The following is a 105,979-nucleotide window of genomic DNA, read 5'->3' as shown; positions in this document are numbered from 1 at the left end:
GAGGAAAGCGCTTGTACTCAAAAGCCCTCCCCCCTCGAGGGGGAGGGCTTTTGAGTACAAGCGCTTTCCTCTTTCGACGCGCCGCCGCCCGGCCTAGCTTGACCGCATGAGCCCGTTCCGTCTGCCGCCCCCCGCCAGCTTCTCCGCCGCCGCCGTGGCGATGGTCGTCGGTTTCGGCGGCACAGTCGCCCTGATCGTTCAGGCGGGTCAGGCCCTGGGCGCCTCGCCCGCGCAGATCATCTCCATGGTCACGGCGCTCTGCCTCGGCATAGGCCTGCCGGGCGCGGTGCTGAGCTGGCGGCTGAAGATGCCGGTGGTTCTGGCCTGGTCGACCCCGGGCGCGGCCCTGCTGGCGGCCTCGACGCTGGGACTGGGGTGGTCGACCGCCGTCGGCGCCTTCGTCATCGCCGGGCTGCTGATGGTGCTGACAGGGCTGGTCCCGGCCCTCGGACGGCTGGCCGAGCGCATTCCCGCCGCCATCGCCTCGGCCATGCTGGCGGGGGTGCTTCTGCCCTTCTGTCTCAAGCTTTTTCTGGTCTTCCCCGCCGACATGGCGCTGGCGGCGGGGCTGCTGGCTGTCTTCCTGATCATGCGAAGGGTCGCCGCGGCCTGGGCCCTGCCCGCCGTTCTGGTCGCGGCTTTTGCAGTTCTGGCGCTGCGCGGCCAGGTCGGCCTGCCCGCCGGGACCGGCCTGTTCGGCGAGCTGTCGCCGGTCATGCCCGTCTTTGACTGGAAGGCGGCGATCAGCCTGGCCCTGCCGCTCTATCTGGTGACGCTGGCCTCGCAGAACCTGCCCGGCCTGGTGGTGCTGCGCGCCGCAGGATACGCCCCGCCCGCCGGAAAACTGATCTTCTGGGGCGGAATGACCAGCACGATCCTCGCCCCCTTCGGCGCCCACGGCGTCAACCTGGCCGCCATCACTGCCGCCCTCTGCACCGGACCCGAGGCCCACCCTGACCCCGAGCGCCGCTGGACCGTCGGCGTCCTCTATGGCCTGATCTATCTGGTGGTCGCCCTGTTCGCCGCGCCGCTGGCCGGGCTGTTCATCGCCATGCCGACGGGCGCCCTGGCCGTCATCACCGGCCTGGCCCTCATCGCGCCGCTGACCGGGTCGCTGAGCGCCATGATGAGCGTGGCCGAGGATCGCGAGGCGGCGGTGCTGACCTTTGCCGCCACGGCGTCGGGCGTGGCCCTGTTTGGGGTCGGCTCGGCCTTCTGGGGTCTGGCGGTCGGCTTCCTGGCGCTGGCGGCGCGGCGCTGGATCAAGCCGCGCGCCTGATCCAGCCTGACCCGGTTTTACATTTTGCGCCCTTCCGTCCCCAGCGTGACTGTGAGAGCCTGACGCTCGGCCGATTGGCGGCCGTCTGAGCGAGGCGATCATGGCGCACAAGTTCGAAGTCTATCAGGACAAGGCCGGCGAGTTCCGCGTCCGGTTCAAATACAATTCCGAGATCATTTTCTCGACCGAGGGCTACTCCGACAAGTCGGGCGCCAAGCGCGCCATCGAGTCGATCAAGAAGCACGTCGGCGACGCCCCGACCGAAGAGGTCTGAGTTTCACGGGGGCGCGATCGCCGCGCCCCCGTCCTCTATCCTACGGTCGCGCCGGAATGTTCAGACCCCGCTGCACCGCCGGTCGCGCCAGACCCCGCTCCAGCCAGGCGGCGACGCGCGGGAAGTCGGCGAACCCGACCAGATCGCCCGCCTCGTAGAAGCCGATCAGGTTGCGCACCCAGCCCAGGCTGGCGATGTCGGCGATGGTGTAGTCCTCGCCCATGATCCAGTCACGACCCTCTAGCCGCCCTTCCAGCACCCCCAGCAAACGCCTGGATTCCGCGACGTACCGGTCGCGCGGGCGCTTGTCCTCGAACTCCCGCCCGGCGAACTTGTGGAAGAAGCCGACCTGGCCGAACATCGGGCCAATCGCCGCCATCTGGAAGAAGACCCACTGGAGGGTCTCGTAACGCGCCGCCGGATCGGCAGGCAGGAAGCGCCCCGTCTTCTCGGCCAGATAGACCAGGATGGCGCCGGACTCGAACAGGGGCAGCGGCTTTCCGCCGGGACCATCGGGGTCGATGATGGCCGGGATCTTGCCGTTGGGGTTCAGCGACAGATAGTCGGGCGTCCAGGTCTCGTTCTGGCCGATGTCCACCAGGTGCGGCTCATAGGCCAGACCCAGCTCCTCCAGCAGGATGGAGACCTTCACGCCATTGGGCGTCGGCAGGGAGTAGAGCTGCAGCCGGTCGGGATGCTGGGCCGGATACTGGCGGGTGATCGGAAAAGCGGACAGGTCGGCCATGGGGCGCTCCGGGCGGATTGAAGCTTCCATGTTGGAAGCCTGACCGCCCGTCGCAATAGCCACCGCATCGGTGGCGGTCGATCAGGCCTCGTCGCGCTCGTCCACCTCGGTCGGACGGATGATGCGCAGCCAACCGTCCTTGAGGTGCAGCTCCGGCGCCGCCTCGCGGGTGAAGGGCAGATACCAGGTCGGACCGCCTTCCTTCGGGCTGATCTCCAGCATGTCCGAGGCGCCGAAATTCTGCACCGACTTGACCGTGCCGACCGCCGTGTCGTCGAGGTCGCGGGCTTCCATGCCCACGAGATCGGTCAGGTAGAACTCGTCTTCCTCGGGCTCGGGCAGACGGTCGCGCGGCACGAACAGTTTTTGTCCACGCGCGGCGTCGGCCTCTTCCTTCGTGGCGATCTCCTTGACCTTGGCCACCACGCCCGCCTTGTCAGGCCGCGCCGAGACCAGGGTCAGGGCGGGCGTGCCGTCGGCTTTCAGCAGGGGCTGATAGGTCATCAGGGCCATGGGATCGGCAGTAAAGGCGGTGATCCGCACCTCGCCCTTCACGCCGAAGGCGCCGCCGACCTGGCCGACGAGGATCATCTTGTTGTCGTCGCTCATCGACAGGCTCCGTTTCTCAATTCCAAGCGCCAGATAGCAGAAAAGCAGCGCCCGGGATCGGACGCTGCTTTCCATTTTGCATCCCGGACGAAACCGGGAAGCCGAAGGGTTTAGCCTTCAGCCTTTTCTTCGGTCGCTTCAGCAGCGGCTTCGGCCGGAGCTTCAGCGGCGGCTTCTTCGGCAGCGGCTTCAACCGGGGCTTCTTCGACAGCCGGAGCGTTCTTGGCGGCTTCAGCAGCAGCAGCGGCTTCTTCCTTGGCGCGGGCGGCGGCTTCGGCAGCTTCGACCTTGGCGGCGGCTTCAGCTTCCAGACGGTCGGCTTCGCGCTGGGCGCGCTCGGCGGCGCGTTCCTGAGCCTTCTTGCCCGGAGCGCCCTTGTTCGGGTTGTTCGACTGGGTCCACTTGACCTTGCCGACCAGAACTTCGTCTTGCGACTGGCTGATGAAGCGCGCGACGCGGTCGGTCGGCTGGGCGCCCTTGGCGAGCCATTCCGAGATACGGTCGGCCTTCAGGACGACGCGCGGCGTGGCGCTGTCCTTGGAGAGCATCGGGTTATACGAACCCACGCGCTCCAGGAACTTGCCGTCGCGGGGAGCGTGCGAGTCAGCAACGACGATGTAGTAGTAGGGGCGCTTCTTGGCGCCGCCGCGGGCCAGACGAATCTTCAGCATTTTCAGTCTCTTTCTAGAAGGTCGAAATCAGTTCTTTTTCGGGAAGCCCGGCAGGCCCGGAAGGCCTCCCGGAAGTTGTCCGCCGCCCAGGCCCGCGAGGCGGTCCTGGATGGCTTTCATTTCGTCGGCGCTGGGCTCGGCCATCTTGCCGCCGCCCAGGGCCTTGAGGCGGGCCATGTCGGGGCCGCCGCCCATGCCGGGAAGGCCGGGCATGCCGCCGCCGCCTCCGCCGAGACCGCCCATCATGGCGGCCATCTTCTGGAGGTTCTTGCCGCCGCCCTTGGACAGGGACTTGACCATGTCGGCCATCTGCCGGTGCTGTTTCAGCAGCCGGTTGATGTCCTGAACCTCGACGCCGGCGCCGGCGGCGACGCGCTTCTTGCGGCTGGCGTTGAGCAGGTCGGGCTTCTTGCGCTCGGCCTTGGTCATGGAGCTGATGATGGCTTCCTGACGGGCGATCATCTTGTCGTTGACGTTGCTGTCGGCCATCTGGGCCTTCAGCTTGGCCACGCCGGGCAGCATGCCCATGATGCCCTGAAGCCCGCCTATCTTCTTCATCTGCTGCAACTGGGCGGCCAGGTCGTCCAGATCGAACTGACCCTTGGCCAGCTTGCGGGCCATCTTCTCGGCCTTGGCCTGGTCCAGCTCGCCTGCGGCCTTTTCGACCAAGGCGACGATATCGCCCTGACCCAGGATGCGGCCGGCGACGCGGCGGGCGTCGAAGACGTCGAGGGCGTCGACCTTTTCACCGGCGCCCAGATACTTGATCGGCAGGCCGGTGACGGCGCGCATAGACAGCATGGCGCCGCCGCGACCGTCGCCGTCGGCGCGGGTCAGCACCAGGCCGGTCAGCGGCAGGCGCTCGTGGAAGGCGGCGGCGGTGCGGACCGCGTCCTGACCCGTCAGGCTGTCGGCGACCAGCAGGGTCTCGACCGGATTGGCGACGCGGGCGACCTCGGCCACCTCGGCCATCAGGGCCTCGTCCAGGGTGATGCGGCCGGCGGTGTCGAGGATCAGGACGTCGAAGCCCTGGAGTTTGGCGGATTGCAGCGCGCGCTTGGCGATCTCGACCGCCGACTGACCCGCCACGATGGGCAGGGTCGCGACCTTGATCTGCTGACCCAGGGTCGCCAGTTGCTCCATGGCCGCCGGACGACGCGTGTCCAGCGAGGCCATCATGACCTTCTTCTTGTCGAACTTGGTCAGACGCAGGGCCAGCTTTGCCGAGGTCGTGGTCTTGCCCGAGCCCTGCAGGCCGGCCATCAGGATGACGGCGGGCGGCGTGGCGTTGATGTTGATCGGGGTCGGCTCTTCGCCGCCCAGCATCTCGACCAGACCGTCATAGACGATCTTGACCACCTGATCGGCCGGCTTGACCGAACGGATGACCTCTTCGCCCGTCGCCTGTTCCTTGGCGCGGCTGATGAAGTCCTTGACCACCGGCAGGGCGACGTCGGCCTCGAGCAGGGCGACGCGGACTTCGCGCAGCGCTTCCTCGACATCCTTTTCGGACAGGGCGCCGCGGCCGGTGATCCGGTCGAATACGCCTGTCAGTCGCTCGTTCAGAGCCTCGAACATTCAAAACCTTTCATGCGCGAACCCTGACCCCCATAGAGAAACGGCCTCTGGCGACGATCACGTCGGCAGAGGGTCCTCGCCATCCTCGTTCTTTCTTTTGGGGCTATCGGCCGGTCGGCCTACTTGAGCCCGAATGGGCTGTGCTCAAGCAGCGCTCAGCGCGGTAGCACGACCCAGAAAGCTGTCGTGATGGAGGAGGCGCAGGTTCAATTGCGCCGGAAGCCGCGGCTTATGGAGCATCCGCAGGCAAATGTCGACTCTCGCGTCAGAGCCTCGACAACCACACAAAGGGTTTCAGCGTTGACCTTGGGGACTAGGCGGTTCGGATTCCGCTGATACGGTTCCGCTTCCAGCCTCCCCGCTGAAGGATAATGCGATGATCCAGGCCGCCGACGACCGACTGCGCGATGAGGTCCGCCTGCTGGGCGCCCTGCTCGGCGAGGTGATCCGCGACGAGGGCGGGCAGGACCTCTATGACCGGATCGAGGCGGTGCGTCAGGCCTCGGTGGCCTATCACCGCGACCCGGCCTCGCACGACGCCGCCGAACTGGAAGCCCTGCTGAACGACCTGTCGCTGGATCAGGCCATCGGCCTGACCCACGGCTTCGCCGCCTTCTCCCTGCTGGCCAATGTCGCCGAGGACCGGGCGGGCAAGCGCCGCGCGCGCGAGCAGGCCGCGGCCGGCGAACGCGCCGACACGCCCGAGGGGGCGCTGAAGCGGCTGGATGCAGCCGGGGTGGACCGGGCGGCGGTGCGCGACCTGCTGTCCCAGGCCCTGATCTCGCCGGTCCTGACCGCCCACCCGTCCGAGGTGCGGCGCAAGAGCGTCATCGACCGCATCGGCGCGGTCGGCGCCCTGCTGGACGGCTGCGACCGCGACGGGATCGCCTGTTCGCCCGCGACGCTGAAGGCGGCCCTGCGGCGTCAGATCGTCATCCTGTGGGCCACGCGACTGACGCGGGCCTCGGGCCTGGTGGTGCAGGACGAGATCAATACCGTCACCGACTGGCTGCAACGCATCTTCCTGCACGTCGCCCCGACTCAGCTGGCCGAATGGCGAACGCTTCTGGACGCGTCCGACCTGCCGCCCTTCCTGCGCATCGGCACCTGGGTCGGCGGAGACCGCGACGGCAATCCCAACGTCGACGCCGAGGTCCTGGCCGCCGCCTTGCGCACCCAGTCGGGCGCCGTGCTGCGCTTCTATCTGGAAGAGGCCAATGCGCTCGGCGAGGAGTTGAGCCTGTCCGCCGACCTGACCACCGTCACCCCCGAACTGGCCGCTCTGGCCGACAGCTCGGGCGACGCCTCGATCCAGCGCGCGGACGAGCCCTATCGTCGGGCTCTGAGCCAGATCTACGCCCGCCTGTCGGCCACCCATCTGGCCCTGGCCGGCGGTCCCGCCCCCCTGCCGGCCCAGTTCGAGGCCCCGGCCTATGACGGTCCCGAAGCCTTCCGCGCCGACCTGGCCGTGCTGCACGACAGCCTGATCCGCACCCACGGCGCCGTCTTCGCCGACGACCGGCTGGCGCGGCTGATCACGGCGGCGGACATCTTCGGCTTCCACATGGCGACCCTGGACCTGCGCCAGAACTCGGATGTGCACGAGCGGGTCGTGGCCGACCTGCTGAAGGTCGCGGGCGTCTGTCCCGATTACGCTGCCCTCGACGAAGAGGCGCGCCTGGCCCTGCTGGCGCATGAACTGGCCAACCCGCGACCGCTGTTCTCGCCCTATGCCGACTACGACGCCGAGACCCTGAAGGAGCGCGCCATCCTGCAGGCGGCGGCCCAGGCCCTGACCGCCTTCGGCTCCCAGGCCATCCGCACCCACATCGTGTCCAAGACCGACGCCGCGTCCGACATGCTGGAGGTCTATCTGTTGCTGAAGGAGGTCGGCCTCTACGACCCGGCCGACCCCGCCGCCTGCCCCATCCAGGCCGCGCCCCTGTTCGAGACCATCGAGGACCTGCGCGCCTCGCAGCCGACGCTGGAACGGGTGCTGGCCGAGCCGTCCGCCCGCGCCGTGGCGACCGCGCGCGGGGTGCAGGAGGTCATGATCGGCTATTCCGATAGCAACAAGGACGGCTCCTACCTGACCTCGGGCTGGGAACTGCATGAGGCTTCGCGCGCCCTGCTGGACGTGACCCGCGCGGCGGGGGTGCGTCTGCAACTGTTCCACGGGCGCGGGGGCGCGGTCGGGCGCGGCGGCGGCTCCAGCTTCTCGGCGGTTCTGGGCCAGCCGGCGGGCACCGTCGCGGGGCGCATCCGCGTCACCGAACAGGGCGAGGTCATCGCCAACAAGTACGGCGAGCCGGAGGTGGCGCAGAGGAACCTGGACGCCCTGACCTGCGGGACCCTGCTGGCCTCGCTGGGGCCGCAGACGGACGGCGGCTACAGCGCCCAACACGGTGACACGGCGGCGCGCCTGTCGGCGGCCTCGATGAAGGCCTATCGCGCCCTGGTCTATGAGACGCCGGGCTTCGTCGACTATTTCCGCGCCGCCACCCCCATCGCCGAGATCGCCGACCTGAAGATCGGCTCGCGCCCGGCCTCGCGCTCGACCTCCACCGCCATCGAGGACCTGCGCGCCATTCCCTGGGTGTTCAGCTGGTCGCAGTCGCGGGTCATGCTGCCCGGCTGGTACGGCTTCGGCTCGGCGGTCCAGGGCGAGGACCCCGACGAACTGCGCGACATGGCCGCCGCCTGGCCCTTCTTCCGCACCGTGGTCCAGAACATGGAGATGGTGATGGCCAAGGCCGACATGGCCATCGCCCGGCGCTACGCCAAGCTGGTCCCCGACGCGGCCCTGGCCGAGCGCATCTATGGCGCCATCCGTGCGGAGTGGGACCGGACCCGCGACGCCGTCCTGTCGATCACCGGCCACGACGACCTGCTGGGCGGCCAGCCCGAGCTGGACCGGCTGATCCGCCAGCGGATGCCCTATGTCGAGCCGCTGAACCATGTGCAGATCGAGCTGATCCGCCGACGCCGCGCCGGCGACGACGACCCGCGCGTCAGAAACGGCATCCTTCTGGCCATCAACGGCGTGGCGGCGGGCCTCAGGAACAGCGGCTGATCACAGCCACTTGGTGCGCTTGAAGGTGATGTAGAGGCCCAGGCAGATGGCGAAGATCAGCCCCATCACCGCCGGATAGCCATAGGTCCAGCGCAGCTCCGGCATGTGCTCGAAATTCATGCCGTAGATGCCGGCCACCGCCGTCGGCGTGGCCAAGATGGCGGCCCAGGCGGCCAGCTTGCGGGTGATGACGCCCTGACGTTGCTGCTCCAGCAGGTTGGAGACCTCGAACACCGAGGCCAGGATGTCGCGCAGGCTCGCCGCACGACTGGAGACCCGGCGGACATGATCGGCCACGTCGCGGAAATAGGGGCGGACCTCGCGGTCGATGCAGGGCAGGTCCAGCGACTGCAGTTTGTTGGCCACCTCCTCCATCGGGCCGAGCACCCGACTGAACTTCAGCAGTTCGCGGCGCAGCTGGAACAGGCGCTTGATGTCGGCGCGGGACAGGAAGCTGTCCAGCGCCCGCTGCTCCATCTCCAGCACGCTGTCCTCGATGTCGTCGACGATGGGGACATAGGCGTCGACGATGAAGTCCAGCACCCCGTGCAGAATGAAGTCGGCGCCGTGCTTCAGCTGCAGCGGCGAGGCCTCCAGCTGGGCGCGCAGCTGGGTGTGGGCGCGGGCCGAGCCGTGGCGGATGGTGATGACATAGCGGGGCCCGACGAAGACGTGGGTTTCGCCGTACCAGATGGCGTCGTCGGCCTTTTGCGCCGTGCGGGCGACGATGAAGAGCTCGCCGCCATAGACCTCGATCTTGGGCATCTGATGCGCCGCCAGCGCGTCCTCGACCGCGAGCGGGTGCAGATGAAAGCGCCGCACCAGGGCCTCGAACTCCTCGCTCGTCGGCTCGTACAGACCGATCCACAGGTATTCGCCGGGCTGAAGCCGCAGCCCCTCGTCCGTCAGCGGCGCCTCGCGAACCCGCTTGCCGTCCTTGTAGATATAGGAGGCGACGACGCTCATGGGCACTCCTTCATTCGAACGGCCAAGGCTTACGCCACCTCAGCCGGAAACAGAATGGGCTGCCGACAAGGCTCTTCCTCGCCGTCATTCCGGGGCGCGCAGCGAACCCGGAACCCAGGCGCCGAATCCTGTCGCGCCCTGCCCGATCAAGCGCCTGGGCCCCGGATCGCCCCTACGGGTCGTCCGGGGTGACGGCGCGGTTTGCGCGACGATGACGGCCAAAGAAAAGGGCCCAGCGGACTACTCCACCGAGCCCTCTTCAACTTTAGCGCCTAACGGGCCTCAAGTAGCCCGAAGGGCGATAGGCCCCCTCAGGAAGTGGGGAAGCCGCGCACCTTCAGCAGGGCCGCGACGTCGGGGTTGCGGCCGCGGAACTGGCGATAGGCGTCGCCGCGATCCGTGGTGTTGCCCGGCGCCAGGATGATCGACTTGAAGCGGCCGCCGATCTCCGGGTTGAAGACGTCGCCCGACTCCTCGAAGTAGGCCCAGGTGTCGGCGTCCATCACTTCCGACCAGAGGTAGGAGTAGTAGCCGGCCGAGTAGGCGTCCGAGGTGAAGAGGTGGTTGAACTGCGGCAGGCGGTGCCGCATCACGATCTCCTTGGGCATGCCCAGACGGTCCAGCGAGGCCTTCTCGAAGGCGGCGATGTCGGTCGGGGGCGTGGCCTGCGTATGCAGGTCCATGTCTACCAGGGCCGAGGACAGGTAGCTGACGGTGGCGTAGCCCTGGTTGAAGGTCGAGGAGGCCTCGATCTTGTCCACCAGCGCCTGCGGCATCGGCTGCTTGGTCTCGACGTGCTTCATGTAGCCGTCGAGGATCGGGCGGCTCAGCACCCAGTGCTCGTGCACCTGCGACGGATATTCGACGAAATCGCGCGGCGTGTTGCCGAACGACGGATAGGTCACCACCGACGAGAAGTAGTGCAAGGCGTGGCCGAACTCGTGGAACAGGGTCTCGGCGTCGTCCAGCGAGATCAGCAGGGGTTGACCAGCCTCGGCCTTGACGAAGTTGTTGTTGTTCGAGGCCAGGATCGGCTTGGCGCCGGTCAGGGTCGAGAAGGACCGATAGGTGGTCATCCAGGCGCCCGAACGCTTGCCCGGACGGGCGAAGTCGTCGGCGTAATACAGACCGATCAGCTTGCCGGTGGCCTTGTCTGTGACCTCATAGGTGGTCACGTCCGGCTCGAAGGTCGAGACCGTGCCCTTGGCCAGAGGCTTGAAGACGAAGCCGTACAGGCGCTCGGCCATGTAGAAGGAGGCCGCACGGACGGCGTGCAGTTCGAAGTAGGGCTTCAGCTCGTTCTGATCGAGGTCGTACTTGGCCTTACGGACCTTCTCGGCGAAGTAGAGGTAGTCCCAGGGCTCGATGTCATAGCCCGCGATCGCCTTCATGTCGGCGACCTCCTCAGCCACGCGGGCCTTGGCCGGGGTCCAGACGCGCTGCATCAGCTCCATGGCCGCGGCCGGGGTCTTGGCCATGGTGTCCTGCATGCGCCATTCGGCGTGGTTGCCGAAGCCGAGCAGCTTGGCGCGCTGCTGACGCAGGGCGACGATCTGGGCGATGGTCGACTTGGTGTCGTTGGCGTCGCCGTTGTCGCCGCGCTTGACGAACTTCTTCCACACCTGCTCGCGCAGGGCGCGGTCGTCGGCGAAGGTCAGGAAGGGATCGACGCTGGAGCGGGTGTTGACGATGGCCCAGCCCTGGACGTTGCGCGAACGCGCAGCGGCGGCGGCGGCGGCCTTGTTGGACTCAGGCAGGCCCTTCAGGCCGGCCTCGTTGGTGATGACGGTCCAGGTGTTCTCGTCGGCCACCACCTTCTGACCGAAGCCGGTGAAGGCGTTCGACAGGGCGGTGTTGATGCGGCCCAGCTCGGCCTTGCCGGCGGCGTCCAGGGCGGCGCCGTTGCGGATGAAGCTGTCGCGGCTGCGCTCGGCCAGACGCTTCTGCTGAGCGTTCAGGCCTGCGGCGTCAGCGCCGTCGGCCACGGCCTTGATGCGGGCGAACAGCTTCTCGTTGAAGGTGATCTCGTCCGAGGCGGCCGACAGGATCGGCGACAGCTCGGTCTCAAGAACGTCCCACTGCTCGCCGCCGATGTTCGAGGTCATGACGCTGAAGACGTTCATGGCGCGGTCCAGCGGCTCGCCGACCAGCTCCATGGCCACCAGGGTGTTGGCGAAGGTCGGCGCGTCGGGGTTGTTGGCGATCGCAGCCACGTCGGCGCGTTGCAGCTCGATGCCTTCCAGGATGGCTTCGCGCATCTTGGGCGCCGTCACCTTGTCCCAGGGGGGCACGCCCTCATAGGGGCCGGTCCAGGGCTGCAGCAGCTCGGCGCGCGGCGCGGTCGTCGGCAGGACGGCGCGGGCGAGGCGGGCTTCGTCAGCGGTCGAGAGGGCCGTGGCCGATCCGGTCATTCCGTTCTCCAGGGCGCCGGCGGAGGCGCAGCCCGTCAGGGCGAAGAGGCTCGCGCCCCCGATGAGAAGATGGCGTCTGTGCATCCAGGTCTCCCAACCATAGCTGTTTCGGACTTCCCCCGGCGTGCTCGCCCGGACGGTCGTCTGCGTCGATGTAATCCTAACCATTGGACGACGGAACCCCACGGGTCTAAAGGCCGCGTCATGGCGATAGGCGTTTTTGACTCCGGCGTGGGCGGACTGACGGTCCACCGCGAACTCGTGGCCCGCTTTCCGACGCGGGACTTCATCTACCTGGGCGACCAGGGGCACGCCCCCTATGGCGGGCGCGGCGGCGAGGACATCGTCGCCCTGACGCGCGCCGGGTGCGAGCGGCTGTTCGAGGCGGGCGCCTCGGTCGTGGTCCTGGCCTGCAACACGGCCTCGGCCATCGCGCTGCGCCGGCTGCAGCAGACCTGGATTCCGGGGATGCGCGAAAAGCTGGGCCGCCCGGTCAACGTCCTGGGCATCATCGTCCCGACCATCGAGGCGGCCACCGGCCTGCCCTGGTCCTATGAGGCCGAGCGCAACGGCCGCAACGAGGGCCAGAAGAAGGAGGCGATCGACATCACCGGCGTCTTCTGCACCGCCGCCACGGCCATGAGCCGGGTCTATGAGATCGAGATCGACAAGCGCCGCGAGGACCTGGCGGTCTTCACCGAGGCCTGCCCCGGCCTGGCCGGCCTGATCGAACTGGGCGCCCCGGCGGAGGAGCTGAAGGTGGTGGTCGACGACCACGTCGACGCCCTGCGCCGCCGCATCGGCCGCCACCCGGACAAGGCCATCCTGGGCTGCACCCACTACGAGATCGTGGCCGACCTGTTCGCCGCCGCCCTGCCCGCCGGGGTCCAGGTGATCAGCCAGCCGACCGCCGTGGCCGACTCGCTGGAACGCTATTTCGCCCGCCACCCCGAATACGACCTGGGGTCGTCAGCGCGCCGCGACTTCCTGACCACCGGCACGCCCGGCCCGCAGTCCGACCTAATCGCCCGCTTCTGGGGCGCGCCGCTGAGCTTCGACGCCGCCTGAGGCGAAGGGCGGCGGGCCGTGCGCCCTGCCCCATAGGCCGGCGTCATCCTCGGGCTTGCCCCGAGGATCGGGCCGTCGGCTCCGCATGGGTGCAGGATGACCCGCGACCGGCGGTCAGGCCTGCGGCGTCGCGCGCGCTGAACGCTCGATCCTCGGGTCAAGCCCGAGGATGACGGTGGCGGGCGGGGGTGGCGGATGACGCCAGGACCCGTTCGATTGCACCATGGCGCGAAAAAAACAGTGCAATTGGTGCAATAGGGCCGGAGCGGAGGCCGGGGCGCTTCATCGAACCGCTCGACCTCTCCTTGCCAACGCCAGACTCTGTCAAAGACCAGAGCGCATCATAGCGGCGCGCTGAACCTCGGCGTGTTCGATGGGGGTTTCGCCGCGCAAACGCCCGCTGTGGCTAGGTTGAAGGCGTCGGTGAAAAGAATATGATTCGCGCTCGGATCGCCTCGGTGGCGAGCAGCAGGCTCGGTAGGTCGCGAACACCAGACATAGCCGACGAAATCGCCGTCCGAGGACGCTTAAATCGCAGCGCGCTATTCCACTTCCGAACACTCTCCGGGTCAGGGCAGTCGAGCCAAATTCTTAGGGCTGGCAGGTCAGAAGCGTTCACGCTCAAGACGGTCGAGTTCCAACTTCTGTTTTAGCGTTCGGAACTCGGTCTTCTCAAGAAGGTGCCCGGAGGGCCAAATCACGGAACGTGCCACGGCTTCAGCCTTCAAGGCGTTTACATCTCTGACTCGACGGTAGGCCCACAAACGCCAGCGCGTTACCTGGAACGACCACAAAAACCATGGGGCAACGAGCACCAACAAGATCAGAAGAAGAAACCAAGGACCAAGCGCATCGACAAACACTGGCTTCGTATTGAACAACAGAACAAGCAGACCGAAGCCGACAACATATCCGACTAGGACCGATCCGTTCACCCAAGCCCATCCAATCCATGCGGCGCGGCGAGCCGAAATTTCTGGTGCAGTGTTCATAAGCCCCCCGATACAGCCGGTTCTAATACGGATAAGAACGTCCGCTTCCACCCTTAAGCGAACTTCGCTTCGCGACCCATTGCGGAAATTGGCAGTCAAGCGCGTCTTGTGAGAACATCTGCCTAGGGACGGGACGAAAAATGAACCAGCTTGGCAAACTGTGGGCGCCTCTCCTTAGAGCCTTCGCCATCTGGTTAGCTGTGCTGGCCCTAATGAATGCGCTCGCTCATTTCTTCGGGGTCAGCGTGCCCTGGATTATAGTTCCATTCGCTGCATTGCTTATGACTTTCGGGATGGCAGCCATCATCTAATGGGGCCTTCCGTTTCCCACTCTCCGCGGACATTCGGCAGTTTCGCTTCCGTCATCTAGAGGCCGCTCAACCTACTCCGCCGCACCCGCGCCGGAGCGACGCTGGCCGAAGGTCGGGGCGCGCTCCTTTTGCTGGGCCCAGTAGGTCGGGCCGTCGTCGGGCTTGAACATGGTGCGGGGCACGCCGTTGCGGTCCACCACGGCGAAGGTGTTGGTCGAGGCCTGGTAGTAGAGGGTGTCGCCGTTGGGGCGCTTGACCGTCTCGGTCCCCTTGGGCGTCGCCTCGGTGAAGGCCCGCACCTTGGTCAGATAGTCGTCGGCGGACTTGGCCCCGAAGGCTGCGCCGTTGCGTTCAAACAGGCGCTGGACCTTGGCGTCGGCGGTTTCACGCCGGTTGGCCGTGACCGGCGGCTTGGCTTGGGGCGCGACCTCCATCTCGCTCTCGGGCGCCGCCGCCGAAATCAGGGCGACCGGGTCAGCCGTCGCCCGATCCCGCGTCTCGACCGCCGAACCGCCGCTGTCGCAGCCGGCCAGCACCAGGGCCGCCAAGACGCCTGCCATCATCTGAATACGCATAAGTCACCCTCCCTGAAAAACCCGCCGAACGCAGTTAGGCACAGGATTTTTGTTCTGGCAATGTTCTGACTTCGGCGCATAGGTTCGCCACGGCTTTGTCTCGACGCCGTCATGCGGCCCCGCTAGAGATTCTCCATGACCGCATCCTCGCTATCCGGCCGCAAGGTCCTGCTGATCGTCGGCGGCGGCATCGCCGCCTACAAGGCGCTGGAGCTGACGCGCCTGCTGAAAAAGGCCGGGGCCGAGGTGATGAGCCTGCTGACCGCCGCCGGGGCCGAGTTCGTCACCCCCATGTCGCTGGCCGCCCTGACCGGCCATCCGGTGCGGCAAGCCCTGTTCATGCCGGAAGACGAGACGGCCATGGGCCATATCGAGCTGTCGCGCTGGGCCGATCTGGTGGTGGTGGCGCCGGCGACGGCGGGCCTGATCGCCAAGGCGGCCAACGGGATGGCCGACGACCTGGCCTCGACCACCCTGCTGGCCACCGACAAGAAGGTGCTGCTGGCCCCTGCGATGAACGTGCGCATGTGGCTGCACCCGGCGGTTCAGGCCAATGTCGATCGGCTGAAGGGCTTTGACGGCTTCCACGGCGTGGCCGTGGTCGGACCGGATGAGGGCGAGATGGCCTGCGGCGAGTTCGGGCCGGGCCGCATGGCCGAGCCCGCCGTCATCTTCAACGAGATCGCCCGCCTGCTGGCCGGACCCGATGGCCGCCCCCTGACCGGCAAGACCGCCGTCGTCACCGCCGGGCCGACGTTCGAGCCCATCGACCCGGTGCGCGGCCTGACCAATCGCTCCAGCGGCAAGCAGGGCTATGCCGTCGCCGCCGCCCTGGCGGAACTGGGCGCCGAGGTGACGCTGATCTCCGGCCCCGTGGCGTTGGACGCGCCGGTCGGCGTGACTCGCGTCTGGGTCGAGGCCGCGACCGAGATGAAGGCCGCCGTCGAAGCCGCGCTTCCAGCCGACATCGCCGTGATGAGCGCCGCCGTCGCCGACTGGCGCGTGGACGGCATCGCCTCGGGCAAGATCAAGAAGAAGCCGGGCGGGCCGCCGTCGCTGGCCCTGATCGAGAACCCCGACATTCTGGCGGGCGTCTCGGCCCCCGGACCCCGGCGCCCGAAACTGGTGGTCGGTTTCGCCGCCGAGACCAGCGACCTGGAGGCCAACGCCCGCGCCAAGCTGTCGCGGAAGGGTTGCGACTGGATCGTCGGCAACGACGTGTCCGACGAGGTCTTCGGTTCCGACGGCAACGCCGTGACCCTGTTCACCCGCGACGGCGCCGAGCCCTGGCCGCGCCAGTCCAAGACCGATGTGGCGCGCAAGATCGCCCAGCGCATCGCCGATCATTTCAAGGCCTGAGAGACTTCCCCATGACCACTGTCCGCGTCGAACGCCTGCCCCACGCCGAGGGCCTGGCCCTGCCCGCCTATGAGACGACGGGATCGGCGGGCATGGACCTGCGCGCCGCCGTGGCCGAGTTCGAGCCGGTCGTGCTGGCCCCCGGAGAGCGCAAGCTGATCCCCACCGGGCTGAAGATCGCGCTGGAGCCCGGCTATGAGGCCCAGGTGCGGCCCCGCTCGGGTCTGGCGCTGAAGCACGGCGTCACCTGCCTGAATTCGCCCGGCACCATCGACAGCGACTATCGCGGCGAGGTTGGAGTCATCCTGATCAACCACGGCCAGGTCGCCTTCGAGATCCGGCGCGGCGAGCGCATCGCCCAGATGGTCATTGCGCCCTATGCCCAGGCGGTGATGGCCGAGGTCGAGGCGCTGGATGAAACCGCGCGCGGCGCCGGCGGCTTCGGCTCGACCGGGCGCTGACGATGAGCGCAGCTCTCGGCTAGAGGCTTGAGTAGAGGCCCTCGACCAGGCGCAGGGCGCGCGGATCGCCGATCAGGTGCGGCGACTGACGGGTCATGACATAGGCCACCGAGACGCGCGCTTCGGGATCGGCGAAGGCCATCGACCCGCCCCAGCCGCAATGGCCGACCGCCTGAGGATTCGGGCCGAAGACGTTCAGTCCCTGGTTGCGGGTGAAGCCCGCCGCCCAGCTCATGACATAGGGCAGGACCTTGTCCTGGCCGTGGATGCGCTCACGGGTCGCTTCGGCCAGGGTCTCCTGCGACAGCATCACCCGACCGTCCAGGGCGCCGCCCGTAGCGATGATGGACATCATTCGCGCCAGGTCCTTCGCCGTGCCGTGCAGGTTGGCCGAAGGGATCTCAGCCATCCGCCATTCGGTCGAGCCGCGCCCGCCCGGCGCTGAGCCTCGGTCGAGGAAGGCGGCCTTCTTGATCGCGTCGATGGGGCCGAGGTCGGGGGCGGCGGCGGGTTTGCGCAGCTGGGCCACGCGACCGTGCTCAGCCTCGGGGAGGCCGATCCACAGGTCCAGATCGAAGGGGGCGGCGAAATCCTCGCGCAAGGCCGCGCCCATGCTGCGCCCGTCGACGATGCGGAACAGCTCGCCCGCCAGATAGCCGATGGTGATCGGGTGGTATCCTGACGCGGCGCCCGGCGCCCACAGCGGCGCCTGGGCCGCCAGACGGTCCAGAACGGCCTGACGGTCGAACCAGATGGCCGGCTCGACCCCGTCGGAAAAGCCCGGCAGGCCCGACTGATGGCTCATCAACTGGCCGACGGTCAGGGCCGCCTTGCCCGCCGCGCCGAAGGCCGGCCAGTGGTCAGCCACCCGGTCTTCATAGGACAGCAGACCCCGGTCGACGCAGCGCGCGATCATCAGGGCCATCACCGCCTTGCCGGTCGAGAAGACCGGAACCAGCGTATCCTCGGCGAAGGGCTGCTTCCCCGCCAGATCGGCGGACCCGGCCCACAGGTCCAGCGCGAGCTCGCCGTCGATGACCACGGAGAAGCGCGCGGCCAGTTCGTTCAGCCCCTCGGGCGCATCGACGAAGTTGGCGGCGAAGGCGTCCTTCACCGCGTTGAAGCGGGACGGGCAGAGGCCGTGGATTTCAGGCAGGTCGGTCATGGGCGAGGTCTAGCGCGTCTGGAGCCAGTCCGTCACGCCCTGCGCCGCGACGACGCCTGACGCGAAGGCGGCCTGGAGCAGGTAGCCGCCGGTCGGGGCCTCCCAGTCCAGCATCTCGCCGGCGACGAAGACGCCGGGCCTGGCCTTGAGCATCAGGCGTTCGTCCACGGCGTCCAGCGTGACACCGCCGGCGGAGGAGATGGCGCGGGATAGGCCCTGAACCCCGGTCAGGGTCAGGGTCACGCCCTTGATGCGCGCCGCCAGCGGGCCGGGTTCGGTCGGCAGGGGTTCGCCCTCGCGTAGCAGGGCGATGGCGGCGGGGTCGAGGTGGACGATCTTGCGCAGCCAGTTGGACAGGCTCTCCTTGCCGCGCGGCTTCAGCAGTTTCTGGGTCAGGGCAGGGCGGCTGAGGTCGGGTCGCAGGTCCAGGGTCAGCTCGGCGGAACCGTCGCGCTCAATGGCGTCGCGCAAGCCCGCCGACAGGGCGTAGACGCCGCCGCCCTCGACGCCATAGGCGGCGATCATGGCCTCGCCGCGCACCGTGCGTCCGGCATGGGTCAGGGCGATTCCCTTGATCGGCTGGCCGGCGAAGCGGTCGCGCAACAGGGGCGACCAGGCCACGTCGAAGCCGACGTTGGAGGGGCGGAAGGGGGCGACGGCGACGCCCGCTTCCTCCAGCCAGGGCGTCCAGGCCGCGTCTGAGCCCAGCCTGGCCCAGCTGGCCCCGCCCAGGGCCAGCACGACGGCGTCGGGGCGCTCGGTCCGTTCGCCGTCCGGCGTGTCGAAGCTGAGGGCGCCGTCCTTCCAGCCGGTCCAGCGTGAGCGGGTGCGGATCTCGACGCCCAGGCTCTCCAGTCGGACCAGCCAGGCCCGCAGCAGGGGCGAGGCCTTCATCGCCCGGGGGAAGACGCGGCCCGAGGAGCCGACGAAGGTCTCCTGGCCCAGGCCCTCGGCCCAGGCGGTCAGGTCGGCGGACGAGAAGGACTTCAGCCATTCGGCGACCCGCTCACGGGCCGGTGCGTCGTAGCGGTCGAGGAAGGGCGCCGGCGGCTCCGAATGGGTCAGGTTCAGTCCGCCGCGACCGGCCATCAGGAACTTGCGGCCGACGGAGGGCATCCGCTCATGCACGGTGACGCGCAGGCCCGTCGAGGCCAGGCGTTCGGCGGCCATCAACCCGGCGGGGCCGGCGCCGATCACGGTGACGGTGGAAGGGGCGGAGGAAGAAGCGTCGGTCATCGGCTCTTCTAGACCGGAACGTCCGCGAACGGCATACGCTGTGTCATCATGAGCGTCGCCTTCACCCGAGAAGAAGATCTGGAAGCCACGGCCGCCGACCTGGTGGACCGCCCGATCTCGCCCCATCCGAACCACGTCACGCCCGAGGGGATGGCGATGATCGAGGCTGAGCTGGCCTCGGCGCGGGCGGCCTATTCGGCGGCCCAGGCCAAGGGTTCTATCGAGGCGGATCGCACGGCCATGGCGCGGGCCACGCGCGACCTGCGCTACTGGTCGGCGCGGCGGGCCTCGGCCCAGCTGCTGGAGACCAAGCCGGACGGTCGGGTACGCTTCGGCGGCTCCGTCACCATCGAGCGTGAGGACGGGCGCACCCAGACCTGGCGCATCGTCGGCGAGGACGAGGCCGATCCCGCGAAAGGCTCAGTCAGCCACGTCTCGCCCCTGGCCCGCGCCCTGATGGGCAGGCGGGTCGGCGACGAGGCGACCGTGGCCGGCCAGTCGGTCGAGATCGTCGCCGTCGATTAGCGGGGCTTAGAAGCCGCCGGTCCCCTTTTCTTTCGCCACCGGCTGGAAGTCGCGCACAAAGCGTTCCAGCAGTCGGACGCTGAAGCCCGCAGAGCCGGCCGGCTTGACGTCGCTGGCGGCGCCGTAGGCCATGTTGGCGATGTCCAGATGGGCCCAGGGCGTCTCGGGCCGGGCGAAATAGCCGATGAAGTGGGCGCCGGTGCCTGCGCCCGCGCCGCCCTCGCCCGAGTTCTTGATGTCGGCGATGGGGCTGCTGGTCGCGGCGACGTAGGAGGGGTGCAGCGGCAGACGCCACAGACGCTCGCCGGTCGCGTCGCCCGCCGCCTTCAACTGCTCGGCCAGGGCGTCGTGGCGGCTGAACAGGCCGGCGTAGTCGTTGCCCAGGGCGCCGCCGACCGAGCCGGTCAGGGTGGCGACATCGACGATGGCGGCGGGGTCCAGGCGGGTGTCGGCCCAGACCACGGCGTCGGCCAGGACCAGACGCCCCTCGGCGTCGGTGGAGATGACCTCGATGGTCTTGCCGTTCATGGCGGTCAGGACGTCGCCGGGACGGATGGCGTTGGCGTCGGGCATGTTCTCGGCCAGGGCCGCGACGGCGGCCACATCGACCGGGGCGCCGGCCTTGGCCAGGGCCAGGACGGCGCCGACGACGCTGGCGGCGCCCGACATGTCCATCTTCATATTGCCCATATTGGCGCCCGGCTTGATCGAGATGCCCCCGGAATCGAAGGTAATGCCCTTGCCCAGCAGGGCGACCGGGCCGGCGTCGGGCGCGCCCTGGCCGCGATAGCGCACCACCAGCAGGCGCGGCGGGCGCGCTGAGCCCTGGCCGACGCCCAGCAGGGAGCCCATGCCGAGGCGCTGCATGGCGGGCACGTCCAGCACCTCGATCTCCACGCCGGGCACGCCGGCGAAGGCGGCGCGGGCGCGCTCCACGAAGCTCTCGGGATAGACGACGTTGGCGGGTTCGTTGGAGACGTCGCGGGTCCAGGCCATGGCCTCGACCAGGGCCGCGCCGCGCCGCCAGGCGGCCTGAGCGGCCGAGGCGTCGTCGGCGACGAGGGTGATCCCGCCGGGCGCGGCGGCGTCGCGGCCCGTGGTGCGGTGCAGGTCCGAGCGGTACTGGCCAAGGCCGAGGCCGGTCGCCAGTTCGGCGGCGCTGTCGACGGACAGGCCGCTGGTCAGGACGGTCATCGCGCCCGGCTGAGCGATCAGGGCGCGACCGGCGACGGTTCCGGCGGCCTGGACGTCGGCGGGCTTGGCGTCCGCGGGAAGGCCGACGACCAGGATGCGGTCCCAGCCGCCGACGCCGTGCAGGCTAAGGGTCTGGCGGGCCTTGTAGTCAAACCGGGCGGCGGTCAGGGCGGCGGCGATCGCCTCGCGCACGGCGGGCGCCAGGGCGGCGCCGCGCGTGGCCAGATCAGCCTCAGCGCCCAGCGGCAGGACCAGGGCGCCCGAGGCCTGGCCCGGCGTGGCGGCGAAGGTCACGGCGCGCTGCAAGGCGGGGGCGGCGCGGGGCGTCAGCGAAGCCGGGGCTTCGGCAGCAGCTGCACGACGAGATTGCGCCTCGGCGGGCATGGCGACCGTCAGGGTGACGGCGGCCAAAGCAGCGGCGGCGGCGAAGGTCGGGAAATTCTTGGTGCGGCGCATCGGTCGGAGCCCCCTCGGTGTCGATGAAGCGGCTCTTATGGCCAACGTCGCCGGAGCGGCGCAAACCGTTCCGACGACGGAGGGGCCGACCGCGACGCCTTGTCGCGGCGGCGGGGTCAGCGGGTCAGCAAGCGACGCGGCGTGGGCGCAGCCTCGGCGCGGGCGCTGCGACGGGCTTGGTCGCTGCGGGCGTACAAGCTTTGCGGGCGTCCAGCAGGGCGCCGATCCAACCCCACGCGGGTTCCTTATGGGTGCTGTAAATGTAGTCCATCGGTCGTCCTCCTTTCTTGAAGCCGGAATATGTAGTTGACGCGGGGCGTTCACAAACGAGACGATGGGGCCCATGCATAAGGCTTGCTTATGGTTGACGTTCTTTCTCGCATTCCCGTCGACGCCCTGAGGGTGTTCGAGACCGCCGCGCGGCTGCTCAGCTTCACCCGCGCCGCCGAGGCCCTGGGCATGAGCCAGGCGGCGGTCAGCTGGCGCATCCGCGACCTGGAGCAGAGGCTGGACCGGGCCCTGTTCGTGCGCGGCGTGCGGCAGGTGTCGCTGACGCCGGAAGGCGAGCGGCTGGCCACGGCCTCGATCGAGGCCATGACCCTGTTGCGGCGCGCCGTGGCCGACGTGGTCGAGGCCGATCAGGGCGTGCTGGCCATCACCACGCTTCAGACCCTGGCGACCCAGTGGCTGGCGACGCGGCTGGGGTCGTTCCAGCTCGACAACCCCGATCTGGCGGTGCGGGTGGACACCAGTCCGACCCTGTCGATGCTGGGCGCCGACGGGCTGGACGTGGCCCTTCGGTTCGGCTCGGGTCAGTGGGCGGGGCTGGAGAGCCGTTTCCTGATGCCTGCCGTCTTCACCCCCCTGTGCAGCCCGGCCATGCGCGACCGGCTGGACCTGAAGGCCCCCGCCGACCTGAAGCGCGCCCATCTGGTCGGCGAGCCGCGCGAATGGGCCGCCTGGTTCGCCGCCGCCCAGGTCTCGCCCGCCGATGCCGCCCCGCCGCCGCGTCTGACCGCCGACAACCAGGCCATGGAGGTGGCGGCGGCCCTGGGCGATCAGGGCGTGGCCCTGGGCTCGCCCATTCTCTATGCGCGCGAGATCGAACGGGGGCTGCTGGTCCGCCCCTTCGATCAGACCGTCGCCTTGGCCGAGGGCTACTGGATCTGCTACCCGCCCGCCCGGCGCCTGACCCCCAAGATCGCCCGCTTCCGCGACTGGCTGCTCGACACGGCGCGGGCCGACCCGGCGGTGGTCGAGGGCGCGAGGCTGGCTGGACGGGAAGTGGGGGAGACGGGGTAGGTCCTTCTCCCTCCCCTTCATGGGGAGGGTGGTCGGAGCGAAGCGTAGACCGGGTGGGGAGGGCGAGGCGATACAAAGCGCAACGTCTGATTTGCTCTGCCGCCCCCACCCGGCTTCGGCCTGACGGCCTCAGCCACCCTCCCCATGAAGGGGAGGGAGAGGCGCCGCGCATAGAAAAAGGGCGGGACCTTTCGGTCCCGCCCTTCCTTGGTTCTAGCCTGGGTGGGCTTGGACTTAGAAGTCCATGCCGCCCATGCCGCCCATGCCGCCCATGTCGGGGGCGCCGGCGCCGCCCTTCTTGGGAGCGTCAGCGATGGCGGCTTCGGTCGTGATCATGATGCCGGCGACCGAGGCGGCCGACTTCAGAGCCGAACGGACGACCTTGGCCGGATCGATCACGCCCATCTGGACGAGGTCGCCGTACTCTTCGGTCTGGGCGTTGAAGCCGAACGAAGCGTCGCTCGAGTCCATGACCTTGCCGACCACGATCGAGCCTTCGACGCCCGAGTTTTCCGAGATCTGACGGATCGGAGCCTGCAGGGCGCGACGGACGATGGCGATGCCGGCGTTCTGATCGGCGTTGGCGCCCTTCAGATCGATCAGCTTCTTGGAGGCTTGCAGCAGGGCCACGCCGCCGCCCGGGACGATGCCTTCATCGGCAGCGGCGCGGGTCGCGTTCAGGGCGTCGTCGACGCGGTCCTTCTTTTCCTTCACTTCGACTTCGGTCGAGCCGCCGACGCGCAGGACGGCGACGCCGCCGGCCAGCTTGGCCAGACGCTCTTGCAGTTTTTCCTTGTCGTAGTCCGAGGTGGTGTCCTCGATCTGACGCTTGATCTGCGAGACGCGGGCTTCGATGCCCTCTTTCTCGCCGGCGCCTTCGACGAGGGTGGTGTCGTCCTTGGTGATCGTGACCTTCTTGGCCTTGCCGAGCATGTCGAGCGTGACAGTCTCAAGCTTGATGCCGAGGTCTTCCGAGATGACCTGGCCGCCCGTCAGGATGGCGATGTCTTCCAGCATGGCTTTGCGGCGGTCGCCGAAGCCCGGAGCCTTGACGGCGGCGACGCGCAGGCCGCCGCGCAGCTTGTTGACCACCAGGGTGGCCAGGGCTTCGCCTTCGATGTCCTCGGCAATGATCAGCAGGGGACGGCCCGACTGAACCACGGCTTCCAGCACCGGCAGCATGGGCTGCAGCGAGGTCAGCTTCTTCTCATGGAGCAGGATGAGGGGCTCTTCGAGGGCGACCTCCATCTTGTCCGCGTTGGTGATGAAGTAGGGCGACAGGTAGCCGCGGTCGAACTGCATGCCTTCGACGATGTCGACGGTGGTTTCAGCCGTCTTGGCTTCTTCGACCGTGATGACGCCTTCATTGCCGACCTTGGCCATGGCAAGGGCGATCAGCTCGCCGATTTCAGCGTCGCCGTTGGCCGAGATGGTGCCGACCTGGGCGATTTCCGAGTTGTTCGAGACCGGCTTGGAGATGGCCTTGACCTCGTCCAGGGCCACAGCGACGGCCTGGTCGATGCCGCGCTTCAGGTCCATCGGGTTCATGCCGGCGGCGACGGCCTTGAGGCCCTCTTGCACGATGGCTTGGGCCAGGACGGTGGCGGTGGTGGTGCCGTCGCCCGCGTTGTCGTTCGCCTTGGAGGCGACTTCGCGGATCATCTGGGCGCCCATGTTCTCGAAGGCGTCTTCCAGCTCGATCTCTTTGGCGACGGTGACGCCGTCCTTGGTCGAGCGCGGGGCGCCGAAGGACTTCTGGATCACGACGTTGCGGCCCTTGGGACCGAGCGTCACCTTGACGGCGTCAGCCAGGATGTTGACGCCGCGCAGCATCTTGTCGCGAGCGTCGGTGTTGAATTTTACGATTTTAGCGGCCATGGGGCAGCTCCTATCTAACTGGTTTTAAAAGAGAGTCCGGAAACCGGGGCGCGTCTTACGACAGCACGCCCAGGACGTCGGATTCCTTCATGATGATCAGGTCGTCGCCGTCGATCTTCACTTCCGTGCCCGACCACTTGCCGAACAGGATGCGGTCGCCGGCCTTCAGCTCCAGAGCGACGTGCTTGCCGTCTTCGTCACGGACGCCGGGGCCCACGGCGACGACTTCGCCTTCCTGGGGCTTTTCCTTGGCCGTGTCGGGGATGATGATCCCGCCCTTGGTCTTGGATTCTTCTTCAACGCGCTTGACCAGCACGCGGTCGCCGAGAGGACGAAACGCCATCTGATGATCTCCCAATAGGTGTCGATTAAGCCCCGGAACCTGCGGCTTTTGGCAGCCGCCATCCCCGAGTGCTAACGCGACAGGAGTTAGGGTGGGGCCCCGTCACCGTCAAGGGGCGTGACCGTGTGAATCCGCTCGCCAGATGACTTGAAAATGAACAAGCCCCCTTGGGGTCGTTCAGCAGGCGCCACCTAAAAAGAGGACAACGGATCAATCGGCTTTCGAAAGGAGCCCGCCATGAAAACCATTTCCAAGATCGGCGTCGGCGCTGTGGCCCTGACGATGTTGGCCGCCTCGCCCGTCGCGGCGCAGAATTATCGGGATCGGGATCGCGACAACACCGGGCGTGACGCGGTGCTCGGCGCCGTCGTCGGCGGCGTGGCGGGCGCCCTGATCGGCAACGGCGACGGACGCTATGTCGCCGGCGGCGCTCTGGCGGGCGCAGCTCTGGGCGCGGTGTCTTCGGACAGCGATCGCGACGGCTGCAGCTACTACCGCGGCGGCCGCTGCTATCGGAACCAGGGCCACTGGGAACGCGAACACGGCATCAACAGCCGCGACGGCTACTACAACAACGGACGCTATCAGGGCCGCGATCGCTATGACCGCCGCCATGACCGTCATGAGAACCGCCGCGACTATCGCTACGACCGCCGCTGGTAGGGTCAGGCGTCAGATCACGAAAGGCCCGGCGGCGACGCCGGGCCTTTTCTGTATCAGGTCAGCGAACGCCGACGGTCAGGCTGTAGTTGGCGTGTTCGTCGCGGCGGGCGGCGTTGCGCATCAGATAGACGCGCACGACGTAGTCGCCGTTCGCCGGCAACTGGCCGCTGAATTGACTGCCTGAAGTCGAGCCGATGAACAGGGCCTCGTCCGCGCCCTGTTTGGTGACATTGAAATAGGCCGAGGCGTTGGTGGGCTGCAGCCGAACGTTCAGCGTCTGGCCGCGGCGGGCGCCCAGGACATAGTCGACCGTGTCGTAGCCGTGCAGGGTGGCCGAGGACGCACCGCGCGCGAACTGCACCCGCTCGGTGCGGCTGTGATCCTGAGCGCCGGCGGGCAGGGCCAGAACGGCGGTCATGGCGGCGGCGACGGCGAAGGCGGCGGGTTTGAGCATAGAGGCTCTCCTGGTTGAGGCCGTGGAACGGCGACGCTGGCGTCGGGTTCCGCTGCGAATGGCGATCAAGCGAGCAGCCGGGTCAGCAGGGCCGCCGTCGAGGGATCCAGGTCGGGGGAGGGGGCGCCTGCGGCCACGTCCTTGAGCACCGCCTTGGCCAGGACCTTGCCCAGTTCGACGCCCCACTGGTCGAAGCTGTTGATGTCCCAGATCACGCCCTCGACGAAGGTCTTGTGCTCATAGAGGGCGATCAGGGCGCCCAGGGTCTGGGGCGTCAGCCGGTCCATCAGGATGGCGGTCGAGGGGCGGTTGCCGGGGAAGGTCTTGTGCGGGGCCAGGCGGTCGGCCTCGGCCTCCGACGCGCCTGAGGCGATCAGTTCGGCATGGGCCTGGGCCTCGGTCTTGCCCTGCATCAGGGCCTGACCCTGGGCCAGGGCGTTGGACCAGAGGGGGCTTTCCGAGGTCTGTCCGTCCGTGGAGGCGACGATGACGAACTCGGCCGGGACCACCTGCGGTCCCTGATGGATCTGCTGGAAGAAGGCATGCTGGCCGTTGGTGCCGGGTTCGCCGAAGACGACGGGGCAGGTCGGACGACCGACGGGCGCGCCGTCGCGGCGCACCCGCTTGCCGTTCGACTCCATCTCCAGCTGCTGCAGGAAGGCAGGCAGGCGGCGCAGGCCGTGGGCGTAGGGAGCGACAGTGCGGGCGGGGCGGCGAAGGCCGTCGACATTGTAGATCTGGGCCAGGGCCAGCAGGACGGGGGCGTTGGCCTCCAGCGGAGCCTCAAGGAAGTGCCGGTCCAGTTCGGCGGCGCCGTCGAGGAAGGCCTGGAAGACGTCCCAGCCCAGGCCGATGACGCAGGACAGGCTGACCGCCGACCACAGGGAGTAGCGGCCGCCGACCCAGTCGCTGAAGCCGAACACACGACCGCAGCCGAAGGCGGCTGCGCGCTCCGGCGCGGCGGTGACGCCGATGAAGTGGCGATCCATGCCCTCAGCAGGCAGGGCGGCGGCCAGCCAGGCCTTGGCGACCTCGGCGTTGGCCAGGGTCTCCTGGGTGGTGAAGGTCTTGGAGACGACGACGACCAGGGTGGTTTCCGGGTCCAGCCCGATCAGGGCCTCGGCCATGTCGCGCGGATCGACATTGGCGACGAAGCGGACGTCGATGGCCGGGTCGAGCGGGCGCAGGGCGTCCCAGATGAGGCGCGGGCCCAGGTCTGATCCGCCGATCCCGATATGAACCACGGCCTTGAACGCGCGGCCGGTCGCGCCCGTCTCGATGCTGGACCGGACGGCGTGGGCGTAGTCGCGCATCTGATCACGTACGGCCTCCACCTCGGCCGAGACGGCGTCGCCCAAGGCGTGGAAATCGGCCCCCGCGGGGGCGCGAAGGGCGGGGTGGAGGACGGCGCGGCCCTCGGTGGAATTGATCGCCTCGCCGCCGAACAGGGCGGCGCGACGGCCTTCGATGTCAGCGGCGCGGGCCAGGGCCAGGGCGACGTCGAAGCCGGCGCGGGTCCAGCTCTGCTTGGACAGGTCCAGATGCAGGCCGGCGGCGTCCACCGTCATGCGCGATAGGCGGTCGGGATCGGCGGCGAACTGGTCGAGGATGCAGGCGTCGGCGTCGCGGCGGGCGACGGCTTCCAGTTCGGTCCAGGCGGCGTGCGGCATCAGCGTCTCCCCGTTCCGACCGTCCCGAACAGGGCTGGTACGGCGCTTGCAAGCCCCTGTTTACGGCTCAGGCCGAGAAGAGTTCAATCAATGACCGGGTCAACATGGGTTTCCACGCGGGATTCCTGACCCGGCCCCCAGTGAAGGGATGCCCCATGTCCTGCGGAATTATCCTCGCCGCCGTGCTGATGCTCAGCGATCCGTCCGTGGCCGAAGCCGCAGCCGTGGCGCCGGTCGCCGCCGACGCCCCCGTCTCGGTGGCGCACGAGCCCTTGTTCGCCGACCTGGTGACGCGCTCCGGCTCGCTGAAAGTCATCGTCGACGGCTGGATCGCCTCGGGCGAGGCCGAGGCCGAGGGCTTCCTGACCGGCGCCGCCTTCACGGGCTTCAAGGCCCAGGCGGCGGACCTGGCCGCGCGCGATCTTCAGGGCCACCTGGTGCTGAAGGAACGCGGCACGGATAACGACCTGAAATGCATCCTGCGCGGCATCTCGGAAGACATGCTCAAGAAGGTCGCCGCCGTCGAAGCCGCCCCCAACGCCGCCGAGCGCAAGGTCGCGCTGGAAGAACTGGCCTATCTGCTGAACGACAACGTCGAGGTCATCACCGCGCCGCCTAAGCCGGCTGTCTGAAAGACAGCAGGCTTAGGCTTTCTTAGGGAGGCCTATCGCCCTTCGGGCTACTTGAGGCCCGCTCCCCTATCGTCAGCGGAGCGGAGAGGGGAACGCCCAAGACGCCTCGGCTGGCTCAGTCCTTCGCGGCGCCAAGGGCGTCGATGATCAGGCCTTCGGTCAGCAGTTGCGGCAGGATGCGCGGCTCAGGCTGACCGGGCGTATAGAGGAGGTAGAGCGGCACGCCCGAGCGGCCGTGGCGCTCCAGTTCCGCGGTGATGGCGTCGTCGCGGCGGGTCCAGTCGGCGACCAGATAGACGGCGTCGTGGGCCTTCAACGTCTCGGCGGTGCGGCGCGAGCTCAGGGCCGTGCTCTCGTTGATCTTGCAGGTGACGCACCAGTCGGCGGTGAAGTTGACCAGGACCGGACGGCCCTCGGCCAGGGCCGTCTGCACCGCCTCGGGCGACCAGGGTTGCGAGGCCAGGGGGCCGGAAGGTTCGGTTGAAGCGGGACCCGCGCGCGGGGCGCTGCGGGCGGCGATCCCGGCGAGGCCGAGGGCCAGAACCAGCACGCCCAGCGCGGCGAGACCCGGCAGAAGACCGCCTTGGCCAAGGATGCGCGCGGCCTCGAAGCGCCCGGCCAGCCACAGGCCCAGCGCCAGCATCAGGCCGGCGGCGAACAGAAGCGCCAGGGCGTCGCCGCCGGTCTGGCGGGCGAAGACCCAGACCAGCCACAGGGCGGCGCCGTACATGGGGAAGGCCAGAAGGTTTCGGAGGCCCTCCATCCACGGGCCGGGGCGCGGCAGGCGGGCCAGCAAGCGGGGACTGAGGCTGATCAGGACGTAGGGCAGGGCCAGGCCGAAGCCCAGCATGAGGAAGACCGCCAGGGCCATGGGCCAGGGCATCAGCAGGGCGGCGCCGAGCGCAAAGGCCATGAAGGGGGCGGTGCAGGGCGCGGCCACGACCACGGCCAGAACCCCGGTGAAGAAGGCGCCGAGCGCGCCGGGCAGACGCGACATCGGCCCCGAGCCGGCGCCTTGCAGGCCCGCGCCGATGTGGAAGACGCCCGACAGATTCAACGCCACGGCCAGCATCAGCAGGGCCAGACCGGCGACCACGCCCGGCGACTGCAGCTGGAAGCCCCAGCCCAGGGCCTGACCTCCGGCGCGCAGGGCCAGCAGCGCGCCGGCCAGGATCAGGAAGGTCGTCAGCACGCCGACCAGGAAGGCCAGGCCGTCGCGGCGCGCCTCGCCGGGATGATGCGCCGAGCGGCTGAGCGCCGCCGCCTTCATCGCCAGAATCGGGAAGACGCAGGGCATGAGGTTGAGGATCAGGCCGCCGAGCAGGGCGAACAGGGCGGCCTGAGCAAAGGCGGCCAGATCGACCGGGGCCTGGGCCGGGGTTTCGCCGCTGGTTAGGGCGCCGGCGCCGGTCGCGCCCGGCAGAGCCGGGCCGGGCGTTGCGGAGATTTCCCAGGCGCCGAGGTTGGTGGCGAGGACGCCGGCGATCGGTCCCGTCAGGCCCTCGGCGGACAGGCCGCGTCCGGCGGCGACGGACAGGGTCAGGCCGTCCGGGCCGCGCTGGCCGGTCTGGACGGCGGCGTGGTCGATGACGCCGCCTTCGAAGGGGAAGAAATAGGCCCATGTCGGCGCGGCGCCGGTCCCGATCTCGGCAAGCGGTCCGCCAGTCGCGGTCAGGGTCAACTGGCCGTCCGTGAACTGGGCGCGGGCCTCGATCCCGGCGGGACGCGGGGCCGACTGGATGACGGACTGGATGGCCGCGCCATGGCGCGGGTCCAGCGGGGCGGCGCCGTCCTGAACCTGGAGGTCCAGAGCCAGATCGAGGTCTTCGGGCACGCACATCTGGTCGCTGCAGACGAAGACGTGGGCGACGACCTTGAGCCGCAGCGTCTGGCCGGGGCGAGCGTCGGCGGGGATATCGACGGGAACAGGCAGGAAGACGGCGTCGGAATAGCCGTAGTTCATCAGGCCTTGCAGGCGTTGACGCTCGGGCAGGGGCCAGACGATCTGGCCGGCCTTGACCCCGGCAGGCAGGGTCCAGTCCAGGGTGGTGGGGCCGCCGGAATCCCCCTGGTTGCGCCAATAGGTGTGCCAGCCGGGCTGAATCTTCTGGCGTACGGCGACGATAGCGGTCGAGCCGGGGGCGGCCCAGGCGCTCATCGGGACCAGTTCAGCCTCGATCCGCTCGGTGCGTTGCGGCCCGGCGGACGGGCCGGCGGCGCCCGCCTTGAGGGCTTCGTCCAGGGCGGAGGGCGCAGCAGCGGCCGAGGCGGCGAAGGTCAGCCAGACGAGGAGGGCGGCGAGCAGGCGCAAGGGGCGGAGGACCAGGCGGTTGAGAACGGACCGAGACCTTAACCGCCGCGCGTCCTGACAGCCACCGTCCCGCGACCCCAGGCCGCATCAAGGTCTCGGCCCAGCTTGTCCCGAGGGGGAGAAAAGGGAACCGAGTTCGTCTCCGCGTTCACGGGTTAGCGCCGGGGTTGAGCCTCGATCACCACCTCGGTGCGGCGACGCAAGGGGTCGTTGACGCCATTGACCTTGGCGCCCTCGGCGCCGGCGCCGGTGACTTCGAAGGCGGGGGCGGGCAGGCCGACCACGGTCAGAGCCTCGGCCACCGAACGGGCGCGCTGTTCAGACAGGGTCTGATTGGCCGCCGCCGTGCCGCTGCGGGCGTCGGCCAGGCCCAGGACCTGAACCTTGGTGACGTCGCAGCCCTGAAGCTGGGTGGCGGTCAGGCTGATGGCCTCGCGCGCGGCGTTGGTCAGGCGGGCCTGGTCCTGATCGAAATAGACCTCGAACCGCTTGGCGCCGCAGGCGGCGGGATTGCTGACGAGATCGCTGCGCGTCTTGTAGACGCCGGGTGCGGCGCAGCCGGCCAGCAGCGTCAGGGTCAGTCCAGCGGCGACAACAGGGAGGATCGTTTTCATTATTCAGCCCTCAGAACAACGCCCAGCCCCGGGCGCAAAAACAGACGCAGCAAGAAAAAAGGGCGGCCCGCGCTAACGGACCGCCCCTTGAACCTGACCCGAAAAACCTCCGGGCGCCAGTCGCCTTAGTAGCGGCGCTGGCCGTTCTCCCAGTAACACTCGGTCTGGCGGTTATCGTAGCAGTAGTAATAACGGCCTTGGTTGTCGCGGTAACGCTGCTGGTTGTTGCGGTCCGAGTTGGAGCCGCGGATGGCGCCCGCAGCGCCGCCGGCGAGAGCGCCGATGGCGGCGCCGGTGGCGGCATTGCCGCCGCCGACGTTGTTGCCGATGATGGCGCCGGCGACCGCGCCGATGCCGGCGCCGATGGCGCCTTGGCGCACGGCCTGGTCGTTGTTGCCGCCGCCGTAGTACGGGTCACTGGCGCAGGCGGTGACCAGAAGGCCGGCGCCGGCGATGGCGATAATCGCCTTGTTCATGGATCTGTCCTTCATCCCGAGGGGGCTCCCCTGAAGTCCACAGAACGCAGGGCAAAGGCGACGGTTCCGAGGCCAAGGACCAAGCTTTGCATTATTTTGTTCGAAGAGCCCGGGTTGGACGGAACCGGGCCGTGAAACGAGGCGTTCGCCGCCCATGACCGACGCCACCGCGCCTGCCGAGCCTTCTGCAACGCCACGCCTCAGCCCTCATGTCGCAATGAAGAGGGTGACGATTCTGGTCAATCCGCTGTCCGGCGGCGTCGGGCCCCAGGCCGCCGCCGAGGCCGAAGCCATTCTGTCGACCTATCCGCTCGAGGCGACCGTCGTCACGCTGGAAGGCCCCCGGATCAAGGATCAGATCGGTGAAGCCCTGGCGTCCAAGCCGGACGTGCTGTTCGTCCTGGCCGGCGACGGCACCGCGCGGTCGGTGGCGACCCGAGCGGGCGCCAAGGGACCGCTGATCGCGCCCCTGCCGGGCGGGACCATGAACATGCTGCCCAAGGCCCTGTACGGCACAGGCGACTGGAAGCTGGCGCTCAAACGCGCGCTGGAAGAGGGCGCGCCGCAGGCCGTATCGGGCGGGGTGGTCGAGGGCGAGGCCTTCTATTGCGCGGCCATCCTGGGGGCGCCCGCACTGTGGGCGCCGGCGCGCGAGGCGATGCGCACCGGCAAGCTGAAGCTGGCGTGGCTCTATAGCCGCCGGGCGTTGAACCGCGCCTTCAGCGGCCATATCCGCTTCAGCCTGGACGGCGGGGCCAAGCGTCGGGCCGAGGCCCTGGTGTTGATCAGTCCGATGATTTCCAAGGCCATGGACGAGCCCGTGGGTCTGGAAGCCGCCGCGATGAACACCGCCGATGCGGCCCAGGCCTTCAGACTGGCGGCCCACGCCCTGTTCGACGACTGGCGTCATGATCCCAATGTGACCACACAGGCGGCGCGCTGGATCACGGTTTCCGCCCGCTCGAAAATCCCGGCGGTGATCGACGGCGAGCCCATGCTACTGGGGCGCAACGCCAGCATCGGCTTCTTGCCTCGGGCCTTCATGGCCCTGGTCCCCCTGCCCCCGGCGGCGGAAGACAGCCTCTGATGGGGCGGGTGCTCCAGTTCTCGGACGTGCATTTCGGTTGCGAGCATGTTCACGCCGTCGCCGCCGCGCTCGACTACGCCCACGCGACGCCGCACGACCTGGTGCTGATCACCGGCGACATCACCCAGCAGGGCTTTCCCGCAGAGTTCGCGGCGGCGGGCGAATGGATCCGGGCCATGCCGCAGCCGGTCTTCGTCACCGTGGGCAATCACGACGTGCCCTATTGGGACGTGATGGCGCGGCTGTTCTGGCCGTGGCGGGCCTTCGAGCGGGCGACCGGCCACCCGGCCCACGACCATGAGTTCCGCCGGGACAATCTGATGGTGCGCGGCGTGACCACGGCGCGGGGATGGCAGGCGCGGCCCAACTGGTCAAAGGGGGTCATCGACCTGGACCAGACCCGGCGCGCCGCCGAGGCCCTGCGCCATGCGCCGATCGGGGCGCTGCGCATCCTGGCCTGTCACCACCCGCTGATCGAGATGATCGGCGCGCCGATGACCGGCGAGGTCAAGCGCGGCGACAAGGCGGCGCTGATCTTCGCCGAGGCCGGGGTGGACCTGATCACCACCGGCCATGTCCATGTGCCGTTCGCGCTGGGCATCGACCTGTCGGATCGCTGTTCCTACGCCATCGGCTGCGGGACCCTGTCGCACCGTGAGCGCGGGGCGCCGCCGAGCTTCAACCGCATCGACTGGGATGCGCACGAGATCGTGGTGACGGCGGTGGCCTGGACCGGGCAGAGGTTTGAGGATCATCAGACCTGGCGTCTGCCGCGTCGTCAGGACACGCGCCGGGCCGAGACGGCGCCCGATCCCGCCACGCCAGGCGAGATGGAAGCCGCCGACACCTGAAGGCCAAGCACGAAAAAGGCCCCGGCGATAACCGGGGCCTTTTCCTGTGCAACCGAAAGGCTGCGTCAGATTCGCGGTCCGCGACCGCGCATCCCGCCGACGACCAGCGAAACCACGAACAGGATGACGGCGATGATGGCGATGAATTTCGCGATTTCGAACGACATGCCCGAGATACCGCCGAAGCCGAGAACAGCAGCGACCAAGGCGACGATAAAGAAAATGATGGCCCAGCGAAGCATGGACGACCCTCCGAAACGTTGTTGACGAGAGCAAAACCATCGACCCCTCCCGTCGATCGTTCCGCCTGACTTAACAACGCCCCGGAGGCTTGGCCGTTCCGTTCTTTTTATCGACGGCGCGGACGGCTTTTTTCAGTAAAGGCCGCCGCCACCATGGTCGCCAGGGCTGGATTGCGCAGAAAGATCCAGCCGCCGGCCAGGGCCGCGACCGTGCCGAGCACGGGGCGCTGCTGGAACAGGTGCAGGGCGCGCATGCCCAGGCCTTCCGGCTCATAGTCCTCTTCGTCCTCTTCGCCCTGCGCCCGGCGCACGAAGACCAGGGCGATGATCAGGGCGATCAGCGCGAAGAGGGCCGAGGTGATGGCCGCCGCCGCCAGAGGCACGACGACCAGAGCCAGCAGATAATAGACCGTGGCCCCCAGGGCGACCATGGCCACGAAACCCGCGCCGGCGGCGACGAAGGTCGCGACCGCGCGATTGACGAGCCCCCGCCCGAACATCAGCGGCGACGACCGGCGATGAGCAGGCCCAGCACGAAGCCGACGCCCAGAGCAATGGCGGTGGACTGCACCGGACGTTCCTGCACGCGCTCGACGACGTAGCGCTGGGCTTCTTCGAAGCGCTCGGCGGCGTCGTCGTAATATTCACGGCCGCGCACGCGGGCCTCGTCGTAGTAGCCGCGGGCCTTTTCGCGCAGTTCCTCGCCCTGCTCGCGCAGGCGGGCTTCGGCTTCGGCGGCCTTTTCCTTCAGGCGCTGCGTTTCCTCGCGCGCGCCGGTCTTCAGATCCTCCTTGAGGGTCTTCAGGTCGTTCTTGATGTCTTCCCGAGCCTTGGTGGTGGCCATGATGCGCGCTCCGCTGCGTTTGAAAGCTTGACGATTAAATAGAGAACCCCCGCCCCGAACGCCACACCGACGACCAAGGTTCCTGCAAGGCAGCACGGATCGGTCGCGGCGCACGCCGTGTTCTGGCTTCGGACAGGGCGTCGTCCTAGAACAACGTCATGACCCAATGGCTGTTCCCTCCCGCGCCGACGCCTTCCCTGCCCATCGTCGGCGAAGCGCGTCGTTTTCCCGTTCGCCGCGTCCTGTGCGTCGGCCAGAACTACGCCGCCCATGCTCGCGAAATGGGCGCCGATCCGAACAAGCCCGCGCCCTTCTTCTTTTCCAAGCCCGCCGACGCCCTGGTCGTGGACGGCGCCGATCCGGCCTATCCGTCGGCCACGGCCAACCTGCATCATGAGGTCGAACTGGTCGTCGCCGTGGGCGAGGGCGGCGCTATCGTCGGTTGGGCCGTCGGCGTCGATCTGACGCGGCGCGATCTGCAATCGGAAGCCAAGGCCAAGGGGCGACCGTGGGAGGCCGGCAAGGCGTTTGACCAGTCGGCGCCCTGCGGCGCCCTGACGCTGGGCGTCCTGCCTGACCCCGACGCCGTCATCGAACTGAAGGTCAACGGCGAGACGCGCCAATCGGGACGTCTGTCCGACATGATCTGGGACCCGGCCGGCATTCTGGCCCAGGCGAACGCGCTGTGGACCGTGCAGCCCGGCGACCTGATCTTCACCGGCACGCCCGAGGGCGTCGGGCCTCTGGTTCCCGGCGACCGGGTCGAGGCGACCATCGACGGTCTGGCCCCGCTCAGCTTCACGGTGCAGCCATGATCCTGCACGGCTACTGGCGCTCGGGCACCAGCTATCGCACCCGCATCGCCCTGAATCTGAAGGGGCTGACCTATCAGACGGCGCCGGTCGATCTGCGCACCGGGGCGCAGAAGTCCGACGCCTTTCTGGCGCTGAATCCGCAGGGCCTGGTCCCGGCGCTGGAGACCGGCGACGGTCTGGTCCTGACCCAGAGCCCGGCCATTCTGGAGTGGCTGGAGGAGGCCCATCCGACCCCCGCCCTGCTGCCGTCCAGCGCCGCTGACCGGGCCGTGGTGCGCGCCATGGCGGCCCTGATCGGCTGCGACATTCATCCGCTGAACAATCTGCGGGTGCTGAAGGCGGTGCGCGATCTCGGCGCCGATCAGGCGGGGGTGGACGCCTGGGCCGGGCGCTGGATTACGGACGGCTTTGCGGCGCTGGAGGCCCTGGTCGTGCGTCACGGCGAGGGCTGGTGCTTCGGCGGCGCCCCGACCTTCGCGGAATGCTACCTGATCCCGCAAATTTATTCGGCGCGGCGGTTCAACGTCGATCTGACCGCATTTCCGCGTCTGATGGAGATCGAGATGCGGGCGGACCTGCATCCGGCCTTCATCGCGGCGCATCCTGATAATCAGCCGGATGCGGATTAAGCCTGTTCGTTCACCAACGGCATTGATTTCAGTCAATCTCCCTTAAGCTTTGGCGCGGAATATCGGCGTCGTGAGATTCGCCGTCCCGCCCTCTCCAGCCGACCGGCTCGCCATCGCTGTGGTGACTGAGCCCGAACGGTCCCGACCGCTGCCTCCCGGCCAGCGGGAGGACGCCATGCGCCATCTGCTGCAAACGGCGGGCGACGCGGGCGTCGGTCTGGTCGCGACCCGGCCCGAGGGCGACGTCGAGCGTCTGCTGGGTCAGGCCTGGCCCTTCCCCTCGCCCTTCCGCATCACCGCGCGCACCGTGCCCCTGGCCGACGGTCTGGACCGGGTCGAGGCCCGCGCCCGGCGTTCGCTGGAGCGCATGGGCCTGCCGCGCGGCGACGCCGTCCTGGTGCAGAACGCCGCCGATCTGGCCGGAGCCGAGGGCCGCGCCCTGTGGGGCCGGTTGCAGGCGCTGAAAGAGCGGGGGATCTTCCGCAAGATCGGCTTCGTCGCCACCGTCGAAGACGGTCCGGCCCTGATCGCCCGCCGCTTCCAGCCCGACGTGGTGCAGGTCGCCTGTAACATCCTGGACCAGCGCGCGGCGCGCAGCGGAGTCATCGAGGCCCTGGCCGGACAGGGCGTCGAGGTCCATCTGGCCTCGGTCTTCGCCCAAGGCCTGCTGTTCGCCAACCGCGACAGCCTGCCGCCCGAAATGGCGGCCCACGGCATGGCCCTGTCTCGCACGCGCCGCCGTCTGGCCGAGGCGCGGGTCGATCCGATGCAGGCGGCCCTGGCCTATGCCCTGAACCTGCCCGGCGTGGCCTCGGTGATCGCCAGCGTGGCCTCGGCCGCCGAACTGCGCGCCATCGTCGCCGCCTCGCACGCGGCCAAGCCGGACATCGACTGGGACGCCCTGGCCCTGGACGAGGCCCCCGCCGCCGTCGCCTCTCGCCTGCGCCTGCACGTCAGCAACGCCGCCTGATCCACAGGCGCGGCGGTCTTGCGCGCCCGCCTGTGCATGATCGCCGCCGATCCCGCTTGAGGCGAAGGGTGCGATCCGTCACCCTGACGGACAATGAACGCGCCCATCGCCCATCCTCCGCAAGCTGATCTGAAGCCCGACGCCAAGGCGGATTCGGGCACGACGCCGGTCATGGCGCAATTCCTGGCGGCCAAGGCCGATCAGCCGGACGCCATCCTGTTCTTCCGCATGGGCGACTTCTACGAGCTCTTCTTCGACGACGCGGTGAAGGCGGCGGCGGCCCTGGGCATCACCCTGACCAAGCGCGGCAAGCATCACGGCGAGGACATTCCCATGGCCGGGGTGCCGGTCCATGCACTGGACGGCTATCTGGCGCGGCTGATCCGCATGGGCTTCAAGGTCGCCATCTGCGAGCAGTTGGAAGCTCCCGCCGAGGCCAAGAAGCGCGGTCACAAGGCGGTGGTGCATCGCGGGGTGGTGCGGGTGGTGACGCCCGGCACCCTGACCGAAGACAGCCTGCTGGACGCGCGCGGGGCCAATCGTCTGGCCGCCGTGGCGATCCGCAAGGGCCGGGCCGCCGTGGCCGTGGTCGAACTGTCGGCGGGGGCGGTGGACTCGGTGGCCTGCGACCTCGGCGATCTGGGCGCGGCGCTGGCGGCGTTCCGGCCGTCGGAGGTGCTGGTGCCGGACCGCCTGTTCTCGGACGAGACGCTGAAAGGCGCGCTGGACGGCTCCGGCGGGGTGGTTCAGGCCATGCCCCAGGCCCTGGCCGAGCCGGTCGGCGCGCGTGACCGGGTGCAGCGCCTCTATGGGGTTTCGGCGCTCGACGGTTTCGGCGCCTTCGAGGAGGCCGAGGTCTCGGCGCTCGGCCTGATCGCCGCCTATCTGGAGACGACCCAGGCCGGCAAGATCCCCGCCCTGGCCCCGCCGCGCCGTTCGGGCGAGAGCGGTTTTCTGGCCATCGACCCGGCGACGCGGTTGAGCCTTGAGATCGACCGGACGCAGCGGGGCGAGCGCGACGGAAGCCTGCTGCACTGCATCGACCGCAGCGTGACGTCTGGCGGGGCGCGGGCGCTGGCGGAACGCATCTCGCGGCCCCTGCGCGATCCGACGGCGATCAACGCCGGGCTGGATGCGGTCGAGTGGCTGCTGGAGCGGCGCGATCTGCGCCGCGATCTGAGAGACGGCCTGCGCTCCTCGGCCGATGTGGCGCGGGCGACGTCGCGGCTGGCGCTGGGGCGCGGCGGACCACGCGACCTGGCGGCGATCCGTTCGGGGCTGACGACGGCGCAGGGACTGGCCGGGCTGTTCGCCGCCGCGACGCGCGATCCTCTGGCGGGGCCGCCCGCGCGGGTGCTGGCCTGTCTCGACCGGCTGACGCTGGACGCCGAGCTGTCGCATCTGCTGGCTGATCTGGGCGACGGCCTGATCGAGGAGCCGCCGCATCTGGCGCGCGACGGCGGCTTCGTGAACCCCGGCCACAGGCCCGAACTGGACGCCGCCCGCACCCTGCGCGACGACAGCCGCCGGGTGGTCGCGGATCTTGAGGCCCGCGCCGTGGCCGAGAGCGGCGTGGCCTTCAAGGTGCGCCACAACGCCGTGCTGGGCTATTTCCTCGAAGCCTCCGCGAAAGCCGCCGAGGGCCTGCTGCGCGCGGGACCGGACAGCCCCTTCATCCACCGTCAGACCCTGGCCAATCAGGTGCGCTTCACCACGGTCGAGCTGTCGGAACTGGACGCCAAGATCAGCCAGGCCGGGCATCGCGCCCTGGCCATGGAGGGCGAGACGTTCGAGGCCTGGCGGCGCGAAGTGGCGCGGCTGGCTGGGCCGCTGCAGGGCCTGGCCGAGGCCCTGGCCGAGCTGGACGCCCATGCCGCCCTGGCCGAATGGGCCGAAGAGGTCGGCGCCGTACGCCCTGTGGTGGACGACAGCCTGTGCTTCGACGTCGAGGCCGGGCGGCATCCGGTGGTCGAGGCGGCGGTGACGGCGCAGGGCGATCCCTATACCCCCAACAACTGCCGCCTGGCCGGGGATGGTCAGGGCGTGTCGCGGCTGTCGATCGTCACGGGTCCCAACATGGCCGGTAAGTCGACCTTCCTGCGCCAGAATGCCCTGCTGGTGGTCCTGGCCCAGGCCGGGGCCTTTGTGCCGGCCCGCGCCATGCGGCTGGGCGTGGTGGATCGTCTGTTCAGCCGGGTCGGCGCCGGTGACGATCTGGCGCGCGGCCGCTCCACCTTCATGATGGAGATGGTCGAGACCGCCGCCATCCTGACCCAGGCCACGCCGCACAGCTTTGTCGTGCTGGACGAGATCGGGCGCGGCACGGCCACCTATGACGGCCTGGCCATCGCCTGGGCCACGGCCGAGGCCCTGCATGAGACCAATCGCGCCCGCACCCTGTTCGCCACCCACTATCACGAGCTGGCGCGGCTGGAGGAACGGCTGGACCACGTCTGCAACCTGTCGATGAAGGCGCGCGAGTGGAACGGCGATCTGGTCTTCCTGCACGAGGCGGCGCCCGGCGCGGCGGACCGCTCTTACGGGGTGCAGGTGGCCAAGCTGGCGGGGGTGCCGAGCGCCGTCGTGGGCCGCGCCCGCGAGGTGCTGGAGCGGCTGGAGAGCGAGAAGGCGGCGGCGGCGCGTCTGGACGACCTGCCCCTGTTCGCCGCCGTGGCCGAGCCGGCGCCGACGCCTATGAGCTCGGCGCTCGATGACGCAGTCGCGGCCATCGACCCCGACGAACTGACCCCGCGCGAGGCGCTCGAGGCGCTGTATCGGCTGAAGAATTTGGCGAAGGCCTGAAGTCCGCTCATCCGGCGGAAGCCGGGATGAGCGAAAAGGAAGGGGCGTGTTATGACTGTGGACGTGACCCCTTCAGCCCCTCTTGATCCGCGTCTGGTCGAGGCCGTCTCGGCGTCCGATGCGCGCGCCGCCGTCACCGCCGTTCTGCGCGAGAGCTTCGCCATCGAGCGCGCGCGCGTGGCCCGGCGACTGGAGGGCGGGATCGACGGGGCCGAGGCGGCGCGGCTCTACGCCGCCGCCGCCGACGCCATGCTCGCCAGCCTGTGGCGGGTGGCGACCGAGATCCTGCATCCGGCGCCGCAGGACCGGCTGAGCCTGCTCGCGGTCGGCGGCTATGGGCGCGGCGTCCTGGCGCCCTTTTCCGATCTCGACCTGCTGTTTCTGCGGCCCGGCCAGAGCGCCAGCGCCCGCGCCGAGGCGGTGATTGAATTCGTCCACTACGTCCTGTGGGATCTGGGGCTGAAGGTCGGTTCGGCCTCGCGTTCGGTCGGGGAAGCCCTGGCGCTGGCGCGCGACGACATGACGGTGCGCACCACCCTGCTGGAAGCGCGGGTGCTGGCCGGCGACGCAGCCCTTGGCGAGAACCTGCTGCGGCGGTTTCGCGCCGAGGTCGCCAAGGCCGATCCCCGCCCCTTCATCGCCGCCAAGATGGAGGAGCGCGACGTTCGCCTGCAAAAAACAGGCGCGGTGCGTTATCGCGTCGAGCCCAACATCAAGGACGGCAAGGGCGGGCTTCGCGACCTGAACACCCTGTTCTGGATCGCCCGGTCGCTGGCGCCGGACAGCGAACGGGGACAGGCGGCGCTGGAGGGCCTGCTGAGCGCGCGCGAGCTGCGCAGCTTCCGCGAGGCCATCGGCTTTCTGTGGAGCGTGCGCATCCATCTGCATCTGGCGGCGGGGCGGGCGGAAGAGAAGCTGACCTTCGACTATCAGCCCGAGATCGCCCGGCGCATGGGCTGGCGCGGGCGCGGCGACGAACTGGCGGTCGAACGCTTCATGCGCCGCTATTTCCAGGTCGCGCGCGAAGTCGGGGCCCTGACCCGCGCCGTCTCAGCCCAGTTAGAGGCGCGCCAGCAGAAGAAGGCGCAAGGGTTGGCGCGCGGCCTGTCGCGGCTGATCCCCCGGCGACGGGTCAAGCTGGCCTTTGACGGTCTGGCGGTTGAGGGCGGGCGTCTGACGGTGACGGGGGGCGGGGTCTTCGCCCATGATCCGGTGCGGCTGCTGCTGCTGTTCGTCGAGGCCGACCGGCTGGATCTGGACCTGCACCCGGACGCCTTCGCCGCCGTGATCCGCGCCCTGTCGCTGGTGACGCCGGCCCTGCGGCGCGACCCGCGTGCGGCCGAGGCCCTGCTGACGGTGCTGGCCCATGGCCAGCGGCCCTATCGCGTCCTGTCGATCATGAACGAGACTGGCTTGCTGGGCCGGTTCCTGCCCGAATGGGGCCGGATCGTCGGCCAGACCCAGTTCAACATGTATCACGCCTATACGGTGGACGAGCACACGCTGCAGGCCGTGGGCGTCATCAACGACATCGCGCGCGGCAAGCTGGAGGCCGAACACCCGGCCTCGACCGCCATCATCCCCCGCATCGCCGACATCGAGGTGCTGATGCTGGCCATGCTGCTGCACGACGTGGGCAAGGGCGGCGACCGGGGGCAGCTGGAGGACGGGGCCATCGCCGCGCGCCGGGCCTGCGAACGGCTGGGCGTCGATCCGCGTCGGATCGAGCTGGTGGTCTGGCTGGTGCGCCATCACCTGCTGATGAGCGACTATGCGCAGAAGCGCGACGTGTCCGACCCCTCGACGGTGCGGGCCTTTGCGGAAGCTGTGGGCGATCCCGAGCGTCTGCGGATGCTGATGGTCCTGACCGTGGCCGACATCCGCGCCGTGGGGCCGGGGGTGTGGAACGGCTGGAAGGGCCAGCTGATGCGCGCCCTGTTCGAGGCGACGGAGGCCCTGTTCCGGGGCGACGCGGTGACGCGAGAAGACCCGTTGATCGACCACCCGGCCCTGGTCGAGCGCGCCCGGCGCGAAGGGGCGGCGGTGGAGGCCCTGCCGCCGGAAACCTTGCTGGAATCCACGGCGCGGGTGGCTGTGGCGGCAGTGGACCGGCCCGGCCTGTTCGCCGACCTGGCCGCGACCCTGGCGCTGGCGGGGGCCGACGTGGTCGGGGCGCGCCTGGCCACCGCCGAGGACGGCACGGCGCTGGACGTGTTCGAGCTTCAGGACGGAGCGGGCGAGGCCTATGGCCGGCGCGAACCGCGTCGGCTGGCCATCCTGGTCAAGGCGCTGGAGCGGGCGGCGCAGAAGGGCGCGCGGGCCTCGGCGGTCGAGACGCCGCGCGTCAGTGCGCGCCGCGCCGTGTTCGAGGTCCGCCCGGTGGTCCGCATCGACATGGAGGCCGGAACCAGCGCCGTGGTGGTCGAGGTCTCGGGCGCCGACCGGCCCGGCCTGCTGGCCGATCTGGCGCGGACGATTTCAGAGCATGGCTATTCGACCCGCTCGGCTCACGTGGCCAGCTTCGGCGAGCGGGCGGTGGACGGCTTCTACATCACCGACGCCGACGGTCGTAAGCCGAGCGACGCGGCCAGGCTGGCGGCCCTGAAGACCGCGCTGATCGCGGTTCTGGACCGCGCGCCGCAGGGTCCGGCGGGGCGCCGCATCGTGCCGGTGCGCGCCAGCGTGCGCGACGTCTCCGATCTGGAAGGCGAGGTCGGGCGCAAGCCGGTATCCAGCGGGTCGCGGGCGCGCTAAGGCGATGGTCGGGCGAGCGCAGGAACAGCCGTGAACGACAAGACCGATCCCATCGAGCCGGCGGCCCCGGTTTCATCAGCGAGTGCTACGGTGGAGCCGATCGTTCAGCCGCCCGCCGCCTCGACGACCCTTGACGGCAAGGCCCCCAGGGGCGGGGGCGTCATGCGCTCCTCGGCCATCTTCAGCGCCATGACCCTGCTCAGCCGTCTGGCCGGGTTCGCGCGCGACGTGGTGATCTCGGCGGCGCTGGGAGCCTCGGCGGGACCGGCGGCGGACGCCTACAACACCGCCCTGAACTTCCCCAACCTGTTCCGCCGTATCTTCGCCGAAGGGGCTTTCGCCGCCGCCTTCGTGCCGGCCTACGCCAAGACGCTGAAGACGGAAGGGCAGGCCGTGGCCGATCAGGTCGCCACCGACGCTCTGGCCGCCGTCGCCGCCGTGACGGTGGTCCTGACCATCCTGGCCCAGCTGACCATGCCGTGGCTGATGACCGTCATCAACATAGGCTTCCTGGACGATCCGGCCCGCTTCAAGCTGGCCGTGATCCTGACCCAGATCACCATGCCCTACCTGCCCTGCATGGCCGTCGCGGCCTTGTTGAGCGGGGTGCTGAACGCGCGCGGGCGCTTCATCGTCTCGGGCGCCTATCCCATCCTGCTGAACCTGATCATGCTGGCCGCCGTCATCCCGGCCCAAGGCGATCAGATCGGCGCCGCCTACGCCGCCTCGTGGGCGGTGCTGGTCGCGGGCGTGGCCCAGGCGGGCCTGTGCTGGTGGGCGGCGAGGAAGGCCGGCGCCAATATCCGCCTGACGATGCCCAGGCTGACCCCGGCGGTGAAGGCCATCATCATCACCGCCGTCCCCGCCGCCATCGGCAATAGCGCGACCCAGATCAACGTCTTCATCTCGGGCAACCTGTCCAGCTTCGTCGCCGGCGGTCGGACCTGGCTGGCCACGGCGGACCGGCTGTATCAGCTGCCGCTGGGTCTGGTCGGGGTCGCCATCGGCATCGCCCTGCTGCCCAAGTTATCGGCGGCGGTGGCGTCGCAGGATCACAGCCAGCAGCAGGCCTCGATGGACGAGGCCGTGGCCCTGTCCATGGCCCTGACCCTGCCGGCGGCGGCAGCCCTGATGGCCATGCCCTATTTCCTGATCGACGCCCTGTTCACGCGCGGCGCATTCCTTCAGATCGACGCCGTCAACACGGCCCAGGCCCTGTTCCAGTTCGGCTGGGGCGTGCCGGCCTTCGTCCTGATCCGCGTCCTGGCCCCGGCCTTCTTCGCGCGCGGCGACACGCGGCGGCCCATGGCCTTCTCTCTGATCTCTGTGGCTGTGAACGCCGCCCTGGCCTTCGCCCTGATGTTCGGCTTGAAGATGGGGATTTCCGGCATCGCGGCGGCGGTCAGCGCGGCGGCCTGGACCAACGCCCTGCTGCTGGGCGCGACCCTGTGGCGGCGGGGGCATTATCGGCCCAGCCCGGCGGCGGCCTCGCGTTTGGTTCGTATCCTTCTAGCCAGCGTCGGTCTGGGTTTGGTGGTCGGCCTCGCCTCCTGGGCGCGGCCCCTGCTGCAGGCCCCGGTCGAAGCCTTGCTGGGCGCGCTCGGCGCGGACCACGGCGCCAAGGAGCTGACCCTTCTGGCCGTCGTGGCGGCGGGGGGTCTGACCTATGTCGTTCTCGCCTTCGCCACCCGCGCGATCACCGTGGGCGAGATCAAGGGGCTGATCCGCAAGGGGCGGTAAGCTTGCCCTTCGCGCCCCGAGGCGATAAGCGCGAGGGCATGGCTTATTCGGGACACCCCTTTATCGCCCGGCGATGGCGCGGCTGACTGTTCACCGCCTGATCCCGCACGCCTGCGCGTGCGCCGAATTCCAGCCTTTACGCTTCCCGAGAAAATTTCATGACTGACCAGACCCCGGCCCCCGTCGCTCCGGCTTATGCAGGTCCGCGCCGCATCCTGTCCGGCATCCAGGCTTCCGGCGCCCTGCACCTGGGCAACTATCTGGGCGCCCTGAAGCGCTTCACCGAACTTCAGGACACCGGCGCGCCCCTGTTCGTCTTCGTCGCCGACATGCACGCCATCACCGTCTGGCAGGAGCCCGAGAAGCTGGCGGCCCAGACGCGCGAGATCGCGGCGGCCTATCTGGCGGCGGGGCTGGACCCGGCCAAGGCGACCATCTTCCCGCAGTCGGCGGTGCCGGCCCACGCCGAACTGGCCTGGATCTTCAACTGCGTCGCCCGCCTCGGCTGGCTGGACCGGATGACCCAGTTCAAGGAGAAGTCGGGCAAGCACAAGGAACGCTCCAGCGTCGGCCTCTACACCTATCCGGTGCTGCAGGCGGCGGACATCCTGCTCTACAAGGCGACCGAGGTGCCGGTCGGCGAGGACCAGAAGCAGCATCTGGAACTGACCCGCGACATCGCCGCCAAGTTCAACAACGACTTCGGGGTTCCCGGCTTCTTCCCCCAGCCGGAGCCGCTGATCCAGGGGCCGGGCACGCGCGTCATGTCCTTGCGCGACGGCGCGGCCAAGATGTCGAAGTCCGATCCGTCGGACCTGTCGCGCATCAACCTGACCGACGACGCCGACACCATCGCGGCCAAGATCAAGAAGGCCAAGTCGGACATGGATGTTCTGCCCGACACGGTCGAGGGTCTGGACGGGCGGCCTGAGGCCAAGAACCTGGTGGCCATCTACGCCGCCCTGTCGGACACGACGCGCGAGGCCGTTCTGGCCGAGTTCGGCGGTCAGGGCTTTGGGTCGTTCAAGCCCAGGCTGGCCGAGCTGGCCGTCACGTCGATGGCCCCGGTCACGGCCGAGATGCGCCGCCTGATGGCCGACCCGGCCGAGATCGACCGCGCCCTGGCCGTCGGCGCCGAGCGCGCCCGCGAGACAGCTCAGCCGGTGGTGGACGAGGTCAAGAAGATCGTCGGCTTCTGGCGGGGCTGAGGCCGTGAGCCACCCGCTCGACCGTCCTGTCTGGAGCGCGCTGACCTCGGAGCGCCAGGCGTCTCTGGCGGTCGGCGCCGACGGGGCGCTGCGTTTCGCCCCCGGCTACGGCGTCTTCGCCGCCAGCGTGGATCAGTCGCCCGAGAGCCTGGCGGCCATGGCGGTGCTGGAGCGCCCCGAGGGGATCATCGCCACGGTCGAGGCGGTCGCCCCGCCCATGCCGCCGGGTCTGGTCGCGCTCAAGGAAGCGACGCTGGCGCAGATGGTGCTGGTCGAGCTGACGCCCGCCAAGGCGCGCGACATCATGATCGAACCCCTGACCGAGGCCGACGCTCCGGCCATGCGGGCGCTGGCCGCCCTGACCGAGCCCGGTCCCTTCTTCGACCGGACGCATCAGCTGGGCGGCTTCTTCGGGGTCAAGCAGGACGGTCGGCTGATGGCCATGGCCGGCGAGCGGATGAAGCCCGACGGCTTCACCGAGGTCTCGGGCGTCTGCGCCCACCCCGACGCGCGCGGGCGCGGCTATGCGGGGGCCCTGATGCGGACGGTGATCGAACAGATCCTGGCGCGCGGCGAGACGGCCTTCCTGCATTCCTACGCCGACAACGCCGGGGCCATCGCCCTATATCGCGCCCTGGGTTTCGAGGTGCGCAGCGAAATGGCGATGAGGATGTTAAGCTCGGCGGAAACCTGAACAGGAGAGCGGCATGAGCGGTCACGGCGCAACAGTGGAATGGACGCGGGGCGACCAGGCTTTCGTCGACAAGCGATACAGCCGCGCCCACGTCTGGCGCTTCGACGGCGGGGCGGTGGTGCCCGGATCGTCGGCCCCCTCGGGCGTGCCCGTGCCGATGTCGGACCCGGCGGGCGTGGACCCGGAGGAGGCCATGGTCGCCTCTCTGTCCAGCTGTCACATGCTGTGGTTCCTGGCCTTCGCCGCCAATGCGGGTCTGGTGGTCGACCGCTATCTGGACGAGGCCTCCGGCGAGCTGGACAAGAACGAGGCGGGCAAGCGCTATCTGGCGCGTGTCGCCCTGAGGCCGGTGACGACGTTCACAGGCCGCCAGCCGGACCCGGCCGAACTGGACGCCCTGCACCACGCCGCGCACGAGCACTGCGACATGGCCCATTCGGTGCGGTCCGAAATCACGGTCACGGCCCGTCTGGGTTAGGCCTCGGGGGCGACGTCCCTGAGGAAGGCGGTGAAGCGGCGCAGGGCCTCCAGCGTCAGCTCGGGGTGGTGGCGCATGGGGCCGTTGCTGGTCGGCTCGTCGAAGGCGTGGGTGCCCTCGGCGATCCAGCTTTCGACCTCGGAGCCGCAGTCGCGGATCATGGCGTTGACCCGTTCGGCGTTGGACACCGTGGTCAGGTGGTCGCGCCTGGCCGTCATGGCCAGGACGCGCGGGCAGTGCCGCCACGGCTTCATCTTGTTGAAGGCCCAGGTCCCGACATAGGGGTAGGCCAGCCACACCGCCTTGACCCCCGACAGGTCACAGGACGCCGGGTCGGCCACGCCCATGCGGCCCGGTTGCGGGTCCTCGCTCATCATCTCCATGATCGACCAGCCGCCGTGGCTCCAGCCCGCCAGCGACAGCATCGTCGGATCGACGTCGGGACGCTGTGAGATGCCCTTGATCGCCGCCAGCAGGTCGCCCGCCCGCTCATAGCCGCGCAGCACCAGTCCGGTGCAGACCGTGGTCAGGGTGAAGGCCCGGTTCCAGCCGCGCGGGCCGTAGGAATCGACGATGAAGGCGCGCCAGCCCGCCGCCTTGGCCGCCTCGGCGTAGCGCGGCAGGTGATCGCGCAGACCGCCGCAACCGTGGAACAGCAGCACCGCCGGACGCGGCAGGTCGTCCTCGGGACCGACGACGGTCGTGTGCGGTTCCAGCATGGCCCAGCGGGCGTCGAGCGTATCCATCGGCCCAGCTTAGAGGTTCGCGTTTTCGAGGAAAGGGGTCTTGCAGTTTCGATATATCGATATATCTAAGCGGCAGTTCGATATATCTAAACGAAAGACGAGAGCGCGATATGAGAGGCTCCAAGAGGATCGAGAACACAGGCGGCGGCTTTGGGCACGGCCGTCACGGCGGCCACGGTTTCGGCAGGGGCGGTCACGGCCGTCCTATGCGCCCTGAAGGCGGGCGCGGCCCCGGCATGGGCGGCGAAGGCCGGATGCGCGGCGAGCGCCACGGGCGGCGCGGCGGCGGGCGTATGTTCGAGCACGGCGCCCTGCGCTGGGTGCTGCTGTCGATGATCGCCGACAAGCCGAGCCACGGCTATGAACTGATCAAGGGCATCGAGAGCCGCATGGGCGGGACCTATGCCCCCAGCCCCGGCGTCATCTATCCCAGTCTGGCCCTGCTGGAGGACATGGGCGCGGTCAGCGTCGCCGCCGAGGGCGGCAAGAAACGCTATGCGATCACCGACGAAGGCCGTCGCCTGCTGACGGAAAACACCGAGGCCCTGGCCCACATCGAGATGAAGATGAAGGCTCTGCAGGGACGCCCCGACCGACCCGCGCGCATCGCCCAGGCCATCGAGGCGCTGCGCACCGCGACGCATCGACGCCTGACCCAGGAGCCGCCGTTGACCGAGGCCGAGGTCGAGGCTATCGCCGACCTGCTGGAGGCCGCCGCCGAGAAGGTGCGGCAGGCATGAGCGAGACGCATCTGCGCCAGCCGCGCCGGGTTCGGCATGAGCTGAAATTCCGTCGCGCCCGCGTCGAGGCGTTCGAGCAGCTGACGCCGGTGCTGAAGCGCATCGTCCTGACCGGCGACGAACTGGAGGGCTTCTTCAGCCCCGGCTTTGACGACCATGTGAAGATCTTCCCGGCGCCGCGCGGTCAGGCGGTGGTCCTGCCGACCGTAGGGGCGGACGGGCCGGTCTTCGCCGAGCCGAAGCCTGTGGCGCGCGACTATACCCCGCGCGCCTTTGACGCCGCGAACCGGCGGCTGACCCTCGACTTCGCGGTCGGTCACGGCGGCCCGGCGACGGCCTGGGCCGAGGACGCGCAGGTCGGAGACGAACTGGGTCTGGGCGGGCCTCGAGGCTCGTTTCTGGTCCCCACCAGCTTCGCCGAGCACCTGCTGGTCGGCGACGAGGCGGCTATTCCCGCCATCGCCCGACGGCTGGAGGAACTGCCCGCCGGAGCGCGGGCTGTCGCCTGCATCGAGGTGGCCGACGCCTCGGGCGAGCTGGCATTGACCAGCGCCGCCGAGGTCGAGATCGTCTGGGTGCATCGCAACGGCGGCGCGCGCGGTCGGCCTGAGGCCCTGACGGCGGCGGCGGTCGCGGCGGCGGGGCGGATCGACCCGAGCGACGCCTATGTCTGGGTCGCCTGCGAGACCTCGGTGGCTCGCTCGATGCGCGCGGCGCTTCTGGCCGCACGCGCCTTCAATCCGAAATGGATGAAGGTGGCCGGCTACTGGCGCCTGGGCCGCGCGGGCGCGCACGAGGTAATCGAGGACTGACGTTCCACTCCCGCTCATCCCGGCGGACGCCGGGATCCAGTGAGAGCGCCAGTCTTGAGCTCTATCCTTGGGCGCGACGCCTGAAGCCAAAGCACTGGGTCCCGGCGTCCGCCGGGATGAGCGGCGTTGAAGGTGTGGCGCTAAAAATCGGCCACGAAAAAGGGCGCTGCCGACGACCGGCAGCGCCCTTCTTCTTGCGCTCAAGCAGCGTGCGACCGCGTCGCTCGCGTTAGCGCCCTTCCTGCCTAGTGCCGGAAGACGCGCACGCCCGTGAAGGCCATGGCGATGTTGTTCTCGTCGGCGGCGGCGATGACCTCGGCGTCGCGCATCGAGCCGCCCGGCTGGATCACCGCCGTGGCGCCGGCGGCGATGGCTTCCAGCAGGCCGTCGGCGAAGGGGAAGAAGGCTTCCGACGCGCAGGCGGACCCTTGGGCCAGCGAATGGGCCAGGCCCCCCACTCTTGAAGCATGGGCCTCGCCGGCTTCCTTGGCGCGGATGGCGGCGATGCGGGCGCTGTCGCGACGGTTCATCTGGCCGGCGCCGATGCCCGCCGTCTGGCCGTCCTTGGCATAGACGATGGCGTTGGACTTGACGTGCTTGGCCACGGTGAAGGCGAACAGCATGTCCTGGATCTCGGTCGGCGTCGGCTGGCGGCGCGTGACGATCTTCAGGTCTTCCGGCTTGATCAGCGAGCGGTCGCGCGACTGAACCAGGAAGCCGCCGGCCACCGAGCGGAAAACCTCGCCCGCGCCGTGCGGGTCGGGCAGGCCGTCGGTGATCAGCAGGCGCAGGTTCTTCTTGGCGGCGAAGACGTCCTTGGCCTCTTCATCGGCGCCGGGGGCGATGACGACCTCGGTGAAGATGCCGGTGATGGCGCGGGCGTCCTCGCCGTTCAGCGGGCGGTTGACGGCGATGACGCCGCCGAAGGCCGACACCGCATCGCATTCCAGCGCGCGGGCGTAGGCTTCCGACAGGGTGGCGCCGACGGCCACGCCGCAGGGGTTGGCGTGCTTGACGATGACGCAGGCCGGGCTCTCGAACTCGGCCACCAGCTCATAGGCGGCGTCGGCGTCGGCGATGTTGTTGTAGCCCAGCTCCTTGCCTTGGACCTGCGTCGCATAGGCCACGCCCGGACGCTTCTCGCCGGTGCGGTAGAAGGCGCCGGTCTGGTGCGGGTTCTCGCCATAGCGCAGGGTCTGGGCCAGCGAGCCGGCGATCGACTTGCGGGCCGGGGCGGCGTCGTTCAACTGGCCGGCGAACCAGGACGAGACGGCGGCGTCATAGGCGGCGGTGCGGGCGAAGGCGCGGGCGGCCAGTTGCTTGCGCAGGGCCAGCGTGGTCGCGCCGTCGGCCTTCAGGGCCTCGATGATCAGGCCGATGCTGATCGAGTCCACGGCGACGGCGACGTGGCCGTGGTTCTTGGAGCCCGAACGGATCATGGCCGGGCCGCCGATGTCGATGTTCTCGATGGCCGCTTCAAAGCCGCCGCCGTCCTCGACCGTCTTCTCGAACGGATAGAGGTCGATCCAGACGATATCGATGGCGCCGATATTGTGCTCGGTCATGGCGGCGGCGTGGGCCGAGGCGTTGCGCACGCCCAGCAGGCCGCCGTGCACGACGGGGTGCAGGGTCTTGACCCGGCCGTCCATCATTTCCGGGAAGCCGGTCAGATCGGCCACGTCCTTGACCGGCAGGCCATAGCCCGCGATCGCCGCCTTGGTGCCGCCGGTCGAGACCAGCTCGACGCCGAGACCGGCCAGGGTGCGCGCGACATCCTCCAGCCCGGCCTTGTCCGACAATGAAATCAGGGCGCGGACAGGTTTGATCGCGTCCGGGGCGGGCGGAAAGTCGGGAGCGGCGGGCATGGGCGGCGTCCGTTAACAGCTGGGGCGGGGAGATGGCGCGCGCTCTAGCACCATCGGGACCCGGCGTCAGCCCTTGGCGCCATACACACCGTCATCCTCGGGCTTGACCCGAGGATCGAGTTGTCCGCCACTCGACGTTCCATGAATGAGCGCCGCCCCTTCATCGCCGCCTATATCCTGGCCAGCCGTCCGCTCGGCGTCCTCTACGTCGGCATGACGTCGAACCTCTACGAACGCATCCGCCAGCATCGCGAGGACAGGGTCGAAGGCTTCGCCCAACGCTACGGTTGTAAGACCTTCGTCTGGTACGAGACGCACGGCTTCGTCACCGAGGCGATCCGGTGCGAGAAGGCGCTCAAACGCTGGAAACGCACGTGGAAGCTGGGATTGGTCGAGAAGACCAACCCCGAGTGGCAAGACCTCTATCCCAGCCTGTTCGGACTGGCGCCCGATCCTCGGGTCAAGCCCGAGGATGACGGAGAGGGAGAGGGCCTCGACCTATTCCTGAAACGGCTCGACGGAGCCTAGCCCTCGATGCGCTCCAGCTTCGCGACGAAGAAGCCGTCGACGCCGCCGCGTTCGGCCCATTGCGAGGGCAGGATGCGCAGCCAGCCTTCGGGGGTCAGGGCCTCGTCCGGGGCGCCGATCTCGGCGGGGACGGCGGGGACGGTGCGGAAGGCCGGGTTGCGGCGCAGGAAGGCGATGATCTGGGTCTCGCCCTCTTCGCGTTCTAGCGAGCAGACGCAATAGACCAGACGGCCGCCGGGCTTCACCTTCTCGGCGGCGACGTCCAGCAGACGGTGCTGCACGTCGGCCAGCTTGGCCACCTCGGCGGGGCGGGTGGCGCGCAGGACTTCGGGGTTGCGGCGATAGGTGCCGGTGGCGGTGCAGGGGGCGTCCAGCAGGACCGCGTCGAAGGTGCGGTCGTCCTCCCAGTCCTCGGCGGGAACGGCCACGACCTCGACCGGCAGGCCGGTGCGGTCGAAATTCTGTTTCAGACGCTTCAGGCGCGCCGCCGAACGGTCCAGAGCGACAACGTCAGCGCCGGCGGCGGCCAGCTGCAGGGTCTTGCCGCCGGGCGCAGCGCACATGTCCAGAACCGTCTCTCCGGCCTTGGCGGCCAGCAGGCGGGCGGGGACGGCGGCGGCGGCGTCCTGGACCCACCAGTCGCCGGCCTCGAAGCCCGGCCAGCCGGCGACATCGCCGCGCTTGCCGGTGCGGACCGTGCCGCCAGGCAGGACCTCGCCCTCGACGTCCTGAGCCAGGGCGTCCAGATCGACGCCGGGTTTGGCGCTGAGATCGGTGGCGGGCTCGTCGCGGGTGGCCAAGGCCAGACCGATGAGGTTGGCCTCGCCATAGGTCGCCTTCCAGCGGGCGGCCAGCCAGTCGGGCAGGTTGGATTCGGCCGTGGTCAGGCCGGGACCGTCACGGTCCACGCCGCGCAGCACGGCGTTGACCAGGTTCTTGTAGGGCCGGGTCTTGGCGTCCCGCTCGGCCAGCTTGACTGCGGTGGAGACGGCGGCGAAGGCGGGCGTGCCCAGGACCAGGGTCTGGGCCAGGGCGACGCGCAGGATGGTGCGGACTGGGGCCGGCGGCGCCTTTTGCAGGCGGCGGTCCAGAATCTGGTCGATCTCGCCCAGACGACGCAGGGCGGCCATGGCCACGGCGCGGGCGAAGGCCCGGTCGGGGCCCGCCAGATCCTTGGCCGGGGACTGGGACAGAGCCTCGTCCAGACCTGTGCGCTTCTCCAGCGCGGCGTTCAGCAGGATGCCCGCGACCAGGCGAGCCTCCACGCCGATGTCGGCGTGGGGATCATCGGTGACGATCTCGGGCTGGGCCTCGCGACGCGGACGCGATTTCTCGGCCATGCGGCGACCGCGCGCCGCCGAACTCTTACCCTTGGGCGTACCACCACTCATACGGAAACCTGCGTGCCCAGCTCGACCACGCGGCCGGGCGGGATATGGAAGAAGTCGGTCGGATTGGCGGCGTTGCGCATCAGGAAGATGAACAGCTTGTCCTGCCAGAGAGGCATCCCCTGACGCGCGGAAGCGACCACGGAACGACGGCCCAGGAAGAAGCTGGTCGACATGATGTCGAACTTCAGCCCCTGCTTGCGGCACAGGCCGAGCGCGCGCGGCACGTTCGGCGTCTCCATGAAGCCGTAGGTGATGGTCAGCCGTTTGAAGTCGTCGCTGATCGGCTCCATCGTCACCCGCTGGCTGTCGGACACGCGCGGGCGGTCGGCGGTGTGGACCGTCAGGATGACGTTCTTCTCGTGCAGCACCTTGTTGTGCTTCAGGTTGTGCATCAGGGCCACCGGCGCGACCTCGGGGTCCGAGGTCAGGAAGATGGCCGTGCCCGGCGCCCGGTGCGGCGGACGGGCCTTCAGCATCTCGATCAGGTCGGTGAGAGGCAGACTGTCCTTGCGGGTCTTCTCGGTCAGGATCTGGGTGCCGCGCACCCACGTCCACATGATCAGCACCAGGCCGCCGCCCAGAACCAGCGGCATCCAGGCGCCGTCCGGAATCTTGAGCAGGTTGGAGGTCAGGAAGACGCCGTCGATGAAGCCGAAGGGAACCAGGGTGCCCAGCACCGCCCACATCGGCCACTTCCACTTCTTGGTCACAACCGACCAGGCCATGAGGGTATTGACCAGCATGGTGCCGGTCACGGCCACGCCGTAGGCCGCCGTCAGATTATGCGACGACTGGAAGGTCAGCAGCAGGAACAGCACCCCGATCATCAGCAGGCTGTTGACCGCCGGGACATAGATCTGGCCGGCCAGGGTCTCGGAGGTGTTGCGGATGTCGATGCGCGGCAGCAGGCCCAGCTGGACCGCCTGTTGCGTCACCGAGAAGGCGCCGGTGATGACGGCCTGGCTGGCGATGACCGTGGCCGCCGTGGCCAGGATCAGCATGGGCCAGTAGACCATCTGCGGCACCATGTTCCAGAACGGGTTGTCGGCCGCGCCGGGGTTGGCCAGCAGGAAGGCGCCCTGGCCCAGATAGTTGAGCGTCAGACAGGGCAGGACCACGAACAGCCAGCCCTGACGAATCGGCGCCTTGCCGAAATGACCCATGTCCGCATAGAGGGCCTCGGCCCCCGTGACGGCCAGGAAGACGCTGCCGAGGATGACGAAGCCGAGGAAGCCGTCCTTGAGCAGCAGCTGGACGCCATAGGTCGGCGACAGGGCGCGCAGGATCGAGATGTCGTCGAAAATGTGCATCAGACCCATCACGCCCAGGCTGAGGAACCAGACGGCGGTGATGGGGCCGAAGAACTTGGCCAGACCGGCGGTGCCGCGCGACTGGACCATGAACAGGGCGATCAGGATGCCCGCCGAGATCGGCAGGATGAAGGGGTCCAGCTCGCCGTTCAGGCCCGGCGCGTCCTTCAGACCCTCGACCGCCGACAGCACCGAGATGGCCGGGGTGATGACGCCGTCGCTGTAGAACAGGGCCGCGCCGCAGACGCCGAGAATGAACAGCCAGGCGCTGCGTCGGCCGACCGCATGCTGGGCCAGGGCCATCAGCGACAGGGTGCCGCCCTCGCCCTTGTTGTCGGCCCGCATCAGGAACATGACGTATTTGAACGTCACCACGATCATCAGGGCCCAGAAGGCCAGGGAGACCACGCCGATGATGGCCAGTTCGCCGCCGACGCCCTTCTGGGCGTGGCCGATGGCCTCGCGCAGGGCGTAGATCGGACTGGTGCCGATGTCGCCGAAGACCACGCCGATGGCGCCCAGAATCAGGGCGCGATGCGTCGCCTTGCCGTGCCCTGCGCCCTGGTGGGGCGGAGAGGGAGTCCCGGCGTTCGGTTGTTCGGAAGCGTTTGCGGCGGACGCGTTCACGTCGCCACGGGGCGTGTCCCCAGCCATGCATAACCTCCGGGTCGCGCGAAGGGCGCGCCCATCAAGAGCGGCGGGCCTTTAACCGCTTTCCGTCAGCGGTTCAATCGGCCCTCGGTTCCGACCGACGAGCCGCCGACAGAATGCGGCGGTCCGTCTTGGCCTGAACCAGCACTACGACGTTGTCTTCAGAGGCGGAATCGGCCGGAAGAGCAAAAAGAACCGGACGCCCGGTCCAGTCGCCCAGTCGTCGTATTTCGCGCACCACATTGACGTGGCGCACGGCCTGGCCGCGATTGTCGCCCTGTTTGACCTCGACCGTCTGCAGGCCAGGTTGATAGACCACGGCCATGACCTCGGCGCCGCCGACGGGGGGTCGGCCCGAGCCGACGCCGACCCGGTCGCCGGTTTCGCGGAACTCGATCTCGGGCGGCCACAGGCGGGCGGCGGCCTCGGCGTCGATGGCGGCCTGAAGCTCAGGCGGGCGGGCCCCCGACAGGTGACGACGACCGTCGATCACCACCTGGGGCGTCGAGACGTTCCTCAACCTCAGCGCCTGACGATAGGCCTGCTGACGGGCGGCGAACTCGGGTTTGGCGAAGGTGTCGGACCAGCCGAGATAATCCCAGTAACCCACGCCGTAGGTCAGGGCGATGACGCCTGGCTCATTGGCCACTGCCTCCAGGGTGCGGTTGGCGTCGGGGCAGCCGGAGCAGCCCTGGGCGGTGAACAGCTCGACCACCACCGGCTGGACCGTCGCGTCGCGCTCGCGCGGCGGCGAGGCCGCGGCGGTCAGAAGGCCGACGCCCGCGAGGGCCGCCGCCATCACCCCAAACCTGATCGAACCCCGTGCCGTCATCTGGCGATCCTAGCCCCTCGATCCGTCCGCGCCGCTCATAAAACCGTGAAGGACATTATCCTTGGCCTATCGCCCTTCGGGCTGCTTGAGGCCGCGCTCCCTTCACGTCATCCCGGCCGCAGCGAAGCGGAGAGCCGGGACCGCCCAAGACGCAGACGTCAGCGCCCCTAGCGGTCCCGGATAGCGGCTGCGCCGCTTCCGGGATGACGCGCGGGCTCAGTCCATCAACTGCTGGCTGAGATAGACGTAGTGCCGGGCCCAGCGGCGGGCGTTGGCGACCGGGTCGGCGTCGTTGGAGTGACCGCCGGCCGTGTCCTCGAAATAGAGGTGGTCATGGCCCTGCTCGCCCAGGCGCGCGGCGAACTTGCGGGCGTGGCCGGGGTGGACCCGGTCGTCGCGCGTATTGGTGGTGATGTAGACGCGCGGGTACTTCGCCTCGGGCCGCAGCTGCTGATAGGCCGAGTAGCGGGCGATGAATTCGGCGTCGGCGGGGATGCGCGGATCGCCGTATTCGCCGATCCACGAGGCGCCGGCGGGCAGGTCCTGATAGCGCAGCATGTCGATCAGCGGGCTCTCGATCACCGCCGCATTGAACAGTTCCGGGTGCTGGGTGATCGACACGCTCGTCAGGACCCCGCCGTTCGAGCGGCCATAGATGCCCAGGTGGCGCGGGCTGGTGATCTTGCGCTGTTCCAGATCGCGGGCCACGGCGGCGAAGTCGTCGAAGGCGCGCTGGCGGTCCTCACGCAGGGCCGCCTGGTGCCAGGCGGGACCGAACTCGCCGCCGCCGCGGATATTGGCCTGGACGAAGACGCCGCCGTTTTCGAGCCAGAGCTTGCCCATCTCGGGCTTGTAGGCGGGCGGGAAGCTGGCCTGGAAGCCGCCGTAGCCGAACAGGATGGTCGGGCCGGTCCCGTCCATCGCCAGGTCCCTGGGCCGGGTGACGAAGTAGGGGATCTTCGTCCCGTCGCTCGAGGTCGCCTCGAACTGCTCGACCACATGGGTCGAGGCGTCGAACTTGGCCGGGGCCGACTTCAGCTCGGTCAGGGCGGCGGCGGCGACGTCGGCCAGGCTGAGGGTCGGCGGCGTCAGGAAGCCCTGCGTCGAGACGAAGACCTGGCCCTTCGACTTGGAGCTGTCGCCCAGACCCACAGCGCTGTTGGCGGGGACGGCCAGTTCGGTCACGGTCCAGCCGTTCGCGCTCGGGGTGAAGCGCTTCAGCGTGCCGACGACGTTGTCGGCGATCACCGTGACGATGCTGTCAGAGAAGACCGTCACGTTTTGCAGCGACTGGCGCGGCGAAGGCGTGAAGACGGTCGCCCGCTGGGCGCCGATGGCGATATCGAGCCGGACAGGTCCCAGAACCCCGAGCGGCAGGGACAGCAGGGAACCGGCGGCATAGTCCTGACCGTCGAAGCTCCAGGCCTGATCCGGCGAGAAGATCAGATTGCCGGCCATGACGCCTTCGACAGCGACGCGTTCCGGCAGGTTCAGCTTGACCGGCTTGCCGTCCGCCAGACGCCAGATTTCCGAGCGGAAGGTGTCCAGCGGGCGGCTGAACAGGACGGCCTCGACCGCGCCGGCCTTATCACGGAAGACCATGGGCGAGACGCCGTAGCCGCCGTCGGACTGCTGGCCGCGATAGACCTCGGTCGCCTGGGCCAGAGGCTGCCCGCGCTTCAGGGATTTGACGATGAAGGGATAGCCCGACTCCGTCATGGTGTTGGGACCGAAGTCGGTGGCGATCAGCAGGGTGTCGCGATCCAGCCAGGTCAGGCGGTGCTTGCCTTCGGGGATGACGAAACCGTTCTCGACGAAGGTCTTGGTCGTCAGGTCGAACTCGCGGACTGTCACGGCGTCCTTGCCGCCGTCCGACAGGTTGATCAGGCAGCGGGTCTCGTCCGGGGCCAGGCAGTCGGCGCCCTTGAACACCCAGTCGCGGCCCTCAGCCTTGGCCAGGGCGTCGATGTCGATCAGCGTCTCCCACTGGGGCTGGGCGGTGCGATAGCTGTCAAGGGTCGTGCGACGCCAGACGCCCTTGGGATTGGCTGCGTCCTGCCAGAAGTTGCCGAGGCCTTCGCCCAGGAAGTTGACGCCGGGAATGCGGTCGGTGGCCGTCAGGATAGCCTCGGCCTGCTGGCGGAAGGGCTCGTAGCGGCGGTCGCCGGTCAGGGCGGCCAACGCCTTCTCGTTCGAAGCGGCGACGAAGGCCCGCGCCTCGGCCCCGTCCACCTCTTCCAGCGCCAGGTGATCGTCGGCGGCCTTGACCCCCTCGGGCGACAGGTCGCGCGGGAAGTGCGGCGGGGGATTGGTCGCGGCGGCGGCGGTCGGGTCGGTCGGCGCCAGGGCCAGGGCGGGACCCGCGGCGAGGATAAGCACCGGCAGGGCGGCGGACAGGAACAGGGACTTCATGATTTTCTCCGCTCATCCCCGCGGAGGCGGGGACCCAGAACTTTGGCTCAACCAGCCGCCGCTGTGACGCTCGCTCGTATCCCAGGTCTGAGCGTGAGGCTCAAACCTGGGTCCCCGCCTCCGCGGGGATGAGCGGGGAGGGGTTACGGCTTCGCCGGTTCGTCCATCAGGCGGCGCGTCAGATAGGTGTATTCCAGCGCGATGCGGCGGGCCGTTTCGCGCAGGTTGGCGCCGGCGGCGTGGCCGCCGTCGGTGTTTTCATAGAAGAGGACCGGGTAGCCCAGTTCCTCCAGACGCGCCGCCGCCTTGCGGGCGTGACCGGGGTGGACGCGGTCGTCCTTGGTCGAGGTGTGGATGAAGACCTCGGGATAGGGCTGGCCCGCCGCCAGGCGCTGATAAGGCGAGTATTGCTCGATCCAGGCGCGCTGTTCGGGGATGTCCGGGTTGCCGTATTCGCCGATCCACGAGGCGCCGGCCAGCAGCTTGTGGAAGCGCAGCATGTCGAACAGGGGCACCTGGATGACGGCGGCGTTGATCAGGTCCGGGCGCTGGGTCAGCATGGCCCCCATGAACAGGCCGCCTTGCGAGCCACCCATGATCCCGAGGTGCGGCTGGCTGGTGATGCCGCGCGTGATCAGGTCCTGGGCCACGGCCTGGAAGTCCTCGTGGGCGCGCTGGCGGTTTTCCTGCTGGGCCGCCTGGTGCCACTTGGGTCCGAACTCGCCGCCGCCGCGCGTATTGGCGATGACATAGACGCCGCCGCGCTCCAGCCACAGCTTGCCGACCGTCGGCGAATAGCCCGGCAGCAGCGACGACTGGAAGCCGCCGTAGCCGTAGAGCAGCGTTGGGTTGGACCCGTCCATGGCCATGGCGTCCTTATGGACGACGAAATAGGGGATCATGGTGCCGTCGGCCGAACGGGCCTCGAACTGATCCACCTTCATGCCGGTCGCGTCGAACTTGGCGGGCAGGGACTTGGTCAGGCTGACCGCGCCGGTCGCCGCATCAGCCAGATAGAGGCTGGACGGGTTCAGATAGCCGGCGACGCTGACGAAGATCTTGTCGTCCTGTTCCGAGGCCGAGCCGACGCCGACGGTGACGTTCTGCGGCAGGTCCAGACGGTTACGCGCCCATTCACCAGCAGGGTTCGGACGATAGACGTAGACTGAGCCGCGCACGTTTTCATACAGCGCCACGACCAGGGTGTTGCGGGTGGCGTTGATGCCCTCGATCGCCTCGCGCTCGCCCGGACGGATGACCAGTTGCGCGGGGGTCTTGGGATCGGCCAGCCAGGCTTGCAGGTTCCAGGCGATGACGTCGCCGGTCTTGAATTCCTGACCCGAGGGCGCGGTCCAGTCCTGATCCGTCGTCACCACCATCTGGCCGGCGACCAGGGCGTTGATGCTGGACTTGAGCGGCAGGGCCAGCTGGGTCGTCGTGCCGTCGGCGTTCAGGCGCCAGGTTTCGCTTTCGTAGAAGTTGATCCCGCGGTTGAGCAGCACGGCCTGCACCACGCCGTCCGCGTCGCGCAGGGTGTAGCCGGAGACGGAGACGTCGGTCTTCTGGCCGGCGAAGACCTCGACCGCCTGATCGACGCTCTGGCCGCGCTTCATCAGGCGGACGGTGCGCGGATAGCCCGAGTCCGTCAGCGAGCCCTCGCCGAAGTCGCGCGAGATCAGGACCGTGTCCTTGTCGATCCATGTCACGCCGCCCTTGGATTCCGGCAGGTTGAAACCGCCGTCCACGAAGGTCTTGGTCACGCTGTCGAACTCGCGGATCGTCACCGCGTCCTTGCCGCCGTCGGAGAGGGACAGCAGGCAGTAGCGTTCCTCGGGCGCCAGGCAGGTCGCGCCCTTATAGACCCAGTTCTTGCCCTCGGCGGCCGACAGAGCGTCGATGTCGAGGATGGTCTCCCAGGTCGGGGCGTCGGTGCGATAGGAGTCCAGAGTCGTGCGGCGCCAGATGCCGCGCACGTGCTCGGCGTCCTGCCAGAAGTTGTCGACGTGGCCGTCGTGGGTGAAGCCCGGCGAGGGGATGCGGTCGCGCGACTGGACGATGTCCAGGGCCTGCTGGTGCAGGGTTTCATAGCGCGGGTCGCCTTGCAGCGTGCCCAGCGAGGTCGCGTTGTGGGCCTTGACCCAGTCCATGGCGCGCTCGCCCTCGACCTCTTCCAGCCAGATATAGGGGTCGGTCGCCTCGCTGGTCGCAAAGCCCGGCGTGGATGCGGCGGCGGCGGGCGTTTCAGACGAATGGGCCATGGCGACGGGTGCGGCTCCGGCGGCGAGAAGAAGGGCGGCGGCGGACGCCAGAGTGCGGATCATGTTTTCATTCCCAACAGAATTGGGCCCCAACGAAATTTGTCGGCACCTTGGCGAGAGGCGACGGCGGCGGCAAGCGGCGGAAATCTTACAAGCCTGTCATCTTTGGTCGCAGGGCGATCAGGCGCCGTCGTCCGGGATGCACAGAATCTCGCCGCAGGCCTTGCAGTGGACAGCGTCGGGGTCGTGCTTCTGCAGGCCGCAGACGGGGCAGGGGAACTTGACCTTGTGCGGCCGGATCAGGGTCTGGGCCAGGCGGATGAACAGGGTGATGCCCACCAGCATGACGATGATGGAGACGACCCGCCCTCCGTTGCCCGGCAGGGTGATGTCGCCGAACCCTGTGGTCGTCAGCGTCGCCACAGTGAAATAGAGGGCGTCCAGATAGCCGTTGATGTGCTCGGCCTTGCCCCGGAAATAGGCATAGACGAAGCCGGTCACGACGAAGACGAAGGTGATCAGAGCGGCCAGGGCTCGGGTGATTTCCTCGACCCGCGTGTCGTCGAACCGGCGACCGATGGTGCGCCAGAACAGGTCGCTGTTCAGCAGGCTCCACAATCGCAGCAGCCGCAGGAAGCCGAGGTTGGCCAGCCAGACCGGGAAGAGCAGGGTGGCCAGGACGAACAGGTCGATCCAGACAATCGGCCGCTTCAGCCAGTCCTTGATGTCGGAATAGGCATAGGCCCGCGCCGCCAGGTCCAGGCCCAGGATGGTGGCGACGACATAGTCGGCGACGTAGAAGACCCAGCCCGCCTCCTTCAGGATCGGCGTGGCCAGGAAGAAGCCGATGATGGCGATGTCGATGACGATGACCATCAGGCGGAACTTGACCGCCTTGGGCTGGGTCCCGTGATAGAGATAGCGTAGCCGCGCCCTCAGCCTCAGACCCTGGTGTTTGCCGCTGTCGCTGTGTTCGGACGTCATCGACGCCAGCGATACATGAACTGGCGAGAAATCCTATATGAAGGCCGTCATGAGCCACACGCCCCGCCCCTATATCCGCATGAACGGCGCCGGAAACGCCTTCATCGTCGTCCAGGCCTTCGAGGAGGGCTTTCATCCGACCGAGGATCAGGTGCGCGCCCTGTGCGACCCCGCGTCGCCGACCGGGGGCTGCGACCAACTGATCGGCGTCGAGCCTTCCGAGACGGCGGACGCCTTCATGCGCGTATGGAACGCCGACGGCTCGATGGTGCAGACCTGCGGCAACGCCCTGCGCTGCGTCGGCTGGCTGCTGCTGGAAGCCACCGACAAGGAAGAAGTGATCATCGACACCCTCGCCGGACCGACGACGGCGCGGCGGGCAGGCGATCATCAGGTGACGGTGGACATGGGCCAACCCCGCCTCGACTGGACCGAGGTCCCGCTGGCCGAGGAGATGGACACGCGCGGCATCGAACTTCAGGTCGGACCAATTGATGCGCCGCTGCTGCACACGCCCGGCGCGGTCTCCATGGGCAATCCGCACGTGGTCTTCTTCACCGACCAGCAGGACGACGCCTTCGTGCGCGGCTCGGGCTCGTTGATCGAGCATCACCCGCTGTTCCCGGAAGGCGTCAACGTCGGCTTCGCCAAGGTCATCGACCGCAATCATATCCGGCTGCGGGTCTGGGAGCGCGGCGCGGGGCTGACCCTGGCCTGCGGCACCGGCGCCTGCGCCGCCTTGGTGGCGACCGCCCGACGCGGCCTGACCGACCGCAAGGCGACCGTCGTGGTCGACGGCGGGGAACTGACCATCGACTGGGACGAGGCGTCCGGCCACGTCTTCATGACCGGCCCTGTCGAGATCGAGCGTACGGGGCTATTGCCACAAAGCTGAGCAATCGTCGGCCTGACGCTGCGTCAACGGTTGTCCCCACCCCTCCCACGATCTAGGAACGACGGGCGCCTGCCCTTCCCGAGATCGAAATGCCCGAATTGACCGACAAACAGACCTTCTCCGACGACGACGCTCTGGAGTTCCACAGCACGCCGACGCCGGGCAAGATCTCCATGGCCCCGACCAAGCCGATGGCGACCCAGCGCGACCTGTCGCTGGCCTATTCGCCGGGCGTGGCCGTGCCGGTCCTGGCCATCGCCGCCGATGCGGACAAGGCCTATGACTATACCGCCAAGGGCAATCTGGTCGCCGTCATCTCGAACGGCACGGCCATCCTCGGCCTGGGCAACCTCGGTCACATGGCCTCCAAGCCGGTGATGGAGGGCAAGTCGGTCCTGTTCAAACGCTTCGCCGACGTCGACAGCTTCGACGTCGAGGTGAAGACCACCGACCCGGACGAGTTCGTCACCGTGGTCAAGAACATCGGCGACACCTGGGGCGGCATCAACCTGGAGGACATCAAGTCCCCGGAATGCTTCGAGATCGAGGCCCAGCTTCAGGACCTGCTGGACATCCCCGTCTTCCATGACGACCAGCACGGCACGGCCATCATCTCGACCGCCGCCCTGATCAACGCCTGCCATGTCGCCGGCAAGAAGCTGGAAGACGTCAAGGTGGTCCTGTCGGGCGCCGGGGCCGCGGGCCTGTCGTCCATCGCCCTGATGAAGGCCGCCGGGGTCAAAGCCGAAAACACCGTCATCTGCGATCGTCAGGGCGTCATCTACAAGGGCCGCGACAACGTTTCGCAATGGCAGGCGGCGCACGCCACCGACACGCCCCTGCGCACCCTGGCCGAGGCCATGGTCGGCGCCGACGTGGTGCTGGGTCTGTCGGCCAAGGGCGCGATCAGCAAGGAGATGGTCGCCTCCATGGCGCCCAAGCCGATCATCTTCGCCATGGCCAACCCCGACCCGGAAATCACCCCGGAAGACGTCAAGTCGGTGCGCTCGGACGCCATCATCGCCACCGGCCGCTCGGACTATGTGAACCAGGTCAACAACGTCCTGGCCTTCCCCTATCTGTTCCGGGGCGCGCTGGACGTGCGCGCGCGCCAGATCAACCACGAGATGAAGATCGCCTGCGCCCACGCCCTGGCGGCGCTGGCCCGCGAGGACGTGCCGGACGAAGTCGCCGCCGCCTATCGCGGTCGCAAGCTGAAGTTCGGCCCGGAATACATCATCCCGACCCCGTTCGATCCGCGCCTGATCTGGTACATCCCGCCCTTCATCGCCCAGACGGCGATGGACACCGGCGTGGCCCGCAGGCCGATCGAGGACATGGACGCCTATCGCATCGCGCTGAAGCAGCGGGTCGATCCGTCCGCCGCCCTGATGCAGAAGATCTCTTCGGCCGTGCGCTCGGGACCCAAGCAGCGGGTGGTCTTCGCCGAGGGCGAGGAGCAGTCGGTCATCCGCGCCGCCTGGGCCTTCAAGCAGGCTGAGCTGGGCACGCCCCTGCTGGTCGGGCGCGAGGACCTGATCCGTCAGAACGCCGCCGAGGCGGGCCTGAACTTCGACGAACTGGGTATCGAGATCGTCAACGCCCGCACCTCGGGTCACAACGCCGAATACACCGACTGGCTGTACGAGCGCCTGAACCGTCGCGGCTATCTGCGTCGCGACGTGCAGCGCATGATCAATCAGGACCGCAACTATTTCGGCGCCACCATGATCGCGCGCGGTCAGGCCGACTGCATGGTCACCGGCGTGACCCGCAACTTCAACATGGCCCTGAAAGAGGTCCGCCGCGTCTTGGACGTCACGGATCGCATGATCGGCCTGTCGATCCTGCTGGCCAAGGGCCGCACCCTGTTCGTGGCCGACACCTCGATCCATGAACTGCCCAACGCCGCCGAACTGGCCGAGATCGCCATCAAGGCGGCCGCCACGGTCAAGAAGCTGGGCCGCAAGCCGCGCGTGGCCTTCCTGTCCTACTCGACCTTCGGCGATCCCCCCGGCGATCGCGGCGAGAAGGTCCGCGAGGCCATCCGCATCCTGGACGCCATGGACGTCGACTTCGAATACGAAGGCGAAATGCCGCCCGAACTGGCGCTGAACCCCGAGGCGCGCGCCAACTATCCCTTCATGCGCCTGACCGGCGACGCCAACGTCTTGGTCATGCCGGCCATCCATTCGGCGGCCATCTCGACCCGCCTGGTGCAGTCGCTGGGCGGCGCCACGGTGATCGGCCCGCTGCTGGTCGGCCTGGAGAAGTCGGTGCAGATCGTGCCCCTGGGCGCCTCGGTCAACGAGATCATCACCGCCGCCACCTTCGCCGCCTACGCCGAGGGGGCATCGGTCGAGGACTGACCGCTCAAAGCCGACAAGACGTTGAGAGGCGGCCTTCGGGCCGCCTCTTTGCGTTTGGGCGTCAGGTTTCCAGGTTCAGACGGCGACGCTCGGCCGTCAGACGCACCCACTCCATCGCGCAGAAGACGACGGCGATGACGCCCAGCCAGGCGGCGATGACGAACATGGCGGCATAGCCCTGATGCTCGATCAATTCGCCCAGAGCCCCCCGACCAAGAGTCCCGATCAGCAGGGCCAGCGAAGTGAACACCGCGAATTGGACGGCGCCGAACATCTTGTTCGACAAGGCCGACAGATAGGCGACGAAGGCCGCGCCCGCGAAACCGCCGGCGATGTTCTCGCCCGCAATGGCCAGCATCAAACGCGCCAGAGGCTCGCCCACGTGGAACAGGCCGAACAGCTTGTAGAGGCCGCTGATCTGCATGAAACCGTGGATGACCGGCGCGCCCAGAGCCAGATCCATCATCAGCAGATTGGTGGCCGCCGACAAGGCGGCGCCCAGCAGCAGACTGGCCATCCGCCCAATAACGAGCAGGGCCCAACCGCCGAGCCCGATGCCGAGGATGGTCATGACCACGCCGAAGGTCTTGGAGGCCAGGGCGATCTCGGTCTTGGTGTGCCCCAGGGCTCCGCCTGTGTCGCCCATGTAGAAGGGGAAGGCGAACGGCCCCCAGACGCCGTCGGTGATGCGGTAGGTCAGAATCAGGCCCAGGACGATGATCGCGCCCCAGCCCAGACGCCCCATCAACTCAACCAGAGGCGCCAGAATGGCGTCGTAGAGGGTGTTCAAGAACGGCGGCGCGTCGCGTTCCACCTGAACCGGCCCAGTCTTGCCGCCCCGCCAGACAATCAGCCCGGCCAGGGCTGCGGGCAGGATGACGGCGCCGCCGACGATCCACGGGCCCCAGGTGGCGGTGAACTCGCCCGCGCTCGGCGCCGGCGTGACGCTTAGCGCCGTGACCATGAAGCGGATCAGCATGAAGGCGGCCCAGGCCCAGGCAAGCAGGGTGGCGGCCAGCGCCATCATGCGCAGACGCGGCGAACCGATGCGTTCGCGGGCGATGGCCTGCCTGGGCGCCGGCTTGGGCTCGGGCGCGATCAGCGTGCCCAACAGCCCCAGGCCCATCAGACCGGCGCCGATGACAAAGGTCGCCGACCAGCCCAGGGTGTCCGCCAGAACCAGGGCGCCCGCCCCGCCGATCAGGGCCGCAGTGCGGAAACCCAATTGATAGACCGTCGACAGCAGGTCCACTGGCACGCGTTCGTCGGCGACCTCGATTCGCCAGGTGTCGATGACGATGTCCTGTGTGGCCGAGGCGAAGGCACCGAGCGCCGCCGCGCCCGCCAGCACGGCGATCGCGCCCGTGCCCGGATGCGACAAGGCGATGGTCAGCAGCGCCCCCACCACAACGACCTGACACAGGATCAGCCACGACCGACGCCGCCCCATCCTGCCGATGATCGGCGGCGTCAGGCCGACCGAAGGCGACCAGAGAAATTTGAAGGCGCCGAACAAGCCGACCCAGGACAGGATGCCGATAGTGGCCACCGACACGCCGGCATCCGACAGCCAGGCGTTCAAGGTGCCGAACAGCATGGCGAAGGGCAGGCCGGCGGAAAAGCCCAGCAGCAGCATGGCCAAGGTGCGTCGCTCGTGAAACGCCGCCTTCAGAACGCCCAGGCCTTTCGGCGACGGCTGCAGGGCCGCAACCTCGGAAGCGGGCGTCTTCGTATCGGTCATGCAGGTCTCCGGCGGACGCCGCCGGAAAACGGGCGGTCGTGGTTACTGAGCGCCGACCTTGGCGCGGTTGCCGACGTTCGTCCAGCGGGTCAGGGCGGCGCGCAGGGCGTCAGCCTCCAGCGGCTTGGTAAGATGGTCGTTCATGCCGGCCTCCAGACAGGCGATGCGGTCCTCGGCGAAGGCGTTGGCGGTCAGGGCCACGATAGGGGTGCGCTCGCCGCGCGCCCTCAGAGCGCGAACGGCGGCGGGGCCGTCCATGCGCGGCATGCGCATGTCCATGAAGATCAGATCGAAGCGGGCCTCTTTCAGGGTCAACAAGGCCTCATGGCCGTCGGCGGCGGTCTGGACCACGCAGCCTTCGCGGCGCAGCAGGGTCTTGGCCAGGAGGGCGCCGACCGGATTGTCCTCGACCAGCAGGACCCGCAGGCCCTTGAAGGCCACAGGCGTGACGCGGTCGTCGTCCTGAGCCCGCCCGACGGCGACGGTCAGGCCCTTGCGCCGCCCCGCAGCAGCCAGCACCCGTTCGGCCAATGAAGCGCGGCGCAGCGGCTTGATCAGATAGCCGTGGAAACCCGCCGCCCGGTAGCGATCCACCAGATCGCGTTCGCTGGGCTTGAGCAGGATGATGGCCTCGCCCTGCGACGGGCGCACCATCAGGGCGCCGTCCTCGGCCATGGCGTGATCGATCAGTGTCACGCCCGCTTGGCGCGCGACGCGGCCGCCGGAGGCCTCGATCTGGGCCGTCGCCGCCTGACGTACGAAAGGATCGGGCGTGCGCACCGCCACGACGACGCCCTCCAGAGCGCGGGCGCGCGGCTCGGTTCCGGCGGTTGGAAAGGGCGCCTCGAAGCGGAAGCGGGCGCCGGGGCCGTCAGGGCGGTCGGCGACGGTCACGGTCCCGCCCATGGCCTGGGCCAGGCGACGGACCACGGCCAGGCCCAGACCCGCGCCGTCAAAGCGGGCGGCGTCGGAGGCGTCGGCGTGGCCGAACTCGTCGAAGATACGGGTTCGCGCCTCTTCCGGCACGCCGGGGCCGGTGTCGTCGACGACGAAGGCCAGACGCGGACGCGCGGCGGTTCCGCCGGCGCGCTCGACCATCAGGCGCACCCCGCCCCGGTCGGTGAATTTCACGGCGTTGCCTGCCAGATTGAACAGAACCTGACGCAGCCGCCCCTCGTCGGCGATGATGTCGGGCGCGTCGGCGGCGACGGACCAGGCGATCTCCAGCCCCTTGTCGTGGGCCCTGGGGCTGAGCAGTTCGGCCACGCCGCGCGTCAGGCCTTCCAGATCGACGGGGGCGGGATCAAACTCCAGCGCCCCGGCCTCCAGCCGGGCGAAGTCCAGCAGATCGTTGACCAGGCCCAGCAGGTGTTCCGCCGACTTCTGCGCCGCCTCAGCATAGGCGCGCTGGGCGCCGTCCAGCTTGGTCCGCGACAGCAGGCCCAGCATGCCGATCACCCCGTTCAGAGGGGTGCGCATCTCATGGCTCATCAGCCGCAGAAACTGCTGTTCCGGCGCGTCCGAGGGCGCTCCGGGGGGGGCGGCGGGCGTGATCTCGGTCGGTGCGTGCGTTCTGCGTGCCTGGGCCATAGCGACCACCCTAGCGCCCAAGGGTTAAGCGTGGCCGAACGAGGATTTCAGACTTCAGAAGGCCTGCGCCTCGCTGCGATGCGCCGTCTGGCGGTCGAAATCGCCCTGGGCTCCGACGGTCGTGCGGCGATACATCAGGGCCTCGGCGACGTGGCGACGCAGCACCCCGGTCGAGCCGTCGAGATCGGCGATAGTCCGCGCCAGCCGCAGGGTTCGGGTCCAGCCGCGCGCGGTCAGCCCCCCCGCCTCGCCCGCCCGCATCAAGAGGGCGCGACCGGCGTCGTCGGGCGTGGCGAAGCGATCCAGGGTCTCGCCCGAAGCGCGCGCGTTGATGGCCTGATCGCGGGCCTTCACCGGATCGAAGCCCGCCGCACGGACCCGCTCCTCCTGCTGGGCGCGGGCGGTCGCCACGCGGGCGGCGGCCTCGGCCGTGCCTTCGGCGGGCGGCGGCAGGGCCATGTCGGCGGCGGTCACGGGCGGCGTCTCGACCGTCAGGTCGATGCGGTCGAACATCGGACCGGAGATGCGGTTCTGATAGTCACGCTGGCAGCGCGGAGCCTTGCCGCAGGCGCCCCGTCCCGATCCGCCAAGACCGCAGCGGCAGGGGTTCATCGCCGCCACCAGCTGGAACCGCGCCGGGTAGCGGACATGGGCGTTGGCCCGCGCCACCACGATCTCGCCCGTCTCCAGCGGCTGACGCAGGCTGTCGAGCGCCTGGGCCGAATATTCGGGCAGTTCGTCGAGGAAGAGGACGCCGTTGTGAGCCAGGGAGGCCTCGCCCGGCTTGGCCCGCAGCCCGCCGCCGGTCAGGGCGGCCATGGAGGCGGAATGATGCGGCGAGCGGAAGGGTCGGTCGCGGGTCAGGGCGCCGCGCTGGATCAGGCCGGCCACCGACCAGACCATGGAGGTCTCCAGCAGTTCCTGCGGCGTCAGCGGCGGCAGCAGGCCGGGCAGCCGCTGGGCCATCATCGACTTGCCCGATCCGGGCGGGCCGATGAACAGCAGGTTGTGGCCGCCCGCCGCCGCGATCTCCAGCGCCCGCTTGGCGCTTTCCTGACCCTTGACCTCGCGCAGGTCGGGCACGGCGCCGCCTGCCGTCACCGGGCCGGGTTCAGGCGCGCGCAGGATCTGCGTGCCCCGGAAATGATTGATCAGGCCGATCAGGGATCGCGGCGCCAGAATGGCGGTGTCGCCGGCCCAGGCGGCCTCAGGTCCATTGGCCTCGGGGCAGATGAGACCCAACCCCATGGCGCCCGCCGCCATCGCCGCCGGCAGCGTGCCGCCGACCGCCGCGATCTGACCGTCCAGACCCAATTCGCCGACCGCCGCCCAGCCGTCCAGGGCGTCGGGCGCGATCACGCCTATGGAGGCCAGCAGGGCCAAGGCGATGGGCAGGTCGAAATGGCTGCCTTCCTTGGGCAGGTCGGCGGGGGCCAGGTTGGCGATGACCTTCTTGGGCGGCAGGGCCAGGCCGATGCCCGCAAAGGCGCCGCGCACCCGTTCCCGGCTCTCGGCCACCGCCTTGTCGGGCAGGCCGACGATGGCGAAGGCGCCGGCGGGCGTCGCCACCTGCTGCACCTCGACATCGACCCGTCGCGCCTCGACCCCGTCGAATGCGACCGTCACCACCCGCGCGACCATGCCCTCGCTCCCTCTGTCTGAATGAGAACAAATCACGAACTCAATCAAACTGCAAGAGCGCCGTTCTTTAAGTCAGATCAGGGCAGATCGGCCTCGGGCGCCAGGGTGTGGATCACGTCGCCCGCAGCGTTCAGGAACTGGATGGCGCCGAAGCCCTCCTCCGTCACCGTCATGCGCACGCGCGGCTTGTCGTTCCGGTCGGACAGGGCGACGGCAGGCGTGCCGTCGGCGGCGACCGACAGGCGCATGCGCGTCGGCGTCTGCACCCCCGGCACCAGGGCGTCGCCCAGACCCGGCTCGCGGATCAGGGGCGGGGCCTGGTTGATGACGAAGCTGACCGCGCCGTCGGGCGAGACGCGCCAGCCGATGGCGTCCATGGCCGGGTGATCCAGGGCCAGCACCGCCATGCCCCCGTCCACGTCGGCGGTGCCGAAGCCGCCGCGCTCGCTGCCCTTGTCGTCATAAAGGATCAGCCCGGCGACGTTGAAGGCGCGCTTGTACTGGATGCCGTCGATGATCGGAGCGGGCGTGGCGCCCGAGAGGGTCATGCGGATGGTCCCGTCGGCGTCGACGATGTCGATGCGACGGGCGGTGATGCGGTCGTGATCCGGCGCCTCGACGCGCGTCTGCGGCGTGCGCGTCTCGATGATCCGCTCCAGCACCTCCAGCGAGGGGCGCTTCGGCGCGACGTCCTGGGCCGTGGCCGGCGCGGCGGTCTGCAGGGCCAGGACGGCCAGCGCCGCCATCGTCGTGGTTCTTGTCATGGGTCCCCTCCCGTTGTGCGCGCGCCTCAGCAGGCGTCGCGCTTCTTCGTTTCGATCACGTCCCACATCAGGGCCGTCGCATCGACGCCGTTGAATTGCAGCATCTGCTGGGCGCCGGTGGGGGAGGTGACGTTGATCTCGGTCAGATAGTCGCCGATCACGTCGATGCCGACGAAGATCAGGCCGCGCTCCTTCAGATAGGGGCCGATGGCGGCGCAGATTTCCAGGTCGCGCGGCGTCAGCTCGACCGGGGCGGCGGTGCCGCCGACGCGCAGGTTGGAGCGGACCTGGTCCTTGGCCGGGATGCGATTGATGGCCCCGACCGGCTCGCCGTCGATCAGGATGATGCGCTTGTCGCCCTTCGACACCGCCGGGATGAATTTCTGGATCACCAGAGGGTCGCGCGACCCGGCGGCATGGATCTCGATCAGGGCTTCCAGATTGGGATCGTCGGCCTTGAGCCGCACCACGCCCGAACCGGCGGCGCCGTGCAGGGGCTTGAGCACCACGTCGCCGTGCCGGCGGTGGAAGTCGACCAGGGCGACCGGGTCGGAGGACACCAGGGTCGGCGGCTGCAGGCCGGGGAAGAGGGTGGCGATCAGCTTCTCGGGCGCCGAGCGCACCTCAGCCGGATTGTTGACCACCAGGGTCCTGGGATGAACCCGCTCCAGCAGATAGGTGGCGGTGACATAGGCCATGTCGAAGGGCGGGTCCTGACGCATCAGGATGACGTCCACGTCCTCGGCCAGGTCAAGGACCACCTCGGGGCCGAAGTCGGCGTGCTCGCCCTGGACCGTGTTCACCGTCACCGGACGGGCGCGGCAGAACAGGCGGCCCTCGTCCAGCGCCAGGGTGCGGAAGTCGTAGATCCACAGCTTGTGGCCGCGCGCCTGACTGGACAGGGCCATCAGGAAGGTGGTGTCGGACTCGACGTTCACCGCCTCGAGCGGGTCCATCTGGATGGCGACTTTCAGCATGGAGGTCCTTTCACGCGTCTGAGCTTTGCAGATGCGCGGCGAGGAGCCCGGACGCAAGGCCGCGCGCCGCTCTTTACCATCGCCTTGCCTTTTCAGCGTCATCCTCGGGCTTGACCCGAGGATCGGGCCGTCCGTCTGCGCGACGCCAGGCAAATCGAGCGCGCCACATCACTCGATCCTCGGGTCAAGCCCGAGGATGACGGCGGAGCGAGCGGAGCTAGTTCAGGCGCATCCGCACCCGGTCCATGCTGGCGCGGTGGGCGTCGGCGGGGCCGTCGACGGCGCGGGCGCGCGACAGGGCCTCCAGAGCGCCGGTCAGGGCTCCCTGCTTTTCGCGCGCGGCGGCGACGTCCAGCCAGGGGCGGTGATCCTCGGGGTCCAGCAGGGCGCGACGCAGGGCCGAGCGTTCGGCGCCGTCGTAATCCTCGATCAGCAGGGCGCGGGCGAACAAGACGTTCTGCAACCGGATCAGGGCCTTGCGGTCGCTGACCGGCGCCATCAGCAGGTCCAGACGGTCGGCCACGTGCGGCGTCAGACCGGCCAGCAGGGCGCGCCGCGTCAGTTCGCTGGGCAGGACCAGACGCCCTTGGCTGAAGGGGTCCAGCGCCACCGGCCCCTCGGGCGTCTCGACGCGCAAGAGGACGTGGCCGGGGAAGTCCACCGCCGCCGCCTTCAGCCCCGCCCGTCGCGCGGCGTCGAGGTAGAAGACGACGAGCGCCGCCGACAGGCCGCGACGCCGCTCGGCCACGTCGATGACGTCGGTATTGCCGGGATGGTCGTAGTTCAACAGGTCGCCGTTCAGCCGCAGGTCCGAGGCCATGGTCTCGGCCAGGGCGTCGTCGGGGCCTTCGTTGGCGGCGCGTTCCTTGACCCTCTGCGCGGCCTGATCGGCCAGCAGGCGGACCGGCTCGGGATCGCGGAAGGGATAGTCGTGAATGGCGCAGGCGATGGCGCATTCGAGCAGCGGAAAGCCGTCGTCCTCGGCGGTTCCCGCCTGGGCCAGAATGATCTCGGCTTCGTCGCGCGTCACGCGATGTCCGTTCCTGTGGTCGTCACCCCGCGAAGATGACGCGGAAATCGTCCGGGAGCCAGCGCCACCATATCAATCCGCAGGTTCAGGCCCTGAAGCGAGGGTCGGCTGCGGGCCAGCGCCTGACCGGCGGCGGCCAGTCGAGCGTGCTGTTCCGGCCCCAGCGACAGGATGGCGGCTTCGATCGTGCGCCGCCGCTTGACCTCGACCACCGCCAGGGTGCGGCCGCGCCGGGCCAGGACGTCGATCTCGCCGCCGCGCCCTTTCAGGCGAAAGGCCAGGATCTGATAGCCCTTGAGCATCAGCCAGACGGCGGCGATCCATTCGGCGGCGTGGCCCTCGCGGTGCGACCGTCCGCCCAGCGCCTGACGCCAGCCTGCTTTCGGGCGACGCGGCGACGGGGAGGGCCGCAGGCGGGGCTTCACCGGCCCTGCATTTCCAACGCCCGCTTGTAGAGGGGCTTGCGGGGCAGGTTCAGCGCCTTGGACACCTCGGCGGCGGCTTCGCCGGGCGGCAGGCGGGTCATGGCCTCGGTCAGGGCCGCATCGGCGTCGGCGGCGCTGGCGACCTCGGCCTCGCCGGGCCCGATAACGACGACGATCTCGCCCTTGGGCGCGTCACAGCGCGGGTCGGCCGCCAGTTCAGCCAGGGTGCCGCGCACGGCCTCCTCATAGAGCTTGGTCAGTTCACGGGTCACGGCGGCGGGACGGTCGCCCAGCACCTCTGCCATGTCGGTCAGGCTATCCTTCAGGCGCGGGCCGCTTTCGAAGAAGACCAGGGTCTGACGCCCGGTGCGCAGTTCCTCCAGCATGGTCTTTCGCGCCCCTGACTTGGGCGGGAGGAAGCCGGCGAACAGGACCCGGTCAGCGGGTTGCCCCGCCAGGCACAGAGCGGCCAGCAGGCTGGAAGCGCCGGGAATGGGATGGACCGGCAGGCCCGCGTTGATGGCCGCGCGGGCCACGACATAGCCGGGGTCCGAGACCAGAGGCGTGCCGGCGTCCGAGACCAGGGCCACGACCTCGCCCGCCTTCAGCCGCTCGACGGCGATCTCGGCGGCGCGCGCCGAGGCGTGGTCGTCGCAGCGTTCCAGCTTGGCGCGCAGGCCATAGGCGGTCAGCAGCTTGGCGGTGACGCGGGTGTCCTCGGCCAGGACCAGGTCGGCGGCGGCCAGAACGTCCAGCGCCCGCAGCGTCATGTCGCGCAGGTTGCCGATGGGCGTTGCCACCAGATAGAGGCCGGGCGCGACAGAGCGCGCGGGCGGGGCGGTCGGCGGGAAAAGGGAGGCGTCTGACATCGGCGCGACCCTGCCAGCCCCGGCCCTTCGGGTCTAGGTCGCGCGCCTAGGTCAGCAGGGCTTTCAGCACGGCGTCGAGCAGGGGCCGTCCTCGCGCCGTGGCGGCGACGCGACCGGCTTCGGACGTAAGGAAGCCGCCGGCGATCAGGTCGGCCAGCGGCCCGGTCGTCTCCGACAGGCCCAGCGTGTGGAGGAGCGTCAGCGGCACGCCCTCGACCGTACGCAGGCCCAGCAATACGAGTTCCTCTGCGGCGCCCGGCGCATCCAGCGTCTCGCGCTCGGCCCAGGGCGCGCCGGCGGCGACGCCCGCGACATAGTCGGCGATGCGGCGATGGGCGACCGTGGCGGTGCGCTCGCCCTCAAGCGTCAGTCGTCCGTGAGCGCCGGGGCCGAGGCCCAGGTAGTCGCCGCCGCGCCAGACGTGCAGGTTGTGGCTGGACCGCGCCGCGACGTCGCGGGCGTGGTTGGACACCTCATAGGCCTCGAACCCCGCGCCCTCGAGCACCTCTTGCGTAGCTTCGTAGAGAGACGCCGCCAGGTCCTCGTCCGGCGGGGTCAGGGTTCCGCGCGCGAAGGCCCGACCGAAGGCCGTCGTCGGCTCAATGGTCAGTTGATAGGGCGAGATGTGCTCGAAGCCGAGGTCCAGCGCCGTGGCCAGCTCCGCCGTCCAGTCGGCCACCGACTGCCCCGGCCGGGCGTAGATCAGGTCAATGGACAGGCGGGGGAAGGCCTCGCCCGCCGTCTGAACCGCGCGCCGGGCCTCCGCCGCCGAATGGTCGCGGCCAAGGAAGGTCAGGGCGGCGTCGTCAAACGACTGCACCCCCATGGACAGGCGGTTGATCCCGGCCTCCGCCAAGGCGGCGTAACGGCCCGCCTCGGCGTCGGTGGGGTTGGCCTCCAGCGTGATCTCTATGTCTCCCGCCGGAGAAAACAGGGCCTTGGCCCGCGCGATCACAGCGGCCACCGCCTCGGGCGGCATCAGGGACGGGGTGCCGCCGCCGAAGAAGATCGAGGCCAGACGACGCGGGCCGACCAGCAGGCTTTGCGCCTCCATGTCCGCCAGGATGGCCTGGACCAGCCCGGCCTGCTCCTCGACCCGGCCCCGGTCGCGTACGACGTTGAAGTCGCAATAGGGGCAGATGCGGGCGCAGTAAGGCCAGTGAACGTAGAGGGCTATGTCACCACCTCCCTTCTCCCCTCGGGGGAGAAGGTGGGCGGCGGAGCCGCTCGGATGAGGGGGCGGGTTGGGCATCTCGGGCCTTCGTAGCAGAGGAAGCCGACGTCCCCCTCATCCGTCTGCCTTCGGCAGCCACCTTCTCCCCCGGAGGGGAGAAGGGCCGTGTTTAGTCAATCAACGCCGCCTTGAGCCGGGCGAAGGCGCGGGCGCGGTGGCTGATGGCGTCCTTCTCGGCGTCTTCCATCTCGGCGAAGGTCTTGTCCGAGCCCTCGGGCCGGAAGATGGGATCATAGCCGTGCCCGCCGTCGCCGCGCGGCGGGAAGACCAGGTCGCCGTCGATGCGCCCTTCAACCACCACGCAGGGGCCGTCGGGCCAGGCCACAGCGAGCGCGGAGGTGAACCAGGCGCGGCGATCGGTCGAACCGACTTCCTCCAGCCGCTCCTCGACCTTCTTCATGGCCAGGGCGAAGTCCTTGCCCGGCCCAGCCCAGCGCGCCGAGAAGATGCCCGGCGCCCCGTCCAGCGCCGCGACCGACAGGCCGGAGTCGTCGGCCAGCGCGACCTCGCCCGAGGCCTCGGCGGCATGGCGGGCCTTCAGCATGGCGTTGCCGACGAAGGTGCTCTCGGTCTCGTCCGGTTCGGGCAGGTTGAGGCTGCCGGCCGTGACGATCCTGTAATTTCCGTCCAGCAGCGCTTCGATCTCGCGCGCCTTGCCCGGGTTGTGGGTCGCGGCCACCAGCCGCATCCCCTTGATCAGCTTGAGATTCATGCAGTCACCTTAGTCCCGTCCGATGCATTGCGGAAGTTTAACATCGTTAAACGATATGTAACGTGCTTTTCGACGAGGTCGCCCCTATCTTCAATCTCAAGAACGGGGGTCGCACCGTTCAAACGAAGCGAAAACAACGCAACGTTCACCCAGCGACACCACATAAACGCACGAAAATCGTGCAACCACGGAGAGATACGATGCAAGCGATGAAAACCTCGATCTGGATGGACCGCGTCGGCCACGGCTTCTTCAACGCCCTTCTGCTGGCCGCCCTGCCGACCGCCGCCGTCGCCCTTCTGATCCAGAGCCTGTGATCCAAGGCTGGATCACATCGGGGGCTTTGACGATCAGCATGAACACCGCGAAGAATAGCGCCGCGTGAGGGTCTGCCGGACCCCGCGCGGCGATCGCGCCCTGAACCACCCGGCCCGAGACCTGACTTCATGCGCCTCCCGAAACTGCCAGCCATCGGGATAAGAGCGCCGCGCCTGCCGGGCGCCAACCTCAAGACTCTGGGCCCAGGTTCCGTCTCCAGCCTGCTGAAGATCGCGCTGGACGTCGCCTATGTGCTGCTGGCCCTGATCACCGGCGTGTTGCTGCTACTCTGGGTCGCCTCCATCTTCATTCCCATCGACAACCTGAACGTGACCGTCAGCGACGGCGCCGATGGTCGTCAGATGCCGCTGACCCGCCCCCTGCTGCTGTTCGGCGTCGGGGCCATCACCGCCTATTTCGGCGGCTTCCTGATGATCCTGCGGGGTCTGCGAAAGATTTTCCGCACCCTGACCCTGGGCGATCCCTTCCAGCCCGACAATGTCCGCCGCCTGCGCCAGATCGGCCTGATCCTGGCCATCGTGACCGGCGGCGTCTGGGTGGCGCAGGGCTTGGTCGCCGCCCGCCTGGCTCCCGGCGTCATGGAGCCGCAGGGGATCAGCGACCTGCTCACCCCCGTCTTCTCCATCCTGGTCGTCTTCGTCCTGGCGGAGGTCTTCCGCGAAGGCGCGCGCCTGCGTCGCGAATCCGAACTGACGATCTGATCTGGAAACGTTAAGCTGACCCCATGGCCATCCGCGTCCAACTTGACCGCATCCTCGCCGAACGACGCATGTCGCTGACGGAGCTCGCCGACCGGGTCGGCGTGACCGTGGCCAATCTGTCGATCCTCAAGACCGGCAAGGCGCGCGCCGTGCGCTTCTCGACCCTGGACGCCCTGTGCCGCGAGCTGGATTGCCAACCGGGCGACCTGCTGGCGCACGAACCTGGACCTGGCTCCGACGTGGGCGACCCCTTCGACGACGCCGGGGACTGAGGTGGCGCGAAAAGGCCCGCCTGCCTCTTCCGACGACGACAAACGCATCTGGGCCCGCGTGACCGGGACAGTGACCCCGCCTCCGCGCCGCAAGGCCGCCCGCGTCACCCCCGGCGCCGTCCTGCCTGATCCTGACACGGCGTCCATGCCGGCCTCGGCGGCGGCCAAGCCTGCACGCGGCGTCGCGGGCAAGAAGCGCAATGCGCCCGATCAGACGCCGACTTTCGAGGCGCTCGGGATCACGACCCCGGCCAAACCGACGCCCAGCCGCGCCCGGCCCGCGCCCGAAGAGCTGGAGCCGCGTCGCCAGCGCCGCCTGTCGCGTGAACGCGATCCGATCGAGGCCCGCATCGACCTGCACGGCTTCGGTCGCTTCGAGGCCGAGGATCAGTTGCGCGGCTTCCTGATGGGCTGTCAGGCGCGCGGCCTGCGCTCGGTTCTGGTCATCACAGGTCAGGGACGGCGCGGCGGCGGCGTCATCCGCAGTTCGGTGCATGACTGGTTGACCGGACCGCATCTGCGCGGCGTGGTGTCCGGCTTCGCCTTCGCCCACCGGCGTCACGGCGGCGACGGCGCCCTCTACGTCACGCTGAAGCCGCGCTAAATTTCCATTTCCCGCTCATCCCGGCGGACGCCGGGATCCAGTGAGAGCCTCACACGCAGAATCAAGCCAACGACAAGGCCGCCGTTGCTCTTGTCGCCAAAGAACTGGGTCCCGGCGTCCGCCGGGATGAGAGGTATTGAAGGCGCCGCCTCAGCCCTGGGCGTTACGGACCGCCGCCGCGCCGGCGACCGGAGCGATCACCATGGCGAACAGGACATAGGCGCTCAAAAGGGCCAGGGCCGACAGCGGGTCCTGACCATTGGCCGCTCGCGTCAGGGCGCCCGCGCCGAACACCACCGGCGGAATGAACAAAGGCAGCACCACCACCGCGATCAGTAGCCCGCCGCGCTTGGCCCCCAGAGCCAGAGCGGCGCCGAGCGCCCCGGTGAAGGCGAAGCCCAGACCGCCGATGGCCGCCGCCAGCGCCGTCAGACCGATCAGATGGGCCGGCTGACCCAGGGCCAGGGCCGCAACGGGCGCCGCGAGCGCCAGCGGCAGGCCCGTGGCCAGCCATTGCGCCACAGCCTTGATCGCCACGGTCGCTTCCAGAGGCAAGGGGCCGAGCGCCAAGAGGTCCAGGGCCCCGTCCTCCAGATCGCGCTCGAACAGCCGCTCCAGCGACAAGAGCGAAGCCAAGGCCAGGGCCATCCAACTGGCGCCCGAGGCCGCCGGAGCCAGGATGCGCGGATCGCCGCCCGCCGCCAGCGGCAGAATGGCGGTCAGGCACAGCATGAAGCCGCAGGCCAGCAACGGCCCGCCGCCGCCGCCCCAGGCCAGCGACAGTTCGCGGCCGAACAGGACGCGCACGGCCTTCAAGACAGGCCCCCGAGATCGAGATTGCGCGCCGGGACGGGCAGGGGGTCGTGCACCGCCGCCAGGATCATGCCGCCGGACGCCAGATGGGCCGTCATCAGCTCGGCGGCCACCGCGCGCCAGCGTTCGTCCAGCGGGGCCAGGGGTTCGTCCAGCAGCCACAGGGCGCGCGGGGCCGCGATCAGCCGCGCCAGCGACAGGCGCCGCTTCTGGCCCGCCGACAGCTTGCGCGTCTCCAGATCCAGCAGGGGCGTCAGCGAGAGGCGAGCGACCGCCGCATCCCGCGCCGCAGGATTTCCGCCCAGCCACGCCGTCTGAAAGTCGAACTCCTGACGCGCCGTCTGCGTCGGCTTCAGGCCTTCGAGGTGTCCCAGCAGGTGGACGCCCTCGCGTCGCGCCGTCTCGGGCTCCAGCGTCTCGCCGTCCAAGCCGGGTCCGGCATTCGGCCCGCCGGAAAATGTGATCGCGCCCGCATCGGGCCGGATAAAGCCCGCCACGGCCCGCAGCAGACTGGTCTTGCCCGCCCCGTTGGCGCCCGTCAGAGCCACGGCCTCGCCCGCCGAAAGCCGCAACGACAGGCCCTGGAACAGGAGGCGCTCGCCGCGCGACAGGCTCAGGGACTGGATGTCGACCGTCTTCAGCATGGCCCCGCCGATTTGCGAACCTCTCTCAATGTCCACGAGGACGTTGTGGATACATGGACGGCTCCCGCGCACAGGACTATACGCGCAAGCGCCGCAGCAGGCTTTCGCCGCGCGCGCCTGGGACCTGTGCGCCCCGGCGTCCAGCGCGCGAAGGCGCAACCGAATTGTCGGGCGGCGTTTGTCAGAGGACCCTCTCCATGCCGTCGATTGACAGCCTCAAGACCCGTCAGGACCTTTCGGTCGGGCGCAAGAAGTACGCCTATTACAGCCTTCCCGCCGCCGAGGAAGCCGGTCTGGCCGGGATTTCCCGTCTGCCGCGCTCGATGAAGGTGCTGCTGGAGAACCTGCTGCGCAACGAAGACGGCGTCTCCGTCACCGAAGACGACTTGAAGGCCGTCGCCGCCTGGATCGAGAACAAGGGCGCCGTCGAGCACGAGATCGCCTTCCGTCCGGCCCGCGTCCTGATGCAGGACTTCACCGGCGTGCCCGCCGTCGTCGACCTGGCCGCGATGCGCGACGCCATGGCCAAGCTGGGCGCCGACGCCGCCAAGATCAATCCGCTGGTCCCCGTCGACCTGGTCATCGACCACTCGGTCATGGTCGACCACTTCGGCAACGCCAAGGCCTTCGGCCAGAACGTCGAGCGCGAGTATGAGCGCAACATCGAGCGCTACAACTTCCTGCGCTGGGGTTCCTCGGCCTTCAACAACTTCCGCGTCGTGCCCCCCGGCACCGGCATCTGCCACCAGGTGAACCTGGAAAACCTGGCCCAGACCGTCTGGACCCTGACCGAAGGCAAGACGACCGTCGCCTATCCCGACACCGTCGTCGGCACCGACAGCCACACCACCATGATCAACGGCCTGGCCGTTCTGGGCTGGGGCGTCGGCGGCATCGAGGCCGAAGCCGCCATGCTGGGCCAGCCGATCCCCATGCTGATCCCGGAAGTCATCGGCTTCAAGCTGTCGGGCAAGATGCCGGAAGGCGCCACCGCGACCGACCTGGTCCTGACCGTCACCCAGATGCTGCGCAAGAAGGGCGTGGTCGGCAAGTTCGTGGAATTCTTCGGTCCCGCCATCGCCGGCATGACCATCGAGGATCAGGCCACCATCGCCAACATGGCCCCGGAATACGGCGCCACCTGCGGCTTCTTCCCGGTTAGCCAAGCCACCATCGACTATCTGACGGCCACGGGCCGCGACAAGGCGCGCGTCGCCCTGGTCGAAGCCTATGCCAAGGCTCAAGGGTTGTGGATCGACGAAACCTCGGAAGACCCCGTCTTCACCGACGTTCTGGAACTGGACATCTCGACGGTCGTGCCGTCGCTGGCCGGCCCCAAGCGTCCGCAGGACCGCGTTGAACTGACCACCGCCGCCTCCGCGTTCGAAACCGCCCTGACCGACGTCTTCGGTCGCGTGAACGACGCCGGCCGCGTGGCCGTCGAAGGCCAGAAGTTCACCGTCGGCGACGGCGACGTGGTCATCGCCGCCATCACGTCCTGCACCAACACCTCGAACCCCAGCGTCCTGATCGCCGCCGGTCTGGTGGCGCGCAAGGCCCATGCCCTCGGCATGAAGGTCAAGCCCTGGGTCAAGACCTCGCTGGCCCCCGGCTCGCAGGTCGTCACCGACTATCTGACCGACGCCGGCCTCCAGAAGGATCTGGACGCCATGGGCTTCAACCTGGTCGGCTATGGCTGCACCACCTGCATCGGCAACTCGGGGCCGCTGGACCCAGCCATCTCGAAGGCGATCAACGACAACGGCCTGGTCGCGACCTCGGTCCTGTCGGGCAACCGCAACTTCGAAGGCCGCGTGAACCCCGACGTCCAGGCCAACTACCTGGCCTCGCCGCCGCTGGTCGTGGCCTACGCCATCGCCGGTTCGATGCGCATCGACATCACCAAGGACCCGATCGGTCAGGACAAGAAGGGCAAGGACGTCTTCCTGAAGGACGTGTGGCCGACCTCGCAAGAGATCGCCGACATCCAGAAGAAGTCCGTCACCCCGGCCATGTTCGCCAAGCGCTACAAGGACGTCTTCAAGGGCGACAAGCACTGGCAGGCCATCAAGGTCACCGGCGGTCAGACCTATGAGTGGGACGACAAGTCGACCTATGTCGCCAACCCGCCCTACTTCGAGGGTTTGTCGATGGAGCCTTCGGCGGTCACCGACATCGTCGAGGCCCGCATCCTGGGCATCTTCGGCGACTCGATCACCACCGACCACATCAGCCCGGCCGGTTCGATCAAGAAGGCCTCGCCCGCCGGCGTCTATCTGACCAATCACGGCGTCGACGCCCTGGACTTCAACAGCTACGGCGCCCGCCGCGGCAACCACGAAGTCATGATGCGCGGCACCTTCGCCAACATCCGCATCCGCAACAAGATCACCCCGGACATCGAGGGCGGCGTCACCAAGCACTTCCCCTCGGAAGACACGATGTCGATCTATGACGCGGCCATGCGTTACCAGTCGGAAGGCCGTCCTCTGGTCGTCTTCGCCGGCAAGGAATACGGCACCGGCTCGTCGCGCGACTGGGCGGCCAAGGGCACGCGTCTGCTGGGCGTTCGCGCCGTCATCGCCGAAAGCTACGAGCGCATCCACCGCTCGAACCTGGTCGGCATGGGCGTGGTTCCGCTGCAGTTCAAGCAGGACGGCTGGGCCAAGCTGGGCCTGACCGGCGAAGAGATCGTCACCATCCGCGGCCTGACCGACGCCAACATCGGCAAGCTGAAGCCGCGTCAGGACCTGTGGGTCGAGATGTTCCGTCCGTCGGACGGCAAGATGGCTCGCTTCCCGGTCCGCTGCCGCATCGATAACCAGACCGAGCTGGACTACTTCAAGGCCGGCGGCGTCATGCCCTACGTCCTGCGCAACCTGGCGCGCGGCGAGGCTGAATAGGTCTCAGGCAGTCGTCTGAAATGGAAAGGCCGGCGGAGCGATCCGCCGGCCTTTTTGTTTGGGAGAGGGTGCGCTGTGTCCGCCTCGCCTTGTGATAGAACGGCGATATGCGAGTTACATATCTGCATTTGCTACCCGGCTCCGACCCGCCGTCGATAGATGCGTTGAGGCCATTCAAAGCCGTTCTTGTGCTCACCTCAGGCTGTTCCTGACGAGTGGCAAGACCATGTAAGCCAATGGCTAGTCAGCTCGGGCTGCCTCTACATGATGGCATGGGGTGTCGATTGCAGTTCGTGGGATGACAGCGTCGATTGGGCAAACCTATCGGCAGCTGGTCCTGACGAAATCCCTGACGACAAGTTTGTAACGACCACATGGCATGAGGACGAGGCGCTGTCGGAGACCTTGTGGTTTGCCGCAAACACCGCCTTTCATCCAACAGTGCCGTTGAACAACCTCATCATCATCGGTATCGGCCCTGACGAACGGGAAGCGCAGATGTTGGCCGAATACTCCGCGGCGCAGGCTTTGCTTGATTGAGTGCCCGCCGATAGCCGTTATCCTCGGGCTTGACCCGAGGATCGGGTGGTCCGCCTGCGCGACAACGGCAGGGTCGAGCGCGCCGCTGCGCTGGATCCTCGGGTCAAGCCCGAGGATGACGGCGGCGGGTGGATCGGGGCGTGGGGAAGGCCTGGCGGCTTAAGGGCCTCGCCCCCGCGTCAGTCCAGCTTGAGCGCCTCGGCCAGCAGGCGGGCCTCCGCCGCGCGGCTGGAGCCGGCGCGCCAGGCGACGACGATCTCGCGGCGGGGGGCGTCGGCGGAGATGGGGCGGACGACGACGCCGGGGTTGTCGGCCAGCCCTGCGGTCACGGCCATCTGCGGCAGGAAGCTGACGCCCAGGCCGGCGGACACCATCTGGACCAGGGTGTGCAGGGAGGTGGCGGCGAAGACGTCCTCGCCGCGCGGGGCCTCGATGTTGACGGCGGCCAGGGCCTGATCGCGCAGGCAGTGGCCGTCTTCCAGCAGGATCAGGTCGTCAGACTTCAGCATCCCCTCGGGGATGGGGCCGAGACCGGCCAGGGGGTGGCCGACCGGGGCGGCGGCCAGAATCTCGTCGTCGCCGATGCGGGCGTGGTCGATGCCGGGCGCCTCATAGGGCAGGGCGATGACGGCGGCGTCCAACTGCCCCGCCTTCAGCCCGGCGATCAGGCGCGGGGTCAGGTCCTCGCGGATGAAGAGGCGCAGGGCCGGGTATTGCTCGCGCAGGCCGGGCAGGGCGCGGGGCAGAAGGAAGGGGGCGACGGTGGGGATGATGCCCAGGCGGAACCGGCCCGACAGGGGCTTGCCCGCGTTTTTCGCCGCCTCGACCAGGTCCTCGGTGCGGGCCAGGACGTCCTCGGCCCGTTTGACCGCCTCGGCGCCGACGGCGGTCAGTTGCACCGCGCCGCGCGTGCGCTCGACCACGGGCGCGCCCAGGATCTTCTCCAGTTCCTGCACCCCCGCCGACAGGGCCGGCTGGCTGACGTGGGCGGCCTCGGCGGCGCGGCTGAACGAGGCGTGTTCGGCCAGGAGCTTGAGATAGTGGAGTTGTCGCAGGGTGGGGAGCATCCGCCCCACATAGGCGCGCCCTATCGTGTTTTCAAAGACAATCGAAACCATTGATGAAGAAAGGCGTCGCGAGCCGGTTGGCCCGCGACGCCTCCTTTACGCCTAGTGCAGATCGAAGCGGTCGGCGTTCATCACCTTGGTCCAGGCGGCGACGAAGTCCCGGACGAACTTCTCGCCCGCATCAGCCGAGGCATAGACCTCGGACAGGGCGCGCAGCTGGGCGTTGGAGCCAAACACCAGGTCGGTGCGGGTGGCGGTCCACAGCTGCTCGCCGGTCAGACGATCCGTGCCGACGAAGGTCTCGTCACCCTCGCCATCGACCTGTTTCCAGCCGGTTCTCATGTCCAGCAGGTTGACGAAGAAGTCGTTGGTCAGCTGACCCGGCCGGTCGGTGAAGACGCCGTGCTTCGACCCGCCGTGGTTGGCGCCGAGAACGCGCAAGCCGCCGACCAGCACCGTCATCTCGGGCGCCGTCAGACCCAGGAGTTGCGCCCGGTCGATCAGCAACTCCTCGGTCGGCACGTTGAAGCGGACCTGCAGATAGTTGCGAAAACCGTCGGCGCGGGGCTCCAGCACCGCAAAGCCGTCCACGTCGGTCTGGTCCTGCGAGGCGTCGGTGCGGCCCGGCGTGAAGGGGACGGCCACGTCGTGACCCGCCGCCTTGATCGCCTGTTCGACGCCGACGACGCCGCCCAAGACGATCAGGTCGGCGATGGAGACGTTCAGGCTGAGGCCGCCCTTGATGTCCTCATAGACCTTCAACACCCGCGCCAGCCTGGCCGGTTCGTTGACGTCCCAGTCCTTTTGCGGGGCCAGGCGCAGACGTCCGCCATTGGCGCCGCCGCGATAGTCCGAGCCGCGGAAGGTCACGGCCGAGGCCCAGGCCGTCGACACCAGATCGGCGACCGACAGGCCAGACGCCGCGATGATGTCTTTCAAGACCTTCACATCCGCATCCGACAGCGCCGGTCCGGTATGCGCCGGGATCGGGTCCTGCCAGATCAGGTCCTCAGCGGGCACGTCCGGGCCGAGATAGCGGGTCTTGGGCCCCATGTCGCGGTGGCACAGCTTGAACCAGGCGCGGGCGAAGGCGTCGCCGAAATAGGCCGGGTCGGCGCGGAACCGCTCCATGATCGGGCGATAGATCGGGTCGATCTTGAACGCCATATCGGCGGTCGTCATCATCGTCGGCACGCGCTTGCCGGGTGTATGGGCGGCCGGCGCCAGGGTTTCCGGCGGATTGCCCACCGGCTGCCACTGCTTGGCGCCCGCCGGGCTGCGGACCAGCTCGTAGTCGTGGTCCAGCAGCATGTCGAAGTAGGTCATGTCCCAGGTGATCGGCGTGGGAGTCCAGGCCCCCTCGATGCCTGAGGTGATGGTGTGGTCGCCGATGCCGCTTTCGTGGCCCGAGATCCAGCCAAGGCCCTGCTGGGCGATGTCGGCGCCCTCGGGGCTGACGCCGACCTTGGAGGCGTCGCCGGCGCCGTGGGCCTTGCCGAAGGTGTGGCCGCCCGCGGTCAGGGCGGCCGTCTCCTCGTCGTTCATGCCCATGCGGGCGAAGGTTTCGCGGATGTCGCGGGCCGAGGCCAGGGCTTCGGGCACGCCGCCGGGACCTTCCGGGTTGACGTAGATCAGGCCCATCTGGATGGCGGCCAGGGGGTCTTCCAGGGCCATGCCCTTGTCGGGCTGGATGCGGGTCTGGTTGGCTTCGTCGCCGACCCAGTTCTCTTCCGTGCCCCAGTAGACGTCCTTCTCGGGCTCCCAGACGTCGGCGCGGCCGCCGCCGAAGCCGAAGACCGGCCCGCCCATGCTTTCGATGGCGACATTGCCGGCCAGGATCATCAGGTCGGCCCAGCTGAGCTTAGCCCCGTACTTCTGCTTGATCGGCCACAGCAGGCGGCGCGCCTTGTCCAGGTTGCCGTTGTCCGGCCAAGAGTTGAGCGGGGCGAAGCGCTGTTGCCCCGCGCCGGCGCCGCCGCGCCCGTCGCCGGTGCGATACGTCCCGGCCGAGTGCCAGGCCATGCGGATGAAGAACGGGCCGTAATGACCATAGTCCGCCGGCCACCAGGGCTGGCTGTCGGTCATCAGGGCGGTCAGGTCACGCTTCACCCCGGCCAGATCCAGCGACTTGAACGCCTCGGCGTAGTCGAAGCCGTCGCCCATGGGGTCGCCCGACCTGCCCTGCTGATGCAGGATGTCCATCGCGATCTGGTTGGGCCACCAGTCGCGGTTGGTGCGCCCCAGAAGCGAGCGCAGCGCGGCGGGCTCCTTGCTGGGATCGTGGAGAGGGGTGGGGCCGCCTGCTTGTCCGTCCATGACTTTCCTCCTGTTGGCCGATTGTTTCGAGGAGCCTACGCCCGCTTCGACGCCAAAGGAAAATCGATAAACTTTGAGTCATTCAGCAGGAAAATTTATAGCCATCCCGAACAGACATGCTTGGTGTCCACCGCCCTTCCATAATGAAAATCTATTCGTGATTGTGAAATCATCGATTTGACTTCCGCGGCCCCACCCCCCATCTGAAGCCCAACGGCGATGCGCCTCCCTGCGTCGCCGCCTGTCTTATATTGTCAGAATGGAGCTCCACTATGCTGGGCGTCGGTCAAAAACTGCCTGAATTCAAGATCACTGGCGTGAAGCCGGGCTTCAACGACCATGAAGAAAACGGCGTCTCCGCGTTTGAAACGCTGACGCAGGACAGCTTTGACGGCAAGTGGAAGGTCATCTTCTTCTACCCGAAGGACTTCACCTTCGTCTGCCCGACCGAAATCGCCGCCTTCGCCAAGCTGGGCAAGGACTTCGAAGACCGCGACACCGTGGTGCTGGGCGGTTCGACCGATAACGAATTCGTCAAGCTGGCCTGGCGCCGCGACCACGCCGACCTGAACAAGCTGCCGATCTGGCAGTTCGCTGACACCGGCGGCAAGCTGGCCCGCGACCTGGGCATCCTGGACGAAGAAAACGGCGTCGCCCTGCGCGCCACCTTCGTCGTCGATCCGCACAATGTCGTCCAGCACGTCTATGTCACCAACCTGAACGTCGGCCGTTCGCCGGAAGACACGCTGCGCGTCGTCGACGCCCTGCAGACCGACGAACTGTGCGCCTGCAACCGCCCGGTCGGCGGCGAGACCTTGGCCGCTTAAGTACTGGCCCAGGTACGGCCCGGACCGCGTTTGTAGGGTTCGGGCCGCCCCCTCTGGAAGAGGCGGCGGCGGGCGACTGTCGCCGCCTTTTTCATGCCCGGCGCCCTGCCCTGACGGGCGCGTCGGCCCTCCCCATATTGTGTCCGGCGCAAGCGGCGCCGTTGATCTGAAGGAAGTTTCCATGTCCATCGACGCCCTGCGTGAAATGATCCCGGCCTACGCCAAGGACATCTCGCTGAACCTGTCCTCGCTGGCCAATGAGACCGTGCTGAACGACCAGCAGAAATGGGGCTGCTTCCTGGCCTCGGCCCACGCCATCGGCGTCGCCCCGGTCGTCAAGGCCATCGAGACCCAGGCCGCGACCGTCCTGTCGCCCGAAGCCCTGACCGCGGCCAAGGCCGCCGCCGCCATCATGGGCATGAACAACATCTACTACCGCTCGCTGCACCTGATGAAGAACAACGAGTACACGACCCTGCCGGCCAAGCTGCGCATGAACGTCATCGCCAACCCCGGCGTCGAGAAGCTGGACTTCGAACTGTGGTCCACCGCCGTCTCGGCCATCAACGGTTGCGGCGCCTGCCTTGACGCGCACGAAGGCGAACTGCGCAAGCACGGCGTGCCCAACGTCCAGGTCCAGGCTGCGCTTCGCATCGGCGCCGTGGTCCACGCCGCCAGCCGGATCGTCGCCTCGGAAGCCGCACTGGCGGGCTAATCTGGCGGGTTGATCCGCCACGGATCGCCAGACAGCAGAAAGGCGCGGAGCAATCCGCGCCTTTTTCAATTCCGGTTCGCCGCCTCAGCCCTTGTCGGCAGAGCCGTCGGGGCCGGCCATTTCCCGCATCATGTCCAGCACCAGCTTCTGCTGCCGCACCGACAGCTGCGGCGCCAGACGACCGATCTCCATGCTCTGGCGCGTCGCGGGGAAGTCGTGGACGAAGGGCTCGGCCTCGCCTTCGGCCATACCCGGCGCCGCCGTCGTCAGGCCCTCGAAGAAGTAGCCGATATCGACCTTGAAGAAGCGGGCGATGTCCCAGAGCTTGGAGGCCGAAACGCGGTTGGCGCCCTTCTCATACTTCTGAATCTGCTGGAAGGTCAGACCGAGCGCCCGGCCCAGATCACTCTGATTATAACCCAAGGCGATGCGTTTTTCGCAAACCCGCCGACCGACATGACGGTCCACGGGATGGGGACCATCCTCTGCCGAGCCTCTGACCATCATGCGTTCTCGCCTAAAAACTACGCTGAACTCAATTACTCAATTGTCCCGAAATGCGACGGATAGCCAGCGGTGTCACGACAATTCGCGTGATGGGCGTGTAGGCGCCCCGCTAGAACCCGCTCAGCCCTCTTCTTCGCCCTTCAACGCTCGAACAATCACGAGCGCCGTGCGCTGACGCGCTTCCGGCAGTTGCCGCACGACGGCGCCGATCCGTTGCACCAGGGGTTGAGGCGCCGCCTCCGCCGGATGCCCGGCCAGGCCCGGGGCCCATTCCCTCTCTCCCATTCCCGCGACGCTGTATTCGCCGTCCCGCAGAATCTGGAAGGGCAGCCCCTCGTAGATGGCGGCCACATCGACGTTCATCGCTTTACAGAACTGCCAAAGCCGCGCCGCCGGGACACGGTTCTTGCCGCTTTCGTGCCGCCCCCACTGATTGGCGGAAATCCCCAGCTCATGACCCATCTGGGCCTGCGTAAGACCGCGATCCTCTCTCAGGGCGCGCAGGCGCGCACCCAAGGGCTCGTCGATGTGACGGGTTCGCTTGAGGTCTTCGCGTTCCTCGTCGTCCATCTTGGTCATGCCGGCGCCTTGCGCCGTCCCCAGCCTAGACCACCCGCCAGCATCAGAACCAGCAGCAGGCCGAACAAGCCGTCGCCCCAACGGCCATAGAGGGTCGGGGCCGCCGGTTCGGGCAGGCGCACGTCGATGACCCCGGCATGGCCCGGGTCCAGCCGCTTGCCGTCCACGACGCGGCCCCAGGGGTCGATCATGGCCGAGACGCCCGTGGGGGTGGCGCGGGCGATGGGCAGACCCGTCTCGATGGCGCGATAGCTGGCCAGGTTCAGGTGCTGACGCGGACCCGAGGTGGCGCCGAACCAGGCGTCGTTGGAGACGTTGACGATCCAGGCCGGGCGCGCCGCGCCGCTGGCCGGGGTGAAGCCCGGATAGAGGCTTTCGTAGCAGATGAGCGGCTGGACGTTCGGCGCATTGACCAGGCTGATCGGCGCCGGCTTGGGCCCGGCGCTGAAGTCGGACGGGACGTGGACCAGGCTGCGCACGCCGATCTGGCTCATCAGCTGTCCCATCGGCAGGTATTCGCCGAACGGGACCAGACGGTGCTTGTCGTAGATGGCCCCGATCCGCAGGCCCGCCGCCCCCTCGTCATGCAGGGCGAACAGGCTGTTGTAGTAGCGGGCCCCGCCCTCCGCGGTGGCGTCGGCCTCGCCGCGGCTGATGCCCATCAACAGGGTCTGGCCGGTCTGCAAGGCGCCGGCGATGGCCTGGGCGTCGGACGAGTTAAACACGTCGTTGGCGGTGGCGGGCAGGGCGCCCTCGGGCCAGACCACCACGTCGGGCAGAGCCGCGCCCGGCTGGGCCGTCAGGGCGACGTAGCGGTCGACGATGGCCTGATAGGCCTCCGGGCTCCATTTGGATTCCTGAGGGATGTCGGCCTGGACCAGACGCACCAGGGTCGGGCCGTCGACCAGCTTGGCCGACGATAGGCGCAGGGTTCCGAAGGCGAACAGGCCCGCCAGGACGGCGACGCCCAGACCGGCGGCGATCAGGCGCGGACGACGCGGGGCGCCGCTAGCCAGAAGACCCAGGGCCGAAACCGCCGCCAGCGTCACCAGCCCCAAGCCATAGACGCCCGCCACCGAGGCGAACTGCGACATGGCAGAGCCGGCCAGCCAAGTGGCGCCGGTCGGATTCCAGGGAAAGCCCGTCAGCACATGACCGCGCAGCCACTCCAGCAGGGCGAACAGGGCGGCGAAAAGCAACACTCGCCGCACGGCGTCGCGCGGGGCGAAGCGGCGATAAAGCGCCGTGGCCGCACCGAAGAACAAGCCCAGCCCCATGGGCAGCAGGCTGGCGGCGAAGGGCGCCATCCAGGCCTGATCCTTGTTGACCAGGAAGGCCTCGGCCACCCACCAGCAGCCGATGAAGAAGTAGGCGAAGCCGGCCAGCCACCCCATCCAGAAGCCGCCCTTCACCGTGCGCGACCGCTCAGTCAGCAGCATCAGCAGCGGATAGCCCAGCAAACCGGGCAGGACCCCGAACGGCGGGTGCGCCAAGGCGGCGGCGGCGCCGGCCAGCAGGGCCAGAGCGATCCGGCCCCAGCGGTTCGTCAGCACGCCCCCCCAAAGGGCTGACAAACGCTCATTCATGCCTGGGCCTCGTGTTCAGCTTGATAGGGATCGGCGACGCCGAGCGCGGCCAGGATCTCGCGCTCCTCGCCCTCCATCTCCTCGGCCTCGGCGTCGTCTTCGTGGTCGCGGCCCAGCAGGTGCAGCACGCCGTGGACGACCAGATGGCTCAGATGATCGGAGAGGGTCTTGCCCTGGGTCTCGGCCTCGGCGGCGCAGTAGGCGAAGCCCAGCACCACGTCGCCCAGATGCGGAAAGGCGCTCTCGGCGGCGGGGAAGGACAGAACGTTGGTCGGCCGGTCCTTGCCACGGAAGCGGGCGTTCAGATCCTGCACCCCCGCGTCATCGGTCAGCAGCACCACAAGGTCGCCCTCGACCGTCCCCAGGGCCGCTGTCGCCGCGCGCAGAACCACGCCCTCGACATCAGGCAGAACCGCCGTCCAGGCCGCGTCCTCGACTTCGATCTCGATCATTCAGTCTTCGTCCTCGAGGTCGGGCGCGGGACGCCCCCGCGCCGCATCAGCGTCATAGGCCCGCACAATGCGCTCGACCATGGCGTGGCGCACCACGTCCTCGGCCTTGAAGGCCTGAACCCCCACCCCCTTCACGTCCTCAAGGATGCGCAGGGCGTGGCGCAGGCCGGAATCGCGCGGGTTCAGCAGGTCGATCTGCGACGGATCGCCGGTGACGACCATGCGGGCGCCCTCGCCGAGGCGGGTGAGCACCATCTTCATCTGCAAGCGCGACGTGTTCTGCGCCTCATCGACGATGATGAAGGCGTGGCTCAGGGTGCGGCCGCGCATGAAGGCGATAGGGGCGGCTTCGATCTCGCCCTTCTCGCGGCGGCGACGCACGTCATCAACGCCGAGAATGTCGTTCAGCGCCTCCCAGATCGGGGCCAGATAGGGGTCGACCTTCTCGTTCAGATCGCCCGGCAGGAAGCCCAGCTTCTCGCCCGCCTCGACCGCCGGCCGGGTGATGACCAGGCGGTCCACCTGTCCGCGCCGCAGAAGGCTCGCGCCATAGGCGGCCGCGAGGAAGGTCTTGCCCGTGCCCGCCGGGCCGACGCCGAAAGTCAGCTCGCAACGGCTGAGCAGGTCCAGATAGCGGGCCTGGGCCGCCGTCTTGGGCGCGATGGCGCCGCGCCGACCGACCGGCAGGGCGACAGCGTCTGGCACGACCCGGCCGTGATCCGATCGCGGCTGCGACACGGCGGCGCCCAGGGCCATGCGCACGTCGGCCTCGGTGATCTCGGCCCCTGCATCGGCCCGCTGGGCCAGGGTCTCGACCACGCGTTTGGCCTGGGCCCGGTCCCGCGCCGAGCCGTTGATCGACACCCCGCCGCCCGGCGCCTCGACCAAAACCTTGAAGGCGTCCTCGATCAAGGCGACGTGGCGGCTGTTGGGGCCGATCACGGCCCGCAAGGCCTGATCGCTCAGGGAAAGGAATTCGGACTCTCGGGCCATAGGTTTCCTTTTTGGGGCCCCTAACGCCTCGCTCGCGGAGCGAGCTGCTTGAGAGGCCGTTTCTTGGGGTCGCTGACGCCTCGCCCGGCGGGGCGAGGCTGCTTGAGGGACGCAGAATAATAAGCCGCCTCGTCGGAGGCGTGTCGAGTTAGATAGTGCCTTGATCGACCAACCGCCCGTTCAAACTGTTCTGCGCGCCGCTGACGATCTCGACCGGAACGATCTGGCCCAGCAGATGATCCGCAGCCTCGACGTGGACCGCCTGGAGATAGGGCGAGCGGCCGATGGCCTGACGGTCGTACCGGCCCTTCTTTTCGAACAGGACGTTCAGGGTCTTGCCCGTCTGGGCCGCGTTGAAGGCGGTCTGCTGTTCGAATAGCAGGGCCTGAAGCCGGTGCAGCCGTTCCAGCGCCACGCCTTCCTCGACCTGGCCCGCCATGGTCGCAGCGGGGGTGCCGGGGCGCGGCGAATAGACGAAGCTGAATGCCCCCGCATAGGTGACTTGCCGCACCAGATCGAGGGTGTCCTCGAAGTCCCGATCCGTCTCGCCGGGAAAGCCGACGATGAAGTCGCCGGCGATGGCCATGTCGGGCCGCGCCGTGCGGATGCGAGCGATCAGGTCGATGTATTTCTGGCGCCCATGCTTGCGGTTCATCAGCCGCAATACCCGGTCGGACCCGGCCTGCACCGGCAGATGCAGATAGGGCATGAGGGCGTCCAGATCGGCGTGGGCGGCGATCAGGTCGTCGCTCATGTCGTTGGCGTGGCTGGTCGTATAGCGGATGCGGTCCAGACCCGGAATTTCGGCCAGGGCATAGGCCAGCCGCGCCAGTGTCGACGGCTTCCCATCCGGGCCTTCGCCGTCATAGGCGTTGACGTTCTGACCCAAGAGGGTGACCTCGCGCACGCCACGGTCGGCCAGGGCGCGTGCCTCGGCCAGGACCGCCGCCGCCGGGCGCGACCACTCGGCGCCGCGCGTATAGGGGACGACGCAGAAGGTGCAGAACTTGTCGCACCCTTCCTGCACCGTCAGGAAGGCGGTGGGGCCCTCGCCGCCGCGCGTGGCGATCATCTTGGGGGTCAGGGCGTCGAACTTCTCATGCGGAGCGAAATCGGCGCCGATGCGCTCGCCGCGCGCCCGCGCCGTGCGGGTCAGCAGTTCCGGTAGCTGGTGATAGGCCTGGGGTCCGACCACCAGATCGACCGCCGGCTGGCGCTTCATGATCTCCTCGCCCTCGGCCTGGGCGACGCAGCCTGCCACGGCGATGGTCATGCCGCCGTCGCCGCGCGCGACCTTGCGCTCGCGCATCTGCTTCAGCTTGCCCAGTTCCGAATAGACCTTCTCGGCGGCCCGTTCGCGGATGTGGCAGGTGTTGAGGATGACAAAGTCGGCGCCTTCGGGCGCGTCTGTCGGCGCATAACCCAGCGGGCGCAGGACGTCGGCCATGCGCTCGCTGTCATAGACGTTCATCTGACAGCCGTAGGTCTTGATGAACAGGCGTTTGGGCGCCGCCGCCAGACCTTGGTCCGGGGCTGCGCCTTCCGCCTTTTCGATGGGCTTTTCGAGCGTATCGGTCATGCGCGGCTTATGATCGCCGAAGCCGGCGACGGCAAGGCGAACCGCTGCGCGGGATCAGCCCTCGGTCGGCTCCACGCGCGCGGCATGACGCTTGTAGATCAGGCCTTCGCGCTCGACCGGCTCGGCGCCAGGGATGGCGTGGCCGTAGAGCTCCAGCTTGTGACCGACCAGTTCAAAGCCCAGGCGCTTGGCGATCTCGGTCTTCAGGCGCTCGATCTCGGCGTCGAAGAACTCTATGACCTCGCCGGTCTTGGTGTCGATCAGGTGGTCGTGGTGGTCGTCGCCGGCCTCTTCGTAGCGGCTGCGACCGTCGCCGAAGTCATGCTTCTCGACCACGCCCGCCTCTTCGAACAGGCGCACGGTGCGATAGACGGTGGCGATCGAAATGTGCGGGTCGATAGCCGAGGCGCGGCGATACAGCTCCTCGACGTCAGGGTGATCCTCGGCCTGAGACAGAACGCGGGCGATCACGCGCCGCTGCTCGGTCATACGCATGCCGCGGTCGGCGCAAAGTTTCTCGATCCGTTCCATGCGCCGGAAGATAGGCTGAGCCGCTGACTTATGGAAGCGGTCGAGGAAAGTTCAGAGCCAGGACCAGGGCGTCCTCCCGGCGGCCGTTCGCACGCGCATAATATCCGCGCCGACGCCCGGCCTCATGAAAGCCCGCCCGAGCATAGAGGGCGCGGGCGGCGACATTGTCTTCGGCCACTTCCAGGAACATCCGATCAGCCCCGAGCGCCGCGGCGCGGACCACGGCGGCTTCGACCAGACGGGCGCCCAGCCCGCCGCGCCGGGCGGACGGACGCACCGCCAGGGTCAGGATCTCCGCCTCGTCGGCCACGACTCGGATCAGGATGAAGCCGTCAGCGTCGGCCACGACGAAGACGCCGGGCGAAGCGAGCAGGGCCGACAGGCTGGCCGCGTCCCACGGCGTCTCGAACGCCTCGGCGTGGATCGCGGCGAGGGCCTCGGTCACGAGGCGAGCGGTGGGCGCGGCTGGCCCGGCAGACGGCTGGGCGGGGTGGCGTCGGGCGCGCGCAGATAAAGCGGGCGGGGCAGGGCGGTCGCCGGATCAGCCGCTGCCGTCAGACGGGCCAGGGCTTCGGGCGTCGGCGCGGGCAGCGTCTTCAGGACCACGTCGGAGAACTGATCGGGGAAGGTCTCGCTCAGCAGCAAGGCGCCCGAACCGACGAGGCTCGGGACCGCACCGGCCGCCGCCGCCAAGATGCGATCCGTCGCCGTTTCCAGCGACAAGGCCTCAGCCTCGCCCAGCGCGACGCCGTCGCGGAACAGCCGGGCATAGACCTGGCCCCGGCGGGCGTCGATCACGGCGGCGACCAGACCGGCGGGTTCAATGGACGCCGCTAAAGCGTCCAGCGTGGAGACGCCGACGACCGGGCGATCCAGCGCTGCGCCCAGGCCCTGCGCAAAGGCCATACCGACGCGCAGGCCGGTGAAGGAGCCCGGTCCCACGGTGACGCCGATCCGCTCCAGCGCGTCAAAGCCGCCGCCGGCGTCCGCCACAGCATCGCGGGCCATACCGGCCAGCCGTTCCTGATGGCCCTTGGTCATCAGTTCGGAGCGCAGGCCGATCACGCGCCCGTCCTCGACCACGCCGGCCGTACAGGCGCCCAGCGCCGTATCCACGATCAGAACTCTCATCGTGGTCTTCCTATCGGGGTGGTCAGGCCGACGCCAGCGCCGCGACCACCTGGCTCACCGCACGACGCAGCGCCGGGTCGACGATCCGGGGAAAGGCCTCGGCCAGGGCGCGACCGTCCGCCGTCGCGGTCAGGGCGTGCAGGCCGAAGGCAGCATCGTCCTGATCGGTCCGCGATGGAAAGAAGTCGGCCACCGAACAGCCGAGGGCCGTCGCCACCTGATGCAGGCGCGAGGCCGAGACGCGGTTGGCGCCCTTCTCGTATTTCTGAACCTGCTGAAAGCTGACGCCCAGTTGCGCGGCGAGGGCGGTCTGCGACAGGCCCAGCGCCGAACGGCGGGCCGCCATGCGCAATCCGACGACAGCGTCGATATCCTGAGTGCGGCGGGTCATGAGCGGCGTCTCCGTGGCGAGTACGACGCCAAGGTTTCATATCAGACGATGAAACACAACTGTTTCGTTTCATCACTCATCCAGACGCGCCACCACGGCAGAGACCGAGCGAGCTTGGTCTCGCGCGATCCGCTCCAGCGTCAGCAGAGCCCCGGCGCCGCGCACGATCAGTTCCGCTTCATCCGAGCGCACATAGAGCCGCACCCGCAGGCTCCCGTCCGCCATCTCGACGACGCAGCCCTGATCGCGACGCGGCCAACGGCCCGGCGCATATTCCAGCACCGTACCCGCCGCCGCCCAGGGCGCCAGTTCATCCGTCGACAGACGCAGGCGTCGGCGTTCGCTCGGCGGGGCCGGATCATAGACGCGACCGCGCGCCTGCACCCCGGCGGACGAGGCTTTGGCGGCTGGGTCGGGCGAGGGGGATGGACTAACGGCTGCGCCGAGCACGAGAGCGAGATCCTCGGGCGTGGCGTCCAGGGCGCCGGTCAGGCGGCGCTGCACATCGGGGCGGAACAGGCCGGGGCGTTTACCCGCCTCATACAGGCCCCAGCCCTGGCTGGTCATGCCGATCCTCTGACCGGCCTCGGCCTGGCTCAGTCCCCGCTCGCGGCGCAGGGCGGACAGGGCCTCGCCGAGAGCGCGGCCCTCGGCCCCGGCGTCATCATCGGATGTGAAACGGGCCATGCGGCGATCATGCCCCACGGCCCGTTCGGACGATAGTGTTTCATGTGAAACATCATTCTTGTGGGCCGCGGTCGTCGGCCCTTCGGGACCTCCCGACCCGACGCGAGCATTCTTGTGGGCCGCGGTCAGAAGGCTCCGCCTTCTCGACCCGACGCGGCCTGGCGCTTCGCGCGCGCTCAAACAGCCAGCCGTCGCGCGGCAAACGGTAGCGCCCCGAAATGCGCTCAAGCAGCGAGCGACCGCGCCACAGCGGTAGCGCCCTTAAATCACCTGCTCGACGCTGGTCACTTCGGGGATGTAGTGACGCATCATCTGTTCCACGCCCGCCTTCAGCGTGGCGGAGGAGGAGGGGCAGCCCGAGCAGGCCCCGCGCATGCGCAGGCGCAGGATTCCGGTTTCCAGATCAAAATGGTCGAACAGGATGTCGCCGCCGTCCTGGGCCACGGCCGGGCGGATGCGGCTGTCCAGCAGACCCTTGATCTCGGCGACGATCTCGCTGTCTTCAACGCCGTCGTCCACGACCGCTTCGACCCCGCGCGTCAGCGGCGCGCCCGAGACGAAATGATCCATGATGACCGCCAGAATGGGGGCCTTCATCTGGCTCCAGTCCAGCCCCTCGGCGGCGCGCGTCACCGAGACATAGTCAGCGCCGAAGAAGACGCCCTCGACGCCCTCCAGCTCGAACAGGGCCTCGGCCAGCGGCGAGGCCGTGGCTTCATCGATGGAGCGATATTCCAGCACGCCTTCCGGGGCCACATCGCGGCCCGGCAGGAATTTCAGGACATTGGGGTTCGGCGTGGGTTCGGTCTGGATGAACATGGGCGGGAGATGGACCTCGGCGGCGGAGTTCGCAAGTCTCTCGCGCTTGGGTGCGGCGTCTGATGCGCCGAAGCGCCCCCACCCGGCCTCACCCTGCGGGCTCAGCCACCCTCCCCATGAAGGGGAGGGAGAAGCAGCGCTATGTCGCTCAAGCAGCGAGGCTCCGCGAGCCGAGCGATAGCGACCCCAGGATTATGCCAGATCCTCGATATCCGCGTCGGTCAGTTCGCCCGGCACGATGGTCACGGGCAGCTTGCGGCCAGTAAAGGCGCCGCCCTGTTTCAGCACCGCCGAGACCAAGGGGCCGGGACCGCGCGAGCCCGACCCCGCCGCCAGCACCAGAATCTTGATGTCGGGGTCGGCGCCGACGGCCTTGCGTATGGCGCCTTGGGGGTCGCCTTCTTCAATCAGGAAGATGGGGGAGGCGCCCGATTTCTCGGCGGCCTCCTCGCCGATGCGATTCAGCAAGACCTCGGCCTCTTCGCGTTGCTGGCGGCGGATTTCATCGCGGACGCCGGACCAGTGCTCGTCCGAGCCGCCGGGCAGGGCGCGCAGCAGGACGACGCGGCCGCCGGTCGACTTGGCTCGACGCGCGGCATAGCCCAGGGCCGCGCCGAACTCGGGGCTGTCGTCGACGACGACGAGAAACTTCCTGGGCATGGGATCTTCTTGCCTTGCGGATCTCTAAACCGCCACCTAGCCCGAAGCCGCCCCAAACGCCAAGGCCCGCCCGCCTCATCGCGAACGACGAAACGAGCGGGCCCTGAACCGACGCAGAAGCGTGCGGTCATGCGCTCAAGTAGCGAGGCTCCGCGAGCCGAGCGTAGCGCCCTTAGACTCGCTCAAGCAGCGAGCGACCGTGTCGCTCGCGTTAGCGCTCTTGGGAAGCTTCTTAGCTTCCCAGAACCTCCCGGATAGCCCCGTTGGCGATGGTCAGCTTGGCGAAGGTCCAGCCGGCGCCCGAAGCTTCGATCTCGTCCACCGCAGCGCGCAGCGCCTCGACCTGACCCATCCGCGCGCCGATCCAGGCGTCGACCGCCTGTTCCGCGCTGGCCTCTCCCGCGCCCGCCGCCTCGACCGACGCCAGGGCCACGGCGCGGGTCAGCTGCTGCTGCTCGGCGCTCAGGTCCTGAATCAGGCGACGCACGGCCAGACGATCGAAGTGATCGCTCGACGACACCGAGCCGGCGGCGACGCGCAGACGGTCGAAGTCGAAGGCGGCGCCGACCTGGTGATAGAGGCGGGCCATGGCCGGGGCGCTCCAGCCCAGTTCATTGGCCAGATCGCCGATGTCCGCCGTGGCCACCATGGGCCGCAGCAGGGCGATGTCGCGCGCCAGGTCTTCGGGGGCGCCCAGGGCCACAAAGGCCTGGACCCGGCCCTCGAAGCGTTGCTGCTCGAAGCGCGACAGCACGGCGGGACCGGCGGTGCGCAGGGCGTCGGCAGCCGGTTGGTAGGCGGCGATCATGCCGCCGACCGTGGTTTCCGTGCGGGCCGCACGACGGGCCAGCCAGTAGGTCTGACGACGCAGGACCAGGGCGATCTCGCGATAGAGGGCCGTCTGGGCCTCGGCCGGGATCTTGAGGTCCAGGGCCGAGACGGCGTTCCAGGCCTGATCCAGACGGAAGACCTGACGCGCGGTTTCAAAGGCCGTGACCATGGCCGCCGTGTCGCATTCCGCCGCCGCGCGCAGGCGGTCGGGGAAGGTCGCGCCCGCCATGTTGACGATCTCGTTCGACAGCACCGTGGCGATGATGTCGCGACGCAGGCGGTGGCCCTTCATGTCCTCTTCGAACTGGGCCAGCGGAGCCGGGAAGTAGTGGACCAGCAGGCGCTCGAAGAAGGCGTCGTCAGGCGCCGAAGAGCCGACGATCTCGTCGAACAGCTCCAGCTTGGAATAGGCCGTCAGCACCGCCAGTTCGGGACGGGTCAGAGCGGAGCCCTGCGCCTTCATCTCGGCCATGCGGGCGTCGTCGGGCAGGTATTCCACGGCGCGGTTCAGCTTACCCAGGGCCGTCAGGTGCTGCATGAAGGCCTGCTGGGCGTCCAGGGCGTCGGCGCCTTCGGCCTGTTGCAGGGTCAGGGCCAGGGTCTGGTCGTAGTTGTGCGCCAGAACCTTGTCGGCGACCTCGTCGGTCATCGACTTCAGCAGGGCGTTGCGGTCCTCGGCCTTGAGGTGGCCCGAGGCGATGGCGCCGCCGGTGAGGATCTTGATGTTCACCTCATGGTCGGACGAGTCCACGCCCGCCGAGTTGTCGATGGCGTCGGTGTTGATGCGAGCGCCCGCGCGCGCCGATTCGATCCGGCCCAGCTGGGTCATGCCAAGGTTGGCGCCTTCGCCGATGACCTTGGCCCGAACCTCGCCGCCGTTGATGCGGATGGCGTCGTTGGCCTTGTCGCCGGCCTGGGCGTTGGTCTCGCCCGCGCCCTTGATGTAGGTGCCGATGCCGCCGAAGTAGAGCAGCTCGGCCCGCGCCTTGAGGATGGCCTGCATCAGGGTCGTCGGGTCGACGGTGTCGGCCTCGATGTCCAGCAGGGCCTTGATCTGCGGCGTCAGGGTGATGGTCTTGGCCGCGCGGGAGAAGACGCCGCCGCCTTCCGAGATCAGGCTCTTGTCATAGTCCTGCCAGCTGGTGCGCGGGGTTTCGAACAGGCGCTTGCGCTCTTCCCACGACTGGGCCGGGTCCGGGTTCGGGTCGATGAAGATGTCGCGGTGATCGAAGGCGGCGACCACCTGCGTCGCCTTGGACAGCAGCATGCCGTTGCCGAAGACGTCGCCGGACATGTCGCCCACGCCGACCACGGTGAAGGGTTCGGACTGGATGTCCTTGCCCATCTCGCGGAAGTGGCGCTTGACGGCCTCCCAGGCGCCGCGCGCGGTGATGCCCATCTCCTTGTGGTCATACCCGGCCGAACCGCCCGAGGCGAAGGCGTCGTCCAGCCAGAAGCCGTAGGACTGGCTCACGCCGTTGGCGATGTCCGAGAAGGTCGCCGTGCCCTTGTCGGCGGCCACGACCAGATAGGGGTCGTCGCCTTCCCAGGCCACGACATTGGCCGGACGCACCGGCGCGCCCTCGCCGACGATGTTGTCGGTGATGTCCAGCAGCCCGGACAGGAAGGTCTTGTAGGCGCGGATGGCCTCGGCCTGGATGGCGTCGCGGTCGCCGCCGACCGGCAGGCATTTGGGATAGAAGCCGCCCTTGGAGCCGACCGGCACGATGACCGAGTTCTTGACCTGCTGCGCCTTCACCAGGCCCAGGACCTCGGTGCGGAAGTCGTCGCGACGGTCCGACCAGCGCAGGCCGCCGCGCGCCACGGGGCCGAAGCGCAGGTGGACGCCCTCGATGTGCGGGGCCCAGACGAAGATTTCGCGGAAGGGTTTGGGCAGGGGCAGGTCTTCAAGTTCGCGCGAGGCGATCTTGATCGAGATGTGGGCCTTGGGCGTGCCCTCGGCGTCGACCTGATAGAAGTTGGTGCGCTTCACGGCGCCGATCAGCAGGGCGATGCGGCGCAGCACCCGGTCGTGGTCCAGGCTCTTCACGTCCTGCAGCAGGGCCACAATCTTGTCGTTCAGCTCGGCGACCAGACCTTCGCGTTCGGCGACCGAACCGCCGTGGGCCGGGTCGAACTTGGCCTTGAACAGCGACAGGATGGCGCGGGCCACGGTCGGATATTCGCGCAGGGCCGCTTCCTGCACCGCCTGCGACGGGTCGAGGCCGGTCTGCTGGCGATAGCGGGCCAGGGTGCGGATCAGGGCCGCTTCACGCCAGTCGACGCCCAGCTCCAGCACCAGGCGGTTGAAGCCGTCGCTCTCGGTGCGGCCGGTCCAGACCGCCGAGAAGGCGGCCTCGAACGGGGCCTTGATGTCGGCAAACGTCAGGGCCTCGCCGCGCGGGTCCTCCAGCAGGAAGTCGTGGATATAGATGGGGGCGTCGCCCGTGGTGCGGACGACGTGGTCCGATTCTTCCAGCGTCTTCAGACCCATGTCGGCCAGGATCGGCAGGACGTCGGACAGGGGCACGGCCGAGCCGCGACGATAGAGCTTGAAGCGGAACTGCAGCGCGCTTTCGTCCGCCGTGCGGAAGGCGCGGACGGCCACCGGCTCGGCATGGACGCCGTCGCCCGTCGAGCCGTCGTTCAGACGGTCGAACTGCTCCAGATCGGCCACGGCCTCGGCGGCGTCATAGCGGTCGCGGTAGGAGACGCCGAAGCTGTCGGCCCATTTTGCGCTGGTCGGACCGACGGCCACTTCGTCCACATCCGCGGCGCGCAGGGCGGTTTCGAAACGGTCGATCCAGCTGCGGCCCGCCTCGGCCACCTCGGCTTCCAGGGCCTTGAGGTCGGGGTTGAGGTGAGCGCCCGGCTCGACGCCGATGATGTAGTGGACGCGCGTCAGCGGCTGGTCCGACAGCTGCGGATACCAGGCCGAAACCCGGCCGCCCCAGGCCTTGGCCAGGATGCCGCCGATGCGCTGGCGCAGGCCGGCGTCGAAGCGTTCACGCGGGATGAAGCAGAGCACCGAGACGAAGCGGTCGAACGGGTCCTGACGCGAGAACAGACGGATGCGCGGGCGGTCGTACAGGTGCAGGATGCCGAGCGCCGTCTCCAGCAGCTCGTCTTCGCTGATCTGGAACAGCTCGTCGCGCGGGTAGTTCTCCAGAATGTTCTTCAGACGCTTGTAGTTGTGGCTGCCCGGCGCCTTGCCGGCGCGTTCCAGGGCGTTGGCCACCTTGCGCCGGATCAGGGGCACCTCCTTGGCCATCTTGTCATAGGCCTCGGCGGTGAACAGGCCGACGAAACGGGTTTCGCCCGAGGCCTTGCCGTCCGCGCCGTAACGTTTGACCCCGACGTAGTCCATGTAGGCCCGGCGGTGGACGCGGCTGCGGATATTGGCCTTGGCCACCGTCACCGGCTCGCTGAGGTCCAGCTGACGCTGCATGGCGGCGGTCAGGACGGCCGGTTCCGAGGCGCGACGCAGGACGCGGCGCTCCGGGTCGCCCAAAACGCCGAGACCCTGATCCGAGACCTCCAGCGGGGCCTCGGCGGCATAACCGCCGTCGGCCTTGCGCGGATAGGCGTAGTCGCGGGCGCCCAGGAAGACGAAGTGGTCACTCTTGGCCCAGCGCAGGAAGGCGATGTTTTCTTCCAGCACGGCGGGATCGACGGCGGCGGGCGGCGCGGTTTCCAGGTGCTCGACGGCGTCGCGCATCGCCTGGACCATGGCGGCGTGGTCGCCGACGGCGGCGCGCACGTCGGCCATGGCCTGGGCCAGGCCTTCGCCCAGAACGTCGCGACGTTCCTGAGGCAGGGGATCGACGACGACGATGATAAGCGAGTCGCGACGCCCGACCTCGATCTCGGCCACCGGGTGGAACAGGGCGCGGACGGTGACGCCGGCGTCAGCCAGTTCGCCCAGGACGCTGTCGACCAGGAAGGGAGCGTCGTCCTGAAGGATCAGGACGCTGTCGTAGCCGGTCGGCGCGCCGTCGGCCCCGGCCAGGGCGCCGACGGTGACGCGGGCCGGTTCGCCGGCCTGACGCGTCTTGGCCGAACGCCAGACCTGGGCCAGCAGGGCCGCCAGGTCGTCGCCGCCCAGTTCGGGGGTCTCATCGGCGGCGTAGTCGTCAAAGGCCTGGGCCAGGAAGGACTTTTCGGCAGCGCCCGGCGGGCCGTCGACAATGCGCGCATAGGCCGCCTCCAGCGCCTCCAGGGTGGCTGGCGTGGCGGAAACGGTGCGCGAAGCGGCGGACATGGTGAAGTCTCGGACAGCACGGCCAGAGGCCGCAGGGGTTTGACCGGCGCACCTTAGCGCGGCTGGCGAAACTGGCTAGGCCGCGAGAGGCGACTAAGACCCTGAATTCCTGTGTGCAGCGCACCATGTTGCGCCCGAGGCCCACTGATGAGTGTTTCCTCCTCAACAAGGCCACATTGACGACAACAACCGCCCCAATTCCGCCCTGAACCGGACGTCCGCGCCGGTTGAATCGGGCGCTAGAACGAACAAGGCCGTCGAGCGTAAACGCTCGACGGCCTGCTCGGGTCCGGCGCAGGAGGGGGAGGGAGCGCCGGTCCTCTGGACTTCGCGGCCGGAGGGGGGAGGGAGGCCGCGTCGTCTGATTGGACAGATAGTCGGCAGATATGGCGGATCAAGGGCAGGATCAGCCTTCATTCCGATCTTTTTCGTGCGGCGTCTTGCCGCGGCTCCACAGACGCTTGAACCAACCATCCCCTTCGTCCTTTCGCGCTTCGGGCTTGCGCGCAGCATAGGGCTCGCCGTCGCCGGACAGCAGGACCGCCATCCAGCGCGAGCCCTTGAACTCGGCCAGGATGGCCATGGCCATGACCGCCAGCGGCGTCGACAGGAACATGCCCGGCACGCCCCACATCTTGCCCCACAGGGCCAGGGCCAGCAGGACCACCACGGGATCGATGTTCTGATTGTCGCCCTGCATGCGCGGCTGAACCAGATTGCCGACCACAAACAGCAGGGTCTGCAAACCGATCAAGAGGATCAGGGCGGGCCAGTAGCTCTCGAACTGAACCAGGGCGAACAGGGGCGGAGCCAGGCCGGCGATGGCCCCGCCCAGCACCGGAATAAAGCCGACGATGAAGATGACAAAGGTCCAGAACTCGGCGTTCTGAAGTCCCACCGCCCGCATCATGGCCCAGGCCACGGCGCAGATCATGACGCCGGTGACGGCCTGGACCCACAGATAGCCCTCAACCCCGCCGCGCACGCGATTGAACACCTCCAGCGCCTCGTTGCGCGCGCCCCGGTCGGGGAACATGGCGACGATCTTCTTTCGGAAGCCCGCCTGAGAGGCCAGCAGGAAGCCCAGATAGACCATGACGAAGAAGGCGCCCGAGGCGACCCCTTGCGCCTGCATCGCCGCCTGGGTCAGCCAGCCGCGCACGTCAATGCCGGCGATCAGGTCCTGAAGGGTCGGGGGCTCCTTGACCCCGACAAGGCCGCTGACGTCAGCGATGATATGGTCCAGGCGCGGACCGATGCCGGCTGAGGCGCCCGAGGCGTCGGTGAAGAAGCCCGCCGCCCCATCGACGATGATCCAGATCGACAGCAGGAAGCCGATCACCACCACGATCAGGGCCGCCGCCCCGGCGAAGCGCGACGGCACCGGGGTGCGCTGCTCGATGGCCCGCTTCATCCCGTCGATCATGATCATCAGGAAGATGGCCATGGCCAAGGGGGTCAGGATGTCCCGCAGCCAATAAAGCGCCGCCCCGCCCGCCACGACGGCGATCAGGACCAGGGCGTTGCGCGCGACCGAGGAGGTCGGAACCGTAATGGGCAGTTTCATGAGGGGGACTGTCGGCGGCGGCGGGGAGAGCGTCAATCGCTGTAAAGCCTCGCGGTTCCGCCTTGCAGCCCCCGTCGTGTCAGATAACCATGCGCCCGAAGCCGGAGACCGCCCGAATGACCGACAATCCCGCCGCCCTTTTTCTCGGCCAGTCCTTCGAGGGCGCCGCTGAAAACCTGCTGTTCAAGCGCGCCAACCGGCACGGGGTGGTGGCGGGCGCCACCGGCACGGGCAAGACGGTGACGCTGCAGATCATGGCCCAGGGCTTTTCCGACGCCGGCGTCCCGGTCTTCTGCGCCGACGTGAAGGGCGACCTGTCGGGCATCAGCCAGGCCGGCGATACGGTTCGGTTCGCCGAGCGCGCCGGCCAGATGGGGCTGAGTCTGACCGGCAAGGCCGCGCCCGTCGTCTTCTGGGACCTGTACGGCCAGAAGGGCCACCCGATCCGCGCCACTGTGTCCGACGTCGGCCCGACCCTGCTGGCCCGGATGCTGGAGCTGAACGACGTGCAGGAAGGGGTCCTGACCGTCGCCTTCCACGTCGCCGACAAGGAGGGCCTGCTGCTGCTGGACCTCGAGGATCTGCGCGCCCTGCTGGCCTATGTCGGCGAAAACGCTCAGACCATCGGCCGCGAGGTCGGCAATGTCTCTCCCACCTCCATCGCCGCCATCCAGCGCGCCCTGCTTCAGCTGGAGCAAGAGGGGGGCAAGGCCTTCTTCGGCGAGCCGGCCCTGCGGCTGGAGGACATGATGCGCACCTCGCTGGACGGGCGGGGTCAGGTCAATGTGCTGGATTCCACCCGGCTGATGAACAGCCCGCGCCTGTACGCCGCCTTCCTGCTGTGGCTGCTGTCGGAGCTGTTCGAGCAGCTGCCCGAGATCGGCGACCCGGAGAAGCCGCGCCTGGTCTTCTTCTTCGACGAAGCCCACCTTTTGTTCAACGACGCGCCCAAGGGCCTGCTGGAAAAGGTGGAGCAGGTGGTGCGCCTGATCCGCTCCAAGGGCGTCGGGGTCTATTTCGTCACCCAGAACCCGGCCGACATCCCGGACACCGTCCTGGCCCAGCTGGGCAACCGGGTGCAGCACGCCCTGCGCGCCTATACCCCGGCCGAACAGAAGGGCCTGCGCGCCGCCGCGCAAAGCTTCCGCACCAATCCCGCCTTCGACACCGCCGAGGCCATTCAGGGGCTGGGGGTGGGCGAGGCCCTGGTCTCGACGCTCGATGAGAAGGGGGGCCCGACCGTGGTGGCCCAGACGAAAATCCGTCCGCCGGACTCGCGCCTCGGCCCGGCCACCGAGGCCGAACGCGCCGCCGTCATGGCCGCCAGCCCGGTGCGCGGGACCTATGACACCGCGATTAACCGCGAGTCCGCCGAGGAGGTCCTGAAGGCCCGCCGCGCCCAGGCCGCCCGCATCGAGGCCGAAACCGCCAGCGCCGCCGCCGAGGCCAAGGCCGCCGAAAAGGCCGCGCGTTCGGCGCCCGCGCCGACCCGTGAACGCGCCGCGCCGCGCGCCCGCGCCTCATCCCGACAGACGCCGATGGAGGCCCTGACCAAGTCCGTCCTGCGCACCGCCGGCACAACCATCACCCGCGAACTGCTGCGCGGCGTCCTGGGCAGCCTAAAGCGGCGCTAGGGTGGAGTCAGCCAAGGGTGGTTGGCGGACATTGACCTTCGACGGGAATATCGCTTCGATCTACCGATTGTCGGAGCACAGAGATGATGAGGCTGGCCTCAGTGCTGGTGATAGGGGCGGCCATACTCTCGGCCTGGCATCCCACGCCCGAAGAAGTAACAGCCAAACAATGCTCCGCCTGGCGAAACATAGACTTCGCTGGGCTTCCAACACATCTCAACGATGACCCGCAAGACCCCTTGCTCGAAGACGTTTGGGAGAATTGGGCGAAAGGCGAAACTGGAATCGTATGGAGCACGGATACTCCGATCTCTACCCTTCACTTCATCACCTCGCCGGGAGGATTGGCGACTGATCCTACGGTCCGTGAAGTCATTGGCAGGCAGACTCCTTCAGGTTGGGAAATATACGCCAGATCGACGCCTGCTCATCCGCCATGGCAGCCTCAGTGGACCGCATGGCGGCGAGTCATCCTGACCTCCCAAGGCAAGCGGAAGCTGAACTCGACCCTTGCTGACCCATGTATGTGGGTCGCCCCGCGCTTTCTGGATGGGCCAGTTCGCCTCTTGAATGGGCGCGGTGACTCCCAACCTGACGGGCCTTCCACTGGATATGATGTGACGCATGGTGAGCGTCGTTGGGGCGGGTGGCACTTTTCTTGGTCAGTAGGTCCGCAAGGTCGACTGCGGTCGCTACTTCTCGCTGAATCTTTTGGATTGCCGGAGCAGCCAGAGAACAGCATTGGGCCAGACGGTTGGTTCGATTGGCCGACCCGGTGAGGTCCGCAACGGATCGAGGCTGTGTGAAAACGCCTCCAGCTCGAGCGAATTAGGTTAGCCTTCTGAGGTC

The 105,979-nt window shown here is 68.6% G+C and carries 92 protein-coding genes; 34 read left to right on the top strand and 58 right to left on the bottom strand.

The window, feature by feature from the left end; translation table 11 throughout:
* Window positions 1–106: 106 nt before the first annotated feature.
* Together DXK21_RS07385 and DXK21_RS07380 are read left to right on the top strand one after the other, a co-directional pair.
* Window positions 107–1,279, top strand: a complete 1,173-nt coding sequence (locus DXK21_RS07385) for a benzoate/H(+) symporter BenE family transporter (protein WP_114817139.1) — start codon at window positions 107–109, stop codon at window positions 1,277–1,279.
* Between the two features lie 100 nt (window positions 1,280–1,379).
* Window positions 1,380–1,553 carry a YegP family protein gene (locus tag DXK21_RS07380; protein WP_114817138.1) on the top strand — a complete coding sequence of 58 codons (174 nt, stop codon included), beginning with the start codon at window positions 1,380–1,382 and terminating at the stop codon, window positions 1,551–1,553.
* Window positions 1,554–1,593: 40 nt separating this feature from the next.
* Here the strand turns inward: DXK21_RS07380 and DXK21_RS07375 are convergent, their stop codons facing one another.
* From DXK21_RS07375 to ffh, 4 genes are all read right to left on the bottom strand, one after another.
* The gene (locus DXK21_RS07375) at window positions 1,594–2,298 is read right to left on the bottom strand and encodes a glutathione S-transferase N-terminal domain-containing protein (RefSeq protein ID WP_114817137.1); all 705 of its coding nucleotides are present in this window, start codon (window positions 2,296–2,298) and stop codon (window positions 1,594–1,596) included.
* A gap of 81 nt (window positions 2,299–2,379) precedes the next feature.
* Window positions 2,380–2,913, bottom strand: a complete 534-nt coding sequence (rimM, locus tag DXK21_RS07370) for a ribosome maturation factor RimM (protein ID WP_376856843.1) — start codon at window positions 2,911–2,913, stop codon at window positions 2,380–2,382.
* Between the two features lie 104 nt (window positions 2,914–3,017).
* Window positions 3,018–3,578, bottom strand: coding sequence for a 30S ribosomal protein S16 (rpsP, locus tag DXK21_RS07365; protein WP_114817135.1), 561 nt, complete (start codon window positions 3,576–3,578; stop codon window positions 3,018–3,020).
* A 27-nt stretch (window positions 3,579–3,605) separates the two neighbouring features.
* Window positions 3,606–5,156, bottom strand: coding sequence for a signal recognition particle protein (gene ffh, locus DXK21_RS07360; protein WP_114817134.1), 1,551 nt, complete (start codon window positions 5,154–5,156; stop codon window positions 3,606–3,608).
* A gap of 376 nt (window positions 5,157–5,532) precedes the next feature.
* Here ffh and ppc point away from each other — a divergent pair, with 376 nt between their 5' ends.
* Window positions 5,533–8,229, top strand: coding sequence for a phosphoenolpyruvate carboxylase (gene ppc, locus DXK21_RS07355; RefSeq protein WP_114817133.1), 2,697 nt, complete (start codon window positions 5,533–5,535; stop codon window positions 8,227–8,229).
* Here ppc and corA read toward each other — a convergent pair whose 3' ends face one another.
* Window positions 8,230–9,195 (bottom strand): magnesium/cobalt transporter CorA, encoded by a 966-nt coding sequence (corA, locus tag DXK21_RS07350; protein ID WP_114817132.1) that lies wholly within the window; start codon window positions 9,193–9,195, stop codon window positions 8,230–8,232.
* Window positions 9,196–9,506: 311 nt separating this feature from the next.
* Window positions 9,507–11,690 (bottom strand): M3 family metallopeptidase, encoded by a 2,184-nt coding sequence (locus DXK21_RS07345; protein WP_114817131.1) that lies wholly within the window; start codon window positions 11,688–11,690, stop codon window positions 9,507–9,509.
* A gap of 120 nt (window positions 11,691–11,810) precedes the next feature.
* Here DXK21_RS07345 and DXK21_RS07340 point away from each other — a divergent pair, with 120 nt between their 5' ends.
* Window positions 11,811–12,674, top strand: coding sequence for a glutamate racemase (locus DXK21_RS07340; protein WP_114817130.1), 864 nt, complete (start codon window positions 11,811–11,813; stop codon window positions 12,672–12,674).
* Between the two features lie 605 nt (window positions 12,675–13,279).
* Here DXK21_RS07340 and DXK21_RS16480 read toward each other — a convergent pair.
* A complete protein-coding gene (locus tag DXK21_RS16480) occupies window positions 13,280–13,765 on the bottom strand; it encodes a hypothetical protein (RefSeq protein WP_162790597.1) in 486 nt (161 codons plus the stop codon).
* Between the two features lie 283 nt (window positions 13,766–14,048).
* A complete protein-coding gene (locus DXK21_RS07335) occupies window positions 14,049–14,552 on the bottom strand; it encodes an S-type pyocin family protein (protein WP_114817129.1) in 504 nt (167 codons plus the stop codon).
* A gap of 135 nt (window positions 14,553–14,687) precedes the next feature.
* On the opposite strand from DXK21_RS07335, the gene coaBC reads away from it, so the two are divergent.
* The gene (coaBC, locus tag DXK21_RS07330) at window positions 14,688–15,911 is read left to right on the top strand and encodes a bifunctional phosphopantothenoylcysteine decarboxylase/phosphopantothenate--cysteine ligase CoaBC (protein ID WP_114817128.1); all 1,224 of its coding nucleotides are present in this window, start codon (window positions 14,688–14,690) and stop codon (window positions 15,909–15,911) included.
* Between the two features lie 11 nt (window positions 15,912–15,922).
* Window positions 15,923–16,372 carry a dUTP diphosphatase gene (gene dut / locus DXK21_RS07325; protein ID WP_114817127.1) on the top strand — a complete coding sequence of 150 codons (450 nt, stop codon included), beginning with the start codon at window positions 15,923–15,925 and terminating at the stop codon, window positions 16,370–16,372.
* 19 nt (window positions 16,373–16,391) lie between these two features.
* Here dut and DXK21_RS07320 read toward each other — a convergent pair whose 3' ends face one another.
* Together DXK21_RS07320 and DXK21_RS07315 are read right to left on the bottom strand one after the other, a co-directional pair.
* On the bottom strand, window positions 16,392–17,537 hold the full coding sequence (locus DXK21_RS07320) for a serine hydrolase domain-containing protein (RefSeq protein WP_114817126.1): 1,146 nt from the start codon (window positions 17,535–17,537) through the stop codon (window positions 16,392–16,394).
* A 9-nt stretch (window positions 17,538–17,546) separates the two neighbouring features.
* Window positions 17,547–18,773: a TIGR03862 family flavoprotein gene (locus DXK21_RS07315; RefSeq protein ID WP_114817125.1), complete on the bottom strand. Its 1,227-nt coding sequence runs from the start codon at window positions 18,771–18,773 to the stop codon at window positions 17,547–17,549.
* A 48-nt stretch (window positions 18,774–18,821) separates the two neighbouring features.
* Here DXK21_RS07315 and greA point away from each other — a divergent pair, with 48 nt between their 5' ends.
* Window positions 18,822–19,298 (top strand): transcription elongation factor GreA, encoded by a 477-nt coding sequence (greA, locus tag DXK21_RS07310; RefSeq protein WP_114817124.1) that lies wholly within the window; start codon window positions 18,822–18,824, stop codon window positions 19,296–19,298.
* A 6-nt stretch (window positions 19,299–19,304) separates the two neighbouring features.
* On the opposite strand, the gene DXK21_RS07305 is transcribed toward greA, so the two are convergent.
* On the bottom strand, window positions 19,305–20,948 hold the full coding sequence (locus DXK21_RS07305) for a leucyl aminopeptidase (protein ID WP_114817123.1): 1,644 nt from the start codon (window positions 20,946–20,948) through the stop codon (window positions 19,305–19,307).
* A 360-nt stretch (window positions 20,949–21,308) separates the two neighbouring features.
* Here DXK21_RS07305 and DXK21_RS07300 point away from each other — a divergent pair, with 360 nt between their 5' ends.
* The gene (locus DXK21_RS07300) at window positions 21,309–22,250 is read left to right on the top strand and encodes a LysR substrate-binding domain-containing protein (protein WP_114817122.1); all 942 of its coding nucleotides are present in this window, start codon (window positions 21,309–21,311) and stop codon (window positions 22,248–22,250) included.
* Between the two features lie 234 nt (window positions 22,251–22,484).
* Here DXK21_RS07300 and groL read toward each other — a convergent pair whose 3' ends face one another.
* Window positions 22,485–24,128: a chaperonin GroEL gene (groL, locus tag DXK21_RS07295; protein WP_114817121.1), complete on the bottom strand. Its 1,644-nt coding sequence runs from the start codon at window positions 24,126–24,128 to the stop codon at window positions 22,485–22,487.
* A gap of 55 nt (window positions 24,129–24,183) precedes the next feature.
* Entirely contained in the window at window positions 24,184–24,471 is a 288-nt protein-coding gene (groES, locus tag DXK21_RS07290; protein WP_114817120.1) for a co-chaperone GroES, read from the bottom strand.
* Window positions 24,472–24,708: 237 nt separating this feature from the next.
* On the opposite strand from groES, the gene DXK21_RS07285 reads away from it, so the two are divergent.
* Window positions 24,709–25,134: a hypothetical protein gene (locus DXK21_RS07285; protein WP_114817119.1), complete on the top strand. Its 426-nt coding sequence runs from the start codon at window positions 24,709–24,711 to the stop codon at window positions 25,132–25,134.
* A 58-nt stretch (window positions 25,135–25,192) separates the two neighbouring features.
* On the opposite strand, the gene DXK21_RS07280 is transcribed toward DXK21_RS07285, so the two are convergent.
* Both DXK21_RS07280 and pgi read right to left on the bottom strand, forming a co-directional pair.
* Window positions 25,193–25,588 carry a DNA breaking-rejoining protein gene (locus DXK21_RS07280; protein ID WP_114817118.1) on the bottom strand — a complete coding sequence of 132 codons (396 nt, stop codon included), beginning with the start codon at window positions 25,586–25,588 and terminating at the stop codon, window positions 25,193–25,195.
* A 65-nt stretch (window positions 25,589–25,653) separates the two neighbouring features.
* Window positions 25,654–27,258, bottom strand: coding sequence for a glucose-6-phosphate isomerase (gene pgi, locus DXK21_RS07275; protein WP_114817117.1), 1,605 nt, complete (start codon window positions 27,256–27,258; stop codon window positions 25,654–25,656).
* Window positions 27,259–27,413: 155 nt separating this feature from the next.
* Here pgi and DXK21_RS07270 point away from each other — a divergent pair, with 155 nt between their 5' ends.
* Window positions 27,414–27,890 (top strand): hypothetical protein, encoded by a 477-nt coding sequence (locus DXK21_RS07270; RefSeq protein WP_114817116.1) that lies wholly within the window; start codon window positions 27,414–27,416, stop codon window positions 27,888–27,890.
* Window positions 27,891–28,005: 115 nt separating this feature from the next.
* Here the strand turns inward: DXK21_RS07270 and DXK21_RS07265 are convergent, their stop codons facing one another.
* The 3 genes from DXK21_RS07265 to DXK21_RS07255 all read right to left on the bottom strand — a co-directional run bounded on the left by DXK21_RS07265 (window position 28,006) and on the right by DXK21_RS07255 (window position 31,291).
* Window positions 28,006–30,201, bottom strand: coding sequence for a protein-disulfide reductase DsbD family protein (locus DXK21_RS07265; protein ID WP_326969982.1), 2,196 nt, complete (start codon window positions 30,199–30,201; stop codon window positions 28,006–28,008).
* Window positions 30,202–30,356: 155 nt separating this feature from the next.
* On the bottom strand, window positions 30,357–30,815 hold the full coding sequence (locus DXK21_RS07260; protein WP_114817115.1) for an OmpA family protein: 459 nt from the start codon (window positions 30,813–30,815) through the stop codon (window positions 30,357–30,359).
* A 125-nt stretch (window positions 30,816–30,940) separates the two neighbouring features.
* The gene (locus DXK21_RS07255) at window positions 30,941–31,291 is read right to left on the bottom strand and encodes a YMGG-like glycine zipper-containing protein (RefSeq protein WP_114817114.1); all 351 of its coding nucleotides are present in this window, start codon (window positions 31,289–31,291) and stop codon (window positions 30,941–30,943) included.
* Between the two features lie 154 nt (window positions 31,292–31,445).
* Here DXK21_RS07255 and DXK21_RS07250 point away from each other — a divergent pair, with 154 nt between their 5' ends.
* Together DXK21_RS07250 and DXK21_RS07245 are read left to right on the top strand one after the other, a co-directional pair.
* On the top strand, window positions 31,446–32,378 hold the full coding sequence (locus DXK21_RS07250; protein ID WP_114817113.1) for a diacylglycerol/lipid kinase family protein: 933 nt from the start codon (window positions 31,446–31,448) through the stop codon (window positions 32,376–32,378).
* Window positions 32,378–33,229, top strand: a complete 852-nt coding sequence (locus tag DXK21_RS07245) for a metallophosphoesterase family protein (RefSeq protein WP_114817112.1) — start codon at window positions 32,378–32,380, stop codon at window positions 33,227–33,229. The genes DXK21_RS07250 and DXK21_RS07245 overlap by 1 nt, the downstream gene beginning before the upstream one ends.
* Window positions 33,230–33,294: 65 nt before the next feature.
* Here the strand turns inward: DXK21_RS07245 and DXK21_RS07240 are convergent, their stop codons facing one another.
* From DXK21_RS07240 to DXK21_RS07230, 3 genes are all read right to left on the bottom strand, one after another.
* The gene (locus tag DXK21_RS07240; RefSeq protein ID WP_105562042.1) at window positions 33,295–33,471 is read right to left on the bottom strand and encodes a DUF1328 domain-containing protein; all 177 of its coding nucleotides are present in this window, start codon (window positions 33,469–33,471) and stop codon (window positions 33,295–33,297) included.
* 107 nt (window positions 33,472–33,578) lie between these two features.
* Complete coding sequence (locus DXK21_RS07235) at window positions 33,579–33,971, bottom strand: hypothetical protein (protein WP_114817111.1); 393 nt, start codon at window positions 33,969–33,971, stop codon at window positions 33,579–33,581.
* Window positions 33,971–34,315 (bottom strand): ElaB/YgaM/YqjD family protein, encoded by a 345-nt coding sequence (locus DXK21_RS07230; protein WP_114817110.1) that lies wholly within the window; start codon window positions 34,313–34,315, stop codon window positions 33,971–33,973. Before DXK21_RS07230 ends, DXK21_RS07235 begins: the two co-directional genes overlap by 1 nt.
* Before the next feature lie 158 nt (window positions 34,316–34,473).
* Between DXK21_RS07230 and DXK21_RS07225 the strand changes: the two genes are divergently transcribed.
* The 9 genes from DXK21_RS07225 (at window position 34,474) to DXK21_RS07185 (ending at window position 46,405) form a co-directional block, all read left to right on the top strand.
* Window positions 34,474–35,130 (top strand): fumarylacetoacetate hydrolase family protein, encoded by a 657-nt coding sequence (locus tag DXK21_RS07225; RefSeq protein WP_114817109.1) that lies wholly within the window; start codon window positions 34,474–34,476, stop codon window positions 35,128–35,130.
* On the top strand, window positions 35,127–35,759 hold the full coding sequence (gene maiA, locus DXK21_RS07220; RefSeq protein ID WP_114817108.1) for a maleylacetoacetate isomerase: 633 nt from the start codon (window positions 35,127–35,129) through the stop codon (window positions 35,757–35,759). Before DXK21_RS07225 ends, maiA begins: the two co-directional genes overlap by 4 nt.
* 70 nt (window positions 35,760–35,829) lie before the next feature.
* Complete coding sequence (locus tag DXK21_RS07215; protein ID WP_114817141.1) at window positions 35,830–36,729, top strand: aldo/keto reductase; 900 nt, start codon at window positions 35,830–35,832, stop codon at window positions 36,727–36,729.
* A gap of 93 nt (window positions 36,730–36,822) precedes the next feature.
* Complete coding sequence (gene mutS, locus DXK21_RS07210) at window positions 36,823–39,531, top strand: DNA mismatch repair protein MutS (protein WP_114817107.1); 2,709 nt, start codon at window positions 36,823–36,825, stop codon at window positions 39,529–39,531.
* 63 nt (window positions 39,532–39,594) lie between these two features.
* Window positions 39,595–42,285, top strand: coding sequence for a [protein-PII] uridylyltransferase (gene glnD, locus DXK21_RS07205; protein WP_245945137.1), 2,691 nt, complete (start codon window positions 39,595–39,597; stop codon window positions 42,283–42,285).
* Window positions 42,286–42,315: 30 nt separating this feature from the next.
* Window positions 42,316–44,025, top strand: a complete 1,710-nt coding sequence (murJ, locus tag DXK21_RS07200; RefSeq protein ID WP_114817105.1) for a murein biosynthesis integral membrane protein MurJ — start codon at window positions 42,316–42,318, stop codon at window positions 44,023–44,025.
* Window positions 44,026–44,183: 158 nt separating this feature from the next.
* Window positions 44,184–45,233: a tryptophan--tRNA ligase gene (trpS, locus tag DXK21_RS07195; RefSeq protein ID WP_114817104.1), complete on the top strand. Its 1,050-nt coding sequence runs from the start codon at window positions 44,184–44,186 to the stop codon at window positions 45,231–45,233.
* 4 nt (window positions 45,234–45,237) lie between these two features.
* A complete protein-coding gene (locus tag DXK21_RS07190) occupies window positions 45,238–45,927 on the top strand; it encodes a GNAT family N-acetyltransferase (RefSeq protein WP_114817103.1) in 690 nt (229 codons plus the stop codon).
* Between the two features lie 13 nt (window positions 45,928–45,940).
* Window positions 45,941–46,405 (top strand): OsmC family protein, encoded by a 465-nt coding sequence (locus DXK21_RS07185; RefSeq protein ID WP_114817102.1) that lies wholly within the window; start codon window positions 45,941–45,943, stop codon window positions 46,403–46,405.
* On the opposite strand, the gene DXK21_RS07180 is transcribed toward DXK21_RS07185, so the two are convergent.
* On the bottom strand, window positions 46,402–47,151 hold the full coding sequence (locus tag DXK21_RS07180; protein WP_114817101.1) for a dienelactone hydrolase family protein: 750 nt from the start codon (window positions 47,149–47,151) through the stop codon (window positions 46,402–46,404). The genes DXK21_RS07185 and DXK21_RS07180 overlap by 4 nt on opposite strands.
* Before the next feature lie 110 nt (window positions 47,152–47,261).
* Between DXK21_RS07180 and DXK21_RS07175 the strand changes: the two genes are divergently transcribed.
* Window positions 47,262–47,891 (top strand): PadR family transcriptional regulator, encoded by a 630-nt coding sequence (locus DXK21_RS07175; RefSeq protein ID WP_114817100.1) that lies wholly within the window; start codon window positions 47,262–47,264, stop codon window positions 47,889–47,891.
* Window positions 47,888–48,703, top strand: coding sequence for a siderophore-interacting protein (locus DXK21_RS07170; RefSeq protein WP_114817099.1), 816 nt, complete (start codon window positions 47,888–47,890; stop codon window positions 48,701–48,703). Before DXK21_RS07175 ends, DXK21_RS07170 begins: the two co-directional genes overlap by 4 nt.
* 245 nt (window positions 48,704–48,948) lie before the next feature.
* Here the strand turns inward: DXK21_RS07170 and purH are convergent, their stop codons facing one another.
* Window positions 48,949–50,568, bottom strand: coding sequence for a bifunctional phosphoribosylaminoimidazolecarboxamide formyltransferase/IMP cyclohydrolase (gene purH / locus DXK21_RS07165; RefSeq protein WP_114817098.1), 1,620 nt, complete (start codon window positions 50,566–50,568; stop codon window positions 48,949–48,951).
* Between the two features lie 141 nt (window positions 50,569–50,709).
* Between purH and DXK21_RS07160 the strand changes: the two genes are divergently transcribed.
* Complete coding sequence (locus DXK21_RS07160; RefSeq protein ID WP_114817097.1) at window positions 50,710–51,096, top strand: GIY-YIG nuclease family protein; 387 nt, start codon at window positions 50,710–50,712, stop codon at window positions 51,094–51,096.
* On the opposite strand, the gene DXK21_RS07155 is transcribed toward DXK21_RS07160, so the two are convergent.
* The 6 genes from DXK21_RS07155 to DXK21_RS07130 form a co-directional block, all read right to left on the bottom strand.
* A complete protein-coding gene (locus tag DXK21_RS07155) occupies window positions 51,093–52,487 on the bottom strand; it encodes an RsmB/NOP family class I SAM-dependent RNA methyltransferase (RefSeq protein ID WP_114817096.1) in 1,395 nt (464 codons plus the stop codon). The two genes, DXK21_RS07160 and DXK21_RS07155, sit on opposite strands and share 4 nt — an antisense overlap.
* Window positions 52,484–54,451 carry a potassium transporter Kup gene (locus tag DXK21_RS07150; protein ID WP_114817095.1) on the bottom strand — a complete coding sequence of 656 codons (1,968 nt, stop codon included), beginning with the start codon at window positions 54,449–54,451 and terminating at the stop codon, window positions 52,484–52,486. Before DXK21_RS07150 ends, DXK21_RS07155 begins: the two co-directional genes overlap by 4 nt.
* Window positions 54,452–54,524: 73 nt before the next feature.
* Window positions 54,525–55,280, bottom strand: coding sequence for a DUF1223 domain-containing protein (locus tag DXK21_RS07145; RefSeq protein ID WP_114817094.1), 756 nt, complete (start codon window positions 55,278–55,280; stop codon window positions 54,525–54,527).
* A gap of 216 nt (window positions 55,281–55,496) precedes the next feature.
* Window positions 55,497–57,692 carry a prolyl oligopeptidase family serine peptidase gene (locus DXK21_RS07140; RefSeq protein WP_114817093.1) on the bottom strand — a complete coding sequence of 732 codons (2,196 nt, stop codon included), beginning with the start codon at window positions 57,690–57,692 and terminating at the stop codon, window positions 55,497–55,499.
* Window positions 57,693–57,835: 143 nt separating this feature from the next.
* The gene (locus DXK21_RS07135) at window positions 57,836–60,013 is read right to left on the bottom strand and encodes a prolyl oligopeptidase family serine peptidase (protein WP_114817092.1); all 2,178 of its coding nucleotides are present in this window, start codon (window positions 60,011–60,013) and stop codon (window positions 57,836–57,838) included.
* 117 nt (window positions 60,014–60,130) lie between these two features.
* Complete coding sequence (locus DXK21_RS07130) at window positions 60,131–60,934, bottom strand: potassium channel family protein (RefSeq protein ID WP_114817091.1); 804 nt, start codon at window positions 60,932–60,934, stop codon at window positions 60,131–60,133.
* A 49-nt stretch (window positions 60,935–60,983) separates the two neighbouring features.
* Between DXK21_RS07130 and dapF the strand changes: the two genes are divergently transcribed.
* Entirely contained in the window at window positions 60,984–61,829 is an 846-nt protein-coding gene (gene dapF / locus DXK21_RS07125) for a diaminopimelate epimerase (protein ID WP_245945136.1), read from the top strand.
* A gap of 89 nt (window positions 61,830–61,918) precedes the next feature.
* Window positions 61,919–64,198, top strand: coding sequence for an NADP-dependent malic enzyme (locus DXK21_RS07120; protein WP_114817089.1), 2,280 nt, complete (start codon window positions 61,919–61,921; stop codon window positions 64,196–64,198).
* A 61-nt stretch (window positions 64,199–64,259) separates the two neighbouring features.
* Here the strand turns inward: DXK21_RS07120 and DXK21_RS07115 are convergent, their stop codons facing one another.
* The 10 genes from DXK21_RS07115 to rdgB all read right to left on the bottom strand — a co-directional run bounded on the left by DXK21_RS07115 (window position 64,260) and on the right by rdgB (window position 75,181).
* Entirely contained in the window at window positions 64,260–65,939 is a 1,680-nt protein-coding gene (locus tag DXK21_RS07115) for an AmpG family muropeptide MFS transporter (RefSeq protein ID WP_114817088.1), read from the bottom strand.
* A 42-nt stretch (window positions 65,940–65,981) separates the two neighbouring features.
* Window positions 65,982–67,529, bottom strand: a complete 1,548-nt coding sequence (locus tag DXK21_RS07110) for a response regulator (protein WP_114817087.1) — start codon at window positions 67,527–67,529, stop codon at window positions 65,982–65,984.
* A 54-nt stretch (window positions 67,530–67,583) separates the two neighbouring features.
* Entirely contained in the window at window positions 67,584–69,170 is a 1,587-nt protein-coding gene (locus tag DXK21_RS07105; protein ID WP_114817086.1) for a YifB family Mg chelatase-like AAA ATPase, read from the bottom strand.
* Between the two features lie 77 nt (window positions 69,171–69,247).
* Entirely contained in the window at window positions 69,248–69,934 is a 687-nt protein-coding gene (locus tag DXK21_RS07100; RefSeq protein WP_211305988.1) for a hypothetical protein, read from the bottom strand.
* Window positions 69,935–69,960: 26 nt separating this feature from the next.
* Window positions 69,961–70,911 (bottom strand): glutathione synthase, encoded by a 951-nt coding sequence (gene gshB / locus DXK21_RS07095; protein ID WP_114817084.1) that lies wholly within the window; start codon window positions 70,909–70,911, stop codon window positions 69,961–69,963.
* Between the two features lie 217 nt (window positions 70,912–71,128).
* On the bottom strand, window positions 71,129–71,941 hold the full coding sequence (locus tag DXK21_RS07090; RefSeq protein WP_114817083.1) for a SirB1 family protein: 813 nt from the start codon (window positions 71,939–71,941) through the stop codon (window positions 71,129–71,131).
* A complete protein-coding gene (locus DXK21_RS07085; protein WP_114817082.1) occupies window positions 71,938–72,366 on the bottom strand; it encodes a YraN family protein in 429 nt (142 codons plus the stop codon). Before DXK21_RS07085 ends, DXK21_RS07090 begins: the two co-directional genes overlap by 4 nt.
* Window positions 72,363–73,235: a 16S rRNA (cytidine(1402)-2'-O)-methyltransferase gene (gene rsmI, locus DXK21_RS07080; RefSeq protein ID WP_114817081.1), complete on the bottom strand. Its 873-nt coding sequence runs from the start codon at window positions 73,233–73,235 to the stop codon at window positions 72,363–72,365. Before rsmI ends, DXK21_RS07085 begins: the two co-directional genes overlap by 4 nt.
* A 46-nt stretch (window positions 73,236–73,281) precedes the next feature.
* Window positions 73,282–74,487: a radical SAM family heme chaperone HemW gene (hemW, locus tag DXK21_RS07075; RefSeq protein WP_114817080.1), complete on the bottom strand. Its 1,206-nt coding sequence runs from the start codon at window positions 74,485–74,487 to the stop codon at window positions 73,282–73,284.
* 91 nt (window positions 74,488–74,578) lie between these two features.
* Window positions 74,579–75,181 (bottom strand): RdgB/HAM1 family non-canonical purine NTP pyrophosphatase, encoded by a 603-nt coding sequence (rdgB, locus tag DXK21_RS07070; protein ID WP_114817079.1) that lies wholly within the window; start codon window positions 75,179–75,181, stop codon window positions 74,579–74,581.
* A gap of 446 nt (window positions 75,182–75,627) precedes the next feature.
* Between rdgB and DXK21_RS07065 the strand changes: the two genes are divergently transcribed.
* From DXK21_RS07065 to DXK21_RS07055, 3 genes are all read left to right on the top strand, one after another.
* Complete coding sequence (locus DXK21_RS07065) at window positions 75,628–76,221, top strand: DUF2975 domain-containing protein (protein ID WP_114817078.1); 594 nt, start codon at window positions 75,628–75,630, stop codon at window positions 76,219–76,221.
* 23 nt (window positions 76,222–76,244) lie between these two features.
* Window positions 76,245–76,493, top strand: coding sequence for a helix-turn-helix domain-containing protein (locus DXK21_RS07060; RefSeq protein ID WP_114817077.1), 249 nt, complete (start codon window positions 76,245–76,247; stop codon window positions 76,491–76,493).
* 70 nt (window positions 76,494–76,563) lie between these two features.
* Complete coding sequence (locus DXK21_RS07055; protein WP_245945135.1) at window positions 76,564–77,097, top strand: Smr/MutS family protein; 534 nt, start codon at window positions 76,564–76,566, stop codon at window positions 77,095–77,097.
* A gap of 150 nt (window positions 77,098–77,247) precedes the next feature.
* On the opposite strand, the gene ccmB is transcribed toward DXK21_RS07055, so the two are convergent.
* Entirely contained in the window at window positions 77,248–77,913 is a 666-nt protein-coding gene (gene ccmB, locus DXK21_RS07050; RefSeq protein ID WP_114817075.1) for a heme exporter protein CcmB, read from the bottom strand.
* Window positions 77,910–78,554 (bottom strand): heme ABC exporter ATP-binding protein CcmA, encoded by a 645-nt coding sequence (gene ccmA / locus DXK21_RS07045; protein WP_114817074.1) that lies wholly within the window; start codon window positions 78,552–78,554, stop codon window positions 77,910–77,912. Before ccmA ends, ccmB begins: the two co-directional genes overlap by 4 nt.
* 197 nt (window positions 78,555–78,751) lie before the next feature.
* On the opposite strand from ccmA, the gene acnA reads away from it, so the two are divergent.
* Window positions 78,752–81,457: an aconitate hydratase AcnA gene (gene acnA, locus DXK21_RS07040; RefSeq protein WP_114817073.1), complete on the top strand. Its 2,706-nt coding sequence runs from the start codon at window positions 78,752–78,754 to the stop codon at window positions 81,455–81,457.
* Window positions 81,458–81,643: 186 nt separating this feature from the next.
* On the top strand, window positions 81,644–81,997 hold the full coding sequence (locus DXK21_RS07035; RefSeq protein ID WP_425451400.1) for a DUF7684 family protein: 354 nt from the start codon (window positions 81,644–81,646) through the stop codon (window positions 81,995–81,997).
* Window positions 81,998–82,176: 179 nt separating this feature from the next.
* Here the strand turns inward: DXK21_RS07035 and DXK21_RS07030 are convergent, their stop codons facing one another.
* Complete coding sequence (locus tag DXK21_RS07030; RefSeq protein WP_114817071.1) at window positions 82,177–83,064, bottom strand: hydrogen peroxide-inducible genes activator; 888 nt, start codon at window positions 83,062–83,064, stop codon at window positions 82,177–82,179.
* A gap of 102 nt (window positions 83,065–83,166) precedes the next feature.
* Complete coding sequence (gene katG, locus DXK21_RS07025; protein WP_114817070.1) at window positions 83,167–85,380, bottom strand: catalase/peroxidase HPI; 2,214 nt, start codon at window positions 85,378–85,380, stop codon at window positions 83,167–83,169.
* 272 nt (window positions 85,381–85,652) lie between these two features.
* On the opposite strand from katG, the gene DXK21_RS07020 reads away from it, so the two are divergent.
* Together DXK21_RS07020 and ahpD are read left to right on the top strand one after the other, a co-directional pair.
* Window positions 85,653–86,207, top strand: coding sequence for a peroxiredoxin (locus DXK21_RS07020; protein WP_114817069.1), 555 nt, complete (start codon window positions 85,653–85,655; stop codon window positions 86,205–86,207).
* Window positions 86,208–86,388: 181 nt separating this feature from the next.
* The gene (gene ahpD, locus DXK21_RS07015; protein ID WP_114817068.1) at window positions 86,389–86,922 is read left to right on the top strand and encodes an alkylhydroperoxidase, AhpD family; all 534 of its coding nucleotides are present in this window, start codon (window positions 86,389–86,391) and stop codon (window positions 86,920–86,922) included.
* A gap of 84 nt (window positions 86,923–87,006) precedes the next feature.
* On the opposite strand, the gene DXK21_RS07010 is transcribed toward ahpD, so the two are convergent.
* The 15 genes from DXK21_RS07010 to DXK21_RS06940 form a co-directional block, all read right to left on the bottom strand.
* A complete protein-coding gene (locus tag DXK21_RS07010; RefSeq protein ID WP_114817140.1) occupies window positions 87,007–87,426 on the bottom strand; it encodes a helix-turn-helix domain-containing protein in 420 nt (139 codons plus the stop codon).
* A 123-nt stretch (window positions 87,427–87,549) separates the two neighbouring features.
* On the bottom strand, window positions 87,550–88,008 hold the full coding sequence (locus DXK21_RS07005) for a helix-turn-helix domain-containing protein (RefSeq protein ID WP_114817067.1): 459 nt from the start codon (window positions 88,006–88,008) through the stop codon (window positions 87,550–87,552).
* Entirely contained in the window at window positions 88,005–89,594 is a 1,590-nt protein-coding gene (gene lnt / locus DXK21_RS07000; RefSeq protein ID WP_114817066.1) for an apolipoprotein N-acyltransferase, read from the bottom strand. The genes DXK21_RS07005 and lnt overlap by 4 nt, the downstream gene beginning before the upstream one ends.
* Complete coding sequence (ybeY, locus tag DXK21_RS06995; RefSeq protein ID WP_114817065.1) at window positions 89,591–90,046, bottom strand: rRNA maturation RNase YbeY; 456 nt, start codon at window positions 90,044–90,046, stop codon at window positions 89,591–89,593. Before ybeY ends, lnt begins: the two co-directional genes overlap by 4 nt.
* On the bottom strand, window positions 90,047–91,039 hold the full coding sequence (locus DXK21_RS06990) for a PhoH family protein (RefSeq protein WP_114817064.1): 993 nt from the start codon (window positions 91,037–91,039) through the stop codon (window positions 90,047–90,049).
* A gap of 148 nt (window positions 91,040–91,187) precedes the next feature.
* A complete protein-coding gene (miaB, locus tag DXK21_RS06985) occupies window positions 91,188–92,618 on the bottom strand; it encodes a tRNA (N6-isopentenyl adenosine(37)-C2)-methylthiotransferase MiaB (protein ID WP_114817063.1) in 1,431 nt (476 codons plus the stop codon).
* Between the two features lie 54 nt (window positions 92,619–92,672).
* Window positions 92,673–93,149 (bottom strand): Fur family transcriptional regulator, encoded by a 477-nt coding sequence (locus DXK21_RS06980; RefSeq protein WP_114817062.1) that lies wholly within the window; start codon window positions 93,147–93,149, stop codon window positions 92,673–92,675.
* A 28-nt stretch (window positions 93,150–93,177) separates the two neighbouring features.
* Window positions 93,178–93,594, bottom strand: a complete 417-nt coding sequence (gene rimI, locus DXK21_RS06975; RefSeq protein ID WP_114817061.1) for a ribosomal protein S18-alanine N-acetyltransferase — start codon at window positions 93,592–93,594, stop codon at window positions 93,178–93,180.
* Entirely contained in the window at window positions 93,591–94,280 is a 690-nt protein-coding gene (tsaB, locus tag DXK21_RS06970) for a tRNA (adenosine(37)-N6)-threonylcarbamoyltransferase complex dimerization subunit type 1 TsaB (protein ID WP_114817060.1), read from the bottom strand. The genes rimI and tsaB overlap by 4 nt, the downstream gene beginning before the upstream one ends.
* A 22-nt stretch (window positions 94,281–94,302) precedes the next feature.
* Entirely contained in the window at window positions 94,303–94,671 is a 369-nt protein-coding gene (locus tag DXK21_RS06965) for a helix-turn-helix domain-containing protein (protein WP_114817059.1), read from the bottom strand.
* Window positions 94,672–94,743: 72 nt separating this feature from the next.
* Complete coding sequence (locus DXK21_RS06960) at window positions 94,744–95,358, bottom strand: helix-turn-helix transcriptional regulator (protein WP_114817058.1); 615 nt, start codon at window positions 95,356–95,358, stop codon at window positions 94,744–94,746.
* A 261-nt stretch (window positions 95,359–95,619) separates the two neighbouring features.
* Window positions 95,620–96,177, bottom strand: coding sequence for a NifU family protein (locus DXK21_RS06955; protein WP_114817057.1), 558 nt, complete (start codon window positions 96,175–96,177; stop codon window positions 95,620–95,622).
* 192 nt (window positions 96,178–96,369) lie between these two features.
* Window positions 96,370–96,837, bottom strand: a complete 468-nt coding sequence (locus DXK21_RS06950) for a universal stress protein (RefSeq protein WP_114817056.1) — start codon at window positions 96,835–96,837, stop codon at window positions 96,370–96,372.
* 232 nt (window positions 96,838–97,069) lie between these two features.
* Complete coding sequence (locus DXK21_RS06945) at window positions 97,070–101,929, bottom strand: NAD-glutamate dehydrogenase (protein WP_114817055.1); 4,860 nt, start codon at window positions 101,927–101,929, stop codon at window positions 97,070–97,072.
* A gap of 406 nt (window positions 101,930–102,335) precedes the next feature.
* A complete protein-coding gene (locus DXK21_RS06940; protein WP_114817054.1) occupies window positions 102,336–103,496 on the bottom strand; it encodes an AI-2E family transporter in 1,161 nt (386 codons plus the stop codon).
* Window positions 103,497–103,612: 116 nt separating this feature from the next.
* On the opposite strand from DXK21_RS06940, the gene DXK21_RS06935 reads away from it, so the two are divergent.
* Window positions 103,613–105,130: a helicase HerA-like domain-containing protein gene (locus DXK21_RS06935; protein ID WP_114817053.1), complete on the top strand. Its 1,518-nt coding sequence runs from the start codon at window positions 103,613–103,615 to the stop codon at window positions 105,128–105,130.
* Window positions 105,131–105,979: the final 849 nt, after the last annotated feature.

The sequence above is a fragment of the Brevundimonas bullata genome, assembly GCF_003350205.1.
In the GTDB taxonomy this organism is placed as follows: domain Bacteria; phylum Pseudomonadota; class Alphaproteobacteria; order Caulobacterales; family Caulobacteraceae; genus Brevundimonas; species Brevundimonas bullata.
The sequence above is the reverse complement of the archived record's forward strand: the minus strand, read 5'-3'. Positions and strand labels throughout refer to the sequence as shown.

Coding starts and splice junctions, on each gene's coding strand:
- rsmI (WP_114817081.1), bottom strand. CDS start 73,235: ATGTCAGACGCCTCCCTTTTCCCGCCGACCGCCCCGCCCGCGCGCTCT.
- dut (WP_114817127.1), top strand. CDS start 15,923: ATGACCACTGTCCGCGTCGAACGCCTGCCCCACGCCGAGGGCCTGGCC.
- DXK21_RS07120 (WP_114817089.1), top strand. CDS start 61,919: ATGCCCGAATTGACCGACAAACAGACCTTCTCCGACGACGACGCTCTG.
- DXK21_RS07255 (WP_114817114.1), bottom strand. CDS start 31,291: ATGAACAAGGCGATTATCGCCATCGCCGGCGCCGGCCTTCTGGTCACC.
- DXK21_RS07160 (WP_114817097.1), top strand. CDS start 50,710: ATGAATGAGCGCCGCCCCTTCATCGCCGCCTATATCCTGGCCAGCCGT.
- DXK21_RS07110 (WP_114817087.1), bottom strand. CDS start 67,529: ATGGCCCAGGCACGCAGAACGCACGCACCGACCGAGATCACGCCCGCC.
- DXK21_RS07185 (WP_114817102.1), top strand. CDS start 45,941: ATGAGCGGTCACGGCGCAACAGTGGAATGGACGCGGGGCGACCAGGCT.
- DXK21_RS07340 (WP_114817130.1), top strand. CDS start 11,811: ATGGCGATAGGCGTTTTTGACTCCGGCGTGGGCGGACTGACGGTCCAC.
- DXK21_RS07230 (WP_114817110.1), bottom strand. CDS start 34,315: ATGGCCACCACCAAGGCTCGGGAAGACATCAAGAACGACCTGAAGACC.
- DXK21_RS07305 (WP_114817123.1), bottom strand. CDS start 20,948: ATGCGCCGCACCAAGAATTTCCCGACCTTCGCCGCCGCCGCTGCTTTG.
- katG (WP_114817070.1), bottom strand. CDS start 85,380: ATGGACGGACAAGCAGGCGGCCCCACCCCTCTCCACGATCCCAGCAAG.
- DXK21_RS07020 (WP_114817069.1), top strand. CDS start 85,653: ATGCTGGGCGTCGGTCAAAAACTGCCTGAATTCAAGATCACTGGCGTG.
- DXK21_RS06950 (WP_114817056.1), bottom strand. CDS start 96,837: ATGCCCAGGAAGTTTCTCGTCGTCGTCGACGACAGCCCCGAGTTCGGC.
- corA (WP_114817132.1), bottom strand. CDS start 9,195: ATGAGCGTCGTCGCCTCCTATATCTACAAGGACGGCAAGCGGGTTCGC.
- DXK21_RS07150 (WP_114817095.1), bottom strand. CDS start 54,451: ATGGCTGGGGACACGCCCCGTGGCGACGTGAACGCGTCCGCCGCAAAC.
- DXK21_RS07225 (WP_114817109.1), top strand. CDS start 34,474: ATGACCCAATGGCTGTTCCCTCCCGCGCCGACGCCTTCCCTGCCCATC.
- DXK21_RS06935 (WP_114817053.1), top strand. CDS start 103,613: ATGACCGACAATCCCGCCGCCCTTTTTCTCGGCCAGTCCTTCGAGGGC.
- miaB (WP_114817063.1), bottom strand. CDS start 92,618: ATGACCGATACGCTCGAAAAGCCCATCGAAAAGGCGGAAGGCGCAGCC.
- DXK21_RS07335 (WP_114817129.1), bottom strand. CDS start 14,552: ATGCGTATTCAGATGATGGCAGGCGTCTTGGCGGCCCTGGTGCTGGCC.
- DXK21_RS07140 (WP_114817093.1), bottom strand. CDS start 57,692: ATGAAGTCCCTGTTCCTGTCCGCCGCCCTGCCGGTGCTTATCCTCGCC.
- DXK21_RS06960 (WP_114817058.1), bottom strand. CDS start 95,358: ATGGCCCGTTTCACATCCGATGATGACGCCGGGGCCGAGGGCCGCGCT.
- acnA (WP_114817073.1), top strand. CDS start 78,752: ATGCCGTCGATTGACAGCCTCAAGACCCGTCAGGACCTTTCGGTCGGG.
- DXK21_RS07240 (WP_105562042.1), bottom strand. CDS start 33,471: ATGCTTCGCTGGGCCATCATTTTCTTTATCGTCGCCTTGGTCGCTGCT.
- DXK21_RS07300 (WP_114817122.1), top strand. CDS start 21,309: ATGGTTGACGTTCTTTCTCGCATTCCCGTCGACGCCCTGAGGGTGTTC.
- groL (WP_114817121.1), bottom strand. CDS start 24,128: ATGGCCGCTAAAATCGTAAAATTCAACACCGACGCTCGCGACAAGATG.
- DXK21_RS07115 (WP_114817088.1), bottom strand. CDS start 65,939: ATGACCGATACGAAGACGCCCGCTTCCGAGGTTGCGGCCCTGCAGCCG.
- DXK21_RS06945 (WP_114817055.1), bottom strand. CDS start 101,929: ATGTCCGCCGCTTCGCGCACCGTTTCCGCCACGCCAGCCACCCTGGAG.
- DXK21_RS07250 (WP_114817113.1), top strand. CDS start 31,446: ATGACCGACGCCACCGCGCCTGCCGAGCCTTCTGCAACGCCACGCCTC.
- DXK21_RS07135 (WP_114817092.1), bottom strand. CDS start 60,013: ATGATCCGCACTCTGGCGTCCGCCGCCGCCCTTCTTCTCGCCGCCGGA.
- DXK21_RS07065 (WP_114817078.1), top strand. CDS start 75,628: ATGCGCCTCCCGAAACTGCCAGCCATCGGGATAAGAGCGCCGCGCCTG.
- DXK21_RS06955 (WP_114817057.1), bottom strand. CDS start 96,177: ATGTTCATCCAGACCGAACCCACGCCGAACCCCAATGTCCTGAAATTC.
- hemW (WP_114817080.1), bottom strand. CDS start 74,487: ATGCCCAACCCGCCCCCTCATCCGAGCGGCTCCGCCGCCCACCTTCTC.
- DXK21_RS07270 (WP_114817116.1), top strand. CDS start 27,414: ATGTCCTGCGGAATTATCCTCGCCGCCGTGCTGATGCTCAGCGATCCG.
- pgi (WP_114817117.1), bottom strand. CDS start 27,258: ATGCCGCACGCCGCCTGGACCGAACTGGAAGCCGTCGCCCGCCGCGAC.
- DXK21_RS07170 (WP_114817099.1), top strand. CDS start 47,888: ATGAGCGAGACGCATCTGCGCCAGCCGCGCCGGGTTCGGCATGAGCTG.
- DXK21_RS07380 (WP_114817138.1), top strand. CDS start 1,380: ATGGCGCACAAGTTCGAAGTCTATCAGGACAAGGCCGGCGAGTTCCGC.
- DXK21_RS07105 (WP_114817086.1), bottom strand. CDS start 69,170: ATGGTCGCGCGGGTGGTGACGGTCGCATTCGACGGGGTCGAGGCGCGA.
- DXK21_RS07375 (WP_114817137.1), bottom strand. CDS start 2,298: ATGGCCGACCTGTCCGCTTTTCCGATCACCCGCCAGTATCCGGCCCAG.
- DXK21_RS07320 (WP_114817126.1), bottom strand. CDS start 17,537: ATGACCGACCTGCCTGAAATCCACGGCCTCTGCCCGTCCCGCTTCAAC.
- DXK21_RS07060 (WP_114817077.1), top strand. CDS start 76,245: ATGGCCATCCGCGTCCAACTTGACCGCATCCTCGCCGAACGACGCATG.
- DXK21_RS07315 (WP_114817125.1), bottom strand. CDS start 18,773: ATGACCGACGCTTCTTCCTCCGCCCCTTCCACCGTCACCGTGATCGGC.
- dapF (WP_245945136.1), top strand. CDS start 60,984: ATGAGCCACACGCCCCGCCCCTATATCCGCATGAACGGCGCCGGAAAC.
- DXK21_RS07130 (WP_114817091.1), bottom strand. CDS start 60,934: ATGACGTCCGAACACAGCGACAGCGGCAAACACCAGGGTCTGAGGCTG.
- ccmA (WP_114817074.1), bottom strand. CDS start 78,554: ATGCTGAAGACGGTCGACATCCAGTCCCTGAGCCTGTCGCGCGGCGAG.
- DXK21_RS07010 (WP_114817140.1), bottom strand. CDS start 87,426: ATGGTCAGAGGCTCGGCAGAGGATGGTCCCCATCCCGTGGACCGTCAT.
- ybeY (WP_114817065.1), bottom strand. CDS start 90,046: ATGATCGAGATCGAAGTCGAGGACGCGGCCTGGACGGCGGTTCTGCCT.
- DXK21_RS07280 (WP_114817118.1), bottom strand. CDS start 25,588: ATGCTCAAACCCGCCGCCTTCGCCGTCGCCGCCGCCATGACCGCCGTT.
- DXK21_RS07030 (WP_114817071.1), bottom strand. CDS start 83,064: ATGCTCCCCACCCTGCGACAACTCCACTATCTCAAGCTCCTGGCCGAA.
- DXK21_RS07345 (WP_114817131.1), bottom strand. CDS start 11,690: ATGCACAGACGCCATCTTCTCATCGGGGGCGCGAGCCTCTTCGCCCTG.
- rpsP (WP_114817135.1), bottom strand. CDS start 3,578: ATGCTGAAGATTCGTCTGGCCCGCGGCGGCGCCAAGAAGCGCCCCTAC.
- mutS (WP_114817107.1), top strand. CDS start 36,823: ATGAACGCGCCCATCGCCCATCCTCCGCAAGCTGATCTGAAGCCCGAC.
- DXK21_RS07180 (WP_114817101.1), bottom strand. CDS start 47,151: ATGGATACGCTCGACGCCCGCTGGGCCATGCTGGAACCGCACACGACC.
- DXK21_RS06980 (WP_114817062.1), bottom strand. CDS start 93,149: ATGGAACGGATCGAGAAACTTTGCGCCGACCGCGGCATGCGTATGACC.
- DXK21_RS06990 (WP_114817064.1), bottom strand. CDS start 91,039: ATGGCCCGAGAGTCCGAATTCCTTTCCCTGAGCGATCAGGCCTTGCGG.
- ahpD (WP_114817068.1), top strand. CDS start 86,389: ATGTCCATCGACGCCCTGCGTGAAATGATCCCGGCCTACGCCAAGGAC.
- tsaB (WP_114817060.1), bottom strand. CDS start 94,280: ATGAGAGTTCTGATCGTGGATACGGCGCTGGGCGCCTGTACGGCCGGC.
- DXK21_RS07005 (WP_114817067.1), bottom strand. CDS start 88,008: ATGACCAAGATGGACGACGAGGAACGCGAAGACCTCAAGCGAACCCGT.
- gshB (WP_114817084.1), bottom strand. CDS start 70,911: ATGCTGAAAGTCGCCATCCAGATGGACCCGCTCGAGGCGGTGAACGTC.
- DXK21_RS06965 (WP_114817059.1), bottom strand. CDS start 94,671: ATGACCCGCCGCACTCAGGATATCGACGCTGTCGTCGGATTGCGCATG.
- rdgB (WP_114817079.1), bottom strand. CDS start 75,181: ATGAATCTCAAGCTGATCAAGGGGATGCGGCTGGTGGCCGCGACCCAC.
- ffh (WP_114817134.1), bottom strand. CDS start 5,156: ATGTTCGAGGCTCTGAACGAGCGACTGACAGGCGTATTCGACCGGATC.
- maiA (WP_114817108.1), top strand. CDS start 35,127: ATGATCCTGCACGGCTACTGGCGCTCGGGCACCAGCTATCGCACCCGC.
- DXK21_RS06940 (WP_114817054.1), bottom strand. CDS start 103,496: ATGAAACTGCCCATTACGGTTCCGACCTCCTCGGTCGCGCGCAACGCC.
- trpS (WP_114817104.1), top strand. CDS start 44,184: ATGACTGACCAGACCCCGGCCCCCGTCGCTCCGGCTTATGCAGGTCCG.
- DXK21_RS07260 (WP_114817115.1), bottom strand. CDS start 30,815: ATGAAAACGATCCTCCCTGTTGTCGCCGCTGGACTGACCCTGACGCTG.
- DXK21_RS07235 (WP_114817111.1), bottom strand. CDS start 33,971: ATGTTCGGGCGGGGGCTCGTCAATCGCGCGGTCGCGACCTTCGTCGCC.
- purH (WP_114817098.1), bottom strand. CDS start 50,568: ATGCCCGCCGCTCCCGACTTTCCGCCCGCCCCGGACGCGATCAAACCT.
- DXK21_RS07175 (WP_114817100.1), top strand. CDS start 47,262: ATGAGAGGCTCCAAGAGGATCGAGAACACAGGCGGCGGCTTTGGGCAC.
- ppc (WP_114817133.1), top strand. CDS start 5,533: ATGATCCAGGCCGCCGACGACCGACTGCGCGATGAGGTCCGCCTGCTG.
- lnt (WP_114817066.1), bottom strand. CDS start 89,594: ATGAATGAGCGTTTGTCAGCCCTTTGGGGGGGCGTGCTGACGAACCGC.
- groES (WP_114817120.1), bottom strand. CDS start 24,471: ATGGCGTTTCGTCCTCTCGGCGACCGCGTGCTGGTCAAGCGCGTTGAA.
- DXK21_RS07285 (WP_114817119.1), top strand. CDS start 24,709: ATGAAAACCATTTCCAAGATCGGCGTCGGCGCTGTGGCCCTGACGATG.
- DXK21_RS07100 (WP_211305988.1), bottom strand. CDS start 69,934: ATGACAAGAACCACGACGATGGCGGCGCTGGCCGTCCTGGCCCTGCAG.
- DXK21_RS07145 (WP_114817094.1), bottom strand. CDS start 55,280: ATGACGGCACGGGGTTCGATCAGGTTTGGGGTGATGGCGGCGGCCCTC.
- coaBC (WP_114817128.1), top strand. CDS start 14,688: ATGACCGCATCCTCGCTATCCGGCCGCAAGGTCCTGCTGATCGTCGGC.
- DXK21_RS07385 (WP_114817139.1), top strand. CDS start 107: ATGAGCCCGTTCCGTCTGCCGCCCCCCGCCAGCTTCTCCGCCGCCGCC.
- DXK21_RS07155 (WP_114817096.1), bottom strand. CDS start 52,487: ATGAGTGGTGGTACGCCCAAGGGTAAGAGTTCGGCGGCGCGCGGTCGC.
- DXK21_RS07245 (WP_114817112.1), top strand. CDS start 32,378: ATGGGGCGGGTGCTCCAGTTCTCGGACGTGCATTTCGGTTGCGAGCAT.
- greA (WP_114817124.1), top strand. CDS start 18,822: ATGAGCGTCGCCTTCACCCGAGAAGAAGATCTGGAAGCCACGGCCGCC.